The organism is Paenibacillus amylolyticus (assembly GCF_051136285.1).
Classification (GTDB): domain Bacteria; phylum Bacillota; class Bacilli; order Paenibacillales; family Paenibacillaceae; genus Paenibacillus; species Paenibacillus amylolyticus_F.
This window is the reverse complement of the sequence record NZ_CP194938.1, coordinates 6398713-6514055: the sequence shown is the minus strand read 5'-3', so window position 1 is coordinate 6514055 and position 115343 is coordinate 6398713. Positions and strand designations below refer to the sequence as shown.

107 protein-coding genes (2 of these 107 only partly in view) are annotated in these 115343 nt (G+C 46.2%); 14 read left to right on the top strand and 93 right to left on the bottom strand.

What is annotated here, in order from left to right; translation table 11 throughout:
• A protein-coding gene (locus tag ACR8BL_RS28435) for a flavodoxin (RefSeq protein WP_434756505.1) crosses the window boundary here: on the bottom strand, positions 1-279 show its 5' portion. 174 nt of this gene lie to the left of the window's left edge; 279 of the gene's 453 nt are visible here — the first part of the coding sequence; its start codon is at positions 277-279; the stop codon falls past the left edge of the window.
• 257 nt (positions 280-536) lie between these two features.
• On the opposite strand from ACR8BL_RS28435, the gene ACR8BL_RS28430 reads away from it, so the two are divergent.
• The 3 genes from ACR8BL_RS28430 (at position 537) to ACR8BL_RS28420 (ending at position 2655) form a co-directional block, all read left to right on the top strand.
• Positions 537-1400, top strand: coding sequence for a class I SAM-dependent methyltransferase (locus ACR8BL_RS28430; RefSeq protein ID WP_434750633.1), 864 nt, complete (start codon positions 537-539; stop codon positions 1398-1400).
• Entirely contained in the window at positions 1400-2134 is a 735-nt protein-coding gene (locus ACR8BL_RS28425; RefSeq protein WP_434750632.1) for an RluA family pseudouridine synthase, read from the top strand. Before ACR8BL_RS28430 ends, ACR8BL_RS28425 begins: the two co-directional genes overlap by 1 nt.
• A 167-nt stretch (positions 2135-2301) precedes the next feature.
• On the top strand, positions 2302-2655 hold the full coding sequence (locus tag ACR8BL_RS28420) for an MGMT family protein (RefSeq protein ID WP_434750631.1): 354 nt from the start codon (positions 2302-2304) through the stop codon (positions 2653-2655).
• Between the two features lie 139 nt (positions 2656-2794).
• Here ACR8BL_RS28420 and ACR8BL_RS28415 read toward each other — a convergent pair whose 3' ends face one another.
• The 27 genes from ACR8BL_RS28415 to leuC form a co-directional block, all read right to left on the bottom strand.
• Complete coding sequence (locus ACR8BL_RS28415) at positions 2795-4312, bottom strand: DHA2 family efflux MFS transporter permease subunit (RefSeq protein ID WP_434750630.1); 1518 nt, start codon at positions 4310-4312, stop codon at positions 2795-2797.
• Positions 4309-4755 carry a MarR family winged helix-turn-helix transcriptional regulator gene (locus tag ACR8BL_RS28410; RefSeq protein ID WP_434750629.1) on the bottom strand — a complete coding sequence of 149 codons (447 nt, stop codon included), beginning with the start codon at positions 4753-4755 and terminating at the stop codon, positions 4309-4311. Before ACR8BL_RS28410 ends, ACR8BL_RS28415 begins: the two co-directional genes overlap by 4 nt.
• Positions 4756-5132: 377 nt before the next feature.
• Entirely contained in the window at positions 5133-7574 is a 2442-nt protein-coding gene (locus ACR8BL_RS28405) for an FAD-dependent oxidoreductase (RefSeq protein ID WP_434750628.1), read from the bottom strand.
• Complete coding sequence (locus ACR8BL_RS28400; RefSeq protein ID WP_434750627.1) at positions 7567-7884, bottom strand: ArsR/SmtB family transcription factor; 318 nt, start codon at positions 7882-7884, stop codon at positions 7567-7569. The genes ACR8BL_RS28405 and ACR8BL_RS28400 overlap by 8 nt, the downstream gene beginning before the upstream one ends.
• 225 nt (positions 7885-8109) lie before the next feature.
• A complete protein-coding gene (locus ACR8BL_RS28395) occupies positions 8110-8556 on the bottom strand; it encodes a MarR family winged helix-turn-helix transcriptional regulator (RefSeq protein WP_434750626.1) in 447 nt (148 codons plus the stop codon).
• Positions 8557-8784: 228 nt separating this feature from the next.
• Entirely contained in the window at positions 8785-11247 is a 2463-nt protein-coding gene (gene gyrA, locus ACR8BL_RS28390) for a DNA gyrase subunit A (RefSeq protein WP_434750625.1), read from the bottom strand.
• A 12-nt stretch (positions 11248-11259) separates the two neighbouring features.
• On the bottom strand, positions 11260-13239 hold the full coding sequence (gene parE / locus ACR8BL_RS28385; RefSeq protein WP_434750624.1) for a DNA topoisomerase IV subunit B: 1980 nt from the start codon (positions 13237-13239) through the stop codon (positions 11260-11262).
• A 76-nt stretch (positions 13240-13315) separates the two neighbouring features.
• On the bottom strand, positions 13316-14305 hold the full coding sequence (locus ACR8BL_RS28380) for an ABC transporter permease (RefSeq protein WP_434750623.1): 990 nt from the start codon (positions 14303-14305) through the stop codon (positions 13316-13318).
• On the bottom strand, positions 14298-15269 hold the full coding sequence (locus ACR8BL_RS28375; protein ID WP_434750622.1) for an ABC transporter ATP-binding protein: 972 nt from the start codon (positions 15267-15269) through the stop codon (positions 14298-14300). Before ACR8BL_RS28375 ends, ACR8BL_RS28380 begins: the two co-directional genes overlap by 8 nt.
• Complete coding sequence (locus tag ACR8BL_RS28370) at positions 15270-16136, bottom strand: GDSL-type esterase/lipase family protein (protein WP_434750621.1); 867 nt, start codon at positions 16134-16136, stop codon at positions 15270-15272. It lies immediately after the preceding gene.
• A 239-nt stretch (positions 16137-16375) separates the two neighbouring features.
• Positions 16376-17101 (bottom strand): CAP domain-containing protein, encoded by a 726-nt coding sequence (locus ACR8BL_RS28365; protein ID WP_434750620.1) that lies wholly within the window; start codon positions 17099-17101, stop codon positions 16376-16378.
• 294 nt (positions 17102-17395) lie between these two features.
• Complete coding sequence (locus ACR8BL_RS28360) at positions 17396-17854, bottom strand: GNAT family N-acetyltransferase (RefSeq protein WP_434756504.1); 459 nt, start codon at positions 17852-17854, stop codon at positions 17396-17398.
• A complete protein-coding gene (gene purT, locus ACR8BL_RS28355) occupies positions 17844-19031 on the bottom strand; it encodes a formate-dependent phosphoribosylglycinamide formyltransferase (RefSeq protein WP_434750618.1) in 1188 nt (395 codons plus the stop codon). The genes ACR8BL_RS28360 and purT overlap by 11 nt, the downstream gene beginning before the upstream one ends.
• 254 nt (positions 19032-19285) lie before the next feature.
• A complete protein-coding gene (locus ACR8BL_RS28350) occupies positions 19286-20308 on the bottom strand; it encodes an NAD(P)/FAD-dependent oxidoreductase (protein ID WP_434750617.1) in 1023 nt (340 codons plus the stop codon).
• Between the two features lie 69 nt (positions 20309-20377).
• Positions 20378-21391: an ABC transporter substrate-binding protein gene (locus ACR8BL_RS28345; protein ID WP_434750616.1), complete on the bottom strand. Its 1014-nt coding sequence runs from the start codon at positions 21389-21391 to the stop codon at positions 20378-20380.
• 129 nt (positions 21392-21520) lie between these two features.
• Positions 21521-23179 (bottom strand): AraC family transcriptional regulator, encoded by a 1659-nt coding sequence (locus ACR8BL_RS28340; protein WP_434750615.1) that lies wholly within the window; start codon positions 23177-23179, stop codon positions 21521-21523.
• 257 nt (positions 23180-23436) lie between these two features.
• Entirely contained in the window at positions 23437-25287 is a 1851-nt protein-coding gene (locus ACR8BL_RS28335) for an ABC transporter ATP-binding protein (protein ID WP_434750614.1), read from the bottom strand.
• Positions 25284-27056 carry an ABC transporter ATP-binding protein gene (locus ACR8BL_RS28330; protein WP_434750613.1) on the bottom strand — a complete coding sequence of 591 codons (1773 nt, stop codon included), beginning with the start codon at positions 27054-27056 and terminating at the stop codon, positions 25284-25286. The genes ACR8BL_RS28335 and ACR8BL_RS28330 overlap by 4 nt, the downstream gene beginning before the upstream one ends.
• Positions 27057-27448: 392 nt before the next feature.
• Positions 27449-31120 carry a dynamin family protein gene (locus ACR8BL_RS28325; RefSeq protein WP_434756501.1) on the bottom strand — a complete coding sequence of 1224 codons (3672 nt, stop codon included), beginning with the start codon at positions 31118-31120 and terminating at the stop codon, positions 27449-27451.
• A gap of 428 nt (positions 31121-31548) precedes the next feature.
• Positions 31549-31821 carry an NAD/NADP transhydrogenase alpha subunit gene (locus ACR8BL_RS28320; protein WP_090917088.1) on the bottom strand — a complete coding sequence of 91 codons (273 nt, stop codon included), beginning with the start codon at positions 31819-31821 and terminating at the stop codon, positions 31549-31551.
• 20 nt (positions 31822-31841) lie between these two features.
• Entirely contained in the window at positions 31842-32540 is a 699-nt protein-coding gene (gene nth, locus ACR8BL_RS28315) for an endonuclease III (RefSeq protein WP_123066077.1), read from the bottom strand.
• Positions 32541-32702: 162 nt separating this feature from the next.
• Positions 32703-35441 (bottom strand): S-layer homology domain-containing protein, encoded by a 2739-nt coding sequence (locus ACR8BL_RS28310; protein ID WP_434750611.1) that lies wholly within the window; start codon positions 35439-35441, stop codon positions 32703-32705.
• A gap of 69 nt (positions 35442-35510) precedes the next feature.
• Positions 35511-36191, bottom strand: coding sequence for a GerMN domain-containing protein (locus tag ACR8BL_RS28305; RefSeq protein WP_434750610.1), 681 nt, complete (start codon positions 36189-36191; stop codon positions 35511-35513).
• A 34-nt stretch (positions 36192-36225) separates the two neighbouring features.
• Entirely contained in the window at positions 36226-37635 is a 1410-nt protein-coding gene (locus ACR8BL_RS28300) for an N-acetylmuramoyl-L-alanine amidase (protein WP_434750609.1), read from the bottom strand.
• A 259-nt stretch (positions 37636-37894) separates the two neighbouring features.
• Positions 37895-39301, bottom strand: coding sequence for an N-acetylmuramoyl-L-alanine amidase (locus ACR8BL_RS28295; RefSeq protein WP_434750608.1), 1407 nt, complete (start codon positions 39299-39301; stop codon positions 37895-37897).
• 272 nt (positions 39302-39573) lie between these two features.
• Positions 39574-40176, bottom strand: coding sequence for a 3-isopropylmalate dehydratase small subunit (gene leuD / locus ACR8BL_RS28290; protein ID WP_434750607.1), 603 nt, complete (start codon positions 40174-40176; stop codon positions 39574-39576).
• A gap of 31 nt (positions 40177-40207) precedes the next feature.
• Positions 40208-41629 (bottom strand): 3-isopropylmalate dehydratase large subunit, encoded by a 1422-nt coding sequence (gene leuC, locus ACR8BL_RS28285; protein ID WP_434752955.1) that lies wholly within the window; start codon positions 41627-41629, stop codon positions 40208-40210.
• A 368-nt stretch (positions 41630-41997) separates the two neighbouring features.
• Here leuC and ACR8BL_RS28280 point away from each other — a divergent pair, with 368 nt between their 5' ends.
• On the top strand, positions 41998-42918 hold the full coding sequence (locus tag ACR8BL_RS28280) for a LysR family transcriptional regulator (protein WP_434756500.1): 921 nt from the start codon (positions 41998-42000) through the stop codon (positions 42916-42918).
• 708 nt (positions 42919-43626) lie between these two features.
• On the opposite strand, the gene ACR8BL_RS28275 is transcribed toward ACR8BL_RS28280, so the two are convergent.
• Positions 43627-44445, bottom strand: coding sequence for a carbon-nitrogen family hydrolase (locus ACR8BL_RS28275; protein ID WP_434750605.1), 819 nt, complete (start codon positions 44443-44445; stop codon positions 43627-43629).
• A 535-nt stretch (positions 44446-44980) separates the two neighbouring features.
• On the opposite strand from ACR8BL_RS28275, the gene ACR8BL_RS28270 reads away from it, so the two are divergent.
• The 8 genes from ACR8BL_RS28270 (at position 44981) to ACR8BL_RS28235 (ending at position 53677) form a co-directional block, all read left to right on the top strand.
• Positions 44981-45319, top strand: coding sequence for a hypothetical protein (locus tag ACR8BL_RS28270; RefSeq protein WP_434750604.1), 339 nt, complete (start codon positions 44981-44983; stop codon positions 45317-45319).
• Positions 45320-46268: 949 nt separating this feature from the next.
• Positions 46269-47477, top strand: a complete 1209-nt coding sequence (locus tag ACR8BL_RS28265; protein ID WP_434750603.1) for a pyridoxal phosphate-dependent aminotransferase — start codon at positions 46269-46271, stop codon at positions 47475-47477.
• Positions 47478-47847: 370 nt separating this feature from the next.
• Positions 47848-48951, top strand: coding sequence for a glutamate 5-kinase (gene proB / locus ACR8BL_RS28260; RefSeq protein WP_434750602.1), 1104 nt, complete (start codon positions 47848-47850; stop codon positions 48949-48951).
• A 28-nt stretch (positions 48952-48979) separates the two neighbouring features.
• Complete coding sequence (locus tag ACR8BL_RS28255; RefSeq protein WP_434750601.1) at positions 48980-50227, top strand: glutamate-5-semialdehyde dehydrogenase; 1248 nt, start codon at positions 48980-48982, stop codon at positions 50225-50227.
• A 37-nt stretch (positions 50228-50264) separates the two neighbouring features.
• Complete coding sequence (gene proC / locus ACR8BL_RS28250; protein ID WP_434750600.1) at positions 50265-51131, top strand: pyrroline-5-carboxylate reductase; 867 nt, start codon at positions 50265-50267, stop codon at positions 51129-51131.
• The gene (locus ACR8BL_RS28245; RefSeq protein WP_434750599.1) at positions 51124-52347 is read left to right on the top strand and encodes a 2,3-diketo-5-methylthiopentyl-1-phosphate enolase; all 1224 of its coding nucleotides are present in this window, start codon (positions 51124-51126) and stop codon (positions 52345-52347) included. The genes proC and ACR8BL_RS28245 overlap by 8 nt, the downstream gene beginning before the upstream one ends.
• Complete coding sequence (locus tag ACR8BL_RS28240; RefSeq protein ID WP_434750598.1) at positions 52344-53021, top strand: 2-hydroxy-3-keto-5-methylthiopentenyl-1-phosphate phosphatase; 678 nt, start codon at positions 52344-52346, stop codon at positions 53019-53021. Before ACR8BL_RS28245 ends, ACR8BL_RS28240 begins: the two co-directional genes overlap by 4 nt.
• Positions 53022-53023: 2 nt before the next feature.
• Complete coding sequence (locus ACR8BL_RS28235; protein ID WP_434750597.1) at positions 53024-53677, top strand: methylthioribulose 1-phosphate dehydratase; 654 nt, start codon at positions 53024-53026, stop codon at positions 53675-53677.
• Between the two features lie 141 nt (positions 53678-53818).
• Here the strand turns inward: ACR8BL_RS28235 and ACR8BL_RS28230 are convergent, their stop codons facing one another.
• From ACR8BL_RS28230 to ACR8BL_RS28110, 25 genes are all read right to left on the bottom strand, one after another.
• Positions 53819-55159 (bottom strand): multi-tm2 domain protein, encoded by a 1341-nt coding sequence (locus tag ACR8BL_RS28230; RefSeq protein ID WP_434750596.1) that lies wholly within the window; start codon positions 55157-55159, stop codon positions 53819-53821.
• 28 nt (positions 55160-55187) lie between these two features.
• A complete protein-coding gene (locus ACR8BL_RS28225; RefSeq protein WP_434750595.1) occupies positions 55188-55640 on the bottom strand; it encodes a hypothetical protein in 453 nt (150 codons plus the stop codon).
• Positions 55633-56133 (bottom strand): RNA polymerase sigma factor, encoded by a 501-nt coding sequence (locus ACR8BL_RS28220; RefSeq protein WP_434750594.1) that lies wholly within the window; start codon positions 56131-56133, stop codon positions 55633-55635. Before ACR8BL_RS28220 ends, ACR8BL_RS28225 begins: the two co-directional genes overlap by 8 nt.
• Before the next feature lie 185 nt (positions 56134-56318).
• Positions 56319-57044, bottom strand: a complete 726-nt coding sequence (locus ACR8BL_RS28215; protein ID WP_434750593.1) for a DnaD domain protein — start codon at positions 57042-57044, stop codon at positions 56319-56321.
• Positions 57044-58339, bottom strand: a complete 1296-nt coding sequence (asnS, locus tag ACR8BL_RS28210; protein ID WP_434752954.1) for an asparagine--tRNA ligase — start codon at positions 58337-58339, stop codon at positions 57044-57046. The genes ACR8BL_RS28215 and asnS overlap by 1 nt, the downstream gene beginning before the upstream one ends.
• A 102-nt stretch (positions 58340-58441) precedes the next feature.
• Entirely contained in the window at positions 58442-59647 is a 1206-nt protein-coding gene (locus ACR8BL_RS28205; protein WP_434750592.1) for an acetate/propionate family kinase, read from the bottom strand.
• Entirely contained in the window at positions 59644-60516 is an 873-nt protein-coding gene (locus ACR8BL_RS28200; protein WP_434750591.1) for a 3-hydroxyacyl-CoA dehydrogenase family protein, read from the bottom strand. Before ACR8BL_RS28200 ends, ACR8BL_RS28205 begins: the two co-directional genes overlap by 4 nt.
• A 133-nt stretch (positions 60517-60649) precedes the next feature.
• Positions 60650-62152 (bottom strand): AAA family ATPase, encoded by a 1503-nt coding sequence (locus ACR8BL_RS28195; RefSeq protein ID WP_434750590.1) that lies wholly within the window; start codon positions 62150-62152, stop codon positions 60650-60652.
• The gene (locus ACR8BL_RS28190; RefSeq protein ID WP_434750589.1) at positions 62145-62672 is read right to left on the bottom strand and encodes a hypothetical protein; all 528 of its coding nucleotides are present in this window, start codon (positions 62670-62672) and stop codon (positions 62145-62147) included. Before ACR8BL_RS28190 ends, ACR8BL_RS28195 begins: the two co-directional genes overlap by 8 nt.
• 334 nt (positions 62673-63006) lie before the next feature.
• Positions 63007-63537 (bottom strand): DUF5590 domain-containing protein, encoded by a 531-nt coding sequence (locus tag ACR8BL_RS28185; protein ID WP_434750588.1) that lies wholly within the window; start codon positions 63535-63537, stop codon positions 63007-63009.
• Between the two features lie 45 nt (positions 63538-63582).
• Positions 63583-64890, bottom strand: a complete 1308-nt coding sequence (locus tag ACR8BL_RS28180) for an amidohydrolase (RefSeq protein ID WP_434750587.1) — start codon at positions 64888-64890, stop codon at positions 63583-63585.
• Positions 64874-65530 (bottom strand): redox-sensing transcriptional repressor Rex, encoded by a 657-nt coding sequence (locus tag ACR8BL_RS28175; protein ID WP_434750586.1) that lies wholly within the window; start codon positions 65528-65530, stop codon positions 64874-64876. Before ACR8BL_RS28175 ends, ACR8BL_RS28180 begins: the two co-directional genes overlap by 17 nt.
• Positions 65531-65741: 211 nt before the next feature.
• Entirely contained in the window at positions 65742-68603 is a 2862-nt protein-coding gene (gene dinG, locus ACR8BL_RS28170) for an ATP-dependent DNA helicase DinG (RefSeq protein WP_434750585.1), read from the bottom strand.
• Positions 68604-68745: 142 nt separating this feature from the next.
• Positions 68746-69360, bottom strand: coding sequence for a tetratricopeptide repeat protein (locus tag ACR8BL_RS28165; RefSeq protein WP_434758300.1), 615 nt, complete (start codon positions 69358-69360; stop codon positions 68746-68748).
• A gap of 126 nt (positions 69361-69486) precedes the next feature.
• Positions 69487-69870, bottom strand: a complete 384-nt coding sequence (panD, locus tag ACR8BL_RS28160; RefSeq protein ID WP_184187323.1) for an aspartate 1-decarboxylase — start codon at positions 69868-69870, stop codon at positions 69487-69489.
• Complete coding sequence (panC, locus tag ACR8BL_RS28155; protein ID WP_434752953.1) at positions 69863-70717, bottom strand: pantoate--beta-alanine ligase; 855 nt, start codon at positions 70715-70717, stop codon at positions 69863-69865. The genes panD and panC overlap by 8 nt, the downstream gene beginning before the upstream one ends.
• Positions 70718-70764: 47 nt before the next feature.
• Positions 70765-71637 (bottom strand): 3-methyl-2-oxobutanoate hydroxymethyltransferase, encoded by an 873-nt coding sequence (panB, locus tag ACR8BL_RS28150; protein ID WP_434750583.1) that lies wholly within the window; start codon positions 71635-71637, stop codon positions 70765-70767.
• A 343-nt stretch (positions 71638-71980) separates the two neighbouring features.
• Positions 71981-72958 carry a biotin--[acetyl-CoA-carboxylase] ligase gene (locus ACR8BL_RS28145; protein WP_434750582.1) on the bottom strand — a complete coding sequence of 326 codons (978 nt, stop codon included), beginning with the start codon at positions 72956-72958 and terminating at the stop codon, positions 71981-71983.
• Positions 72945-74243 (bottom strand): CCA tRNA nucleotidyltransferase, encoded by a 1299-nt coding sequence (locus ACR8BL_RS28140; protein ID WP_434750581.1) that lies wholly within the window; start codon positions 74241-74243, stop codon positions 72945-72947. Before ACR8BL_RS28140 ends, ACR8BL_RS28145 begins: the two co-directional genes overlap by 14 nt.
• A 44-nt stretch (positions 74244-74287) precedes the next feature.
• Complete coding sequence (bshA, locus tag ACR8BL_RS28135; RefSeq protein WP_434750580.1) at positions 74288-75448, bottom strand: N-acetyl-alpha-D-glucosaminyl L-malate synthase BshA; 1161 nt, start codon at positions 75446-75448, stop codon at positions 74288-74290.
• Positions 75449-75576: 128 nt separating this feature from the next.
• Positions 75577-76266 carry a bacillithiol biosynthesis deacetylase BshB1 gene (gene bshB1, locus ACR8BL_RS28130; protein ID WP_434750579.1) on the bottom strand — a complete coding sequence of 230 codons (690 nt, stop codon included), beginning with the start codon at positions 76264-76266 and terminating at the stop codon, positions 75577-75579.
• Entirely contained in the window at positions 76263-76703 is a 441-nt protein-coding gene (gene mgsA, locus ACR8BL_RS28125) for a methylglyoxal synthase (protein WP_434750578.1), read from the bottom strand. Before mgsA ends, bshB1 begins: the two co-directional genes overlap by 4 nt.
• A gap of 18 nt (positions 76704-76721) precedes the next feature.
• A complete protein-coding gene (gene dapB / locus ACR8BL_RS28120) occupies positions 76722-77525 on the bottom strand; it encodes a 4-hydroxy-tetrahydrodipicolinate reductase (protein WP_434750577.1) in 804 nt (267 codons plus the stop codon).
• A gap of 90 nt (positions 77526-77615) precedes the next feature.
• Positions 77616-78140, bottom strand: a complete 525-nt coding sequence (locus ACR8BL_RS28115) for a tetratricopeptide repeat protein (RefSeq protein WP_434750576.1) — start codon at positions 78138-78140, stop codon at positions 77616-77618.
• 50 nt (positions 78141-78190) lie between these two features.
• Positions 78191-78520, bottom strand: coding sequence for a nucleotide pyrophosphohydrolase (locus ACR8BL_RS28110; RefSeq protein WP_434750575.1), 330 nt, complete (start codon positions 78518-78520; stop codon positions 78191-78193).
• 196 nt (positions 78521-78716) lie between these two features.
• Here ACR8BL_RS28110 and ACR8BL_RS28105 point away from each other — a divergent pair, with 196 nt between their 5' ends.
• The gene (locus tag ACR8BL_RS28105) at positions 78717-79586 is read left to right on the top strand and encodes a YitT family protein (RefSeq protein WP_434750574.1); all 870 of its coding nucleotides are present in this window, start codon (positions 78717-78719) and stop codon (positions 79584-79586) included.
• A gap of 154 nt (positions 79587-79740) precedes the next feature.
• Here the strand turns inward: ACR8BL_RS28105 and ACR8BL_RS28100 are convergent, their stop codons facing one another.
• The 32 genes from ACR8BL_RS28100 to mtrB form a co-directional block, all read right to left on the bottom strand.
• The gene (locus tag ACR8BL_RS28100; protein WP_434750573.1) at positions 79741-80586 is read right to left on the bottom strand and encodes a sporulation protein YpjB; all 846 of its coding nucleotides are present in this window, start codon (positions 80584-80586) and stop codon (positions 79741-79743) included.
• A gap of 66 nt (positions 80587-80652) precedes the next feature.
• Positions 80653-81279, bottom strand: a complete 627-nt coding sequence (locus ACR8BL_RS28095; protein WP_434750572.1) for a DUF1405 domain-containing protein — start codon at positions 81277-81279, stop codon at positions 80653-80655.
• Between the two features lie 78 nt (positions 81280-81357).
• The gene (locus ACR8BL_RS28090; protein WP_434750571.1) at positions 81358-82245 is read right to left on the bottom strand and encodes a c-type cytochrome; all 888 of its coding nucleotides are present in this window, start codon (positions 82243-82245) and stop codon (positions 81358-81360) included.
• A gap of 22 nt (positions 82246-82267) precedes the next feature.
• Positions 82268-82939, bottom strand: a complete 672-nt coding sequence (qcrB, locus tag ACR8BL_RS28085; RefSeq protein WP_017687726.1) for a menaquinol-cytochrome c reductase cytochrome b subunit — start codon at positions 82937-82939, stop codon at positions 82268-82270.
• A 15-nt stretch (positions 82940-82954) separates the two neighbouring features.
• Positions 82955-83497 carry a ubiquinol-cytochrome c reductase iron-sulfur subunit gene (locus ACR8BL_RS28080; RefSeq protein ID WP_434750570.1) on the bottom strand — a complete coding sequence of 181 codons (543 nt, stop codon included), beginning with the start codon at positions 83495-83497 and terminating at the stop codon, positions 82955-82957.
• A 193-nt stretch (positions 83498-83690) separates the two neighbouring features.
• Entirely contained in the window at positions 83691-84149 is a 459-nt protein-coding gene (locus ACR8BL_RS28075) for a DUF2487 family protein (RefSeq protein ID WP_434758299.1), read from the bottom strand.
• Positions 84150-84286: 137 nt separating this feature from the next.
• Entirely contained in the window at positions 84287-84466 is a 180-nt protein-coding gene (locus ACR8BL_RS28070) for an IDEAL domain-containing protein (protein WP_090917186.1), read from the bottom strand.
• A 23-nt stretch (positions 84467-84489) separates the two neighbouring features.
• Positions 84490-84996 (bottom strand): gamma carbonic anhydrase family protein, encoded by a 507-nt coding sequence (locus ACR8BL_RS28065; RefSeq protein ID WP_434750568.1) that lies wholly within the window; start codon positions 84994-84996, stop codon positions 84490-84492.
• A gap of 44 nt (positions 84997-85040) precedes the next feature.
• On the bottom strand, positions 85041-86159 hold the full coding sequence (locus ACR8BL_RS28060; RefSeq protein WP_434750567.1) for a hypothetical protein: 1119 nt from the start codon (positions 86157-86159) through the stop codon (positions 85041-85043).
• Between the two features lie 237 nt (positions 86160-86396).
• On the bottom strand, positions 86397-86996 hold the full coding sequence (locus tag ACR8BL_RS28055; protein WP_434750566.1) for a histidine phosphatase family protein: 600 nt from the start codon (positions 86994-86996) through the stop codon (positions 86397-86399).
• A gap of 44 nt (positions 86997-87040) precedes the next feature.
• Positions 87041-87676 (bottom strand): anti-sigma factor family protein, encoded by a 636-nt coding sequence (locus tag ACR8BL_RS28050; RefSeq protein ID WP_434750565.1) that lies wholly within the window; start codon positions 87674-87676, stop codon positions 87041-87043.
• Positions 87673-88266: an RNA polymerase sigma factor gene (locus ACR8BL_RS28045; RefSeq protein ID WP_123066029.1), complete on the bottom strand. Its 594-nt coding sequence runs from the start codon at positions 88264-88266 to the stop codon at positions 87673-87675. Before ACR8BL_RS28045 ends, ACR8BL_RS28050 begins: the two co-directional genes overlap by 4 nt.
• Before the next feature lie 692 nt (positions 88267-88958).
• Positions 88959-90053: a prephenate dehydrogenase gene (locus ACR8BL_RS28040; protein ID WP_434750564.1), complete on the bottom strand. Its 1095-nt coding sequence runs from the start codon at positions 90051-90053 to the stop codon at positions 88959-88961.
• Positions 90054-90080: 27 nt separating this feature from the next.
• Positions 90081-91181, bottom strand: coding sequence for a histidinol-phosphate transaminase (hisC, locus tag ACR8BL_RS28035; RefSeq protein ID WP_434750563.1), 1101 nt, complete (start codon positions 91179-91181; stop codon positions 90081-90083).
• 61 nt (positions 91182-91242) lie between these two features.
• On the bottom strand, positions 91243-92049 hold the full coding sequence (gene trpA / locus ACR8BL_RS28030) for a tryptophan synthase subunit alpha (protein WP_434750562.1): 807 nt from the start codon (positions 92047-92049) through the stop codon (positions 91243-91245).
• Complete coding sequence (gene trpB, locus ACR8BL_RS28025) at positions 92049-93245, bottom strand: tryptophan synthase subunit beta (RefSeq protein ID WP_434750561.1); 1197 nt, start codon at positions 93243-93245, stop codon at positions 92049-92051. Before trpB ends, trpA begins: the two co-directional genes overlap by 1 nt.
• Positions 93242-93982 (bottom strand): phosphoribosylanthranilate isomerase, encoded by a 741-nt coding sequence (locus ACR8BL_RS28020; protein ID WP_434750560.1) that lies wholly within the window; start codon positions 93980-93982, stop codon positions 93242-93244. Before ACR8BL_RS28020 ends, trpB begins: the two co-directional genes overlap by 4 nt.
• Complete coding sequence (gene trpC / locus ACR8BL_RS28015; RefSeq protein ID WP_434750559.1) at positions 93979-94767, bottom strand: indole-3-glycerol phosphate synthase TrpC; 789 nt, start codon at positions 94765-94767, stop codon at positions 93979-93981. The genes ACR8BL_RS28020 and trpC overlap by 4 nt, the downstream gene beginning before the upstream one ends.
• Complete coding sequence (trpD, locus tag ACR8BL_RS28010; RefSeq protein WP_434752952.1) at positions 94757-95797, bottom strand: anthranilate phosphoribosyltransferase; 1041 nt, start codon at positions 95795-95797, stop codon at positions 94757-94759. Before trpD ends, trpC begins: the two co-directional genes overlap by 11 nt.
• A gap of 68 nt (positions 95798-95865) precedes the next feature.
• Positions 95866-97434 (bottom strand): anthranilate synthase component I, encoded by a 1569-nt coding sequence (trpE, locus tag ACR8BL_RS28005; protein ID WP_434750558.1) that lies wholly within the window; start codon positions 97432-97434, stop codon positions 95866-95868.
• Positions 97435-97956: 522 nt separating this feature from the next.
• Positions 97957-98325 (bottom strand): chorismate mutase, encoded by a 369-nt coding sequence (aroH, locus tag ACR8BL_RS28000; RefSeq protein ID WP_434750557.1) that lies wholly within the window; start codon positions 98323-98325, stop codon positions 97957-97959.
• A gap of 4 nt (positions 98326-98329) precedes the next feature.
• The gene (gene aroB, locus ACR8BL_RS27995; protein WP_434750556.1) at positions 98330-99424 is read right to left on the bottom strand and encodes a 3-dehydroquinate synthase; all 1095 of its coding nucleotides are present in this window, start codon (positions 99422-99424) and stop codon (positions 98330-98332) included.
• A gap of 1 nt (position 99425) precedes the next feature.
• Positions 99426-100595: a chorismate synthase gene (gene aroC / locus ACR8BL_RS27990; RefSeq protein ID WP_434750555.1), complete on the bottom strand. Its 1170-nt coding sequence runs from the start codon at positions 100593-100595 to the stop codon at positions 99426-99428.
• A 168-nt stretch (positions 100596-100763) separates the two neighbouring features.
• Entirely contained in the window at positions 100764-101555 is a 792-nt protein-coding gene (locus ACR8BL_RS27985) for a CheR family methyltransferase (RefSeq protein ID WP_434750554.1), read from the bottom strand.
• 24 nt (positions 101556-101579) lie between these two features.
• Positions 101580-102023 carry a nucleoside-diphosphate kinase gene (ndk, locus tag ACR8BL_RS27980; RefSeq protein WP_434750553.1) on the bottom strand — a complete coding sequence of 148 codons (444 nt, stop codon included), beginning with the start codon at positions 102021-102023 and terminating at the stop codon, positions 101580-101582.
• Between the two features lie 196 nt (positions 102024-102219).
• Positions 102220-103194 (bottom strand): polyprenyl synthetase family protein, encoded by a 975-nt coding sequence (locus tag ACR8BL_RS27975; protein WP_434750552.1) that lies wholly within the window; start codon positions 103192-103194, stop codon positions 102220-102222.
• Positions 103195-103543: 349 nt separating this feature from the next.
• The gene (locus ACR8BL_RS27970) at positions 103544-104164 is read right to left on the bottom strand and encodes a UbiX family flavin prenyltransferase (protein ID WP_434750551.1); all 621 of its coding nucleotides are present in this window, start codon (positions 104162-104164) and stop codon (positions 103544-103546) included.
• Positions 104164-105030 (bottom strand): UbiA-like polyprenyltransferase, encoded by an 867-nt coding sequence (locus ACR8BL_RS27965; protein ID WP_434750550.1) that lies wholly within the window; start codon positions 105028-105030, stop codon positions 104164-104166. Before ACR8BL_RS27965 ends, ACR8BL_RS27970 begins: the two co-directional genes overlap by 1 nt.
• Positions 105023-105751: a demethylmenaquinone methyltransferase gene (locus ACR8BL_RS27960; RefSeq protein WP_434750549.1), complete on the bottom strand. Its 729-nt coding sequence runs from the start codon at positions 105749-105751 to the stop codon at positions 105023-105025. Before ACR8BL_RS27960 ends, ACR8BL_RS27965 begins: the two co-directional genes overlap by 8 nt.
• A 15-nt stretch (positions 105752-105766) precedes the next feature.
• Positions 105767-106630 (bottom strand): heptaprenyl diphosphate synthase component 1, encoded by an 864-nt coding sequence (locus tag ACR8BL_RS27955; protein ID WP_434750548.1) that lies wholly within the window; start codon positions 106628-106630, stop codon positions 105767-105769.
• A 101-nt stretch (positions 106631-106731) separates the two neighbouring features.
• Positions 106732-107283 carry a hypothetical protein gene (locus ACR8BL_RS27950; RefSeq protein WP_434750547.1) on the bottom strand — a complete coding sequence of 184 codons (552 nt, stop codon included), beginning with the start codon at positions 107281-107283 and terminating at the stop codon, positions 106732-106734.
• 178 nt (positions 107284-107461) lie between these two features.
• A complete protein-coding gene (mtrB, locus tag ACR8BL_RS27945) occupies positions 107462-107683 on the bottom strand; it encodes a trp RNA-binding attenuation protein MtrB (protein WP_434750546.1) in 222 nt (73 codons plus the stop codon).
• Between the two features lie 153 nt (positions 107684-107836).
• Between mtrB and ACR8BL_RS27940 the strand changes: the two genes are divergently transcribed.
• On the top strand, positions 107837-108016 hold the full coding sequence (locus ACR8BL_RS27940; RefSeq protein WP_434750545.1) for a hypothetical protein: 180 nt from the start codon (positions 107837-107839) through the stop codon (positions 108014-108016).
• Between the two features lie 63 nt (positions 108017-108079).
• On the opposite strand, the gene ACR8BL_RS27935 is transcribed toward ACR8BL_RS27940, so the two are convergent.
• From ACR8BL_RS27935 to ACR8BL_RS27905, 7 genes are all read right to left on the bottom strand, one after another.
• On the bottom strand, positions 108080-108352 hold the full coding sequence (locus ACR8BL_RS27935) for an HU family DNA-binding protein (protein WP_090917341.1): 273 nt from the start codon (positions 108350-108352) through the stop codon (positions 108080-108082).
• 214 nt (positions 108353-108566) lie between these two features.
• On the bottom strand, positions 108567-109553 hold the full coding sequence (locus ACR8BL_RS27930; protein ID WP_123066011.1) for an ABC transporter permease: 987 nt from the start codon (positions 109551-109553) through the stop codon (positions 108567-108569).
• The gene (locus tag ACR8BL_RS27925; protein WP_434750544.1) at positions 109550-111067 is read right to left on the bottom strand and encodes a sugar ABC transporter ATP-binding protein; all 1518 of its coding nucleotides are present in this window, start codon (positions 111065-111067) and stop codon (positions 109550-109552) included. Before ACR8BL_RS27925 ends, ACR8BL_RS27930 begins: the two co-directional genes overlap by 4 nt.
• A 76-nt stretch (positions 111068-111143) precedes the next feature.
• A complete protein-coding gene (locus ACR8BL_RS27920) occupies positions 111144-112241 on the bottom strand; it encodes a sugar ABC transporter substrate-binding protein (RefSeq protein WP_434750543.1) in 1098 nt (365 codons plus the stop codon).
• A 219-nt stretch (positions 112242-112460) separates the two neighbouring features.
• The gene (spoIVA, locus tag ACR8BL_RS27915; protein ID WP_110894339.1) at positions 112461-113939 is read right to left on the bottom strand and encodes a stage IV sporulation protein A; all 1479 of its coding nucleotides are present in this window, start codon (positions 113937-113939) and stop codon (positions 112461-112463) included.
• Between the two features lie 485 nt (positions 113940-114424).
• The gene (locus tag ACR8BL_RS27910) at positions 114425-115222 is read right to left on the bottom strand and encodes a hypothetical protein (RefSeq protein ID WP_434750542.1); all 798 of its coding nucleotides are present in this window, start codon (positions 115220-115222) and stop codon (positions 114425-114427) included.
• Positions 115223-115301: 79 nt separating this feature from the next.
• Positions 115302-115343, bottom strand: partial view of a 2Fe-2S iron-sulfur cluster-binding protein gene (locus ACR8BL_RS27905; protein WP_434752951.1) — the end only. 312 nt of this gene lie beyond the right edge of the window; the window shows 42 of its 354 coding nt (coding positions 313-354); its start codon lies off the right edge, out of view; it ends in the stop codon at positions 115302-115304.

Sequence of the window (115343 nt, the reverse complement as noted above, 5' to 3'; positions counted from 1 at the left end):
TGTATCACCGCTTCCGAAGACCGCAGCTCTCTTTCCATTCAGATCAAGCTCATCCAGTTCTTCATAGAAGTCCAGGAATTCATCTGGCAATTCGCCATCTCCCCACGTATAGACACCAATCATAAAACCGTCATAATTTAAAATATCTGCGGCATTGAAGTCGGTAACAGACTTCAGGTCAACCTCATGACCACCCTGTGTTATGCCTTCCACAATGAGCTCCGCAATCTCTTCTGTATTCCCTGTCATACTGGCGTAAGCCACTAACCATTTAGCCATCTATTGTCCCTCACTTTAGTTTCGTTATGTTCATCGGAGTTCTCTGGAAGCTTCTCCGGATCGTTTAAATCTTACCCTATCGAAATCATAAGTGATAATGATTATCATTGTCAAATTAATTTTAATCAGATCTTCATTATATGATGTGCGGAAATTCGTCCGTACATTGCCCAAATCCCCTGAGGCTAACTGGCGTACAGCCCCTTTTTTGTTGTACAATAGTATCCAAATGAATTTTGAAGGATGGATAAACCACTATGTACGTAGCTAAGAACTGGAAAGACTATGAAGTGATTGATACTGGAGGCGGCGAAAAGCTGGAGCGCTGGGGAGATGTCATCTTGCGTAGACCTGATCCACAGATCATCTGGCCGCTTGAACAAGAAACCCATGAATGGCGTGAAGCTCACGGTCATTATCATCGCAGCTCTTCCGGCGGCGGTAACTGGGATATGAAAAAACCGATTCCTGAGCGCTGGACGATCGGATACGAAAACCTTAAATTCCATATTAAACCAACTAGCTTCAAACATACGGGACTGTTCCCTGAACAAGCCGCCAACTGGAGCTGGATGATGGATAAAATCTCCAATGCAGGTCGACCCATCTCTGTTCTGAACCTGTTTGCATACACAGGCGGAGCAACGGTTGCAGCGGCTTACGCTGGGGCTTCCGTTGTACACTGCGATGCAGCTAAAGGTATGGTGCAATGGGCCAAAGAAAATATTCAATTATCCGGACTTGCTGATCGTCCGGTTCGTTTCATCACCGATGATGTGTTCAAATTCGTACAACGCGAGCAACGCCGCGGCAACAAATACGATGCGATTATTATGGACCCTCCTTCCTACGGACGTGGCCCGAACGGCGAGACATGGAAACTGGAGGAAAACCTCTATCCTTTCCTGAAGTCCTGTATGACAATTCTTTCGGACAACCCGTTGTTTATGCTCGTAAATTCCTATACGACTGGCATCTCTTCCACGGTACTGCGCAACATGCTGACGATGACGATGTCTGCCAAGTATGGTGGAGAGATTACAGCAGGAGAGATCGGATTGCCGATCACACGCAGCGGTCTGGATCTGCCTTGCGGTATTTTGGGCCGCTGGGAGTCCTGATGATGTCCATTGATGTGCCAAAAGGTGGAGACATCGAAATTTTGTTTGAGGATAATCATCTGCTCGGCATCACGAAACCAGTGAATGTTCCTACTCAGGAAGACGCATCTGGTGATCCCGATCTGCTCTCTTTACTGAAACAGGATCTGAAAGAACGTTATAACAAACCCGGCAATGTGTATTTGGGATTGGTACATCGTCTGGATCGCCCCGTTGGGGGAGCCATGATCTTTGCTAAAACTTCCAAAGCGGCTTCACGTTTGTCCGAAACGGTGCGTGGACGTCACTTCCGTAAAATCTATGCTGCCGTTGTTCACGGTCAATTGCCGGCACGTAAGGGCACATTGAAGCACACCCTGCTGAAAGATAGCAAAACGAACACCGTAACCGCTGTGCCCAAAGGTACTCCTGGCGGTAAAGATGCTGTTCTGGACTACGAGGTCATCGGGGAAACTGATCGTTACAGCCTGGTTCATATCGAACTGCATACGGGTCGATCTCATCAGATACGTGTGCAAATGAAAGAAGCTGGCTGTCCACTATTCGGTGATCAGAAGTATGGCGCCAAAATGAACAAACCAGGGCAGCAGATTGCGCTCTGGTCTGTCATCGCAGCGTTCCCGCATCCGGTCACCAAAGAGGAAATTGTGCTGCAATCCCTGCCTGCACGAGAATTCCCTTGGGCTGAATGGCCTTTGAATATATACGAGCAAGCTTTCACATTGAAGATATAAACTGCATATAAGCAGATTGGGTTAACTAGAAGCAGTAGCTGTCTGCACCTGTAACTTGTCGTTCGGATGCTACATCCGGGCGGCACTTTTTTTAATCAAAAAAATCATATAATAACTCTTCTATCTGCGTTCATTATTTTAGACTTCAAAGACAGGAGCCGATATTCATGACCCCGTTCACACAACAGGTTGTTGCAATGATTTCCTCGATACCTGAAGGGAGAGTGATGACTTACGGACAGATTGCAGCTCATGCAGGAAGCCCGAGAGCGGCAAGACAAGTGGTTCGTATTCTGCACTCCATGAGCCGTAAGGAACGTCTACCCTGGCACCGGGTCGTCAATGCAAAAGGACAACTCTCCATACCCGACGAAGAATCACGCATGATGCAGGAAACCGAGCTTGTCAGTGAAGGCGTGGAATTTCAGCTCGATGGAAGCATAGATCTCAAGGTCTTCGGTCATGATCCTGGACCAGACTTGCTGCATGATTTGACTTCAATCAAAGACGAGGATGAGTAACAACTTATATATTATTTTGCTTAGCGATATTTCGTTTGCCAAACCAAAAAGAGAACTCTCGCTACCCGTAGAAGATGTCTCCTACCGATAGCCGAGAGTTCTCTTTATCTTATTGATTCGTTGAAAATTTTAAATCTAATTAAGCTGTTGCTACATTTTTAGCCTTTTCCTTCTCTGCGTTTACTGGCTCGGAAGCCGGTTTCGTTTTCCGAATGAAGAAAGCCATAATCAGGGCTGCAATCGTCATATAGGTTGCCACTGTGAAGGCATAGTTAACACCATAGATCGTTGCATCTGCGGTAGCAGCCAGTACCGCTGTTTTGTTGTTCGGGTCAACTGTACCCGTAGCCATCGTTTCCGCTAGATGCGTCTTGAGCTTGCTGCTCATGATCGTTACAAGAATCGCTGTACCAATCGCCCCAGCCACGGTACGCAATGTGTTCGACATCGCTGTACCATGTGCATTCAGACGTTGAGGCAGTTGATTCAGACCAGCAGTCTGGATTGGCATCATGAGCATCGACATTCCGAACATACGGGCAGTGTAGATAAACATCATGTATTCATATGTGGTGTCAATCGCCAAACGGCTAAGTCCCCACGTAGTGATAGCAGTTATCGCCAGACCTGCAACCGAGAGCCAACGAGCCCCCACTTTATCGAAGATGCGACCTGTAATCGGAGACATAATCCCCATCAGAATGGCACCTGGCATCATGAGCAAGCCGGAGTCGATCGGCGAGAAACCACGAATATTTTGCAAAAAGATTGGAAGCAGAATCATCCCTGCAAACATCGCCATCGTAACAAGCATGTTAATGATCGTTGTTAAGGTGTACATGTTGTATTTGAAAATACGGAACTCCAAAAGCGGATGATCCGTCGTCAACTGACGAATAACAAACAGAAGCAGGGAAATGACACCAACGACAAGGCAGCTGATGACAACAGCACTACCCCATCCGTCTGTACCCGCATCACTAAAACCATACAGCAAACTACCAAATCCAAGTGTGGATAGAACTACGCCAACAGAGTCCAGTTTCGGCTTGGATTGACGTGTTACGTTTTTGACAAAAGCAATACCAATCGCTGTAGCGATCACGGAGAAGGGCAAAATGATGTAAAACAACAATCTCCAGGAATAGTGCTCAACGATATAACCCGACAATGTAGGCCCAATCGCTGGTGCGAGGATCATCGCAATCCCCATCGTACCCATCGCCTGTCCACGCTTCTCAATCGGGAAAATAGTCAGAAAAACAACGGTCATCAGCGGCATCAGAATACCCGCACCTGCAGCTTGAATAACACGACCAACCATAAGAATCGAGAAGTTCGGACTAAGTCCACAGACTAGCGTACCGATTGTAAATAATGTCATGGCTGTTATAAAAATTTGCCGTGTTGAGAATTTGGCAATCAAGTATGCCGTAACCGGGATTAATACCCCATTGACAAGCATGTAACCTGTAGTAAGCCACTGGGCTTTGTTCGGCCCGATGCCGAGATCCTCCATAATTTTGGGAAGAGCCACGTTCATCAGGGTCTGGTTCAAAAATGCCACAAAGGCACCAATCAACAAGGCCGCTACAATGGGGCCTTTCTTGATGTTGTCCATCGCGGAGGACGGAGCTGTAGCAGTTGATGTGCTCATAAGTTGTTCATCTCTCTTCCTTGTAACTTTTCAATCATCAGACTATGAGTGCGAAGCAGGTGCTCAAGATCTTCCTTCGGAATCTCCAAAATAGGTGATACACGTTCCATCCACAAATGTTGTGTCTCATGCTGAGCCTTCTCTCCTTTGGCTGTAATCTGCAGCATGACAGAGCGGCGGTCTGCATCAGAACGTGTTCGCACGATGTATTCGCCTTTAACAAGGCGTTCTACAACAGCGCTCATCGAGCTACTGCCCATATGGCACAGATCAGCAACATCATTAATCCCAAGAGAAGGTCGCTCTTTGAGAATGGATAACACCATAAATTGGATCGAAGTCAGCTCGATCTCCTTGTTTTCATTCCAGAATGCCCGGAAAAGCATCTGATTCACTTGTCGAAATGAGTTGATAATGTAAAATACTTCGTACGTATCCGTCATTGTTTCACCCTTTTACTTATGGAATATAATATTTCGTACACGAAATATCAGGGGAACAATTACTTATTATAACAAAAATATTTACATAGTCAACTCTTTACATATGATATTAAAAAAATAATATTAGGACATATTATTTTTGATATATACAATATATAAGCACACTTCGTAGCAGCTAATCAAATCGATTGTAGCTTTTCCCTGAAAATTGAGATTATGCAACAATAGTCTTGATCTTTGACTTTGCTCTAGTTCTTGGGTTAGAAAAAAACCTCCATTCCACTTGAAGTGAAATAGAGGTTTAGTTGAAATTATATTTTTATTGAAGTGCTCAACGAGAGGCTTTTGAACAAAAATTTGTGCTTGAACCAGAAAATTTATATAAACAAATTATGATTCGCTTGATCCGCCTGTCCGAGATAATAACCAACGCCGCCAATGACTGCCTGATCCATCAATTCCTCACGTTGTATGCCCATCAGATCCATCGACATCTGACAAGCTACGATCTCAACGCCTTGTGCGATAGCCGATTGCATGAGTTGTTCCAGCGAAGCGACATTATTTTTTTTCATCAGACCTCGAATCATCTTTGATCCGGCACCGAACATATTCATTTTGGAGAGTCCGAGTTTCAGGCTGTTGCTTGGCAGCATCAGATCAAACATACGTGCCATGCCTGTTTTGACAGGTGCCTGCTGCATCTCTTGCTTGCGAATGATATTTAAACCCCAGAAGGTAAAAAACATCGTTACTTTACGCCCGCTGGCTGCTGCTCCGTTGGCAATAATAAATGAGGCAATCGCCTTATCCAGTTCACCACTGAATACAACCATTGTACTGGCTTTTTCATGTTGGTGTGAAGGGTTTATAACTGTTGAAGTATTCTTAGACAAAACCGCCTCAATTACACCGCCCTTGTCACGCTCCAGCTTGAGAACGTCAGACCCGGACAGGGTTGCCCAAGCCTTCACATCCTCATAGAATCCCGGATCGGAAGCTTTCACCCGCAATGTCTGTCCATCCATCAACTGATCCATCTTTTGTTTAACCTCAATCAAAGGGCCGGGGCAACTCAAACCACATACGTTCAGTTCATTATCAATCCGAAGCTCGTTAGAGGATTCTGTATGCATTTCTTTCTTTTCCTTAGTTGATAAGGTTGCGGGTTTGAATTGTGCCTGACGATACGTTTTATAACCTCCACTCAAGTTTTTCACCTCATATCCATGCTGACGCAGAATTTGACTAGCGGTATAACCACGGAGTCCTACCTGACAATAAACCCAGATCACTTTAGCAACATCCAGCTCACTAAGACGCTGACGAAGTTCATCTACCGGAATAGACATCGAACCTGGAATGTTTCCGTTTCGGTGTTCCAGATCACTCCGGACATCCAGCAATATGGATTGTTGAGGATCACGCTCCGCCAGCTGGTCATACGTGTAAGTGTGCACACGACCGTCGATGATGTTTTCGGCAGCATAACCGATCATATTAACCGGGTCTTTTGCCGATGAATAAGGTGGTGCGTAGCTCAGTTCAAGTTCCGTCAGATCTTTTACATTACCTCCATAACGAATCGCCACCGCAATATCATCGATTCGTTTGTCCACACCTTCGTAACCAACTGCTTGTGCACCTAAAATTTTCCCTTCAGGAGTGAAGAGCAGTTTCAACGTAACTGCACTGGAACCTGGGTAATAGGAAGCATGTGATGCCGGGTGTACCGTAACCGTACGATAGTCCTTCTGCATTCGTTTGAGCGTTTTTTCATTGCTGCCCGTAGATGCTCCCGTTAACCCAAACACTTTGATGATCGACGTTCCTTGAGTGCCTTTGTACGTGGTTGAAAGACCTGCGATCTGATCCGCAACGATTCTTCCCTGTTTGTTCGCAGGCCCTGCAAGCGGGATGGCTGTCTGCGTCCCATGAATGTAATCCTTCACTTCAATGGCATCGCCTACCGCATAGATATGTGGAACACTACTCTCCATCTTTTCATTGACAAGAATGTGTCCACGCGAACCGAGAGCTACTCCGCTGTCCTGCAAAAATGAGGTGTCTGGTGTAACACCAATAGCCAGAATGACCAGATCAGCTGATAACACAAGGCCGTCCGACAGTTCTACACCAATTCCTTGTTCCAACGTACGGAAACCTTGAACTCGCTGCGAAAATAAAAGTTTTACACCATTCTGCTCCATCTCTTGAGCCATTGCAGCTGCCAGTTCAGGATCAAAAGGAGTTAACACCTGATCATTACCTTCAATCAAAGTTACATCAAGGCCTGCTTCCCTCAAATTCTCAGCCATCTCCACACCAATAAATCCGCCACCTATAACAATGTAACTATGGTTGTTATCAGAATTTATTTGTTCTTTGATTCGATCGATATCCGGAATGTTTCGCACCGTATAGATCAGTGGATTCTCTTTACCTGGCAGTTCCGGCACCATTGGACGAGCACCGGGCGACAAAATTAGTTCATCATAACTTTCTTCGTACAAGCCACGTTCAGCACTTCGAACTTGCACGGTGCGTTTGTTTGAATCTACAGCGATGACCTCACTCAGTGTTCGAACATCGATATTGAATCGATCCTCCATTCCTTTCGGTGTCTGTACAAGTAGTCGTGCACGTTCTTCAATCGTTCCTCCAATGTAATAAGGCAAACCGCAGTTGGCAAATGAGATATATGGCCCTTTTTCAAACATAATAATCTCGGCATGTTCGTCCAGACGCCGAAGGCGTGCAGCAGCAGAAGCTCCTCCTGCAACACCTCCCACAATCAATACTTTTTTAGTTTTACTCATCTTCGCATTCATCCTTTCCAAATAAAATCATGACCAACTGTTCTACACGCGGATCGGCGAGCACGTAATTAACTTCAAGCCCATTCCGCTCCGTCGCTACAATACCTGCACTACGAAGCTTCTGCAGATGCTGCGACACCGTTGATTGCGGAAGATCCAAACATTCCTGCATATATGAAACATTACATTTCTTTTTACGCATCAATCCACGAACGATACATAAACGCACGGGGTGAGAAAGTGCCTTGAGAAATTCTGCTGGTTCGTCAAACTGTTTTAAATCCTTCCGATCAAAAGCTGGCAAATCCAAAATGACCCCTCCTAAAACGTTATATTGCAATATTACGATATTACGATTCAGTTGTCAATTCTATGTTTGTGAAAAAGGAAATACACCATGAACATTTAACTTTGTTTGCTGATTTTTTTATGAAAAGTATGACTCCATACAAACAAACTCCCGGCCTAAAAAGCCAGGAGTTTGTTCAGTGAAGCTGGTATTCATTTATCACTGTAATTAGAGTTATTCATGATCTTAACCCGAACTGGTTAAAACAGGCTCTTGCAACTTCGTTTTGGGCGCCGTCATTTTCCCAAGTAGATAGATGAGCAGTTGTTGATTGTGCATCGAAATGTTGCTCAGAACGGAATTCATAAACTCGTTGCGTATGGTAACGCCACGCTTTGTTTCCATTCTTCCCTTGTCTGACAGCGAAACCCATACAATTCGCCGATCCTGGTTATCGCGTTCTCTGCATATGAGACCATTTTTCTCCATACGATCCAGTAGCATCGTTACAGCAGCAGGCGTTGTCGCTAGAAATGGAATCAGATCGGACGGTTTCATCTTCTCGTGATCCCCAAGCACCTCCAACACGGCAAGTTGAGCCTCTGTTAATGATGGGGCCAATTCCTGATCCATATGCAATTTATAATCCTTCGTTAATCTGAACCAACACTTGGCGAAATCGGAATTATACATGTAATATCACTCCTCCCGGCAACAGATAATCATTTCATTTGCTTAAGTTTTCGCGCTTCAAAGCTGCATTCCTGCTACATTTTTTCATTTTCCCAGCGATCGACTGTAATCGACGAAGGTTGTTAAACTTCGCTTGATGGCGCGCTTCACATCCGCCCAGGAACAACAAAAAAAGACTCTTCACCCGACAGAATCAGCACTGCCTGTGAAGAGTCTTTTATTCCTTTTTTAGGAGTTCGATCCCGATTGACCCTCATTAAAATCCTGAATCAACTCAGTAATTTCGTCCTGTTTATCCACCGAAACAATCAATTTACCGATATGCTTACGCTCTGTAATAGGTACACTTTCGGATGAAATCGAATGCACATGTCCTTCTTTGGTCATTACCGTCAACTGACGTTGCTCTCTGCAATAGAAAGCACCGGCGATACGGCTTCCGTTCGGCTTGACACGTTTACCTTCCTTAAATTCAAAGGTCACCAGTCCTTTGCCTCCACGGCTCTGCAATGCATAATCCAGAAGCAAGGAACGTTTACCGTAACCCAGGTCAGACAATACAGCGACCTCGCCCTCATCTCCCTCTACCCATAAAGCAGAGACAACTTCATCCGTATCTTTTAACTGGATACCACGGACACCACCAGATACACGTCCCATCGGATTCACTTCATCCTCACGGAAACGAATAGCCATCGCTTCTTTGGTAATCAGCATGATATCTTTACCGCCTGTACTCAAATGTACGGACATGACTTCATCATCCTTGCCCACCTTACATGCGGCTACGGCACCCGATCGCTTCGTAATGTACTCCTTGAGTTCGGTTCGTTTGACCTGTCCCTTGCGAGTCACAAATACCAGGCTGTGATTAGCCTGCTCAAACGATTTGATCGCCAGCACACTAGTGATCCGATCATCCTTCGCCAGAGGAATCACATTAACAATCGCTGTACCCGGGTCTTTCCATTTGAACTCTGGAACCTGATGTACAGGCAGAAGGAAGTATTGGCCTTTCTGTGTAAAGACAAGCAGATTCTCCAGTGTGTTCACTTCTAACACCTGAGAGATATAATCTCCTTCTTTTACACCGCTAGCGCTTCTCTCTCCGCCGGAACGTGTGAAGGACTGCATACTAGAGCGTTTGACATACCCCTCTTTGGACAAGGTTACAAACACATCTTCAGCATTGACCAGCACTTCGAGATTTACCTTGAGTTCCTCTACTTCACCCTGAATGGCGGAGCGACGCTCAATTCCGTACTTCTCTTTAATCTCCAGCAGCTCTTTGCGAATGACTCCGATCAACTTGCGATCACTGTCCAGAATAGAGCGTAAATTTGAAATTTTCTTCATAAGCTCATTCAATTCTTTTTCCAGAGAGTTAATCTCCAGATTGGTCAAACGATACAATTGCAACGTGAGAATAGAATCGGCTTGGCGCTCCGTAAATCCAAACATCCATGTCAGATTATTCTGAGCATCCTGACGATTCTTCGAAGCTTTAATCGCTGCGATCACTTCATCGAGAATGTTCAGGGCTTTCACAAGCCCCTCCAGAACGTGAGCACGGTCCTCCGCTTTCTCCAGCTCGTACTTGGTCCGGAACGTTACAACTTCGCGTTGGTGAGCGATATAAGCTTCCAGAATGGCTTTTAGGCCCAGCTGCTGCGGCGCTTTGTTCACAATCGCAACCATATTAAAGTTATATGTGACTTGAAGGTCGGTTTTTTTTAGCAAATAAGCCAAAATACCTTGTGCATCCGCTTCTTTTTTCAGCTCCACAACAATCCGTAGTCCTTCACGTCCACTTTCATCGCGAACTTCTGCGATACCTTCAACTTTTTTCTCCAGACGGATGTTTTCCATCGCTGTAACGAGACGGGATTTGACCACTTGATAAGGAATCTCTGTAATGACGATCTGCTGTTTGCCACCACGCATATTTTCGATTTCGGTTTTGGAGCGTATGTAGATTCGTCCTTTACCTGTCCGATATGCATCCAGAATACCGTCGCCGCCCATGATTAATCCACCTGTCGGAAAATCGGGGCCTTTCATAAACATCATGATCTCGTCCAGTTCAATGGATGGTTTCTCCATCAAAGCAATGCAGGCATCAATCGCTTCACGCAAATTATGTGGTGGAATTTCGGTTGCAAAACCGGAAGATATTCCGCTCACGCCATTCACAAGCAGATTGGGATAACGGGAAGGCAATACAACCGGTTCCTTGGCTGTATTGTCAAAGTTATCTTTAAACAGCACAGTACGTTTCTCAATATCACGAAGCATTTCCATCGCAATGGATGATAAACGAGCCTCTGTATACCGCATCGCTGCAGCCGGATCATCGTCCTGTGAACCCCAGTTTCCATGTCCGTCCACAAGCATATGTCCCATTTTCCATGGCTGAGCCATCCGTACCATACCTTCATAGATCGAGGAGTCGCCATGCGGGTGATAATTACCCATTACGTCTCCGACCGTTTTGGCAGACTTCCGGTATGTCTTCTCGGGTGTATTACCCGAGTCATACATCGCGTATAGAATACGCCGTTGTACTGGCTTTAATCCATCTCGTACATCGGGAATCGCCCGATCCTGAATGATATATTTAGAATAGCGACCGAAACGGTCACCCACGACCTCTTCAAGAAAGGCCGGCATAAATTGTTCTGATAGACTCATTCCAAGCACCTTCTATTCTTCGTACTCTGTAAAGTCGACATTCTCTACAATCCAGCGTTTGCGAGGATCCACCTTGTCACCCATCAATGTAGATACACGACGCTCCGCTTTGGCTGCATCGACAATCTCCACTTTTAACATGGCACGTGTCTCAGGATTCATCGTTGTTTCCCACAATTGGTCCGGATTCATCTCACCAAGTCCTTTATAACGCTGCAATTCGACGTTATTGCCGAATTCTTTCATATAATTTGCGAGCTCTTCATCCGTCCAAGCATATCTTACGGTTGCCATTTTGCCGGATTTACGTGTGAGTTTATATAATGGCGGCTGCGCAATATATACTTTACCCGCGTCAATTAGAGGTTTCATGTAACGGTAAAAGAACGTAAGCAAGAGCACTTGAATATGCGCACCGTCCGTATCGGCATCCGTCATGATGATGATTTTGGAATAATTGCTGTCCTCTACTGCAAATTCTGTTCCGATTCCTGCTCCGATCGCTGCCGTAATTGCACGATACTCTTCATTTTTCAGAATATCCGCCAGTTTGGATTTTTCCGGGTTAAGCGGTTTTCCCTTTAACGGAAGAATAGCTTGTATTTTGGAATCCCGCCCTTGTTTGGCTGATCCGCCAGCGGAATCACCTTCCACAATGAACAACTCATTACGAGTAAAATCCTTCGACTGCGCCGGCGTCAACTTGCCATTCAGGTTAGAACTTTCACTACGTTTCTTCCCTGTACGCATCTCGTCACGTGCTTTCCGCGCAGCTTCTCTCGCCTTGGAAGCCTGAACAGCCTTGCGAATCAAGGTCTGTGCAACCTGAGGATTCTCTTCCAGGAAACGTTGAATGTTATCCGATACAACCGAGTCCACTGCGCTTCGGGCAGATGCACTTCCAAGTTGATCCTTCGTCTGACCGACAAATTCCACTTCCGACATTTTGACGCTGATGACAGCCATCATGCCTTCACGCAGATCATTGCCTTCCAGATTTTTATCTTTTTCCTTAATCATGCTGGTACGACGAGCGTAGTCATTCATCACACGTGTATAGGCTGCCCTGAATCCGGTCTCATGCGTACCACCGCCGCGAGTAGGAATGGAGTTAACAAACGATGCAATCGTCTCGGTGTAGCCTGCGTTGTATTGAATCGCAATCTCTACTTCAATGTCATCTTTCTCCGCATAGAAGTGAATGACATCATGCAGCACATCCTTGTTTTCGTTCAAATACTCAACAAACTGACTTGCGCCGCCTTCATACATATACTCATCCTGATTGCCTGAGCGTTCATCCTTCAGCACAATTTTCAAACCTGAGTTCAGGAACGCAATCTCCTGAAGACGCTCTGCCAGCGTATCGTAATTCAACTGAATTCCATTCTGAAAAACGCGAATATCCGGTTTAAACGTAACTTTGGTACCTGTGCGATTGGTGTTACCCAATACTTCAAGCCCACTTACAGGTTCCCCTACATGTTCTATGCCTTTTTTATCCTGCCAATATTCAAAACGTTGACGATGGATCTTGCCATCACGGAAGATTTCGACCTCAAGCCACTCCGACAAAGCGTTGGTGACCGAAGCCCCTACGCCATGCAGACCACCTGACTTTTTATATCCTGATCCACCGAACTTACCGCCTGCGTGCAAAATCGTAAACACGACCTGGGGAGTGGGAATCCCTGTTTTATGTATACCTGTCGGAATTCCCCTTCCGTTATCTTGAACCGTAATAGAACCGTCCTTATGCAGCGTGATATCGATTTTGGAGCAGAATTTGGCAAGGTGCTCATCGACAGCGTTGTCTACGATCTCCCATACCAAATGATGTAGACCTGAAGAACTGGTGCTGCCGATGTACATCCCCGGCCGTTTCCGAACTGCTACCAGTCCTTCAAGTACTTGAATGTCGTCCGCGTCGTAGCCCGAGGCGCCCTGTCCTCCGCCTGTCGAACCTGCCGACATATCGATTTGCTCGACCATTCATGCTCCCCCTTCTTAACTTGCAACTACAAAATTGCCTGAAATGCAAACAGATGTTTTCTTATCCTTGTCCATTTTAATTCAAGATATCCCGTTTCGTAAAGACAAGGAATGAGACAATAAGAGATGCCACCCCCCAAACGCTAAGTACAATAAGGGAAAATCCGAGATTCATACCCTCGATTGGCGGTAGTCCGCCAGATAAATATTTAGGTAATTCCAAGTTGACCATGAACAAATATTTCGCCGTCTGCCACGAAGCTGCCATATTGGTTAAAATCGTTCCTGCGATGAGCGCAGCCATCATAATAACAATACTTGCCGCTGTACTGCGTACAAGTACCGATACCATAAACGCCAGAATCGCCACGATAATACTCACAAACCAGATTAAACCTGCCTGCATCAACATATACTGCCACTGGCTTACCGCATGAACAGCAGACATATCCACCTCGGTGCCGACCACTTTGAATCCAGTGAATACAGGCATACCGAACCCTTTGTAGCCAAAGACGGCTCCAGATATAACATAACAGATCACGTATGCAGAAACGACAATGATCGAGACAAACATAATCAATGTAATCAGTTTGCTAAGAAGTACTTTCCACCGTCTAACAGGGCGAGTCAGTAACATCTTGATCGTACCTGTCGTCCGTTCACCAGATACCAGGTCTGAAGCAATCGCCATAATTAAAAGAGGAATGAACAATCCAACGGCATTGTTCATAAACTCCCTCGTAAACGTCACTCCACCTGGCTCCTGGGGATTAATATTATTTTCCAGATAGTATTGCATCTGCTGAATATAAACGGTTCTGTACTTTTTGTACTCTTCAGGCACCCGGTCACTGCCCAGGGAGTTCTGATTATCAGTGATCGCTTGCTGTATTTCAAGCCTCCAGTCACCACCAAACTTGTCTTTGTTATTTTGAGCCGATTTCATCTGTGCATACGTGAACATGGGTACAAGGATGGCCAGAACGATGAAAATAATATAAAGACGTTTCTTCTTGACCATCTTGATCGTCTCGTTACGAATCAGCGGCATAATATTATTCAATAGATTCACCTTCTGTCATTTTTAAGAATAGTTGTTCAAGTGTAGGCTGAATCCGCTGCACACCTTCAACCTGAATGCCTGCCTGAACCATCTGCTGGACCAGATTCGGAATCCGGTCTTCATGCATCTCGGCAACTACAGCATTGGCACCAAGCCCTGCAACAATCGTGTCATCCATCACTTCAGCAGGACGGCTGACCAGCTTAATACCCTGATCGAGTAAAAACTGTCGGCCTGCCTCAAACGGTGTAAGGTGCCATATTGCCACTTCGGAATGGTCTTCAATCAGTTCATTTACACCACCAACTGCAAGCACGCGGCCCGAGCTGATAATTGCAACTCTGTTACAGAGAAGCTGAATTTCACTCAACAAGTGACTGCTAACAAATACAGCCATCCCCTCACTGGCGAGTTGTTTGATAAACTCCCGCAATTCCTTAATACCTTTGGGATCAAGTCCGTTCGTCGGTTCATCCAGAATGAGCAGACGTGGCCTTCCGAGCAATGCTTGCGCAATCCCAAGCCGCTGACGCATCCCAAGTGAATATGTTCTGACTTTATCATGAATCCGTTGATCCAAACGTACAATGTTGACCACTTCCTGAATACGGTCATAATCAACACCTGGCTGCATTCGTGCAAAATGCTCCAAGTTCTCCCACCCGGTCAAATATGTATATACCTCGGGATTTTCAACAATCGAACCGACATATTTCAGTGCCCGTTCAGGGTCCCGGTTCACGTCGTAACCACAGACGCTGATTTTTCCTTCTGTAGGTTTAATCAGATCAACCAGCATACGAATTGTTGTTGTTTTCCCCGCTCCATTGGGGCCCAAAAAACCGAAAATCTCACCAGGTTTGACGTCAAACGTGACATCTTTAATAATCCATTTTCGTCCGATTTTTTTCTTTAAATTCTGTACGGACAAGACGGAATCATACTGCTTTTCTTTTTCTGCCATTTATTTTGCGCTCCCCTCTGCCGGTTTAGTTCCTTGATATTCCTGTGCAATTCGAACAGCCATCTGCTGATACCCTAGTCCATTGGGGTGGAAATGGTCCGATGAAAGATACTCATCCAGATGATTTTCAAACAGGTCAAAGGTGGGCACAAGAGTCATTTTATCTTCATTGTTCAAAATCGACATAGCCGCATCGTTCCAAGCCGCAACAACCGCATTTCCTGGCTTCTCCAGCTCTTTCACATTGCCAAACGGATTATACAATCCAATGTAAGCAATCTGGGCATTCGGATTGATTTCTTTCACTTTCTTCAAAATTTCTTGCAACCTTTTCGAAGTCTCAGGCAATGCAGCAGCCAGTTTCTCAGCAGTTGGCGGGTCTTCACCCTGAAGTACCTGCCCACCCTGGAACAGGTCATTCGCACCGATAGAGAGCAAAATAAAGTTGGATTGCTGCAAGACGTACTTGACACCTTGTTCATCCAGCTTTTTTAACAAAGCATCTGTTCGGAGACCATTGACTCCCAGATTGTTAAGCACCTGCACATCGTAACCCTTTTCTTTGAGCAGATTACCTGCCCGTCTTACAAAACCCAGTCCTTCATCATCTCCCGTACCTCTGGCAAGGGAATCACCGATGACAGCCATTCGAATTTTGCCGTCTTCTACAATGGCTTTATTTCCAGCATCTTGTGTAGGCGCAGAAGTTTTTTGTCCATCATTTAACGTCGAATCCCCTTGAGGAAAAATAACATCTTTTATCGCGTAGCCAAATCCGAATATTAGCAATAATGTGGCTATTATGGATATGGTGCTTACACTTCTCCAGATCCAAGGTGCTGAATCAAGATTTTTGTTCTTTTTCATCCATCACATCTCCAGTCAGGTGCGTATAATTGATAATGGCTTTTGCATCAAGATATTGCTTATTCTAAATAACATAAGTCTTCTGTCGTTAATTTGCAAATTTTGCAGCTGTATTCGAAAATCAGATGTTTACACACCTCAAAAAATGGGAAAAAGCCATATCACACATAGCATTGCGGCCATGTGTGAATATGACTTTTTTATTATAACTTAATTTATAGGTTATTCATTTCCAGTTCTTATTTACCGATAAACTCTTGAGCCCAATAGCCATTATAGAACCCTACACCGATATGCGTGAAGTTTTTGCTCAGGATGTTTGCACGATGACCCGCACTGTTCATCCAGGCAGTGACAACTTCCTGTGGTGTTTTTTGACCTTTGGCAATATTTTCGCCAGCGTAGCTGTAAGTTACTCCGAATTGTTTCATCATATCAAACGGAGAACCGTACGTTGGGGACTGGTGATCAAAATAGTTATTGTTGCTCATATCTTTAACTTTTGCCATAGCGACTTTGTCCAGAAGTGCATCGGATGCCAGGGAACCCAGACCTGCTTTGGAACGTTCTGCATTCACCAGTTTCACCACTTGTGAAGCAAAATCAGATTGTGTGCTTTGAGTACCGTTATTACCTGTGCTTGAAGGATCTTTGGCTGGTGTTGTCGTTGCCGGTTTCTCTTCTTGTACTGGCTTGGCAGGTGTACTTGGTTGTTCAGGCTTCGTTACAGGCTGTGCTGCTGGTTGCTCAACGACTTGCCCCTCAGTAGCCTTGTACCCATTTTGCTTTAGCCATTGCTGGATATAAGCATTCAAGCTATCTGCATTCACAACTTTGTAGGTTGTAACCGTAGTTGCTTTATATGTTGAATCTGCAGCAGACGCGGAGGCGGGAAGCATAATCCCTACGGCGAGTGCAGCTGTCAGACTGCCTGTCACAACGGTTTTCATCCAGTTCTTCTTCAAATTCATTCATCTCCTCAAAATTAATTATTACAACTTTGTAATCACTACTCTAGCAGTATATCAATTCATAAGGAGATTGTGAACCCATAAATAATGGAAAAATGACTATTTTGTCATTATTACTTGTTTCAAAACAGATTAGACAGTTTATACATACAAGCTGTACCGCAGGCGTACAATGTACTTTGTTAACTCAACGCCTTTCATATGTACGTTTAAGATATTAACGTGATATAACCTATAAAAAAAAGGCACTCAGTCAAGTTCACGCTTGCTGAATGCCCGTTTCATCTATTATAAAAGAACCTTACTAAAGCGATAGCCTCTTTTCTGAAAACCAATATGCTCATAGAAGGAATACGTCGTTGAAGTCACTTCACGATTCGCACCTGTGACAAACAATTGCTTACCACCCTGCTTTTTGCTCCAAGCTTCAGCACGAGCCATAAGACGACGACCAATTCCACTGCCACGATGCTCCTGACCCACAATTAAAGATGTAATTTGGGCAGCTGGCTCCGGATAGGCATGACTTTGAACACATTGCAAGCCAATCACACCAATAATCTGTTCATCCACTTCGGCGACAAGCATGCACGCGTTAGGATTGCTCTCCAAACCTTCAATGCGTTCTTTCATAACATTGGTTGTTGTTGGGTAGCTGACCTCTCGCATCAATCCCGTTACCGCTTCAGCATCTCGCAGTTCACACTCTCGGATCATCAGTACAGGGGCCTCCACATTATTGGACATGATTTACCTCCACTTTCAGCATATTTGCGGCTTGAACCGCTGTTTTACGGGCTTCTTCCACATCTGTTCCAGCACTAAGGGCTACAGCCATCCTTCGTCCTTGTTTCGTTTCAGGTTTGCCAAACACACGAACCTGAGTACGAGGTAAAGCCAGTGCATCTTCAATTCCACCTATGGTGAAATCAGATGTTTCAACATCGGCCTTCAGCGTTGCTGAAGCTCCCGGTGTAAGCAAATGTACTTCTGTGACGGGAAAACCAAGAATGGCACGCACATGAAGTGCGAACTCTGAACTATCCTGTGTAACCATTGTGACCATACCTGTGTCGTGTGGACGCGGTGATATTTCACTGAACACCACTCCATCACCAGTAAGGAAGAGTTCAACGCCAAAAAGCCCGTACCCTCCCAGCTCATCCGTAACCGTCTTTGCGATGTGACAAGCCTGTTCCCATTGCTCAGAAGTCATCGCATGAGGCTGCCATGATTCGACATAATCCCCATCTTGCTGGATATGGCCAATCGGCGGACAAAACACGGTCCCTGATGCAGATCTGACGGTAAGTAACGTAATCTCACTCTCAAACTTCACAAAGCTTTCCACGATAACGCGTACGGATTTTCCTCTCGCTCCCGAGAGTGCAATGTCCCAACAATTCGCTGCGTCCTCTGGTACACGGCATACACTCTGACCTTTACCTGACGAACTCATCAGTGGTTTGATAACACAAGGTGTACCTAGCTCACGAACAGCTTCTTGCAACTGTTCTAAACGATCTGCAAAGAGATAAGCTGCTGTAGGAAGATTCAATTGTTCGGCTGCCAGACGACGGATGCCTTCGCGATCCATAGTCAAACGAGCAGCTCGGGCCGTTGGTACGACACAAAAGCCTTCTTCCTCAAGTTCAAGCAGTGCCTCAGTTGCAATGGCTTCAATCTCAGGTACGATGTAATGCGGTTGTTCCTGACGGATCAATTGTTTCAATGCATCGCCATCTAACATGTCGATGCAGTAAGATCGATGCGCGACCTGCATGGCTGGTGCGTTCTCATAACGATCAACAGCGATCGTTTCCACGCCCAGACGTGCGGCCTCAATCACGACCTCTTTACCCAATTCTCCGCTGCCTAGCAGCAGCATTTTTTTGGCTTGAGCCGAAAAAGGAGCACCCCACATGTTCTTTCCAATCCTCCCAAAGAGAAATCTTCTATATCTATTTCTCTATTTTCGGGGTTTTGGTTAAAGATTGCAAGAGTACTCCCTATTTTTCTTGTGAATTTTACAAGATTTTTTGTGTTTTTTCGATCAAATTTTACAAATTACATTTCCGGATTCGATACTCTTTCCATTCCTCCCAATTTTAAGAAACTAAAATTAAAAAAGCCTTCAATTCTGTTTTCCATTTCATTTAACGCTTACATTGGAAGAGTTCATCCATTCTTCAAATCACGATTTTTCTCCCGAAACAGCTCGTTGTGAGACGAAACATACGCCATCTCGTCAGCAGTGGGTTCTACGTATATTTTGGCACTGTTAACCGCAACAATCGCATCATTAAAAGCACCTGCAATCAAACGCACCTTGCCCTCTCGATTCGCGCAGTCTCCTGCAGTAAAAACACCTGATATGTTGGTTTCACCCAGGTGATTCATCGAAATCACCCCTTCGTTCATAACCAAACCACAGCGAGCAATATTGCTTGTTTGACTCGTATAACCATGGCTTATAATTACTTCATCTACTTCAAGACGTATGTTTTCGCCTGTAGCTTTATTACAAATGGCGACTTGGTCTATACGCTCCCCATTGCCATACAAGCGCTCAACCTGAAATGGTGTAAGTACCTTCACCTTTTTTTTCATCTGCTTCACATTGTGTTCCATCGCACGAAAGGCTTCCTGTCTGTGAACTACGGTTACTGTGTGAGCCACATCTGCAAGCTCAAGAGCCCAGTCCACGGCGGTGTTGCCGCCGCCCGAGATCAATACGTTCTTTCCTGCAAAATAATTCAGATTCTGCACTGTATAATGCAGATTACTCCGTTCAAAATCATGTGCACTGTCCAGCTCCAGCTTCTGCACCTCGGCGATCCCTCGGCCAATGGCAACAATAACACTTCTTGTATGATGTGTTTCACCCGTAGCCGTATGTAATGCAATCACTCCATTGTCCAGTCGGGTTAATGCATCCACACTCTGGTTGAATACAACAGTCGGTTCAAAAGTACCTGCTTGCTGAACAAGCCAGTCAATGAGCTTGGCACATTTCATCGGGGGTAGTCCACCTACATCCCATATCGTTTTATCGGAATAGGTGTGCAAAAAACCACCCAACTGATGCTTCCCTTCAATCAACTTCACTTTCATTTCGCGCATGCCTGCATAAAAAGCCGCATACATTCCTGCTGGCCCACCGCCGATAATCGTTACATCAAAAATGTCCTGATCATGCATTTCAAAACACATCCTATCTGTTTATTACCGTTCCGTTCAAAGCTGTATCAAAAGCTATACCTCGGATGTCTATTTGTTTTTCTCTTCAAAAGCCGCAACAATATCATCAATTACATAATTATCTGACATCGGTGCCATTCCAAGATTAAACCATTCTTTGCCACCTGCGAGATATACATGATTGTTTTTGACAGCCTTCAGGTTTTTCCAGATCGACGTGCTTAACAATTCCTTGTATTTCTTCTGAATTTCTTGATTTTCTTCATCATCTAGCTGAATGATCAGATGATCAGCATCGTATTCCGGCAACACTTCCATCGAAATGGACAGACCGGTTTCATCTTTTGGAAAGTTGCTTACAGGTTTTAAACCCAACCGCTTATGAACAAAAGCACCCCGTGAAAGATTGGGACCATTCAAAATAATCTCCTTCTCCATCACCCTGACGTATAAAACGGTCTCATCACCAATAAGGCTATGCAGCTTGTCTGCACCTACTTTCTCATGCTGCTTCAGATCCTCCATGACCTGTTTGGCTTCCGCCTCCTTGCCAAAAATCACAGCAATATCCTGTAACTCCTCAGGCCATTCTTGACGCTCAGGCAGGAGCACGGTTGGAGCAATTTGCGAAAGCTGATCATAATCCTTCTTTGACCACCATGCAGGTGCAATAATTATGTCGGGATTAGCCTCGAGGATGGCTTCAAAATTGGGTGTTTTCCCAATGCCCATCTTCATGGTGTTTTTAAACGGTTCCTGCAGATATTTAGGAAAATCATCATGATAATTTTGTACAGCGACAGGAACAATGCCGAGTGAATATAACAGTTCTGGATATACGACGGATAATCCGACCACACGTTTAGGAGATTTAGGAATCGTTATTTCGCCCATCTCCGTCTGTACGATTTTAACTTCACTATCCTGTGCTTTTTCAGAACCCGTTGTATTCGCTGCGGCACTGGATGAAGTTTTTCCACCCTCTCCGGAACCAGAAGTTACTGGCTCTGCAGCCTGTCCACAAGCGCTCAGTAACAGTAACATCAGAATAACACCTGTAATCACCCACAATTTTGACTTCACTTCTTATGTACCTCCTATATATGAAAAGTAAGATAAATACCAATTAATAATAATTATCATTATCAATTAGATATAGGAGTAGTATATTAAATAATTGCTCTTCAGAATATTGACGATAACGACTTTATATTATGGACGATGTTGCCATAGCTTTAACACTTCATCCAGCATTAATTCATGGGTGAAGGCCGTATAGTCTAGTAGAACACCTGGAATCAGCATATCTATACGCTTGTTTTGCACTGCTTTTGTACCCATCCATACCTCAGACTGTTGCATTTCAGCCCATGTCTGTTTCGATTCTACATCTTCACTTACAATCACTAACGCTCTATCTATAGATAATCCTGCCAGATCATGAATATGCAAATTGTGTTTGTGCCAAAGGCGCTCTATTCCCTCTGGCGCCAAGAGCTGCAGATCAGAATAGAACACGGAGGCAATCGTCTTCGGATTCATTGCCTGTATGACGTCACCCTGCACCCGAAGCACAATCAGCCGATCTTGACGAATCTGCTTCGATAGCTGTGATTGTACCGCAGCAGCTTTTTGGTCGTACCTTTCCAACCAAACTTCAGCAGCCGCAGGCCGATTCATAAATTGAGCCGCACATCTGAGATGTTCCCGCCAATCCCCTTCCGACTGCGAGAGTACACAAACAGGTGCCAGTGAATTTAAACGCTGCAACATGCTGGAGGACATTTCTTCACGAACCGCGATAATATAATCAGGACGGATGGCCTTCAATTGGTCCAAATACCCCTCCTCATCTTCAACTAGAGGTGTAACTTTATCCGTTTCATATTTTCGCCTGTAATACGCTGTCCATGGGTGATCTGCCTGGGCAGCGTAGGGTACAATCTGAAGCGCCAGCAATATTCCAATACCAAGCGAGTGAACTGCAACAATACGCTGTTTGCTGTTGCGTATAAAGGCTGCTGGCGGAAGACCTGAGATTTGTTTAAATTTCCGGCGGAAATACATCTCGTCCTGAAACCCGACACAGGCTGCAACCTCTTTTAATCGAGGACTATAATCATTCCTCATCATCATCTGAGCCTGCTTGATCCGATATATGGTCAAATAATCCATTGCACTACAACCATACATTTTCTTAAATAATCGCATGAAATGACGAGAACTCATCCGCGCAACATCAGCCATATCCTGTATCGTAATTTTTTCCATATAATGTTGTTCTATATACTGTCTGACCTGTTCAATGGGCAAAATGGGGTCGTTTGCTTGTAATACATGAACCATATCACTGAACATCGTGTACAACAGCTCCTGAAAACGTATCTGACCATAATAACGCCGTACCCCATTTTCATCGCGCATTAACTGACGGATCTCCTGACATAACAAATTCACAGCGGCTGGTGAGCTACACCTGATTGCACCGTCGTTCATGCGCATGAACATCTGCTTCATCAACGTATGAGTGGATTCTTCGCTCGTCTCTCCATCGGAAAAAACGCTGAATTGGATCTGGTACAGTCCTCTTTCACCTTTTCCGCGGACCTCTGCCTCGACCAGTTGTCCGGGCAAACCTAGATAGATCACTCCGCTTCTGAGTTCAATAAATTGACCGTCCACGGTGAGCCATCCTTCGCCTTCTGCAATAAACAACAACATATAACTATCGAGAAAATGTTTTCCTAGCCGCCAGCTCGATTCTGAACAGCTTGGTTCTGCCATCTCCAATTCAATCAACTTGAAATGCAGCTGATCCAGCATATCAAAAGATGGATATAAACTAGCCTGTTCTGTGGCTTTAATCTGCATGCTTTTCCTCCAGACATCTCTACTCTAGTACCCAATGTATGATTTAAAATATAACATAATTTCGTGTTGGTTTCTGATTACGATAAAATGAAACTCATTGAAAACAGATCATGGAGACACGTCTGGCGATTAACATTCAAAAAAAAACACTTCAGCACTTTTGCTCCTGTGTTTTCCATCAGGGCAGCCTGATGAAAAAGTCACAAAGAACAAAATGAGCTGAAGTGTCGTCAACATCCAATACTACTAATGATGTTTTATAAAAACCGATACTGCGCTTCAATCAGACCATTGTATACCCCTTGTTTCTGGATAAGTTGTTCATGATCGCCCTCTTCCTTGATCTCCCCGTGATCAAGCACAATAATGTGATCTGCATTGCGAATGGTAGAGAGACGGTGCGCTACCATAAAGGACGTGCGCCCTTTGAGCAACACCTTGAGTGCTTCCTGAATCTTCAGCTCGGTTTCTGTATCGATGCTGGCCGTTGCTTCATCCAGAATCAAGATACGGGGATCAGCGAGCAGTGCCCGGGCAAAGGATAACAATTGCCTTTGTCCCATCGACAGCACATTACCGCGCTCTTCAACTTCGGTGTCATATCCACCTGGCAGCTTCATAATAAACTCATGAGCATTAACAGCTTTGGCGGCTTCTTCCACTTCTTCATTGGTGGCATCCAATCGACCAAAACGGATATTATCCCGAATGGTTCCCGAGAAAATAAATGTATCTTGCAGTACAATGCTGATCTGACTGCGCAGGCTTTCCACAGTCACATCACGCACGTCATGTCCGTCGATGGTCAGACGTCCACCCGTAATGTCATAAAAACGGCTGATCAGATTGATAATTGTACTTTTACCGGAGCCTGTATGACCGACAAGGGCAATGGATTGCCCCGCTGCCGCTGAAAAGCTGATGCCTTTCAGCGCCTGTCTTCCTTTTTCATACTCAAACACGACGTTATCAAATACGATATCCCCTTTAATAAAAGGAAGCGGTTTGGCTCCCTCTTTATCGGCGATATGCGGCTTCTCATCCATGAATTCGAAGATACGTTCAGATGAAGCCATCGCAACCAGCAGCTGATTGTACATCTGTCCCAGACGGTTAATCGGATCCCAGAAGTTCCCCACATAGTTGGCGAAAGCGACCAGCAGACCCACGGTTAATACTTCATTCTGAATGAGAGTTGCACCATACCAGAAGAGAATCAACGTTCCGAATCCACCTGTGATCTCAATTAAAGGACCGAATCCCTGGTTCATCGCGGATGCTTTGTCCCAGGACTTTTTGCTGGACAGGTTCATGTTGTCAAAGTATTTCATGTTTTCTTTTTCTTGTGTATAGGCCTGCGTTACGCGGATTCCTTGAATGGATTCATTCAAGTGAGAGTTGATGCGTGAGTTCTTCATACGCACATCCTGCCACGCCCGGCGAATTAATACCCGCAATTTGGTGGAAATAATGAACATAATCGGCACCGTAATAATGACGGCCAGCCCCAGTTTCCAATTGATTAACAGGAGAATGACAATGATACCGAGCAGTTGCACACAGTCGATCATGACGTTGACTGCACCGTTCGTAAACAAATCCTGCAAGGAGTTGATATCATTCGTAACACGGACGAGCACGGAACCTGCCGGTCTTTTGTCAAAAAAGTTAAACGACAGCTTCTGAATATGTTTGAACAAATCGGAGCGTAGATCATAAATCACTCGCTGTCCAATAATATTCGTCAGTTTGATACGATACGTGTTAGCCGCCCACTGGATGAGATATAAAAGCAATATTGAACCTGCAATCAGATACAGCATTGTCATGCTAGGTAGCCCGTTTTGTGGAGCAATAGCTCTATCGATGGCAAGACTGATTAAGAAAGGTACGGACAATTTCGTGATCGTTCCGAGAATCATCATCAGAATAACGAGCGGCAGGAGCTGCCTTGCATATGGTTTCATGTAAGCAAACAATCGACCGAATTCTTTCCAGTTAAACGGTTTTTCAATAATTTCATCGTCCTGATAGACAAATCGTTCATTCAGTTTTTTATCCGAGGCCCCTTTGGCCTCGCGCCTGTCTGTTATCGTTTCGGCACTCATGAGTTCACCTGCTCCCCAACCTCCCGCTTGCCGCGGGCAATGTAGTCTGCATATTGAATGTTATACACATCCTGGTACGGTCCAGGTATTTGAATAAGCTCCGTATGTTTGCCACGTTGTACCACACGACCTTCATCCAGAACTAATATTTCATCTGCATGCCGCAGAGAAGAGATCCGGTGGGCAATAATAAACGTGGTTCTACCGCGCATAACCTCCTGGAAACCTGACTGAATCTCATGTTCGGTTTCCATATCGACAGCACTCGTGGCATCATCGAGCACAAGAATTTTCGGGTTTTTCAACAGAGCCCGAGCGATAGCAATACGCTGCTTCTGTCCCCCAGAGAGTCCCATACCGCGTTCACCAACGACTGTATCATATCCTTCGGGGAACTCCATGATAAAGTCATGTGCCTTGGCTAATTTTGCAGCACGGATAATCTCCTCCATCGTCACATTTTTCAGCCCGTACGAGATGTTGTTACGTATGCTGGAAGAGAAGAGGAACGTTTCCTGGAACACGGATGCAATCTGACTCCGCAAGCTACGAATACCCATATCTTTGATGTTTTTGCCATCGAGCTTAATTGAGCCGGAGTTAACGTTATACGCCCGCATCAAAAGCTGAATAATCGTCGATTTCCCTGAGCCTGTTCCACCAAGGAAACCGATTACAGAACCGGGCGGAGCATTAAAATTAATATCCGTTACAGCAGGCATTTTGTTGCCGTAGGCAAAGGTTACCGCTTCAAAAGTCACATGACCTTGCACCTGATCAGCCTCCACAATAAGTGGATCTTCCGTTTCTTCGACATCGACCGGTGTGTTCAGAAGCTCAAGCACCCTTTCGCCTGAAGCTTTGGACTGCGTGTAGTTATTGATATGAAAACCCAGACCCCACATTGGACCGATTATGTACCAGATCAAACTGAAAAACGCAACGAGTTCACCCAAGGTGAGCGTCTTTTGAATAACCATTCCTCCACCAATCACAAGCAGAAGTACAACACTTACCGAAGCCAGAATCTCCATAATCGGAAAATAACGGCTCCACAACGTGGCAGCATGAATTTGGTTTGTTTTGTAACGTTCATTCCGTGTGGAAAACTTCTCCACTTCATAAGGCTCTCGTGCAAACGATTTAACCGTTCGAACACCTGTAATGTTTTCTTGCACCGCTGTAGTCAGCGAGCTTAACGCCAATCGCATTTCCTGAAATGCCGGATGAATTCTGGATTCGAATCGAAGCGCAACGAAGGCAAGCAGAGGAATGCAGATGAGTGTCAACAGCGTTAACTTCCAGCTCATCGTCATCATCATAATTGCGCCGAATACAACCATTAGAACCATGTTAAGAATCTGGGCGAAACCAAATCCGATAAAGTTACGGATGGCCTCCAAATCTCCCGTGAGGCGGGACATCAGATCACCTGTTTTGGCCGTATCATAATAACGGAAGGATAAAAATTGAAGCTTTTCATAACATGCATTACGTAATCGGTATGCCAGATAATTACCAAGACGTCCGCCATAGAAACCGTGTAAAAATTGCATGCCCGCTTTCAAAATAACGACTCCTAACACAGTCAGGGCAAGCATGGGAACGTCTTCAAAATTTCGCGGCACAATGACGTCATCAATCAGGATTCGCAGCAGGTTCGGATATACGAGTCCAAGTGCGGTCGCTATGGCGAGAAACAAGATCGATACCAATAAATACGTTCGCTTCTCCCAAAAATAGATTTGCAGTTGCCTGAGAACATCCATGTTTCTCCTCCTCTAAAGTTGCTTAAAATGATATGAACATTTATGAAGTTTATCACCGTCCCTCATTCGCGGCAAAGCGAATAATAGACCATATTCAGGCTACTTTCAGCTTATTATCGCATTGACGGAGACCAATACCCGACTTTCAATCAAATGTTTGAATATTCTCTTTATTTCAGGTTGTTCATGCCAAAAAAAGGCTCCCCATATGCCTTTGCGGCGGGAGCCTTTTCTGATGTTTTTTTGCAACATTTTCAATGGATTGCGGAAGTCATGAATTATTTTACAAACGTTTCCAAAATTTTTACATATACAGCTGACCATTCTGCTCGTAAAGCAGCATGCCATCCGTTGCCTGAAGGTACACATCGTAATGTAAACTCCGTGACCTTCTACTCCTGCATTTCTGTCAATTGAGCAGACAACGCTGCCCATTGCTCCGCTGCAATGCCACTAGCGAGGGTATCTTGTATGCCAGTGACTGCTTCTTCCAGCCTGTCGGTAAGTTGACGAGAGTGATGCTGTACCGATTGATGAACCTGTGTATCATAAAATTGCACCAGCTTCTGTTCTGAAGCCGGAAGCACTTCAATAATCATCTGTTTGAGAACAGGCTCAAATGCATCCTGAAGGCGCTGACGTCCGTCCCCTTCAAAAAACTGCTTCGGATTGCGGAAATAACTCCAATAGTTTTTCCAGCCCGACGGTTCTTCAAGCCGGATTTCCTCCAGTACAGGTGTACTCCACTTCTCATCCAGTGTTAAGAACAAGTCAATGCCACCTGTCAGCTGTTTTACGTCATCCATGCATTCCCTCACTTGCTTGGCAACCCAGGCGTGCCCTGTCTGCTCCAATCGAAGCGTTGTAGCAAGTAATTCCTGCTCCAATTCTATGCCAATGATGCGAAGCAGCTCCCGGCCACATGCTGCGAAAGCCGTTTTCAGGTTACCCTGATCCTCACGCAATACCGATGGATGGAAGGCTTCAGCCATAAACTGACCAAGTCGAAACGAAAGGCGCTGTCTGACATGGAAAAGTAATTCGTTCGTTTCCTGTGACAGTTCTTCCTTCATCGACCGCTGTGCCAATCGCTCAATCCGCTGACGGGACTGTCCCGAGATTGTCTCCAGTTCATCTCGCCGCTGACGCAGTGCTTCTTCTCCTTGTGCCGCATCATCTGCACGCTGCTGCAACCGCTGAATGACACGTGCCATCTCTTCGGACGCTCCGCCCACTGCCAGATCAGCCAGTTCTTTGCCTGCAAATTGATTAAATTCTTCTTCAAATCGGACAAAGCCGGATTGCTGCAGCAGATCCGTTTTTCCTTCCATTTTGCCCTCCATCGCTAGCATGCTGGATACCGGGAAAAGACGTGGCGAACGAATACCGTTGCTCCGTAGCTCTGTACCTACATGATCAAGCACCTGCTCCAACTCTTCGTCCGAAGATGATAAGTCACTCGCATTCACGACAAAGAACATCTGATCCATTGCGGAGCTGTCTTTAACCCGTCCGAGTTGATTCAGGAATTGTCGATCTCCCTGAGAGAAGGCGTGATTATAATAGGTTACAAATATAAGCGCATCGGCATTCTTCATATAATTGAACGTTACCCCTGTATGCCGGGCATTAACCGAATCCGCTCCCGGTGTATCCACAAGCACAATCCCCTGTTCTGTGACATCACAGCTGTAATACAGATCAATGGAATCGACAAAACAGGATTTCTTCTCATTGGCGACAAAATTACGGTAGCCGTTTAAATCCACCAGCACATCCTGCCCAAGCTGATCCGCCGTCTCTTCCCAACCAGCCGCAGCTGCCTGCAAAAAGCTGTAATGCGGACGTCCTGCCGGATGCACATCTTTGGGCGTGAGCGATTTCACCCGCTTCTGCCATTCCGTATCCGGCTCCCCAAGCCCAAGCAGGCGGAAGGAATACGCCAGGTCTTCCTGGAAGGCATCCCGGGTCTTCATGCGAACCCGGGCAGTGCCATGCTCCGCGCCGCCGGCCGGAGCCATGATGCGGTTAATCGCCGCTGTCGTTGGATGCGGCGATACGGGGAGGATTGCTTCGCCCAGCAATGCGTTGGCGAAGGAGGATTTGCCCGCGCTGAACGCACCGAATAGCGCGAGGGTGAACGTGCCGCCCTCAAGCGAAGCTGCGCGTGCACGCAAATCCCGTACCGCCGACCCCATGGCGGGGTACGGCTCCACCAGCGCAGCAGCGGCTTCCAGCCTTGCCGCTGCTGCGTCCAGGCGCCGGCGGCGTTCCGCGCCAGCCGCCGCCGGTGCGCCCTGCGCCGCTGCTTCGCGCGGCGGCGCAGGGGCCAACGTCTGTGGCTGCGCCGCCACAGACGCGGACGTGCCCGCCTGCGAACCGGAAGCTTCGCCCGGTTCAGGCGCGGGCACGTGCGGGCCCTTCACCTCCGGCAATAGCCCGGAGGGGAGGGGACCCGCAGGAGGCAGCAGGCTGCGCAGCCCTGCTGCCTCTTCGGCGGCGGCGCGCTGGAGCGCCGTGTAGCGTGCCGCCGCCGCGGATTGCGCCAGCAGCGCTGCGCGGCTGGCGCCCAGCGCCTGGAGCGCGGCTTCGCCCTGCGCAGCCAGCGCTTCCAGGATGCGGTCGGCCAGCAGCATGGCCGACTTGCGGTACCGGGCCTCAATCTCGCCCCGGACATCTTTGCTGAATTGCAGCACATACTCGGGCGAGAGCTCTGCACTCGCGCTTCGTTTCAGTTCAAGCAATTCTTCATCTATTGCAGGCAGCTCGGTGTTAAGCGCCTGCTCCCACGTTGCATCCCACACTTGATAGGTTTCACCTAGCTGTCTGAGCATCGTGCGGATGTGCACCTCCACTTGACTGGAGGTCTGATCCTGAAGCAGTCTCACCAGTTCCGAAGTACGACGCTGTTTCTCCTGCTCCGTTTTGCCACCGGAGAAGAGCAGACCTACACGGAAACCAGGCCTGCGACTCTCCAGATAGTCAGCTGCCGAAGTACGGATATCTGCTGGAGTAAGGTTGGCGTTGGCAAGTAGCGAATCAACCTCTGCTCTGAACTTCTCACGAACTTGTGAGGGTTTCGTCCGAAGCTCTGCAGCTTGTTCATCCAGGAGTGCAAGCTCGCGCTCCAATCGTTCAATGCCTTCTTGTCCACCAATTTCCTCAAGCAGCGCAGTTTCCTCGTCTTCTCTCTTTCCAGCCTCTCTCGCAAGATACTGCTCGGTGATATGACTGGCCGAACTTACCAAACTGTGTGAAATCAGTTCTTCCTTCTTTTTCATCAGCTGTGTAATCAGCTCTGGCAACTGACTCCACTGATTATATCGATGCTGCTGGTCACGTAAAGAAGTGAATAACAGGCCGTCATAACGTACTTCCCATGCAGCAAAGATCGCCTCTACCCCTTGCACATATTGATCAAACGAAAGCTCCCGCTCCCGATGTTTGTCGATCTGATTCACAATCAGAAACAGCGGCTTGCCCCAGTCGGACAAACTTTTGGCAAAGGATAGATTCGTCTCCGACTGAACATGATTGTAGTCCATCACATAAAACACAACATCAGCCAGATGCAGTGCCGAATGTGTAGCCAGACTATGTCCGCGATCCGTGGAATCCACCCCTGGTGTATCCAGCAGTACGGCTTCATCTTGCAACAGCGGAATGTTATCCCATACTTCGATGGAGCTGTAAGCCCCTCCATTTTTACAATACGCTTCAAGTTCCTCTGGTGAAACCTCCAGCGTGCCTGCTTTATTGTCAGCGCTTACGTTCGGTGACGTATAAATAAGCGCTCTCGGCTTGCCGTTGCGTATCGCGACAACATTGGCACTGGTTGGCACGGGACTTGATGGCAGTACCCGCTTGCCGCACAAACTGTTGATCAAACTCGACTTGCCTGCCGAAAAATGTCCACAGAACGCAATCGTCAGATATTTCGTTTCAGCCTTGCTGATTAAATCCGTTAGTGCTTCTACAGCGGTATGGTCTCCAGACTGTTTCATTGCTTCACGCAGCGGTAACAAAGGTGTGGCCATTTCTGCTGGGTAATCTATTCTGGACATGACTGGCCTTCCTCCTGGCTCCTCTAATTTGACATCCGTTTCGACGTCAATCTCTGTTTTATCTCCATATAGTTTAACATCATCATGTTTGAATTTGAACGATTTGACCCGAATCTGCATGTAGATGGATTCCAGATCAATATAAGTTCAAAACGAGATGATTTGCCCTCGCGATGCTATCAAAGTTTCTTTTGAATCAACGCATCATCCCATGTTGTGCGTTTCCGTATCGTTGTCTTTACCTCAGTCCCTTATGTATCTATAAAAAAATAAAACCGACATGTCGGTTTTATTCAGGTCATGCTTTTAACTCCCACACTAATCAGGGACGTTTATCATCAAGTAACTGGCTGCATGACAGCTTACACTAACGATCGCTTCTCGGCAATGTCAATGCAACCAGGTTCTTGATCATATGTTAATTAAATTTAAGATACTGCGTTTTCCATTGTAGGCAACAAGATTTCAAAAACTTGACCATGCTGCAAAATCGTAATGCCACGGCCTTTGTCTCTCATCACAACAACCTCAGGTTTTGTAGACATACGCTCCAGATAATGCTCAGGCACGTCGCCAGAGTGGCTTACAGTAATGCCTTCCACTTCTTTTTCTTCGTTCTCAGCCATTTCCTGCTCAACGATTTGCTCAAAAATATCGGAGAAGGCTTCAAAATTGTCAGTGTATACGGAAATGCATTTCATTGTTATTCATCCTTTTCTGCTTAAGAATTTAATTTTCGTTTTCGAGTGGTAACACGTTCCTTATCTTTCCTGATCTGGGACGTTTTCATACGTTTTTTCCCTTCCCTGCATATGTCCAGCAACGGACAGATATGACATTGGGGAGTTTGAGCCTTGCAATGGTAGCGTCCAAAAAATATAAACCGGTGATGAGTAATAGTCCACTCATCCCGAGGTACGCGCTTCATCAGTTTCTTCTCAACTTCAAGTACGGAGTCATCCCAACCAGCGAGCCCCAGTCTCTTCGACACACGTTCAACATGAGTATCTACCGCAATAGCTGGTACCCCAAACGCATTCGAAACGACAACATTCGCAGTTTTTCGCCCCACACCTGGCAGGGTAACAAGCTGATCATGTTCCTGCGGTACATCTCCGCCATACTGCTCTATTAAAATTCGGCACATGTTCTGGATATGCTTCGCCTTGTTTCGGTACAATCCGATTCGCCGGATATCCTGCTCCAGCTCTTCAAGAGGAACTGCCAGATAATCCGCAGGGCTTTTGTACTTTTGAAACAAATCTGCAGTGACCTTGTTCACCGTCTCGTCTGTGCACTGCGCAGATAAAAGCACCGCTACTGTTAATTCAAATGCATTGCTGTGATTTAATTCGCAATGTGCGTCAGGAAACATGGCTTCCATTGTTTCGAGTATATGTCTTACCGTCGCTGCATTCATGAAGAGCTACCTCCCACAAGTCCGCTCCACGAACCGGAGCCTTACTTCAAGCTTCAGCCAAGTAGCTTGGCGGGGATCGAAAAAGCTTGCAAAAAAAACGTCCTGATGCGGGAAAGATCCCGTATCAAGACGGTCATTCTTTTGATCCTCGAAAAGAAACGATTACTGTTTTTGGATCTCCATAACCACATTGTTCAAGAGATACAATACAATATTATCATTATCTCTGAGAGATTGCACGCTTAAAGTGTTGTCACCCTGGTGAACAAATACGTTAGAGCCCAGTGCAAAACGATAGTTCATGTCTGATGTTGTCTCACGTTTAACCAAAATCTGGTTCCCTACTCCATCATAAGACCAGAACTGTTTGCTCATGACAGTAAGCACTCTGAAACGTGTGGAATTATCCGTATCTTTCGTCATTTCCACACGGTCACCGACCGTTAAGTTACTCAGAGAGGTTAATGTCGAACCGGATTTCATAACTTTAACCGGGCCGCTCACAGACACTTTATCTGTCGAACCGTTAAATTGTTTCAGTGTAACCGAAGTGGCATCAACTGCAGTAACTTCGGCCATCGTACGTTTGACCACTTGTACCGCCTTAGGTGTAGTTCCTTCGAATGTTACGTTGATCAAATTGCCTGACGTCAGCTGAGACGCCGTAATGGATTGACCATTATCTCCAGTTAGTACCGCTTGATCCACGTAGAACTGACTTGTCAGCAGATCCGATTTCACACGAACACGACCATTCGTCTCCATCGCAACGACTTCAAATTGAGCCACCGTTTTCAGAGCAATCTTTTGCACGACATCCTGGTTTGCACCGAGCGTAATCGTAACATTGTCACCAATCTTCAAATCAGACAGACTAGCCGATGATTTGTTGTACATTTCAACCGCTGGTGCCGTTGTGTAAGGAACAGTAACTGTCTGACTACCAGATAACAAGCTGATTTTTCGGTTTGTTGTATCGATGCTGCTGATTGTTCCCTCGTATTTATAAATCACCTTCACAGACAACGCACGAGTTCCAACATAAGTCAGATCCAGTTTGCGTCCGTCATTCAGCAAGGACTCCAGTCCTGCCAGTGTCGGCTTGGCTGCGTTATAATCCATTTTTGTTTTTTCATCAAGTGTAAATACATAAGGCTTTTTATTCGCATCCAACACAGTAAGCACTTTGGTTTTACTGTTGTAGGATACAACGGTCGCCCCGTTCAAAGGCTCCATTTGTCGTCCAATCACCTGAATACGTGTTACCTGATCATCACTGTTTAATGTAAGCTCAACCTTGTCACCATTGTTCGCGTCTGTAATCAGATCGTTCAACGTAGCATCCTGAATACCGTTAATGATCACTTCTGGCTTCTCGCTGAGCAATTTTGCTTCAAGAGAACCTCCATCACGCTTAAACGTCAGAGTCGATTGATTTCCTCCAATCTCCACCAGCGTGCCACGAACGGATTGTTCAACGCCCTGGCTCAACTCAATCGTTTGCAGAACACTGTCTTTAACCGTGTACTTCACAGTGCTGCCTGCTTTCAGGTCAGCCAGGGACAAAATACGGTTTTGATAACGAATGATCAGATTATCCGTATATGTATACTGCTCTGTTGCACCCGCAGTATTCACCAGCTTGATTGTTTTTCCGGAAGTACCCACTTCCGCAACCACACCACTGTCACTTTTGTTAACGATACCGGATTTAACCCGGATCACAACGGTTTTTTTGTCAGCCGAGAACGTCTCACGCTGTACTTCAATGGTGCTGTCCACTGTAATATCAGACAGTTTAATCGCTTTTCCATTCTGATCAATGAATGCAGTATTCTCATCATAAGCATATGTTTCATAGTTTTCGCCTACGAACAGGCCGATTTTATTACCTGATAATGAACGTGCAAACGTACCTTCAACGCTCTCCACTTGAGGTTTCGCATCAATAACCTCCACATAGGAAGCGCCAGCTGCTGAACCCACAATGAGAACTTTGGTATACAGCTTCACATCGGATGCAGATGCACGTGTTTCACTATCCTTGGTAAAGTATGGGGTACTGCTGTTCACTGCATAGTTAATGGCTTTGCCTTCAACAACCAGCGTGATCTGCCCATTCTTCAATCCGGTTACGTAACCCGCCACCGTATTCGGATACTTCGTATCTGTTAACGATTCACCGCGACTAAAGAACGTCGCAAGCTGCGCACGAGTTACGGAACCTGTTGGATTGAACTTATTATTTTCCAAACCTTTGGCCAGATCCAAACTAACAGCTAAATTTACATACCCTTTCGCACTGTCAGAGATATTTGCATTGTCTGCAAAACCTGTAGACTGGTTGTTTTGAGCCTTCGCTTCAGCATCTTTGTTCAGCGAGCGGATTAACAATTTGGTAATCCATTCGCGAGTTGCCGGCTTCGTGCCCCATGCTGTTTTGGACACATCTGTTGAAGCCTCTTCCGTTTTATCCACAAGACCCAGTTGAAGTGCAAGCGCGACATATGGCTTGAAATAGTTTCCCACTTCCATATTTGTCGGTAATGCCGCAGCCGTGTTCGTGTTCAACCGAGATTCCATATTCATAAAACGGATGGCCATCGTTATCGCTTCTTGCTGCGTTACCGCGTCCCCTGGACGGAACAGGCCATTATTACCGAGAAGAATGCCTTGATAAGCCAGCTTATATACATGTTTCTCAGCCCAGTATCCAGCCTTGATATCACTGAACAAACCTGTTGGTGCAGCCGTATTACTTACCCCTGCAGCCTGCCCCTGTCCTGTTACTGTTGAGTCTGCTGCCATAGCAGCTCCACCGGCGCTCAGGGCCATCATGCCTGCAAGCACGGCTGATACTACTTTTTTAGAGTGTGATGAATGGTTATATTTAAAAGTCACCTATGATTCCCCTCTCTCATGTAAAACGACCTTATCCGTGAGTCCACGGTAACACACTTGAAGCACAGATTAATTGGATCTTGTCATTGGATGCTCAAGATCCACATGTCCCATCAAACTTTCAGTTGATTTACCGTCTACCAGCAGATCAAGTGATTTCACTTCGTCAAACTGGAAAAAAGTTTGTTTCAGCGCATCTATTGCAAACGACTCACCGCCCGCACCAAGACGTGCCGTATCCGGCATATGAATGTCCAGTGTCAGTGCTCCATCCTTGAATTGAACCGATTTCAGTTCAATATCTTTGGACCACAGTGGGACGAGCTTTTCATCTTTGCTTTGCTGCAAGGACGCAAAAGCAGCCTTATATTTGTCATCTTCAGATGCAAATGTGATTTCGGCTGATGCTTTATGCAGTTCAAGCTCCTCCGGATCGGTATAGAACACTTCTATGGATTTCTTCTCCTTGCTATCCGATGTTGAAGGTTTATCCGTGGATGTTTCACCAGAAGAAGTTTTTCCCTCCGAGCTTCCGTTCGCCGAGTTGGATGGTGTTGTATTATCCTCGGAACCGGCAGTAGCAGGATCGGTAATCACCTGACCATCCACCTCTGTAACGCCGTTCCCTGTTTGTGTCTCTGATCCCGCACCTTGTGTCTGACTTGGAGCAGCTGTCGGTTTACTTCCACATCCAGCTGCTACAGCCATGACCGTTACCAGCAAAGCTGCGATCCATATTTTTTTGTTCATTCTAACTCAGCCTCCTCAGCATAAGGGTTGTCCCTTATTGAATTCCCAGATACTCCTTGATCCCAGCAACGATACCTTTGGCTACATTGTTCTGGAAATTTTCCGTAAACAGTACGGCCTCATCACTCTTGTTGCTGAGGAACCCTCCCTCTAACAGCACGGCAGGCATTGTTGTTTCACGGGTTACATGCAGACTAGCCATTTTCACACCGCGGTCTTTCAGTCCCGAAGACTTCAAGAGGTACTTATGCATCACATTAGCCAGTTCCTTGCTTGCCGAGCGGGAATAAAAGGTTTCTACTCCCGTTGCCGCAACAGGACCGCTATTCGCATGAATGGAGATAAAGATATCTGCATTTATTTTTTGTGCAACTTTCACACGTTCTTTAAGTGCAAGAAATGTATCGTTGCTGCGAGTTAATACCACATCGATTTTAGGTTCTTTTTTCAGTAGTGCCTCTACTTTCAATGCCATGGCAAGATTGAAGTCTTTTTCTCTTTTGCCCGAGACACCAATCGCACCAGGGTCCTGATCTCCATGTCCCGCATCGATGACTACAACCTTCTTGCCATTACCGCCAACGGGCGGAGCAGGTGTGCTACCTTGATTGTTTAGGTCAATGATGAGCAATCCTGAATCGTTCTGCACACTGTACCCCTTGGCACCTGTCAGATCAATAACAAACCGAATGGTAGAAGGACTGTTGCTATATAAGGAATAACGAATTTGAGACACATCTGGATAACCGCTAACAACGAGCTGACCATTTTGATTGCTATCCAGCGCCTGACCTTGACTAAACGAATCAGCAAAAGCCGTATTGGGTAGATCAATTACAATTCGATCCGGGCCGTTCATCGTAAATACGTTCGGCTTTGTGCTTCCACTTGTAGCAATCATGAAACGGTTGTCGCTAAAGCTGATGCCGTTCACTTGTACAAGACCTTCCTGACCCGATCCTCCACCATCGTTACCAGAGTTCGGAGGAGTAGTTGTCCCGTTTCCGGAACCTTCATTCTGGGTAACTAATGTTACCGTCTTCGTGGTGTTGTTCCAACCCACCTTAAGACCCATTTGCTCTCCGATGAACCGGAGTGGTACTAAAGTCGTACCATTTTTTACGAGGGGCGGGGCATCCAGGTCTACGTTACTGCCATTCACTGTTGCCGTCTTCTGTCCAACAATCATCTGCATGGCAGTGTTGTCTTTGCTAATCGTCACCGTTTGCGACCGCTGCTTCCAATCTACGGAATATCCCAGACTCTCGGAAACCACACGAATCGGTACCATCACCTTGCCATTGATGTTTTCCGCTTTTGTATCCGAAGGTTGTACGATCTCGTTCCCGTCTAGGATAATCTTCGTGTCTGCTGCTGCATGACTATAGCCCGGGAAAACGAACCCGAAGACAAATAACAGTACCAAAAAACCGAACTTCTTCATCCTTCACCCCTACCAATCTCATATTTTTTTGCCGCATGTTGTAGACTTGCAACTTTCACTTCACACTTGGGCATTACCAGACACCTATTAGACGCCTCCCAATCTCAAAAGTTGCGAATATATTCCAACATAACAGAAAAAAAACGTTGTCAGATCAAGCTTTTTTTACATGTTTATGTCTTATTTTTTCCTGATTTATCAAATATGCATCTTGAAACAACGGACTTCCCTAATCTGCATATTTACGAAAAACGCTGGTCTACAAGCTCAAATAATCTAAAATCCCGTCAACAATCGCCTGTGCACACTGATCCTGATAGGACGCTGTAAACATTAGAGCTTCATCTGTTGGATTACTCAAAAAACCTAATTCAAGCAGCACAGCCGGCATCGTTGTTTCACGAGTCACATGTAGACTCGCAACTTTAACGCCTCGATCCTTAAGTCCTGTGACAGGTAGTACGTGCTTATGAAGTGTCTCAGCAAAATTCTTGCTCTCTTTGCGTGTAAACAGTGTTTCTATTCCGTTGGGAACAGGAGTTGTAAATTTATTTCCATGAATGGACACAAACAGATCCGCCTGATTTAGCTTGGCTATATCTACACGTTGCTGCAAGGAGAGTTCCGTATCATCCTGACGTGTAATCACAGTCTGTATGTTGGCTTTCTGTTCCAAAAGAGCCTTCACTTTGAGCCCTACAGCCAGATTAAAATCTTTTTCGTAAGCCCCCGTCACACTGACCGCTCCGGACTGGCGTCCACCATGCCCAGGGTCAATTACAACCACCATTTTACCGTCATTCTCGGGTAAAGCTGGTTGACTGCCCGAAGTTCCATTCGCAGCCGAGAGGTCGACAAGTAAAACATTATTCTCTCCAAGTGACCAGTTCGCTGTTGCACTTTGAGTAAGATCCAGCACAATTCGCACCGTCGAAGGTGACTGGCTGAACATGGCAAAGCGAACTTTAGAAACCAGAGATGAATCCGTAACAACGAGTTGGCCGCTTCCATCCGGACTTGAAGCCTGTCCCTGCACAAAAGTCTGTGAGAAGGTTGTATTCGGCAGATCCACAATAATGCGCTCAGGCCCGCTGATACTGGACACTTTCGGACTGATGTTTCCATTCGTTGCTATGATCAAACGATCTCCACTGTAACTAATGCTTTGCAGTTCCGTCTGACCAACCGGGGCAGGAGTGACCACTGGATCGCTGTCAGGCTCCGTATCCACAACAGGTGGAATACTGAAGAGACTGACCGTTTTAGTACTATTGTCCCAGCCCACACGCAGCCCCATGCCCTCACCTACGAAACGCAGAGGGACTAAGGTCGTTCCTTGTTTAATCAGCGGAGGAGCATCCAGATTGACGACATTTCCATTAATCGTTGCTGCATCTTTCCCAGCCGTCATTTCAATGGAGCTATTGCCTCGCTGAACATGAACCGTTTGCGTTGCCTGTTCCCACTTCACATCGTAACCCAAATTTTCGGATACAATGCGAATCGGAACCATGACTGTTTTACCAGTATTCTCTGCCGGCGCTCCTGTCTTCTGATCAATGGTCACTCCGTCAAGCACAATAGAAGGGGTACGATCTGCATGAGCCATCAAAGGGAAAAGACAAAGGAACAGGAAAAAAACGACTGCTGCCGACCATTTCTTCATACGTCATCCACCATTCTTATTAAGTTATGAATTCTATATAATTGGGACTGTGTAAATAAATCGTTCAACTTATATAGATTTGTGTCCTGATTCGACACCTGTATCACGTTATGTACCCTTCCATAATCTACTATCCAGTCTATCAGATATTGTCTAGTGATCCGGTTACAACGTTGTCATATTTAGTCGGAAAATAAGATTAAAAAGACCTCCATTTAGCAAGGAACGTGAATATTCCTTTTCTAAATGGAGGTCTTGAATTGAGTCACTCTTTAGCCAAAAAGCTTAGCTGCATGACGTTCTTCATAAGCTGTGATCGCATCATCATGTTGAAGTGTCAGGCCGATATCATCCAACCCTTGCAACAGAAACTGACGACGGTGTTCATCCAGATCAAAATCGATATGCAATCCGTGTGCATCTGTAATCGTTTTGTTTTCCAGATTCACATTCATCTCATAGTTCTCATGGTTTGCTGTACGCTGGAACAGATCTTCCACCTGCTCTTCGGACAGTTTGATCGGCAAAATGCCGTTTTTGAAACAGTTATTATAGAAGATATCCGCAAAAGACGGTGCAATTACACAACGGAATCCATAATCCATAATAGCCCATGGTGCGTGCTCACGCGAGGAACCGCAGCCAAAGTTGGCACGAGAGATCATGATAGATGCCCCTTCGTAACGAGGTTTGTTCATCTCAAAGGAAGGATTGTTGTTCCCCTCTTCATCAAAACGCCATTCATAGAACAAGAACTGTCCAAATCCGGTGCGTTCGATCCGTTTCAAAAATTGTTTAGGAATAATTGCGTCTGTATCTACATTGACCCGGTCAACCGGTGCAACGATGCCTTGCAGTGTTTTAAATGCTTCCATATGTTCCATTCTCCCTTCTGGCAATTATCGATTAGATAGCCGCTTCTGTTTTGAAATTCCAGTCACGTACGTCTACAAAATGTCCTTTAACCGCTGCCGCTGCCGCCATTGCTGGTGACACCAGATGCGTACGCCCTCCGCGTCCTTGACGTCCTTCAAAGTTACGGTTGGAAGTAGATGCACAACGTTGTCCTGGCTTCAGTACGTCCGGATTCATCGCAAGGCACATACTGCATCCTGCATCACGCCATTCAAAACCAGCTTCAGTGAAAATTTTATCCAAACCTTCTTCTTCTGCCTGGATTTTAACACGTCCAGAGCCTGGTACAACAATAGCAGTTACATTACTGGAAACGGTGTGCCCTTGGGCCACTTTTGCCGCTGCACGCAGATCTTCAATCCGTCCATTCGTACAAGAACCGATAAATACATAATCAATCGGAATCTCTGCAATCGGTGTTCCGGGTGCAAGGCCCATATATTCAAGCGCTTTTTCAGCCGCTTTACGCTCATTTTCTGTAGGCAGTTCTGCTGGAACAGGAACTTTGGAAGAAATATCGGTTCCCATACCAGGGCTAGTACCCCAGGTTACTTGTGGGATCAGTGATTCCACATCAATTTCAACGATATGGTCAAACTCGGCACCTTCATCCGTCACAAGCTCTTTCCACGCTGCAACAGCTTCATCAAACTTTGCACCTGTAGGAACATACTCGCGTCCACGCAGATATTCAAACGTTGTTTCATCCGGAGCGATCAGTCCTGCTCTTGCTCCACCTTCAATAGACATGTTACATACAGTCATACGCTCTTCCATGCTCAGTTCACGGATGGACTCACCTGTGTACTCGATAACATAACCTGTGGCAAAGTCCGTACCATATTTGGCAATAACCGCAAGGATCATATCTTTCGCTGTTACACCCGGGTTACGTTTGCCGACAAATCGAACTTCCATCGTTTTTGCTTTCGCTTGTTGCAAACATTGTGTTGCCATAACGTGTTCCACTTCACTTGTTCCGATACCAAAAGCAAGTGCACCAAAAGCGCCGTGTGTGGACGTGTGGCTGTCGCCACATACAATCGTTTTACCTGGATGAGTCAGACCCAGCTCAGGCCCCATAACGTGAACTACACCCTGGTCAATCGTATCCAGATCGTACAGTTTCACACCAAAATCACGGCAGTTCTGAGACAGGGTATCAATCTGCTGTTTGGAGATCGGATCTGTAATGTTAAAACGATCCTTCGTTGGCACGTTGTGATCCATCGTTGCAAATGTCAGCTCTGGACGGCGAACTTGGCGTCCGCTCAGACGAAGGCCTTCAAATGCTTGTGGAGAAGTTACTTCGTGCACCAGGTGCAGGTCAATATACAGGATGCTTGGTTTTCCTTCTTCCTGATGAATTACGTGGTTTTCCCAGATTTTCTCAAACATCGTCTTTTTACTCATCATTTTCACCTCATCATAAGTTCGATCCTTGGAAGAGCCTCGTGTATCTTCGGTAAAAGTGAAGCTCTTGAATGACATAAATATATCATCCTGTCCTTCATTGTTCCAAGATATAATATCTATAGATGTTATAGGTTTAACCTATAATGAGAGTGACGACAATAAGCCACTGCAGTAAACAGCGGTTTCAATTGATAACAATTATCATTATCACATAAAGCTAATACTACTTGCCTGTCCTGCCTCTGTCAATGCTTTAATTTTTACTTATTGGAGTCTATTCATGGGTTCCTTCCCTGCGGTGAATAACGAATCTTTCTGTTTTAGTGTTATAATAACGGCATCAATGAAAGGAATGACATAGGACTATGGAATTCAGACAACTTCAATATACACTGCAGATTGCAGCGGAACGAAACTTCTCAAGAGCCGCGGAGAAATTGCATATCGCTCAGCCTTCTCTGAGCCAACAGCTGTCGAAGCTTGAAAAGGAGCTAGGCGTTTTATTATTTCAACGTAATACCAGCACAGTTGAACTGACCCACGCGGGAGTTACTTTTGTAGAGCAGGCCCAGAAGATTGTTGATGCCGTTGAACTGCTGCGTCAGGAAATGTCAGATATCTCACAACTTCGGAAAGGTAAGGTCGTTGTGGGCAGCATGCCAATTACCGGTTCTCATCTGCTGCCGCATGTCCTTCCGGCCTTTCAAGAAGCATACCCCGATATAGAAGTAACTTTACTGGAAGACTCCGGGATTACACTTGAAAAACTAACTGCTAGCGGCAAAGCTGATCTCAGCCTGCTCTCCCTGCCTTTGCAGGAGCCCAGTTTATCTTACGTTACGATTGGCGAGGAACGCATTGATCTTGCCGTACCGCCAAACCACCCCCTGGCTCATCGGGGAACCCCTGGCCATCTGCAACCTGTGCGAATCGATGAACTTCGGAACGAACCCTTTGTTGTACTAAAAAAAGGACAGGGCTTCCGCAAGCTGACCTTTGACCTCTGTGAACAAGCCGGTTTTGACCCGCAGGTCGTTTTTGAGAGCACCAACATTGAAACGGTACAATCGCTTGTGGCAACAGGTATGGGTATCACCCTGGTTCCTCGTTTTATCGCCCGTGCACCGCGCAGTGAATTCGTGCCTGTGTATGTTCCGCTTGCTGAGCCAACCCCAAGCCGCACTCTTGTTGTAGCTTACCGCCAAGGTCGAGTGCTGTCGAAAGCAGCTGAAGCCTTCATCAAGACTTTTCAACAAACGGTTGCAGCACTGTCTAAGTCAGATTAACTCAGCGTTTAGACCCTTAACATACTGTCCGAAAGCCAATACATCGGAAATCTATCTCTTTCATATAAAACAGATCACCCATTATCGCCAAAAAAGCTGTCCAAGTCGCATCACGACTACAGGACAGCTTTTCATATTTACAGGCCAGCCAAAACGGCTGACCTGTAAAGCAATACAGCATATTTTGTTACAGTACAATGTTGATTGTTCATGTTTTGAATTATAGTAAGGAACACTCACTATTCATCCAATACACCTTTATTTTACTGTCATGCTGATTAAAATGTTGGGCTTACTTATTACATATATACTTATAACCTTTATTTATCCTGTTTCACATCATCTGGTTCGTAACCTTCGACTCATCTGCACTAGCTTGAATCCGGAATTCTGTAAACCTTACCTTTGCAGATTCCGATCACTTATCAGCCTGTTCTGTTGATCCATGGTACGGCTGCTATCATCTTGCGAAGGTTCTGGGGGTGATAAGCCTCCTGTACCATTCTCTAAGAATGCTCTTAAGTGATCTACCCTTCTGTTGCCTTGTTCCAGTCTCCTGAGCGTGTCTTTCACATGGTTGTCCATTGATTGATCATCCTCCTTGGTGACGGGATACTTAATATTACCCGCCTCCTGGAACGGTAAACAGCATATTCAAAGTTTTCAGATCAAAAAGTGGCTGGCAGAGTAACGTTTGTGGTTTCCAAATTATTTGCCGCTAAAATAAATGCTTGGTCTGCGATCCTCAAACACCGGGATACGTCCCCGGACTTCATCAACCAAGGAAGGGCGGATGACTCCAGATACAATTTCCTCTCCTTCGCCGCCTTCGGCTACAATCTCTCCCCATGGGTCGATGATCAAAGAGTGACCAAAAAATTCAGTATCTCCCCCTTTGCCGACGCGGTTACAGGCAATAACATACATCTGGTTTTCAATAGCTCTGGCGGTTAACAAGGTACGCCAGTGATGCAGACGGGGATTCGGCCATTCGGCAGGTACGATTAGTGCACGTGCACCATTCAGAGCAAGAGTTCTGGCTAATTCAGGAAATCGAATATCATAACAGATCGATGCTCCCGCGGTCAGACCGTTACCTAGTTCAAACATTTCGGGTTGTGCACCAGGCTCCAAATACTTCTCTTCATCCATCAACCGGAACAAGTGAAGTTTATCGTAACGTGATACTTCTGTTCCTTCCTGATTATAGACATACATGGTATTGTAAATCTGCCCGTCACGCTTTTCGGCAATGGAGCCGCCAACGACCGAGATGTGATGTTTTTTCGCAAAAGCAGACAACCATTCCCTTGAGATTTGACCTTCCGGCTCAGCAAGTTCATGAATTTGCGGCAAAGCATATCCTGTATTCCACATTTCAGGAAGCACAACCAGTTGTACATCCGGATATTGCTCCACTGCGCGTTCCAGCAGCATCTGCATATGTTGATGGTTAGCTTCTGGATCCCCCAGCTTAATATCCCCTTGAATCAAAACAACCCGCATTTCTCCTTGTTGTTCAGTCATGACCCAACACTCCTCCGAACCGTAATACTTGATATCATAGCTTGATCCCTGGAAAAATCGCAACCCGTATTAGACCAAATGAGCATATAACCGTTCAAGCAATATCTAAGCCGGGTGGTCACACATCTGTGCATCACCTGAATTCTAGACCAGTTTCTCTAAAGGATACACACATTTCTGTTCCAAAGCCTTAAGAGCTCTCCACTCTGGACTTTGCATCAACTTCTCTGTGGCCTGTCGTGGAACTGGCTCCTGAGGCAGCATGAGGAAAAGATGGTCTCCAGCTTGGGAATTGTAAGCGAGAGTAGAAACAATGCACGATAATTACTGCTACTGATGCTTTCTTCGCTATTCATTTTTAAATTTCAGGGCGCAAACAATTCTACTAACTCTCTGCTCACAGACTACTACTCCTATGCAGCATCAAATTTATATTACATTTTAAATAAAATGTAATATAATCCTTTTATTTACAAATATACGTTATTGATCTATACTAAAATTGTAACCAAATAATAGAAAAGGAGTACTTAATATGAAAAGGAAAATGTTAATCGGATTGTTAACTGTTGCTGCATGTTTTTCTGTTGGATCAACGTCGTTTGCTTCAGACAACTCAACAACGAGTCAAGCTGCACCTTCTCCTTCACCAGTGATACAACCCTATCAGGATTTTTCAGCAGTTATTAATTTAAACGTTGGTCAACGCACTTGGGCCACTGGCTATTCATTTCAGATCATCACTACCGATGGGAGCGTTATCATTGAGCCATATAACGAATATTCATTTTATGCTCTCAGACCAGGGGTTACCGTTATAAGAGCTGATTTTGGTAATGGAAATTGGATGTACTATTCAGTAGTCGTAAAATAATTTAATTCGTACTAATCAAAAATAGAGTACCTTAATCACCAATAATGGTAATATCCCCTCAAGTAGGCAAAAAAAGAGATTTTATTAAGCGGCGACTTTTTTTCCCGAAAATCAATCGTGGGAGAGGTCGCCCAGTTTGTTTTGGAAACGTTCCATGTTGTAGAACGAATCGGTCTTTAAGTGGGAGAAGAACGGCTCCACACCGGGAATGGCTTCCTGTAAGCCTCTTTCAAGTAACTTGGCATAGGCTGTCTTGTATACTGAAATCCTTGGTCCGAGTGGAGCAAGGCAAGTCCACATTTCAGTTTCTTTACTGTGTCCGTAACGAGTTTTAAGTCATTTCACTCAGAGAATTCCCGATTTAGGACAATCTCGGCAAACCCCATCCCCTCGTCCAATAACTTCTGGATTCCCGGTAACTTCTCCATACTAGATTACACCTTTGAGGGGTGACATGCACGGTCAAGGTATGACCTGTCCAATCCTTAAACTGCCTTGTCTGTCCTTCGTTATCTTAATCCACCGAAGTCTGGTTTCATGTTTCGGTATCTTTGCCTGACTGGTTAGCCGACGCAATGGTCTAATTTCCCTATGCTACTTCCCGTGTTGGTGTCTGGTTTCCGCATGAAAGTAAAAGTAAGGATAACGCTTTAAATGTAAATAAAACAGCCGTATTTCTGAATTTGTTTTGGGATTTGTTTTGGAACTTGCTTGCATCTCTATTTCTCCCTCTATTTGATGTGTTCCTGATTTCTGAATATAAATGATAGTTATTATCATTATGTATAAACTGTGTTTTTCCCGATCTCAATGGACAAACTTGAATTTTCAAATTTACTTTTCTACAAATGTTTTATCTTACTTCTATCTCCCTCTATACAGCTCGGGATTGACGTGATAAATTAATGAGAACGTTTTGCCATAAATGAACATCCGGAGTGATGATACGATGACTAATTTTGAAAATAGACCTTCTTCTTCTGCGTTTCCAATCCCGTCTGCAAATGTCATGTCACAGCTACCAACGCAATTTTTTGCGACCCTGGTACAGAATGTTAACCGTGAGATTGCAAGCGGTCATGATGTGATCAATCTGGGGCAAGGTAATCCTGACACCCCTACACCGCCGCATATTGTTCAATCCTTACAACAGTCAGCTGAGAATCCGCTATATCATAAATACTCTCCGTTTCGCGGTCATCCCTTTCTGAAGGAAGCCGTCGCCAAGCGTTACAAAGAAGATTACAATGTCGATCTGGATCCTGAGACAGAGGTCGCTATTCTCTTTGGCGGCAAAACCGGGCTTGTGCAATTACCACAGGTTTTATTGAATCCGGGGGACGTGTGTCTTGTGCCAGATCCAGGATATCCTGACTATTGGTCTGGCGTGGCTCTCGCGCAGGCGCGAATGAGCTTCATGCCTTTACTGGCATCTAACGCATTTCTACCCGATTATGAAGCGATCTCCGCCGAAGATCGGCAACAGGCCAAGCTCATGTTCCTCAATTATCCTAACAATCCAACCTCGGCAACCGCTCCGTTGTCCTTTTATGAGGACACTGTAGAATTTGCAATTCAAAATCAAATTGTCGTTGCGAGTGATTTTGCATATGGCGCAATTGGATATGACGGGCATCGTCCAGTCAGCTTTTTGCAAGCTCCAGGAGCCAAAGAAGTCGGCATTGAGTTCTATACACTATCCAAAACGTATAACATGGCTGGATGGCGCGTCGGATTCGCGCTGGGCAATGCAGAGATCATCTCCAAAATCAACTTGCTGCAGGATCATATTTATGTCAGCCTGTTTGGCGGTATCCAGGCTGCCGCAGCAGAAGCTTTAACCGGCCCCCAGGACTGTGTCTCTTCGCTGGTTGCAAGATATGAATCCCGTCGTGATGCGTTTTATGAGGCACTTTCCACCATCGGTTGGCAAGCAACCAAACCGGAAGGTTCATTTTTTGGATGGCTACCTGTGCCTACCGGTTATACTTCCACAACCCTGACTGAAATTCTGCTGCGTGAAGCGAAGGTTGCTGTCGCGCCAGGTATCGGATTTGGCTCCCATGGGGAAGGTTATGTACGTATAGGTCTTCTAAGTGACGAACACCGACTATGTGAAGCTGCAGAGCGAATAGCCAAGCTTCATCTCTTCAAGTAAGTTTCAACTTAACACATGGCTACAATCCCTTTGCATATGCCAACTTTCCATGGTATGTTATAAGAAATAGTGAACGAAACGTGATGACGGGACCAGTAAGAGAGAACAAGCCGCGTACAGAGAGTAAATTCCATCTGGCTGTAAGGATTTACCGCGGCTTCTCTACGAAACCTACCCCTGAGCGGCCTGTTACGCACAGGACAGTGCCTTCTGTTACAGGGCATGAAGCCGGATGATCTGATCATCAATAAAGGTGGTACCGCGGAAGTAACGAACTTTCGTCCTTTTTAACCAAAGGACGAAAGTTTTTTTTGTACCTGAACAGGCTGCTTTGCAATCACTGATTAATTATGTTTAAGGAAGTGAAATCATGACTTCACGTATTGTCGTTAAAATCGGAAGCAGCTCATTAACTACCGAGGAAGGCGGCCTGGATCGCCAGGCGATAACCTTTTATGCAGATGAAATTGCCTCTCTTGCGGCGCAGGGCCACGAAGTTTTGCTCGTCACCTCTGGTGCAGTTGCTGCCGGATTTCGAGAGATCGGGTACCCTCAGCGTCCCAAATTGTTACATGAGAAACAAGCAGCTGCTGCTGTTGGGCAGGCTTTGCTGATGCAGGCATATCAACAGGCTTTTGCGGCGCACCGCGTTACTACGGCGCAAATTTTACTAACACGTACCGACTTCCACAGCCGCAAACGCATGGGTAATGCCGGTATGACCGTTGAAGAACTGTTGAAACAGCGTGTCATTCCGATTTTCAACGAAAATGATACGGTATCTGTCGACGAATTAAAATTCGGCGATAACGATCTGTTGTCTGCGCTGGTTGCCAATCTGGTCAAGGCACAACACCTTATTATTCTCACAGATACCAACGGATTGTACACCGCAGATCCACGTAAAGATCCGGCGGCCAAACGCTATGATCGTATCCCTGAAATTACTGCTGAAATATACGCTTATGCTGGCGGTTCAGGATCAGCTGTAGGTACAGGCGGTATGCGTTCCAAGGTGGATGCAGCCAAAGTTGCTACCCGCGGTGGGGTTCCTGTTTTTGTAGGAAGTGTGAAAGAGTCAGGAGATATGCAACTAGCCGTCGATGGAACGGGCAAAGGGACTTATTTTGAGACCAAGCTGGCTTCACTCTCTCGCAAAAAACAGTGGCTTGGCTTCATGTCCACTCCGCTTGGAACCGTTGTTGTTGATCATGGTGCCGAAGAAGCACTGGTTCACGGCGGGCACAGTTTGCTTCCCGTCGGCGTGAAACGTGTTCTGGGAACATTCCATGCCGGAGACGTTGTCGAAGTGCTTGGCCCGGATGAATCACTGTTAGGACGCGGGATCGTCAATTACGATGATGACCAGCTCCGTCAGATTGCCGGACTACCAAGCGGTGAGGTCATGAAACAGCTGAACAGCATCCATAGACTTGAAGTCATTCATCGCGATGAATGGATTACGCTAAAATAAAGACTTAATTTAAGAGGAGGATTTGAAGATGAGTGAAGTCCGAGAAAAAGCAAGCAAAGCCAAATCTGTCGTCACCGAACTGAACCGACTAACTACGGAACAGAAAAATACTGCACTTCGCGTCATGGCTGACGCATTGATTGCATCGTCCGATGTCATTATTTCTGCCAATACGGAAGATCTGGATCGCGGAAGGGAACAAGGCACTCCTGAATCCATGCTGGACCGACTGGCACTGAACAAGGAGCGGATCACAGGCATAGCTGAAGGATTGCGTCAGATTGCAGAACTACCCGATCCAGTTGGTGAAGTGCTGGAAACTTTTACACGTCCGAATGGCCTGCACATCGAAAAATCAAGAGTTCCAATCGGCCTGATTGGCATTATCTATGAAGCGCGCCCCAACGTAACGGTTGACGCAGCGGGTTTATGTCTCAAAACAGGAAACGCAGTGCTCCTGCGTGGTGGCTCTTCTGCCCTCTCCTCCAATCGAAAAATAGTTGAAGTGCTGCATCAAGCGCTGGCAACAACGGCCATGCCTGCTGATGCACTGCAGCTGGTAGAAGACGCAGACCGTGCTTCCGTTGACGAAATGCTCAAGTTAAATGGCCTGCTGGATGTCATCATACCACGCGGCGGCGCCTCTCTCATTCGCACTGTCGTTGCTAATGCAACTGTACCTGTCATTGAGACTGGCGCTGGCATCTGTCATACCTATGTAGATGAATCAGCGGATGAAATCATGGCAACAGATATTGCAATCAATGCCAAGGCACAACGTCCATCCGTATGTAACTCTATGGAAACTTTGCTGCTGCATGCGAATTATGCAGAAAAACATCTGCCATCTCTGGCTGAGCGTTTTCGCGAAGCGAATGTTCTGCTTAAAGGCTGCGAAACCGTTCGTCGCCTTGTTCCGACGTCACTTGAAGCCACAGAAGAAGATTACGCAACAGAGTATAACGATTATATTTTGAACATTCGCGTTGTAGAAAATCTGGATGAAGCATTGCAGCATATTGCACACTATGGAACGAAACACTCTGAATGTATCGTAACTCGCGATACGGCACATGCAGAACGCTTCATGCATGAAGTCGATGCAGCGGCTGTCTATCATAATGCTTCCACTCGTTTCACGGACGGATTCGAATTTGGATACGGTGCCGAGATTGGAATCAGCACACAGAAGTTGCATGCACGAGGCCCGATGGGCCTTCCTGCTCTGACGTCAAGTAAATACCGGGTTACCGGCAATGGTCAGATTCGCCAATAAGTTTTGAGCAACCAGTTATATAGGAGGAACGATATACATGAGCCAAGAGCAACAGACACTATTACAACAGAAGATTACTTTCCACGGAGCAGGCGCGATGGCTGAAGCCATCGTGCGTGGACTCATATCCCGTCTTGTCGTTCGTCCTCAGGATATTACCATGCTGAATCGCAGCAACCTGAAACGTCAGGAGGAACTGGGCACCCGTTATGCCGTGCATACCGGAACGGCCTCGCAATCGCTGGATCTTCTTGCCTCCTCCCCCGTGATTGTACTGTGTATGAAACCCAAAGATGCCACTGCAGCACTGCGTGAACTAGGCCCCTTGTTGTCCCCGGATCAACTGATCGTATCCGTCATTGCTGGCCTGTCAATCCGTACGATGCAGACCCTGCTCGGCCGCAAACAGCCTATTGCCAGAACCATGCCTAACACCTCGAGTACAATTGGACTTGGTGCAACGGGAATTGCTTTCTCTGCGGAGATTACAGATGAACAACGTAGCACAGTCATGAGCCTATTCGAAGCCGTGGGAATCGTTACCATTGTGCCTGAAGACAAACTCGAAGTACTTACCGGCATTTCTGGAAGTGGACCTGCCTATGTATATTATCTAATGGAGGCTATGATTGCAGCCGGAATCCGCGGCGGCTTGTCCGGTCAACAGTCTCGTGATCTAACGGTCCAGACCGTGCTCGGTGCAGCACGGATGGTGCAGCAGACCGGTTTGGAACCGATGAAACTGCGTAGTGACGTAACTTCACCGGGGGGAGCCACTCAGGCAGCCCTGAAAACACTGGATGAAGGAGATTTCTTTGAAAATGTCATTGCAGCAGTAAATCGCTGCGCAGAGCGATCACGCGAGATGGGAGCTGCGTTGGGAGGAGATTTAAAACATGAATAACATGTGTACTGCCACATATCGTCTGCATGATGATCATGCCGATTTTCACAAGAAAGCCCAATCTATTGCCATCGGAATGACCGTCGGCAGTTGGACTGAACTACCTCAGGCTCAGCGTGAAGCCATGCAAAAGCATCTAGGTGAAGTCATCAAGGTCGAGGTTCATGAGTCAGAAGGCTTAGCACCTGGAGAGCGTTATGCAGATATCACGATTGGATATCCAGATATCAATTTTAGCCAAGATATCCCTGCCCTGCTTGTTACCGTTTTTGGTAAAATCTCGATGGATGGGCGCATTAAACTGAACCATCTCGGATTTTCAGATGGCTTCCTGCGCGCTTTCCCTGGACCAAAGTTCGGACTAAACGGTGTGCGGGATCTGCTTGGTGTACATGATCGCCCTTTACTGATGAGTATCTTCAAATCCGTTATCGGTCTCAATGCTGAAGAATTGCGGGAACAATTTATCCGTCAAGCTCTTGGCGGTGTTGATCTGATCAAGGATGATGAAATCCTGTTTGAGAACAAGCTGACACCCATTGAAAAAAGAGTAGAGGTCTGTATGAAGGCTGCCGAACAGGCACGCCAAGAAACAGGTAAAAACCTTCTGTACGCTACCAATTTGACAGGACCTACTTCTCGTTTGAAGCAGCAGGCTGAACGTGCCATCGGCGCAGGAGCCAATGCTCTGCTCTTCAATGTACTATCCTACGGTTATGATGTACTTCACGAACTAAGCAGTGATCCGGATATTAACGTGCCAATCATGGCTCACCCTGCTCTTGCCGGTGCCTTGTATCCATCGCCGCATTACGGTATTTCTGCGTCCGTCGTATTAGGACAGTTAATGCGCCTTGCCGGTGCTGACCTTGTGCTCTTCCCTTCACCATATGGTTCCGTCACAATGCCAAAGGAAGAAAATATGGCGATCACCGAGCAATTGTTGACGCCGGATCTGCCGGTGAGAACAAGTATGCCAGTACCATCAGCGGGTATTCATCCAGGACTCGTTCCGATGATTCTGAGAGACTTCGGCAAGGATGTGATCGTCAATGCCGGGGGCGGAATACACGGACATCCGATGGGAACTGAAGCAGGTGGACGAGCGTTCCTGCAAGCAATCGAAGCTGCTGGACGCTCCGTTTCACTCGCACAGTATGCTGCCGACCACCCGGAGCTGAAAAGCGCACTGGATCTGTGGGGTGGTGAACGATGAGAAGTGATAAAAAAACAGCGATTTTCTGTGATTTTGACGGAACGATAACGCTCTCAGACAACATTGTTGCCATTATGAAACATTTCAAACCAGAAGGCATTGATGCCATCATGAAAGACACCATTGAACAAAAAATCTCTCTGCGTGAAGGTGTTGGAGCCATGTTTGCTCTCCTGCCCTCATCGCAAAAAGACGAGATTATCGAATTTGTTCTTGGACAAGCAGGGATTCGCGAAGGATTCCAATCGTTTCTGGAGTATGTCCGCAGCGAAGGCATTGAATTCAATGTAACCAGCGGTGGCATGGACTTTTTCATCGAGCCGTTACTTGCCCCCTTCGACATTCCGCAGGATCATGTGTACTGTAACGGTGCAGATTTCTCCGGTGAATATATTCGCATTGAATGGCCGCATCCTTGCCAGCCCCCTTGCAACAATGGCTGCGGGATGTGCAAAACGTCCGTGATCCGCACGTTCCCGGAAGAACAGTACAACCGGATCCTGATCGGAGACAGCCTGACGGACTTTGAAGGAGCCAAAATTGCAGATCTCGTCTACTCCCGCTCCATCCTGACGGATAAATGTGTGGAACTTGGTGTAGATCATGTGCCTTTCACAACCTTTTACGACATCATCGAAGATATGAAGCAGAAGCAATTACAAGGAGTGCTGTAGAAATGGGTTTTGAAAAGATTACACTTGAACATAAACGCCAGGTTCTCGAAGAATTGGCCGATGTCAAAGCATTGTTTGCAAGCCGGAACTGGTTTCCGGGCACAAGCGGCAACCTGTCGATGCGGGTCGGTGAATTTGATCCGGAACAATTTTATTTTGCGGTAACGGCCTCAGGCAAAGACAAGTCTCTGCGCACGCCGGAAGATTTTCTTTTTGTCGATAAAGAAGGCAAAGCGATCGAAGCTACTTCGTTGAAACCAAGCGCCGAAACGCTGATTCACTGTGAAATCTATCGTTTGACGGGCTGCGGCGCAGTCTTCCATGTGCATACGGTATTTAACAATTTGATCAGCGAATTTTTCGGTGAGGAAGGTCATGTGCCGATTCAGGGCATTGAATTAATCAAAGCCTTTAACATTTGGGAAGAAAATGCCGCCATTCGTGTGCCCGTTCTGCCCAACTTCGCACATATCCCTTCCATCGCTGAACTGGTGCCAGATGTACTGGATGCCAGTGTTCCAGGAATTCTACTCCGTAACCACGGGATCTATGCGTGGGGTAAGGATGCTTTTGAAGCGAAACGTCATCTGGAAGCCTTTGAGTTTTTGTTTGAAGTGATGTACCGTCAGCTCTTGCTGAAAGGCGCACAAAAATAATAGCCCGTTTCTGACAGGGCAACACAGATCAATAAGCTTATACATTCGTTTATACTAATACAATAATTAGACATGAAAAAACACACCAACGGCTTTGGATCAGCCCTGGTGTGTTTTGCTTTAATACTGTTTCTTGTAAACTTATCCTCGTTTATCCCGATCCTTGAACAAAAAGAGACTTTCCAATTCCTCATCCTTCGTGCGATCCGTACTGGAAATCCCTGCTACAGCAGTAGACTCACGCTGTTTTCCAAGTAACAATCTCAAGCCACCGAAGATGAGTAAAAATGAAACAATAACCGTATTTAAATACGAACGAATCTCATATGTCAGGAACACATTCGGGAACATCTCGTTTAGTTGCGGGATAATCAAGCGAATCGTTAAATAATACAAACCGAGAGCGGCGATCCCGAATCCAATGAAACGTTGATATCGCACCCAGTCTTTGAAGATCGGCTGATCACTAAGCGGTTCACGTCCATACCGACTGGAGCACTGAAGTCCGTCGAAGAAGCTGTAGAACCAGATTAACGGAATCATAAACAGAAATACGGATAGGCGGAGCAAATCCAGAATGTAGATGCTGCCAAGGAACAGAAACATCAGCTGCAGGCCTCTTTTTTGTAATCCCAGATACATATGTCCTGCTCCCGGAAAAGCGGAGAGTAAGGTAGCCAGCACTTTGCTGCGTTTGCCCATAATTCGGCCTGTCTCCAACTCTTCAAATAACGTTCGATCCTGTAGCACTTCACCCGCCTGTTTCCGATGTACATGCTGTACGGCATCAAACATACAGTATACCCAGATCACGGGTAGAATGAGCAGAAACATCAGAAATACAGATTCGTTCGTAATGGCGGACACAAAAACCATCATGGCAAATGAACCAAAAAATGCGATCAAAAAGGACAAACCGCGATGAAGCAATCCGAGATGCAGATGTCCAAGACCAGGAACAAACGAAAGCAGAATCGTGAAAAACCGTTCCCCTTCACTGCCCTTTCGATACATAGGCGGATGCCCTGCATAGGCTGTGCTACCGGGATATCCAGCATATTCATGCTGAGTCTCAGCACCCTGATGATGAATGTCATCCTCACTTCTCGGTTCCATTGGTTCTTGCTGTCTAACATAACCCTCTCGATAGGTAGAACCTTGAGGATGTCCAGGAGGATGTCCATAATACATACCTTGTCCGTGGTAATGTGTCTCTCGGACGGGAGGTGCAGAGAGCAGCACAATGATCATGTCGAGCATACTGAGACACCAGACAAAGATCCCCCCTACTAATCCAATGACTAATAAGTCTTTGTCACCGACCAAATAAGCCAACATGAAAAAACCAATGCCCGTACCAAAAAATAATAACGGGTAGACTACAGCCCGAACAGTTCGTCGCCAATAGAGGAACCCGAGCCCGGGAAACAGGTTTAATAAAAATGCAAGTAATTTATTTCGATCTGAATGCACAGTCGTCATCCTTTCTATTCAGGCCATGTGAAACCAATCAAGGTTTGGGTTTGAAGTTATCAAGCCATGAGGTAGCTGCTTCAGTCCATTTCTCAGTAAATGAGCCTGTAGTGTTACCTTCCTGGAATTTATGATAAGGGGCGACCTTGTCAAACAATCCGGAAGAGAGAAAAATCAATGTCAGACAGGCAGCTACGGTGTAGTGAAATGCTCTATGCTCAAACCATCGGCGGCTCCGTCCCCCTCGAGAGTTACGTGCGTTGCCCTTGGACGCCGAACCATCAATTCGGTTCATCACGGAATTGGTAAAGTCATTCGAATTCGGTAATACAGGGTATTCTCGCGCCATCCCCAATGCTTCAAGGTATCCATCCATCGCATCAGGTTCAGTCAGTAGAACCTGCTCCATCTGAATCACCTGATCTCCACGAACTCGGCCTTCGATATAGTCCATCCATTCCTGAACGGTATACACCTCTTTTTTACTCACGCCACTCCTCCTCCTTCCAATGATTTCGAATCCACTGTCTAGCCCGATATAACCTTGATTCTACTGTTTTTACAGCCACCTGAGCCTCATGGGCAATTTGTTCATAGTTTTTCTCGCTCAGATAATACGCAGTAATAATATCACGGTGCTGAGCAGGCAACTGATTAATTCGTTCACGAAGTTTCTCCTGTCGTTCTTCACGAATGACATGGGTTAGAACGTCTTCATCCCGTCCCGGCAGATTCACGATATGGTCTTCTCCACCCAGATCTTCAGCACTTCTTCTACCCAGCTTGCGTTTGGCATCAATGGCTTTATGAAAAGCAATTCGTGTTATCCATGTTTTGAAGCCTTCGGATCGGTAATCGGGGAGAGATTTATAAATCTGTATGAACGCCTCCTGGGCAGCATCCTGGGCATCCTGATCATTACGTAAGACAGAATACGCAACATGATAGACGTGTTGACTGTATTTGTCGATCAGAACACGCATCTGGGATGCATCCCCTTGACGGATTTGTTCGATTACGAGCGCTTCGTCAATAACTCTCCCCTCCTCTCCACTTCATTAGACGACGACTGGTCAACTGACCCCTGCATTTTTATCAAACTTTTATTATAAATAGATGAACACCAAAAAAAAACAGGCACAGAATGACTTCTGGCCTGTTTAATCCATTAACGTCCGCCATTACGGAAACGTTGCGTATACGCTTTGGCGTCCTGCACATTTTTAACACGATTCCTGCTCCACTCCAGCAAGATTCGATCAATGTATCTGAAATGCACTTTCCCTGCAAAAACAGCTTCCTTCAAAGCCATCAGAATCAACTCTTCCTGATAGCGATCCTGATCCAGCCAGCTGGATATCGTCTCACACTCCATCGGCGAGAGAGGCCGGCCAAATTCTTTTTCAAAAATAGAGAACATATTCCGCTCTTCCTCTTCTTTTTGAACACTGTTCGAATCTGGACGTGAAGCGTTGCTTTTTTGTTGTTCAGACCGGATATGGGCTGCTTCTTCTGCAGTACACATGGCAAGCTTGGCATACAAGCCGTGCAGGTCATACCGTTCATACTGAATATCCCGCTCTTCGTCCCGATGCTCATCTATGGTAATATAACCATCTCTCATCAGACGCTGCAGCATTCTGGCAATACCTTCGGGAGCAAGTCCCATCCGGGTTGCAAGCTCTTCAAGAGTTGGGAATTCATTGAATTCTGCCTGACGGAACCCCAGCAACTGAATTAGAAGCAATACCTCTGAATCGGATAAACCCAGCTGATGATAAAAACGCAATAAGGCATACGGCAATTGAGCTGTACCTGCGGCCATACCATAGGCTGCTCCACTTAACCATGCTTTGGAGGACATGTCTTCCATATATTCTTTTCCGTTCAACATTAAGGATACAGACGATAGAGCATACGAGGGAATGCAATGGTCTCACGAACATGGTCAAGTCCACAGATCCAAGCTACCGTGCGCTCCAATCCCAGACCGAAACCGGAGTGAGGAACCGATCCATATTTACGCAGATCCAGGTACCACTGGTACGCTTCATCTGAAAGGTTATGCTCTTCAAAGCGCTGTTGCATCAGTTCCGGATCATCAATACGCTGTGACCCACCAATAATCTCCCCATAACCTTCCGGTGCAATCATATCGGCACATAGAACAACCTCTGGACGATTTGGATCTGGTTTCATATAAAATGCTTTGATTCCAGCCGGATAGTGCGTAATAAATACAGGTGTATTATACTTTTCGGCAATCGCTGTTTCATGTGGTGCGCCGAAATCTTCTCCCCAAGGAATGTCAAAGCCTTGTCCGTTCAAGAACTCAATCGCTTCGTCATACGTAATGCGCGGGAATGGAGCAGTAATGCCCTCCAGTTTGGATACATCACGTCCGATAGATTCCAGTTCAGCACGGCAATTTTTCACCACGGATTGAACCACATGTGCAATGAATTTCTCTTGTACGCGCAAGCTTTCCTCGTGATCAACAAATGCCATCTCCGGTTCGATCATCCAGAACTCAATCAGGTGACGACGTGTTTTGGATTTTTCTGCACGGAATGTTGGACCGAAGGAGTACACTTTACCCAGTGCCATCGCTGCGGCTTCCATATATAGTTGTCCACTTTGCGTCAGATACGCATCCTCGTCAAAATATTTGATATGGAACAAGTTGGTTGTTCCTTCCGCAGATGAAGGAGTCAAAATCGGCGGGTCCACCTGCGTGAATCCGTTACCATCAAAAAATTGCTGAACGGCGCGGATAATCTCTGCACGAATCACCATTATGGCGCGTTGCTTCGTGGAACGAAGCCACAGATGACGATGATCCATCAAGAAATCAACACCGTGCTCTTTCGGTGTAATCGGATAGTTTTCAGTGAGATGAATGATTTGAACCCCTGTAACGGTCATCTCAAATCCAGATGTACTACGCGGCTCTTCACGAATAATACCTGTAACGTAGACAGAACTTTCTTGCGTCAAGCTTTTTGCATCATTCCAAATGTCTTCGCTCACTTCACTCTTTACAACAACACCTTGAATATATCCCGTTCCATCGCGCAGCTGCAAAAACTGAATTTTACCGCTGGAGCGTTTGTTATTAATCCAGGCGCCGATAGTTACCGTCTCACCCACATGCTCGTTCACATTACGAATTACACAATTCGTATCCATGTCCACATCTCCCCTTGGTTCCATAAATTTGAAAATGCAGCGGACAGGTGTAACCCTGCCCTCTGCACTTCCTTGTCATCTTGTATTTACTTTACAGTTAGATTACTTAGAATTCAATACGATTCGATGTGTATCACGTGCAATAACCAATTCTTCATTCGTAGGCACTACAAGAACGTCCACTTTTGAATTCTCGGTTGTGATACGGCGAGGTTCACCCGAACGGATTGCATTCAATGCATCATCCAGTTCAACACCAAGGTATGTCAGTTGCTCACACACTTTTTGACGAAGAACAACGGAGTTTTCACCTACACCTGCAGTAAATACGATCACGTCTACACCGTTCATTGCCGCAGCATACGAACCGATGTATTTACGTAAACGGTATTCGTACATTTCAAAAGCAAGCGTTGAGTTCGGCTCGCCTTTCTCCATACCTTCCGTAATTTCACGCATATCACTGCTGATCCCGGAGATTGCCAGAAGTCCACTGTGTTTGTTCAGCATGGAGTTCACTTCACTTACACTCAGTTCTTCTTTGTTCATTACATAAGGCACGATAGCTGGATCAAGGTCACCACTGCGTGTTCCCATCATCAACCCTTCAAGTGGCGTCATTCCCATCGATGTATCTACAGATACGCCACCTTTAACTGCCGTCACACTACCACCGTTACCTACATGGCAAGTGATGATTTTCAAGTCTTCTAACGGACGACCAAGATACTCAGCTGCCGCTTTACTTACATAATCATGCGATGTTCCGTGTGCACCGTAACGACGTACTTTGTATTTTTTGTAGAGTACACGTGGAATAGCATACAGATAAGCATGTTCAGGCATCGTTTGGTGGAAAGCTGTATCAAACACCATCACCTGAGGCACACCTGGCATATTCAATTCAGCCGCACGGATACCCATCATTGCTGCCGGGTTATGAAGCGGAGCAAGGTCGAACAAACGACGAATTTCCGCTTTTGCTGCGTCGTCCACCAGCGAAGATTCTTTAAATGCTTCACCGCCGTGTACTACACGGTGACCTACAGCCTGAATTTCGCTAACGGAAGCAACCACACCATGTTCTTTATCCGTCAGAAGATCAATGACTTTACGGATTGCGGTGGTATGTTCCAAAATCTCGCTTACTTCCGTCACTTCCTCACGGCCGGTCGGTTTATGCGTCAGAATGGAGGAATCCATCCCGATTCGCTCTACCAAACCTTTCGCAAGCACCGATTCATCTTCCATATTATACAATTGATATTTAAGCGAGGAACTCCCCGCATTAATTACGAGTATATTCACAGCCGGTCACCATCCTTGTCGTACTTGAAGAATCCTTCTCCTGATTTCACGCCCAGATGACCTGCACGCACCATTTTCTTCAGGACAATTGAAGGACGATATTTCAGTTCTCCGAATTCACGGAACATTCTTTCGAGTGCTGCTTCAACAGAGTCAAGTCCGAAACGGTCGGCCATTTCGAGCGGTCCATGCTGGAAGTTATAACCGATACGCATTGCATCATCGATATCCTCAGCAGAAGCTACACCTTCTTGCAGGACGTGCAGCGCTTCGTTGATCAGAAGGCAGATCAGACGGGAGGTTACAAATCCCGGAGATTCATAAATCATAACGCCTTTTTTGTCTACAACTTCTTCAACAAAGCGGCGAGTTTCTTCGAATGTAGTATCCGACGTTTTTAGTCCGCGAATAATCTCTACAAGATCAACCCGGGATACCGGGTGAATAAAGTGCATACCAATAACACGCTCCGGGTACTTGGTCGAGCTTGCAAGCTCGGTCAAACTCAGCGTGGACGTATTACTTGCCAGAATAACATTGCTTGGACATACTTGATCCAATTGATTAAAGACTGCTTTTTTAGCTTCCAGATCTTCCGAAATCGTCTCAATAACCATATCGCAAGAGCCGAGTTCAGCCAAATGTCCAACTTTGGTAATTCGGGAGAGAATCAATTTCTTCTCCGCTTTGGTAATGGCCCATTTCTCCAGTTGTTTATCCAAGTTCGTCTCAATCATGTCATATGCATGATCCAGCTTTTTAGTGGTATGTTCCACCAGAAGCACATCAAGTCCTTTGGCTGCAAGCATCTGGGAAATTCCTTGCCCCATCGTACCGCCGCCGACAACTCCTATTTTTTTGAAAAACATGGTTCTGCTCCATCCTTTCGGTTCTCTATTTCTCTATTGTACCCTGTTCGCCGAAAATTACAAATTTCGACCCAACAACTAATAATATCTTAGCACGACTGAAATGTAAAAAAAAATAACCAGCATAAAGAAATTATGCTGGTAAACGTGCACTGTCACGAAATTGACAACGAAATTGTTCTCCCGATAGAACTTCCTCACGTATCAGGATGTCGAGTGAATTGTCGAATATTGTCCGTTGCTCCTCAAGTCGACGTTTCGTCTGCTCCATCAGTTCCTGAAGGATGACTTTATTTTCTCGCATCAGCTCTTCGGTAGTCACCATATCCATATTCACGATCCCTAGTGATGTCAAACCGGAAGACATCATCGTCTGAACGACGTTGGTTGCCTGTTCAAAGTCATTGCGCGAACCTGTGGAACGACCGCCATAATACATCTCCTCAGCCGCTGCACCGCCGAGTGCAATCATAATTTGCTCCTCCAGGAATCGTTTCGTATATAGAAACTGTTCCTGTTGCGGGTTATGACGAACATAGCCGAGTGCCTGTCCACGTGGACTAAGCGCAACCTGACTTACACTTCCCGGGCGTACAAGCTCTGCCATGATGGCATGTCCCAATTCGTGAATGGCGACCCTTTTCTTTTCCTCCACGCTCGACTCACGATCCGTTTTCTCACCCATCATCACTTTATCAATCGCAAGAGATAAGTGACGTTGTTCAATGGTAAGCAATCCCTCACGCATAGCATAGATTGCTGCTTCGTTCATGACACTTTCCAACTGCGCACCTGAGAATCCGTAGGACTCTTCCGCCGTTTTTTCCAGACTCACTTCCTGTGTCAAAGGTTTGTTGACGGCGTGCAGCTCCAGAATGTGTTTTCTGCCCTTTTTGTCAGGCAAATCCACCTGAATATGACGGTCAAAGCGCCCCGGACGGGTCAACGCACTATCCAGCATCTCTTTGCGGTTAGTGGCCGCGATAATCAATATTCTCGGGGTTTCAGAAGTATATATTCCATCCATTTCGGTCAGCAACTGATTTAAGGTCTGATCATACTCTCGCTGCTGCCCGCCTTCACGTTTACCGCCGATCACATCAATCTCATCGATAAAAATGATAGCATTTTCTTTGTTTTCCTTCGCAGCCCGTGCCCTGGCATCCTTAAACAAGTCTCGAATTCTGCTGGCACCTACACCCACATACATTTCAACAAACTCACTGCCTGATGCAGCTACGAAAACCGAATCGGTGTAGTGGGCAGCCGCTTTGGCCATGAGCGTTTTGCCTGTTCCCGGAGGACCCGTGAGCAAAATCCCTTTGAGCGGGCGAATCCCAAACTTCTTTATTTCTTCATGGCGGATCAGAAAGTCCAGTGCTTCTCTTAACTCTTGCTTGGCACTATCCTGACCTCCAATTTCTTCAAAGGTTAGTTTCGAAGGTCCATTTTTCTTTCGTTTACGTTCTTGTCCAGCCCCTACAGTGATTCCTCCGCGCATCTGCATCATGAATAACAGACCACCAACGAGCAATGCAGCGATCAGAATCGGAACAATATTCACACCAATAAAAGCAAGAAAAATGATTACAACTGGAACAACTCCTATGGCTGCTTCTTTTGTCCATTTAGGCATTAGGCCACACTCCTATCTGACCGGGTACACGCGGCAGTATAATGAACTTGCTGGCATCTCCGTCTCTCAGACTTACGTAAACATTGTTGTCATCCATTGCTGTGTTCACTTGAATACCTCCCGTTGCCATCTTCGACAACGTCGGTGTAATCTCGGCATATTGTTTGTTCTCCATGGCTTGCGCTACCGTAAACATGGCATCACCCCACCAGTTTTCAAGCGCTTCATTGGAGTGATCGATGACTTCCAATCTGAGCGCACGGGAGCCGATCAGATTCTGACCTTCCCTATGAATATATTGCACGAGTCTACCTAAATCTACATTGGGCTTCAAATCAAGTTTCATTTGCACGTCATTGCGGTTAATAGTTAACTGAACGCTGTTGACTCCTTCGTACTTCGTAACCATCTTTTCAATCGGACTCTGGACGGCTACTTGACGATATATGAACCAACCTCCAAACAACAGGACGGCAGAAACAACGGCAGTTAGAACAATAGGCAATACTTTCAGCTTCAAATGAATTACCCCTCCCAAAATGAGCCCATCCTCGTTCTACAGGCTTATATATATTAGTTGTACATCATTCTCTGCAACGTTCATTGCAGATTTGTTTGCGTTTTTCGTTAACATCAGTACATATCTGAGTATATCACATCGTATATACAATATCGAAGGTGAAAATATGAATAAATTATTAATTTTAACTATTTAATTCTCATTCCATGGTTGGAATGCCAAAAAAACCGGTTCAGGCGGTTCCCCGTCTGCCGGTTTTTCTTGATTTTATCGTTGCCATCTTGCCATGTGTTGAGCCGTAACCGTCCAATGACCGCCGCCGAAGATAGAAAAACTAGCTGTTCGGTAACGTATACACCAAATCTACTTGCTCTCCATTACTGAAACGGTAAAAACGATAATAGTTGTGCGTATCATCGTTATAGTACACTTGCCATACGTAAATATTATTCACGACACCTGGCATGATCCGTTTGATCTCACCACCAGGCACGTCAGAGCTGAAACGATTGCGAATCTGCGTCTCGGACATCCCGTTCTGCAATAGTTCGCTGTGCACCCCTGCAGCCCCTTTGACGGGTTGGTTGTTGTTATCAAACTTAACCCACACCATGAGATCCTGATTGTCTTTGTTTTTGGCTAACATTGTCCAATAGATGTTGTCAGCATCACTCTTTTCGCCCCACACGTACTTTCGCAGTTCATCAGGCGATGTAACGCCAAGTTCAGTCTGCGCCGCCTGAATAGCCAATGCTTCTTCCTTACGTTGATCCTGCGTGACGTAGACGTAATATCGCTGAAGTCCAAACAAGATCAGAACGAGAATGAGCAGCGATATCCATATCCACTTCTTTTTTTTCTTCAAGAGTTGAACTTCCTTTCCCTAAAAACTGCCCATGGCAGCTGCTTCTTAACGCGCAAGCAATTGATCAAAGGCCAACTGGGATTCCCGCAAAATACGCTCTTCATCCATTGTCAGACATTCACCATGTTTCACGACTTGTTTCCCGTCTACCCATACATGTTCCACATCTTTAGCTGATGCCGAATAAATCGCATGTGATATGAGGTCTGTATGCGGATAAAAATGAGCCTGTTCAATATTTAGAGCAATAAAATCAGCCTTTTTACCAACTTGCAAAGCTCCAGTATCGTTCAGGAAGATGGACTTCGCACCGTAAGCTGTTCCAAGAAGCAACGCTTCCCCAGCAGGAACGGCGGTTGGATCACCGGATACTCCTTTATGGATTAAAGCTGCAAGTCTCATTTCCTCAAACATATCCAGATTGTTATTGCTTGCCGGTCCGTCTGTTCCCAGGGAGACGGTAACTCCTGCTTTCAACAATGCAGGAACACGGGCTACACCCGATGCAAGCTTCAAATTACTACCCGGATTATGGGATACAGCGACATCATGACGTGCCAAAATCTCGATCTCTTCATCGTTCAGATGCACAGCATGCGCTACGAGTGAAGGACGTGAGAAAAAGCCATGTTTCTCCAGATGCGCCACAGGACGCAGGCCGTAATCGGTCACATTCTGCTCCACTTCACGTAATGTCTCAGACATGTGCGTGTGAAGTGGCAGGTTTAAATCATGTGCAACCTGTACAAGCTTCTCTATGTAATCTGGAGGGCATGTGTAAGGTGCGTGTGGGGAGATCACGGTTGTGATGCGTCCATCCGCCTGTCCATTCCATTCACGTGCAAATGCAGCCGACTCTTCCAGCTTGCGCATCTGCTCTTCTTCAGAGCAAAGTCCAATCACGCCGCGAGCCAGCGCAGCCCTTGCCCCGGACTGTTCAACCACTTTAGCTACCTGATCCATGTGGTCATACATATCCAGGAAAGCTGTCGTTCCGCCTTTCAGCATCTCAAGCACGGAAAGGGATGCGCCCCAATAGACGTCTTCTGAAGTCATCTTTGCTTCCATTGGCCACATTTTTTCTTGTAACCATACTTGAAGTGCCAGATCATCTCCATGACCCCGGAGCAGTGACATGGCCGCATGACCATGCGTATTGATCAGACCCGGCAGGAAGAGCAGTCCTTTTCCATCCACTTTGGTCAGGTTCTCGTCTCCATCCGGCAGCGTCTCACCAATATGCACAATCTTGTCATTCTCAACAACCATATATCCTTGAACCACGTTCCAGTCTGCACCTTCATTTACAGCGAATTTACCATTGTGAATCACCCATCTATTCGTTGTTGTCATCGTGCTCTTCTTCCTTTCCATTTTCCAAATAATAAGCCAAACTGAGCAAATCTGTTGTAAAATCAGCGTGATGAATGCGAACATGCGAAGGTGTTTTTAGAATCGTTGGCGCAAAATTCAAGATTGCCTCAATTCCCGAATCAATCAGCTGGTCAGCAACGTTCTGTGCTTCTATGTCCGGCACCGTAATGATACCGATGCGAATGTTATCTTTCTGTACAGCTTCCGCAAGCTCCTCCATCGGTTGAACCGTAAGACTGTTAATCTTACTGCCGATCTTCGGACCAAAGGCATCAAAAATAGCGACAATCTTCATATTGTCCTTCAGATATGCATTGTAGTTGGATAACGCTTGTCCGAGATTACCGGCTCCCACCAGAGCTACATTAATTTGCTGATCGATTTTTAGAATGTGACGAATCTTCTCAATCAAGTAAGAGACGTCATACCCGATCCCTTTGCGGCCAAAATCCCCGAAATAAGCCAAATCTTTGCGAATCTGAGCCGGGTTCAGATCCAGCCGCTGTCCGAGCTCTTGCGAGGAAACCGTTGTCACCTCACGCTGAACCAACTCGTTCAAATAACGTAAATATACAGGCAGACGCCGCACTACCGCTTCTGATATTTTATCCGATTTCATTCTTGCTCCCCCTTACCATTACCACGATAAAATAGAATAAATATTGAAAAGATGAGCATTCTGTATACATGTAAAATCCATGCATCATTCCTCATACAGAATGCCCGTATTGTTGGGATTATAAGTTCATATATGCGCTGCCTTCTCGAAGTCTCCTTCGAGTTTAACGCCATGGTGAAGTACAATGCAATGTTGTAGCTTACAAAAATCGTTAATTTTGCTTCTCGGCAGGTCGATCCAGCCATTCGGCAATGCGCGGAACCATCTGTTCAGTGAGCATATGTTCCATTTTGGGTCCCGGCAATGAATACAGGAAGTACTTTCCGTAATAAGCCTCAATCACTCGTGTATCATACACAATGACGATACCGCGATCCTTCCCCGTCCGAACAAGCCGACCGAATCCCTGCTTGAAGCGAATGACCGCCTGTGGCACAGACAGCTTCATAAATGGATTTTTCTTCTGTTCTTGCAACAACTCACTCTTCGCTTCCAGAAGCGGATGGTTAGGAGGCTGGAAAGGCAGTCTCACAATCGCAAGACAGGTCAGCGCTTCACCCGGAATATCCACACCTTCCCAGAAACTGCTCGTACCCAGCAGAACAGCAGCTTTGGCATCCTGGAATCGGCGGGTCAGCTTGGAGCGATTGCCGCTGTCCACACCCTGCCCCAGTAGCGAGATGTCATTACCGGACAAGGCCTCCTTCAAGGGTTCGTACACCTGGCGAAGCATTTTATAGGAAGTAAATAGCACCATCATGCGCCCTTGTGTTGCAATGGCCGTCTCGGCAAGAGACTGCACCAGCATCTGTACAAAGTGTGCATCTCCTACACTGCCTTTCAGACTTGGAAAATCACGCGGGATCACCAACAATGCCTGTTCGCGATAATTGAAGGGAGAAGGCAGCATTGAAGTCAGAAGCCGATTATTATCCGCGGCTTCTTGCAAGCCAAGCTGCTCAATCATGAACTGGAACGACTTATCGACCGATAGCGTAGCCGATGTAAGTACAACGCTTTTCTTTTTATCAAAAAACATCTCTTTCAGTTGTGCACTTACATCTACCGGAACTGCATACAACTGAAGGGACTTGCTGCGGAATTGACCGCTCGCCTCCATCCAGTACACCGTCTTGGCGTCATCCATACGCATGAAGAACCTTAAATTCTCCTTCATTGTCGTCAGATCTTTCAAAAGTCCGGTGATATCCGTAATCAGACTGTCGGACTGATAATCGTCCTGATCCTCTTTTACTTCAAGCAGCAATTTATCCCCTTTGCGAACCAAATCACCCAAGGTCACATAAATCTGGTTCTCCAGCTCCTGTAGATCCTGCCATTTCGCAGGCTTCTGTGAAGCTTTGATCCGTAGCGAGAATTGTCCCGTTTCACCTGGAGAAGCATCACTCCGTTCAGGTAACAGAGCAAACAGAGCATCGCTCAGCCGATCCCACATTTCCTTCACCTCAACGGCAAGCGGAAACATCTGATCTACCATTGAACCCCACTGTACCGCATTTTCATGCCCGGATAGCTGGGAGCGAAGCATCGGCAGTTGACCATTGCGGCTGTCTTTAAACAAACGTGTCAGTGTGTGTACGAGTGTAAAGTACTTCATATGAAGACCCAAATGTTTACCCGCAACATCCTCCAGATGATGTGCCTCATCAATAACCAGACTTTCGTATGCCGGCAATAACTGATGGGCAGCCTTCACATCGGTAAACAGCTTGGAGTGATTAGTAATGACGATGTCAGATAGGCCTGCCTCATGTTTGGCTCGATGATAGAAGCACTTGCGGAACCACGGACAAGATCTACCCAGACAGGACTCAGACTCACTCTGTACCGTTTCCCAGAAGTCTCCTCCGCGTGCGCTAAGGTTCAGTTCTTCATCATCACCTGTTTCCGTTTGTGTAAGCCATACAATCATCTGTGCTGCCGTGAAGTAATCCTCTTTTGGCGTAGCAAATTCACGTTTGTTGATTTTGTGTTCGAATTTGCGTAGACACAGGTAATGACCTCTACCTTTGAAGACAGCAGCCTTGAACGGAAATGGAACGACCTGCGTCAGCATCGGAATATCCCGTTCACGCAGTTGTTCCTGCAAGTTAATGGTATGAGTACTCACCATCACCTTCTGCTCCTGTTTTACACTTTCATAAATAGCGGGCAACAAGTATCCAAGTGATTTCCCTGTTCCCGTTCCGGCTTCCAGCAAAAGGTGCTTCTCTTCGTCCAGCGCCTGCCGCACGCTGCCAAACATCTGTGTCTGTGCTTCACGCTCTTCATAATGATCCAGCGTTTCTTTGAGGTTGGCTCGCACTTGATCCATGAACTGATCAAAGCTCACACCGTCCAGCGGATTCGCTTCTCTCTCATCACGAGGTGCTCCAATTTCCGTCCAATCGCTGACATTCAGTGCGAGCTGGCGGTAATACGTATGACCATCAAGGTCTTGAATCGGTTCAGCTTCCTTCTCCGCTCGCAGCCCGTCAAAAAACCAGCCCAGATCACTGTCCTCTGGTGCAAACAGATCGCTAAGGCGCTGAATTGTAATTAACGGTAGTTCTCTCAGTTCATCCAGACATTTAAGCAACACATGAGCTGTAGCCAGTGCATCACTGTCTGCCTGGTGGGGGCGGTCGTGCTCAAATCCGAATTCAGACGAGACATACCCGAGCTGGTATGAACCCAGCGACGGAAAGGTGATTTTTAAGAAGTCAATGGTATCCAGAATGCGGCCTGTAAACGGTAAATATCCGCAACGGTCGAGCGCATTCTGCAAAAAATGAAAATCAAATGCAACGTTATGGCCCACCAAAACCACATCGTCAAGCAGCGGCACCATCTCCATCATCATCTCTTCAAGAGAGGGAGCATCTGCGACATCTTCTTCTGTAATACCAGTCAAGCCCGTAATAAATGGCGGAATCGGTACACCCGGATTTACATAAGAACTATATATTTGAGTTATGCTGTAATCATGGTCTATGATGGCAAGTCCGGCCTGAATAATCTCACCGTCGGACTGCGTGCCGGTTGTTTCGAAATCCAAAACGGCAAATTTCATTGCAATATACGATCCCTTCCATTCCAGTCTATGTTACAGCATAGCAAAAAAAAGGACATTTGAAAATTAACTGACAAAAAAGCGGTGTTTCCGCCGCTATGCCAAAGGAGGAAACACCGTTCTTTTGCTGCCAAATGTCCATTTAATTCAGGGCAATTAGCTGGTTTGCATATTGCAGTTTACCTCTGTTCAACCTGCAAGCTTCCATATTGTACAGAGGTTCGGTCAACGTTGGGTCGTACTGAAGAGCCTGTGCAAACAGAGAACAAGCTGCTTCGGGATTGGAAAGCTTCGCCTGAATGCAGCCCAGAGCGTTACACACAAGGCCTTTGAGTCTTGTTGATCCCTTAAGTAGCATAATCTGCTGTAAATGGGTTTCAGACTCGTACATCTGCTCCAGACTTAAGTGAGCGAGTGCCAGATAAAAGCGGGCTAAAGCGCTATCCGGGTAGTCGTTCACCACTCGTGAGAATTGATCAATGGCTTGTGGATACATCTGAAGTTTGAAGTATCCTTGCCCGCGGCTGAAATATTCCAGATGAAGTTCAGGCAGAGCTGTCACCGCTTCTTGCTCCGGTTCAAGGGAACCCGGTTTTTCGAGTTCCCGTTCCCGGATCTGACTCATCTTTTCTTCAAACATCAGCCATTCATCCAGCATCCCGTCACTCATGCGTTTGAGCAGACTCCATTTCTGTTGCAGCTCCTGTTTGTTCAGACCTTCAGCGGAAGGATAGCTCTTGATAATTTCATCTAACATGTCGTTCATTTCGGCGAAAACATGCTGGAACATCGATGCATCCCCACCCTTGGAAAAATGAATTAGTGCAGTGACCTGTACTCATTTTTTGCTGGATGGGCCGATTTCATTCTCCTTCCCAGTCGATTACAAGATCGTGGCGTGAACTTCCTTTTTCATGGTCTGAACCGGTTTGTTCTGACCATCCACAAACACCACCGTTGGTTGATGTGTATTCGCTTCTTCCTGAGACATCATGGCGTAGGAAATGATAATCACCGTATCTCCAGGCTGTACAAGACGTGCCGCTGCACCGTTAAGACAGATGACTCCGCTGCCACGAGGACCTGGGATCACATAAGTTTCAAGCCGTGCACCATTGTTGTTGTTCACAATTTGTACTTTTTCGTTTTCCATCAAATCCGATGTTTCCATCAGATCTTCGTCAATGGTAATGCTACCCACATAGTTTAAGTTGGCTTCTGTTACGGTAGCGCGATGGATTTTGGATTTCATCAGTGTTCTAAACATGGGACAGCACCTCCAATTTTTGAATACGTATATTGTCAATCAATCTTGTTTTTCCAAATTTCACAGCCAGCGCGATCAGCAGATCGTCATATGCCTTTATATCCTCATGATCTGCAAGTCGCTCCAAGCTTGGAAAAGCCTGAATCTCTGCATAATCAATGATTGCATGCGCGGAGTTGCCAATATGTTCTCGCAACAAACGCCGAATATCATCCGCTGTAACGGCTGTCCCTGCTTCTGCTGCTTCTTGTGCCGCACGCAGTGCCTGAGACAAGACCAGAGCCTCCTGGCGCAGTTCTGTGCTCAGATAGACATTGCGTGAGCTGAGAGCCAAACCGTCCTGCTCCCGAACGATGGGACAAGGTACAATCTCAACAGGCATATTCAGATCATTCACCATTTGCTGAATGACAGCTACCTGCTGCGCATCCTTCATGCCAAAAAAGGCTTTCTGCGGTTGCACCATGTTAAACAGCTTGGAAACCACAGTAGTTACCCCGTTAAAATGTCCCGGCCGGGATGCACCACATAAACGCTCTGTGATCCCGGATACGGTGACTGTGGTTTGTGTCGGCTGTGGATACATCTCCTCGACGGAGGGAATAAATACGATATCCACTCCTTCAGCACGAGCCGTTTCAACATCCCGTTTCTCATCCCGTGGATAACTTTCAAAATCTTCGTTCGGGCCGAACTGAATCGGATTAACAAAGATACTTAGTACAACGATGTGACTCTGTTGTCTCGCTGCCTGCATCAGGCTGGCATGGCCTTGATGCAGGTATCCCATGGTTGGCACCAATCCTACCACAGCGTCTTCGGAATGGATAGTTTGGTTTCTGCGCATCAGGCTTAATTCCTGTCTTAACTCTGTGATCGTGCGTATGACTTTCATCAGCGAATTTCCACCTTTTCTTTACGTTGTCCATACAACCCATCCAATACACCATCGGCTGCACTGAAGACATGTTCTTCGGCCGGGAAGGAGCGATCCTTCACTTCTTTTACAAAAGATTCGATACTGCTGCGAATCAAACTTCCTACATCACCATACGTTTTAACAAAACGTTTCGGTGTGTAAGGAGAAGCATATTGAACGACATCATGGAAAACGAGCACTTGACCGTCACATCCCCGTCCTGCTCCAATGCCAATGGTCGGGATCGACAATTCCTTCGAGATCGCTTCGGCTACTTCTTCGGTTACGAGTTCAAGCACAATGCCAAACGCCCCCGCTGCTTCAAGCGCTTTGGCTTCATCCATCAGACGTTTTGCATCTGCTGCATCCTTGCCTTGAATCCGATACCCTCCGATCTGATTCACCGATTGTGGGGTCAGTCCAATATGTCCAAGCACAGGTACACCTGCTTGAACTACCGCCTTGACCGTCTCCGCGATTTCAACGCCGCCTTCCATTTTGACCGCATGTGCATGGCCTTCCTGCATAAGCCGGCGCACACCTTTCAATGTTTCATCAATGCTGCCGTGATACGTCATAAAAGGCATATCTGTAACGATAAATGTATGTTCAGCACCACGTACAACCGAGCGAGTGTGGTAAACCATATCATCAATTGTGACTGGCAAGGTTGAGTTGTAACCCAATACGACGTTTCCCAGTGAATCTCCCACCAAAATCATGTCAATGCCAGCTTCTTCTGCGAGCAGAGCAGTCGGATAGTCATAAGCTGTAATCATGCTGAGCGGAATGCCATCCTGTTTGTATTTTTTCATCTTCACAATGTTTAATGCTTGTTTGTTTGCCATTAGTCTTGTACCCCTCTCACCTTTTCAATTAAACGCAACAAAAAAAACCTTTTAGTTTCCCACTAAAAAGTCCCGAAAAGTCAAAAAAGAGTCACTTGCGATCGTCCCTTCTGTCTCGGTCCTCTTCGGCTCAGAGCAGAATCCAACAACACATTTGTGCTTATTCCATTGTTTCTTGATCTTGTTGTCTGCCTGCGTAAACGCATTAAGCAGAACAAAGGTTACTTCTCTCCGGAGTGCAGCTCGGTATATAACCCGATACCGCCTCACGAACACAGTATACCAAAGTTCTGCTCAAACTTCACGTCTAATGTTTCATAACCGGTGAACATTCGACAAAATGTCAGCTTTTCCAGCTCACTTCACCGGAAATAACGAGTTTACGTTCTCCATCCTGTGTCTCAACCACCAGCGCTCCTGAAGAGTCCAGCCCCACAGCGATTCCCTCAATGACGCCATGAGGATTCGTGACAGTAACCTGCCGATTCGGCGATACGGACAATGCTTCCCATAGTGACGAAATGACTCCAAATCCTTCTTTTTGATATAAAAAATAGAGATGCTCCATTTCCGTCAAAATCGCGGCTGCCAGCCCTGTCCGATCAACCGTCTGTCCTGTTTCTATCTGGATCGAAGTGGCGATTTGCTTCAAATCTTCAGGGTAATCCTGGAGATCAAAGTTCACATCTACACCAATGCCCGCAATGCAATATCGAACCTCATGATCCTCCACCGCAGATTCAAGCAAAATACCGCATATTTTGCGTCCATCAATCAACAGGTCATTGGGCCATTTGATGCCAGCCTCTGCACCTGTATAAGCTCGAATGGCACGACATACAGCCACACCAGTCAGAAGGGTAAGCTGGGGCGTGTGCTGCAAGGGTAATTCCGGGCGCAGCAGTACGCTCATCCAAATGCCCTTCCCAGGAGGAGAGAACCATTTTCGGCCGAAACGACCTCTGCCCCCTGTCTGTTCTTCTGCGAAGACAACCGTTCCTTCCCCCTCGCCCTCTTCAGCTAGCTTGAGAACATCAGCCTGTGTAGATGAAGTTGAGGTCAGCATAATCGCTTTTCGTCCAAAGGTTTTGCTCTTCAGTGCCAGTTGTAGAGCTGTCCCATCGATACTTTCCGGCTTGGTGATCAGACGATATCCTTTGCGGGAAACCGCTTCAAACTCATATCCCATGTCCCGTAGTTTATTGACATGTTTCCATACCGCGGTTCGGCTGATGGACAGATGCCGGCTAATTTCCTCGCCTGACACAAACTGTCCTTCGGCATGAAGCAACATATGTAATAAGTCCTCATGCTTGGTCATTCGCAGCCACCCGTTTCACTTCAGCACGTAATGTTTCATGCTGATTCATTATATTTCCAATCGCCGTTTCCCTGAGCAGATGTTTCATGAGCTGCCCAAGCCAAGGTCCACCCTTGCGCTCCACCAGCTGCAACACCTGTTCACCGGTGATTTCGAGTTCTTTTATTTCGTGTACTGGCATGGATTGACTCCAGCCTGCAGCGTGAGTTTGAACCTTACGCATCCGTGCATGTACCTCTTCCGAACCGTCACGCCAATGTTTCGTTAATTGCTCTTGCAGCAACAGCCAGTCGTTGGCAGCTTGAGCGCCACAAGTCAGCACCGTAACAATCCAGCTTTCCCGCAACATTCGTTCATTCTCGCACTGCACTACAAAATCGGTCACCAACTGCTCCACCTGAAGTACGCCTGTAATACGAACACGTTGTTCATTGGAAAAGGTCCACTGTCGCAATAACTTGTCAGCTTCTTCCCGGTTGTATCCGCCAGCTAGCAAAACACATGACCAGCGCAGCAATACATGCTCCCCTGACAAAAGCTGCAAACCAACCAGCAGCTCCTTATTGAATCTGGAGGAATCCACTGGAGCTTTGACATACTCCAGCGCCTGACTGCGGAACAACAATTCTAATCCCTTGAGCGGATGAGGTCCCGCCATCATTTTCACCATCTCGGTACGAACCCGTTCCATAGCGATATGTTGAAGTAATTCTCGTTGATTAACCAGACCTCTCCAGGTATGGTGTGCAATCCTGAAATCAAAGACGGAAGCGAACCTTACACAGCGCAGCATACGTAACGCATCCTCGCCAAAGCGCTCAACTGCCAAACCTACACAGCGCACAAGCCCTTGCTTAATATCCTTTTGTCCACCAAAAGGATCTACAATTACTCCATTTACGTCCATTGCCAGAGCATTCATAGTGAAATCACGCCGTTGCAAGTCTTCCTTGATATCCTGCACAAATTGAACGGCTGCTGGTCTGCGATTATCCTGATACTCCGATTCTGTCCGAAAGGTCGTTACTTCAAAATAATAACCCCCCGAGCGAACCGTTACCGTCCCATGCTGTAATCCCGTAGGAATACAATCATCAAATAAGGCCATGACTTGCTCCGGTGAAGCAGAGGTCGTAATATCCATGTCATCCACGGCACGACCCAGCATTTCATCACGGACACATCCACCAACCCAATAGGCTTCGAACCCGTGTTCATTTAATCGATGGAGTACATTCTCACTTTGTTTTGCCATTTCAGCCTCGGCTTGTGTCCATTGAACCACCACATATCACCTCTTTTCTTACCTGCTGTGGTTCATTCCCTAAATTATCCGCAAACTGGATTCAGACTGGGGATCTCTCTTCCAAGCACACGATAATAGATCTGTTCATATTGCTGACGGATGGAGTCATTGCAGAAATCATGGTGCGCACGATGAAGACAGGCCTCCCGGAGATCGGCAGCCAGACGCTCATTAGTCAGCAGACGAATTGCATTCTCAGCCATAGAATTTGTATCCCCAATTGGCGAGAGGAATCCTGTTTTCCCATGTAAAACAAGCTCCGGAATACCACCCGCCTGCGAACCAATCGTAGGTACACCACATGCCATCGCCTCAAGTGCTACGAGACCAAAACTTTCTTTTTCGGACGGAAGCATTAAAATGTCCGCCATAGATATCACATGAGCGATATCATCCTGTTTGCCCAGGAAATGGACCTTTTCACTCAAGCCCAATTCTTTAATTTTACATTGAATTTTGGGTAAGTCTGGGCCTTCGCCCACAAACAACAGCTTCGCAGGTACCTGTTCCTGAACTTGACGAAATACTTCCACAACGTCTTGCGTTCGTTTAACTGGACGAAAGTTAGAGATATGCATCAGTATTTTTTCATTCGGTGCAGCAAAATCACGACGCAAACTTGCCGAATCTCTTGGATAATACACACGCTTATCTATAAAATTATAGGTCAGGTCAATCGGGCGCCGGATGTCTAATAGTTCAACCGTTTCACGAATCAAATCTTGGGATACCGCTGTAACTGCATCACTCTCATTGATCGCAAGGCGAATCAGGTCTTTCAAGGTTTCATCCTGAGCCAGTACCGTAATATCCGTTCCATGCAGGGTCGTAACTACTTTAAGATTGTCTCCGACCATCTGTTTAGCGAGAAATGCACACACCGCATGCGGAACTGCATAATGTACGTGCAACAGATCAAGCTGTTGTGCCTTCGCTACCTGTGCCATTTTGGTTGCCAAAGACAGGTCATAAGGAGGATAACGAAACACGTAATAATCGTTAACCTCTACTTCATGATAAAAAATGTTCTTCTGAAACTTTCCTAATCTGAAAGGAATGCTGTTCGCAATAAAATGAACCTGATGTCCTTGTTCGGCCAACAATTTGCCGAGTTCCGTTGCGACAACCCCGGATCCTCCGAGAGACGGATAACAGGTGATTCCGATTTTTAGCTTTTGATCCATCCGGTTGGACGCTCCTTTGATCTCCCGCATATTGCAGGTTGATATCATGCAACGGAAATAGATTGATGCTATGATCCGTTTATGTGTTATTACATAGCTTTATTTATATATTCAGATGTTAATTTGGTTTAGACGCCAAACTGTTTCACTACATAAGGTGTTATCGTTGCAAATCCTTCTGCAAATGGAATTAAGCTACGCTGTCCAAGCAAGGAATCACGTGCCCTCACCCGTTCGATATAACCTTGATTCAGCGGTGTAGATACAATGCCTTCGCCCTGCTCGAACTGAGAACGGTAGCAGCGAAGGGATGTTTCTTTTTGTTCATAGTGTTCCGTTATATCTACAATCAAATCCGTAGGACCGATATCGTTAATAAAGTAAAAATAAGTTTCCTTCACTTGCACTGCGGGCATGTCCGGCATATAATTTCGAAGCTTCGCATTAAACACTGCTTCCTGCACAAGTTTACTGCACATAATATGATCGGGATGACGATCCTCCCAATACGGTGCAAAAACGATTCGTGGTGCATGTCTGCGGATCTCAGCAGTAACCGCTTGTACATGTTCTGGTGTAACATAGAGTCCACGGTCAGGTAATCCGAGATTTGTTCGACACGAAAGACCGAGGACGCGTGAGGCTTGCTCCGCTTCCTCGGTTCTGCGCTCCACGGTGCCATTGGAGGACATCTCCGCACGAGTCAGGTCACATACACCTACCTTTAACCCGGCAGCCGTATGTTTCGCAATCGTTCCAGCCATACCAATCTCGGCATCGTCTGCATGTGCACCGAAGATAAGAATATCCAGACTCATTGAGAGTCACCTGTATTCAATCCCGCTTCTGGCTTGTACTTATGTACTAATTCCCTCCAAGCAAAATCACCACGATCAAGGGCTTTTACCAGAATCTCGGCTGTTGCAATATTAGTAGCCAGCGGAATTCCCTGCACATCACACAGGCGAAGCAGTGCATTAATGTCTGGTTCGTGCGGCTGTGCCATTAACGGGTCACGTAAGAAAATGATCAGATCCATCTCATTTTGTGCAACCAGTGCTCCAATCTGCTGGTCGCCTCCAAGCGGTCCAGATTCAAAACGATGAATCTGCAGAGATGTGCCTTCCATAATACGGAGACCTGTCGTACCCGTGGAATACAATTGATGGTCTGTAAACACAGGCTCATACGCGGTAACGAAGTTTACCATTTCTTCTTTTTTACGATCATGGGCAATAAATGCGATTTTCAACATGACAATCTTCAATCTCCTTTAGTCGATAAAGTGGTCAAAGCCGTAAACGAGTCCTGTATATTCCATCACCTTTTGTACACCGATCTTGACTCCGGGCATATAACCAGCACGCTCATATGAATCATGGCGAATCTTCAGCGACTGTCCGTAATCACCAAATACCACTTCCTGTTGTGCAAAAACACCTGGCAAACGCACACTGTGGATGCGGAATCCATTATAGTATCCACCACGCGATCCCTCAATCGTTTCTTCTTCGTTCGGATTACCTTGACGAATCTCCTCACGATTGGCTGCAATGAGTTCAGCTGTTTTGATTGCTGTTCCTGAAGGGGCATCCAGCTTCTGATCACCGTGGTATTCGATAATCTCCACGTTAGGCATATGTTTGGCTGCCTGTGCTGCAAACCGCATCATCAGGATTGCCCCGATCGAGAAATTAGGCGCGATCAACCCGCCGATGCCTTTCTCCTGGCATTGCTTGTCCAGCTGTTCAATCTGCTCCGGCGTGAAGCCGGTAACACCCATGACAGGTCTCACGCCATGACGGATCGCAATCTCTGTATGAGCAAGGGCGAATTGAGGTACTGTAAAATCAACCATGACCTGCGGTTTGGTCTCAGCAAACGCCATCTCGATATCATCTGTTACCAGTACCCCACACTCTGGCAGTCCTACAAGTGTTCCTGCATCCGTGCCTGCTCCGGAGCGGTTAACAGCGGCTGCAAGCTCCAGATCCGGATCCTGCAGTACCAGTTTCACAACTTCTCGACCCATCCGTCCAGCCGCTCCGATCACGGCAACTCTTATCACTTCACTCATCTTGGCTGCATCTCCTTCACTGTGTTAGTTCTTCTAATCGTCTTAACCCACACTTTCATCCATTCCGCATTGCTTAGCGGTGATGACTACTTACTGCATGGATTTCAAACGTTGCTTCGTTTGTTGTAACATCTGATACAGCTGCCCATTCAGTGGATCAAGCAAAATCGCGTCCTGTAACGTCTGAAGAGCTCCTTCATATTCATTCAGATCACTGTAAGCCAGCGCCAGCATCACATGTGCTTCCACAGACAATGGGTCCAACCTGATTGCTTCTTTAAGAAGCAACGAAGCTTCAACATACGGCTTAGGAGTCTCCTTTGCTGCCTGTTCAAGCAGTACTTTGGCCTTAACTGTCAATTGCTTCGACTCGAGTGTCTGCAGATGCAGCACATATTCTTCGGCATCTTCGGATAGTTCTACTGCCTTGCGAGCATATTCCAGCGCAGGAAGCAGATGTTTGCTTCGCGCGTGTGTGATGGAACAGCGATAATATAACTCGGCATGTTCCGGGTGAGCATGAATAGCTGCTTCGAACCAGCGAATGGCCTGCTCAAAATCATTTTGCAATATACAGCGGTAAGCCTGCTGCATATAATCCTCCGGTTTCATCATCAAGCTGACCCTCCCCGTGCGGGTGATGGTACAGCATATGTAATCTACGCCTAATCGGTGTTTTTTGGAGTCCACCGATTTGCGTCGCGGGTATTAAATTTATGCATGACTTTATCATGCGCCTCAGCCAAATCAATACCGAGCGAGTTTGCGAAACATATGGTGATAAATAAAATATCACCAAGCTCAAGTTCAATAGAATTGTCAGCTTCAGAGGCTTTCTTCGGTTTCTCTCCGAATTCGTGATTCACTTCACGGGCAAGCTCTCCAACCTCTTCAGACATCCGGGCCAGCATGGCCAGAGGACTGAAATATCCCTCTTTAAACTGGGAAATATAGAGGTCAACCTCACGCTGCATTTCCGCCATACTTTTCTCCATGAGAGCAGGTTCTCCTTCTATTCTGATGTCGTGTTTGTTCCTAATAATATCAGTTATTGAAGTTTACTTCCACCCATCATATAGCACAAATCATTTTAATATCCGGTACAAATCATTTTTAAAGATGATAGAAACAGGTATACTAAGATGGGAATGATTGCTTCCTCATTCTAATCCAAATACAGAGAGGGATCTTATGAGCACTGCCAAAACATGGATTCAACTAAAACTCGTGCTGCCTATATTGCTGGGTACAGCCTTGTATGCCTTCGGGCTTCTTTATTTTATTATCCCCAATCAGTTAATGGAAGGCGGGCTTACCGGAGTTACCGTATTAATCAATTATGCCTTTGGTATATCCCCATCACTCACTACTCTGATTTTAAATGTTCCGTTATTTCTGATTGGTCTTAAAGTGCTCGGCAGCAGACAGATGATTTACACCGGAGTCGGGATCGGAGCATTGACCTTTTTTCTGTGGCTGTTTGAGAAAATGATTCATCAAGGCTGGATTGAGCCATTACATACCGAGAATGACCTTCTCTTGGCCGCATTATATGCAGGAGTTACCTTGGGAGCCGGCCTTGGCATCGTATTTCGCTGGGGTGGAACGACAGGCGGTTCTGACATTATCGCGCGTATCCTGAATCGAAAATACGGTTGGAGTATGGGACGTGTGCTGTTAGGCATTGATTTTGTCATCATTGGGATTTCTCTCATCTACATCCCCAAGGAAAAAATCCTGTATACGCTGGTAGCCGTGTTTATTGCATCGAAAGTTATCGATTTTATTCAGGAAGGTGCCTATTCAGCCCGTGCATTTATGATCATCAGCGATCATGCTCCAGAGATTGCCGATCAGATCACCAAGGATATGGATCGCGGCGTTACGCTCATTCCAGCCATTGGAGCTTACTCGAAGCAAGCAAAACATGTGGCCTACTGTGTCATTTCCAGGCAGGAATTCCGCAGGCTACAGACCATCGTTCGTTCCATTGATCCCAGGGCATTTGTCATTATCAGTGATGTTCATGATGTGCATGGCGAAGGGTTCAAAGAAAGCTAACGCCTGCTCTGCCTTACTGAACATACAAGAGAAAACCTCTTTCCACATCTCATCGCCAAGTCATTGGCTGCTATGTGGCAGGAGGTCTTTTTAAAAAATTTCATGATCGGTGCTGAAGACGACAACACGACTACCGTCGATATGTAAAAATATCCTACTGCTGGGCACGATACTTGCGATACCCCGCATAACTAAGCACAGCAACGATAACTGAACTAATTGCCAGTCCAGCAGCCCGGCGGTCAGGGCCCTGCACAAAAGGTACAAAAGCACTCTCATCTTTCTCTCGTCCAAACAATTGATTCACCAATTCTTCTCCGTGAGAGGTCATGCTCCTAAGCTGTGATACATCAGACTGCTTTGCATATGTCAGCCCTTTGAGATGAGATAACCATGCATCCATCTGTACGATCTGATATGGCTCAAGACGAATGATTGCCGCCGGACGGATCGTTTCATAGTGTTCCTCAAGAACGATAAAGCGATTAGCCAACGTTGTTGCACCTTGATTCTGGTTGGCTGCCAGTGATAACGCATCCAGATCATTTTTCACAATTTTATAATATTGAAGCCAAAGGGGTTTCGCCGGATTGGCGAGACTGTCCACAGCAAGCCTTAGTTTGGCTGATGCCTGCTGAAGAAAGTGCTTATCTCCTTTAAATTTAGCTGCAGCCTCCTTGACTTCTACCACTGTTTCAGATAGCGCATGGATGCCCTCAACAGAGGTTTGACCCTCAAACGAGATATGCCCCAGACTATTACTTATACGTGTAATGCTGGCGCGTACCTCCTCCATATTATTTTCGAGTGCTCGGCGATATAATACCGCAGCCTCTTCATTCAATTGTGCAATGGTATAACTTGAGGACACTCCCTGGTTCACATTTCGTCTGGAATCATCACTTTGCGCGGATACCCGGTATGAAGCATTTGTCCAAAGCAGCAGAGCCATGAGTGTTACCACCAACCATCCCGCTATACTCCTCAATGTTCCCTTCATGGACATCCCTCCCATCATCAATGTATGGCAAGGGAAAGCGAGTTAGAACAAGCCAAGCTTGTACAATCAAGCTCTTTTGGCCTGCTTTAATGCAAGCCAAGCAGCCAGAATGCTTGCGATGGTCAGCGTAAACGTGAAATTGCGAACAGCCTGTACATGTTGGTACATTGTTGCAGGTAGCCACGGGTAAATGTCGTATGTATAATCCATCGTATCGTTCAGTAGTGTCCAGAGACCTGCCACAATCAACGATAACCAGCGGAAGCCAAAGAAACGTACATAAATCAGTGCTTCAATCGCCATTGCACTGTGGGAAGCGATGAGCATCCAGTCCTGCCAATGCTGCGTGCCTCCTTGTGCCCAGCCAGCAAAGATGATGGCTACAGCCCATACACCATATTTTACAGACGTGACCACAGCTAGAGCCTGGATCACATGTCCAATCCGCTGCAGGACTGCCGACTTCACAGGGTACAACACCCACAGCAGGGATAATGTAAAAAACAAACTCGCTGTGGGGCTATCCGGCACAAATATGACCTGCCACACCGGTTGCTGTGTAAGTGTCAGCTTCATTTGCTCACCATACCAGATATAACCATAAACCGTCCCCAGCGCATTACACCAGAACAGAAGCCACAGGAAATACCGATTGGTCAGAAACTCCCTGCTCCAAAAAAACGATAAAGCCACGTCCATTGCACCTGCTTTCTCCAAAAGACTTCAAAAAAACCTGACCGCATAACGATCAGGTTTTTCATTAATTCGATTTTACTGTTCTGCCTTCTGTTTCGCAAGCCATTCGGCTAGATGAGTGATTTCCTCATCGGTAACACCTTGAGCTATAGCTTGATCATACATTTCAGGCATTCCATTGTAGCCCTCTTTAATAATCGTTACGATCTCTTCCTGACTGTGCTTGTCACCAACGCCACGAAGAGAAGGTGCGTTGCCTTGGCCTTTCATATCGGTTGCGTGACAGCCAATACATCCAGCCTTTTTGTACGTTTCCATCGCAGGATCGTCCTTATCAACAATCGCGACTTCCTCCTGCTGCTGTCCAGGTGCATTAGAAGTAGGCAGACCCTGCTCATGTTTTTCCAGAGCTTCTTCCTCCCGCTGAATATGCTCCGGCTTCTGTCCTGACGCTTCAAGCTCGTGCTCGTAGTGTGTCCATGCTACGTTTGTCAGATAGAATACCGAGATAACGGACAGTAACATTAAGGCCGAAGCAATCGGACGTTTGTAGAAACGACGTTCTTTCCCCGTATCCAGGAAGGGAGCCAGCAGCAGAGCTCCGAATGCAACACCGCTGACACCCAGTACACCTAGTAGGACATAATCTCCAGATGCATAAGGATATTTCAAATACTGATACAGGAAAAGAAAGTACCAGTCCGGCATCGGGATAACCGATGCACTTGGATTAGCCGGATAACCGAGAGGTGCGGGTTCCGAGATGGTCAACACGAGAATGCCGACCAGAACAACAACCCCGACCATCCACTCTTTAAGCAAGAAGTTAGGAATAAATGCTTCCGATTTGCCGGGATACGCCGTGTAATCAGGTGGAGTAATGAACCCCGACCCTTTGCGAACGCGTGAATCACCAACAAAGATAACCTTTTCCTCATCATTGCTCTTGTGTCCGTGAGCCATTACATTTCCTCCCTTCTTTGATTTATAGTGGTCCCGAAATGCCCTGTCTGCGGATCATGATAAAGTGTCCGACCAGAAGCACTAGAAGCACCGCAGGGAGGAAGAATACATGCAATGCGAAGAATCGTGTCAGTGTCTGCGCACCAACAATGGTTCCTCCTTGCAGGAATTCTTTAATAATCGGTCCAAGCCAAGGTACGGTGTTGGCAATCTCCAGCGTTACTTTTGTTGCAAAATAAGCTTTGTTATCCCAAGGCAGCAAATACCCTGTCAGACCGAGTCCTAACATGACGAAGAAAATCAGCATGCCAACAACCCAGTTCATTTCACGCGGAGCCTTGTATGAGCCTGTAAAGAATACACGCATTGTATGTAGGAACATCATGACGATAACCAGACTGGCCCCCCAATGGTGCATACCGCGTACAATCTGACCAAAAGCTACTTTCGTTTGCAAATACTCAACACTTGCATACGCGTTAATAATATCTGGCACGTAGTACATCGTCAGAAACATACCTGACAGAATTTGAATAACTGTAATAAAGAACGTCAATCCGCCAAAACAGTATACGAATGCGGAAAAGTGATGCGCCGGGTTTACGTGCTCAGGCACTTCATGATCCGCAACGTCCCGCCATATTGGCGTGATGTCAAGACGCTCGTCAATCCAGTCATAGACATTTTTAAACATCTGCGTTCACGCCTCCTATTTCACTCGGGTGTTCGGAACAATCTCGCCCAGATAAACCCAGCCTTGTTCTTCCTTAACCACATATTCATCCAGCGGTTTCGGGGCTACGGCAAGATTCTTCCCTTCCTTGTCATAGTGCGCGCCGTGGCATGGGCAATGGTATTCATTCGGATAATTTTTGTCGCTGTTCCAGCCTACTGTACATCCCAAATGTTTACAGATGGGTGAAAGCGCATAAATTTTCCCTTGTTCGTCCTTGCGAATCCAGGCCACCAACGAGGCATTACTCAAATACCATCCATCCTGTTGTTTCAGTTCAAACGTAAATTCTTGAGGTTCATTTGTAATTTTGCTGATCTCAGCCACTTTGACAGAAGTACCTTCTCCCTTGTGCTGCAAAATAGGGTCCACCGCAAAACGGACCATAGGAAGAATTGCACCGGCGGCCATGTAGGCGGTAGCTCCACCAAGCGTGTACGTCAAAAACTGCCTGCGCGACATCTCCATTTTGCTTGGCGGTTTAATCGAGGCTTCGTGCTGGTCATGCTCACTGCTCATACTGTTTCCAACCCCCTTTTTAAGCCAACTCTCTCAATCGTTTTCATTATCATAAATTCCACGACTTACTAGAACATACATAATCATATAGTAGCCCTAGAACACCGTCAAGAATTTGTCACACATTTTTAAGGTTCAATTGTAAGCGTTGTTAAAAAACTGTTGGAAATTTGTCACATTTGTCGTCAAGATGTCACTTTCTCCACAACTCTCGAATGCACTCCCCGACATGTCGCGCTATTGTTCCTTCTTCAAGTTTTTGATTTAAATCCTGTTGACTCAAAAGCAAATCCGCAGCTGGAATATCCATCTCCACAAATGATCCATCTGCTGACATAATTACTACATACTTGAATCCAGAAGCTTTGAGTTCAGTCGACAATGTATTTAATGTCATTGACATTTCCGAACTTGTATAGTGATAGGCCGGGTATGTCATAATTCTACCTTTAAAAGGGATTTCGACCATATCCAGAAAATCTCTTAGCCGTTCTAGCGCTTCAGTCGCTTCAACCGGTGACTGTGTACCACTCATAGCCGTGAACGGAACAAGGCATGTATCCAGATAAAGTTGCAGTTCTGCCCAGCTGTCTTGATTCATCTCACTGAATTTCAATTCCCTATATCCCCTTCCTATCCATTTTATTCCCATATTATATATGAGCGTATGTTATAAAGCCAGATATTCATTCAGTTTTAAGTTAATATTAAAAAAACTAAAAAAGGAATGCGCGACTGCGCATTCCCTTATATTCCAATATTCCATCTATATGGTTTGTCATTGATCTGTTAATTGATCGTTCTCAGTTCATCCGTCAGACTCCGGAAAGCTACTTCGTCTCCGGTAGCTAACGCTTTGTCGATTTCCAAATAAAGCTTCTCACTTTTCTGCTTGCGAAGCGCCTCGTCCCAAACCATCTCAGCTGCCAGCCCCAACATGACTTCATACGTAACTTTCATTTTATCCAATAGGATGCACCTCCAAAACGGATTTAAGAGCTCCTATATTCTCTTCCTTTGATGACATAACCCAGTGAAGTTCTCGACATCCGCTGCAGATCAGCTTCAGTCAATTCACGAATCACTTTGGCGGGTGTTCCCAAAGCGAGAGTATAGGGCGGAATTTTACAATTCTCAGTTACCACAGAACCAGCTCCAATCAGCGAAAATTCACCAATTTCAGCTCCATTAAGCACAATGGCTCCCATGCCGATCAATGCCCCCGTTCCGATGGTACAACCATGAATGATTGCAGCATGTCCTACGGAGACATCATCTCCCAGAATAAGAGGTTGATCAGTGTTCACATGTCCTACAGCATTATCTTGAATATTACAGCGCTTTCCAATGATGATAGGTGCCAAATCAGCCCGCAGAACTGCATTGAACCACACGGAAGACTCTTCATCTATTTGCAGATCACCTATCAATTTGGAGCCTTCAGCCATGTATATGGAAGGGTGTAGCTGCGGCTTTATACCTTGGTATGGAATTATCATTTGTATCACTCCTTAATTTGGGAGTGATTGTAGCAACTTGTCCTTCACTTGTCAAACGTAATCGGTGCAACATCAGCTGAGATAGAGCGGCAGGATGCAGCAAGTCTTGAACCCCATGCAGTCATCTGTATTGTTTTTCCCTGCTCATGTTCACCTGCACGAATCAAACCCAGATGCAGCATCATTTTAATGATACGCTTGTCATAAATATCTTCTGCAGTGTCGTAGTAAAACGGCTGGATAAACGGCCCAATTTGCTTAAAGAGCGATTCCATCGTAGACCATTCGCTGGCACAATCACCTGTCCAGTACACAAGCGAGGATAGGTTTGGAACAGCACCTTTATAAAGTCTTAACCAAAACCGAAACAGCTGTATCATCTCAGCCGCTTTCTCGGCTCCCAGCTTCTCTTCACCAGATTCTGTCAGCCTGAGACAGCCCTGTTCTTCACGAATCAATCGGTGATGAAACGCATAGTCATACAACAATGCAAAGCGATCGGGATAATCCTTGAACGAACGGCCGTATCCAAAGCGCCATCCAGCTCTGCCTACCAGTTCCTCAGGGATATGCAGATGCTCCATAAGCTGCTGCTGTGAGCGACGGTACATCATGCCTTCGGCATTCACAGCGATCTCATGATGCTGAATAAATTTCAGGAACAACTTCATATCGTCTGCCAACAGATGATACTCTTCGCGGTACATGGACGGTTCTGTCGTTTTAACGATGCCTGCCCGCAAATGGGTAGATAACACATCTCTGAATCTTAGTTTAAGGTCTTGAGGCACTTGATAGAGATATCTTGTCTGTTGTGTAGTCCCATTGAAAAGCCATCCGCTTTTGGTGAAGCGGATAATGAGATCACGCGGACTCGAACCTGCCTCACTCTCCTTTTTGTCCATCGATTGACGAGCTATGGCGATGAGCTCCTCCATACCATAAAATTGGCGGGGGTCAAATAAAAGATTGTTCAAAAACCTTTGATCTGTCTGGCTCAATTGACACACCTGCTGCTCAAAGAAAGGTTTGCTACCCAATGTCGTAAGGATGCTCTGGATGAGTTCATGTTTGGAATTAGGCTTACATTCACATTGATAGTAGTCTGCTATTCGATTAAGCTGGCCAATATCAGCAAAAGTTAGCATATCTGCTAGATTCATGGATCCATCGCCTCGCCCGTTCACTGCTTTTAGGTTGCTGATCTGGCCTGAAACAGTGTGGTTTTGTAAACATGGTTGACGGATTCGCCACAATCTAAACCTCTTTTTGTGATTTTTTTTGATTTATCTCATCTTATGCCTCAAAACGATCAATCAGAAGAGAAACAATAGAGTTCATTCACAGTTCTGCACATTCTTTCAAAAGTAAATCATATAAAAAAAAACAACCTGAGCTTATCACTCAGATTGTTCAGCAGTGTCCATAGTTAGATGTTGCGTGCAATTGTATAGGAGTGGAATCCAGTCGTCACGTTCTTTCTCCAAAATGGTTAGCGACAGATTACCAATGCGCTCTGTATATTGGTCCTGATATAACGCCGTTAACAAGTTGGCCAGAAAAGCACCATGCGTCACAATGAGTATATTCTGACTCGCGCGGGAGAACCATAGATCCTCCAGAAACGCCAGCGCACGCACTTGAATCTCTGAGATATGTTCTTGCCCAAGATCAAGCGTATCCCATGATTTCCCCCAACGCGCAACCCGTTCGTCGGAAGTAAGGCCTTCAATCTGACCAAAACCTCTCTCCTTCAATCGTGCGTCCGGTTCAAGCATAGGTACACGCAGCATCTGTGAAAGGATCTCTCCCGTCTCCTGCGCCCTTGATAAGCCACTCGTCACAATATAGTCCCACTGGTAGGATTCAGACTGCAGACGTCTACCAAGACGTTCTGCTTGCTTACGTCCTTCCTCATTCAAAGGAATATCGGTCTGACCTTGTATGCGGCCAGATGCATTCCAATCTGTCAGACCATGACGAATAAGTCCAATCCGCACGTTCATCCCTCATTTCTCTACACGGCGAACGCCAGGTTGGAAACCTATGCACCCACACCTTGTTTACGTTTAGTTGTTGATCGATGCATACGTCCAAGTGAAAACAAAGCCATTCCTATTGCCAGTAGTGACAAAGCCATCCAGTATTGAGGATAAGCTGGTCCCATACTCACAACAAAAGGTTCAATGATGCCGCCTTTATTTGCTTGCGGAATGTCATACTTGTACAATCCCGAGGATGAAGCTGTACTTCCGGCAACCCCGGTCTCAAGTATACCCGTCGTCATAACATTAGACTTCTCAGCTTCTGATACCTCTGGCTTAAACATCGCCATGTACAGGAAGCTGCACAAAAAAATAGCCAGGAACGCTGCAATCCATAAAGACATATGTTTACGGATTGCCGCAGAGAATCGATTAACCTTTGCCTCTTCCGGCAATAGCCATGGAGACTCCGCATAAATCCGGTCCATAACGTTTCGATTGACCCTCTCTGCCTGTTGCTCTGTCACTGGAACCGGGATGCTGTGAAGCAGCATCTGGGCTTCCTCCCAGACTTCAAACTGCTCCGAACACTCTTCACAACCAGCAAGATGTGCATGAAACACAATTCGCTGTGGATGAGATTCCGGCAAGTCCCAGACCAGTGCAAACAGTTCCTGGGCTTCATTGCAATTCATCGGTTCTTCATCCCTTCATATGGCTCGTACATCGGCTCGAAGAAATAAGGCTCCAACTGTGTTTTTACGCTTGACCTTGCCCTGAATAACAGCGATTTAACAGAACTTACGCTCTGCCCCAAAATTCCCGCAATTTCCTGATAGTCGAGCTGATCATACTCACGAAGTATAATCGCAGAACGTTGCTTCTCTGGCAGATTGTTAATCGCGTCTCTAACCAGCATTACCCGCTCGCTACGCAGAACAGCATGCTCAGGAGCATTCTCCATTGGAGCAATAGGAACTACACCGCTCTCTTCAAGCGGAACATTTCCACTACGCTGTTTGCGAAGCTCACTCAATACCGTATTTCTAGCGATGGTATACAGCCAAGTGGAAAATGAAGCATCCACCTCACGGAAAGAGTGTAAACTGCGGAACGCCTTGTAGAATGTCTCAGAACAGAGATCTTCCGCAAGCAGCTCCATATTGGAACTTTTCAACATATGATATACGAAAGCCAGTATTTTACGCTGATAACGACTCATCAGCTCGGAATATAACTCAACGTTACCTTCCTTGATCTCTCGAATCAACTGGGAATCCGTCATTTGAGTGCGACCCCTCCTCGCCCATCCATGTGCTTCTCCCCGTTCGACTCTATCCATGTATTACCGAACAGGTGTAAAAAAGTTGCGGTTTCAACCGCATAAAAAAAGCGTCCAGCGCCGTTCTCGGCCCTTCCGCCAAATTCCCCTATGTAATGGCAATTTCCCCAACGTTTCTACATAACAGTAACATTGTACAACGGTCTGCATCATCCTGGCAAATCCATTGCTATCCACTTTTGCCCGACTTAACATTCATATGCCATCGATTTCGTTGTCATGACTTCCTTATACAGCTTCTTGGAAAGCCTTGCAATTTATAGACGTGACAACCTCTAAAAAGGTTACAAAAATGAGATAACTTTCTCAAAAAAATTTCACTTTGAGTAGTAAGATACAATAAAAAAAGAGATAAAACATGTTATTTTCTTTTTTAGACAAAAAAAAGACCGCTTACATAAGCGGCCATTGCTCACGTGGAGCAATACAGTTATTGGATAGGAGTGGAGAGAAACCATACTGTACTTTTATTATATGTATACGTTTTCATTTTGTCAACACTTTGGACAAATTTATTTGTAAAAACTTAGATTGTAAGGAAGAACATTTTAAATCCATCCTTTTTTCTTAGTTAATGATTGATATTTTAATATAATTTCTCTATAAAAAAGAGGGCTTTCGCCCCCTTTTTCTGCTTAAATCCAGACCTGATATCCAAGATTATCCAGCAATACCTTCGCCCGTTCCATATCCTCTTCCTGACGGAAAGACAAGCGCATAATCCCCGGTACATCGACCCGATTCTCAATAATTTCCAGGTTACTTAAGTTGATATCATTCGCCCCAAGCTCTGTTGCGATTTTACCGATCATACCCGGAGCATCCTGCACATCGGTATACAGATCAAATAATGGCGAAATCATACCCTTGCGTCGCTCAGGCAACACACTGCGGAACTCCCGTGCCTGACGGAATGCATCTTCGATGGCTTCGCCGTTCTTCTGTTCTAACATCGTTGTAAAAGACAACATTTGGCTGTTCCAGTCCTTAAGCAGCTCCAGCAGGACCTCTCGGTTACTTAGCAGGATATCTCTCCAGACAATGGCATCACTGGACGCAATGCGTGTTATATCCCGGAAACCACCTGCAGCCAGCATTTTATAGAGTGGATTAGTTTCATTGTATTCGCGCACCTGATTTACCAGAGCAACAGCAATAACATGTGGCAAATGGCTGATGGCGCCTACAATATCATCGTGCAGCAGAGGCTCTACCCGAACAATTTGGGCACGAGTGTACGCCAAAAGCTCGGACAAGCGGCTGTACGCCTCCTCAGGCACATGCAACGACGGGGTCAGAACATAATAAGCGTTCTCAAACAATACGGCTGAGGCCGCGTCCACGCCTGCACGTTCTGAGCCTGCCATTGGGTGCCCCCCGATAAAGTAGGCATCCGTTAAGCGGATATGTTCAGCACAAGCTGCGATCGAAGCTTTCGTACTGCCAACATCTGTAATAATACAGCCCTTTTTCAACGGTAACCTGGACAGCTTTTCAAAATAGGATTCAAGTAAGCCAACAGGCACACACAAAAAAATGAAGTCGGCATCCTGCACCGCTTCTTCCAAAGAGAGCGTCGCAGCATCCACCACTCCGCTCGCTATGTACTTGTCTTTTAATTCTTCCTGATGTGCGTAACCCATCACGGTAATCCCAGGCATGCCTTTAAAACAAAGCGCAAGTGAACCGCCGATGAGCCCGACACCAATCATTGCAATTTTTATTGTCATGGGTCCTCACTCTTTTCATCGCCAGTATTAAGGGCGTGCTGCCACATTCTCCGCCAGTGTGTTCTCCAGCGCTGCTACAAAAGCACGATTCTGCTCCGCTGTTCCGACAGACACCCGAATGTACGTTGGATAGACGTGAAAGCCCGAACGAACGATAATGCCTTGCTTCAACAAAGACTGAAACGCGGTAGCGGATGGCATGTCCAGATCAACCAAAATGAAATTCCCCTGAGTTGGAAAATACGTTAATCCCAGTCGTGAAAATTCATGTTGTAACCATTCCCGATCAGTTGCATTACTCTTAGCACACTCTTGCACAAAAGCTTGATCCTGAAGTGCGGCCTTTGCCGCAACCTGACCGAAGCGGGAGGTATTGAAAGGTTCACGCACACGGTTAATCAGATCGATAATCTCCGGACGTGCAATCCCATACCCTATACGGAGGGATGCCAATCCATAAATTTTGGAGAATGTCCGCAAGACAACCAGGTTCGGATAACGTTCAATCAGTGAAATGCTCTGCGGATAAGCATCGTCCGTTACGAATTCATAATAAGCCTCATCCAGCACAACCATTACATGGGACGGAACCTCATCCATAAAGGTGACAAGCTCCTGTTCGGAAACGATTGTACCGGTAGGGTTATTCGGATTGCATATCCAGACGGCTTTGGTTTTGTCATTGATTCTTGCCAACATAGCCGGCAGGTCATGAGTTCCATTTTTTAAAGGCACCTCAATCGTTGCAGCACCTTCGATGTCTGCATTGCTTTTATATACGGAGAAGGTTTGATCTGCCATAATCGTTTCATCTCCAGGGAGAAAAAACGCCCGGGTGATCAGTGCAATGATCTCATCCGACCCGCATCCAAAGATCAACTGGTCTCTCCCCACACCCAAATGCTTGGCAAGCACCTCTGTCAGTTCAGCAGAGCTCCCGTCAGGATAGATACTCACATTAGCCAGTTCTCTCGTAATCGCTTCAAGCACAGCAGGAGAGCTGCCATACGGGTTCTCATTGGAGGCCAGCTTGATGACGTGCTCCAGCCCCAGCTCACGTTTTACTTCTTCAATCGGTTTGCCCGGCTTATACACCGGCAGATTGACAATCTGGGATTTCGGTTTCAACTCAACCGCCTCCTATTGTTCATATTAGAGTAAGTGAAAATGAATAGTTCAACTTATATCGTTATCCTTTTAATTGTGCCACAAAGTTGCGAATTTGCAACAGTCCTGCTTCCCGCGTATCTGCATTTTCAAGCAACGGAATCGCCTCTTCCACCTGCCGTACAATCGCACTACCCACAACAACACCATCACAGATGCGGGAGAAGTGGGCTACCTGCTCATGACTAGATATGCCGAAACCAACGGCAACAGGAAGTTCAGTCAGACTTTTCACTGTTTCGATAAAACTTTCTACACCATCAAAGAAGGAAGCACGTTCTCCAGTTACACCCAAGGAGGAAACACAATATATAAATCCACGCGCTCCGGTGACAATCCGCTCAATCCGGGCATTGGATGTAGGCGCCACAAGCGGAACCAGATGAACCCCTGCCTGATCGGCACGACGACGCATGTCTTCAGCTTCCTCAATCGGTAAGTCCGGGATAATCATGCCACTGATGTCATGTTTAATCAGCTCGTCAAAGAAAATATCCAGCCCGGTTTGCAGCACCGGATTATAATACGTAAACAGGACAAATGGTAACTTCACGCCTGCTTCACGAGCTTTCGCTGCAGTCTCCATCACCGTACGAATCGTAATTTGGCTTTTCAATGCACGCTCGGAAGCGCGCTGAATGACAGGGCCGTCTGCGAGTGGATCGGAATACGGAACACCCAGTTCCAATATATCTGCTCCAGCCTGCTCCAGCTCTTTGATAATATCAATGGTGGTGTTCACATCGGGGTCACCGACGGTAAGAAATGGAATAAGGGCTGTGCGATTTTGTTCTTTTAATTGCTGGAAGGTTTGGTCCATCAGATTCATTATAAGTTACCTCCCAAATACTTCATAATGGATTCCACGTCTTTATCTCCGCGTCCAGACAGACAGATAACGATAATATCATCCGCTGACATCTCAGGAGCCAGCTTCACAACCTGAGCAACTGCGTGAGCTGATTCCAGCGCAGGAATAATGCCCTCGGTGCGGCTTAACAGCTGCAAAGCATCCAAAGCTTCCTGATCCGTAACCGGTACATATTTTGCCCGTTCGATATCTTTAAGATAAGAGTGCTCCGGTCCAACACCTGGATAATCCAGACCAGCTGAGATCGAGTGCGCTGGCTGAACCTGTCCATATTCATCTTGCAGCAAATAACTCATGGAACCCTGGAATACACCATGTGTCCCCTTACTCATCGTTGCCGCGTGGTAATCCGTATCCACACCTTTGCCCGCTGCTTCAACACCAACCAATTTTACATCCTGATCACCGATAAAAGGATAGAACATCCCGATCGCGTTACTTCCACCGCCAACAGCCGCAACAATGACATCAGGCAACCTTCCTTCAATCTCCTGAATCTGACGACGTGTCTCGTCACCAATCACGCGCTGGAAATTTCGCACCATCATGGGATAAGGGTGCGGCCCAACGACAGACCCCAATACATAAAAGGTATCTTCTACATTGCTGACCCAATAACGAAGAGCTTCGTTGCCTGCATCCTTCAATGTACGTGTACCTGATGTCACCGGGATCACCTCTGCTCCGAGCAGTTTCATACGGAATACGTTTAACTGCTGACGTTGTGTATCTTCCTCACCCATGAATACTTTACACTCCAGACCAAGCAGTGCCGCTACTGTTGCTGTTGCTACACCATGCTGGCCTGCGCCGGTTTCAGCAATAACTTTCTTTTTACCCATTCGTTTAGCGAGTAGCCCTTGTCCAATCGCATTGTTGATTTTATGTGCACCTGTATGATTCAAATCTTCACGTTTGAGATAAATTTTAGGGCCGCCCAAGTGACGGGATAATTGTTCTGCATGATAAAGCGGTGTCTCCCGCCCGGAGTATTCACTCAGTAGATAATTCAGTTCCTTGTTAAACTCTTCATCTTCTGAGAAGCGACTGTATGCTTCTTCTAGTTCAATGAGTGCGTTCATTAGTGTCTCGGGTACAAAACGGCCTCCGAAGGGGCCGAAACGTCCATGTTGATCCGGCAATTGGTGTGTCATGCCTGCTTCACCCTTTCTACAAATGTTGTAATTTTGGTTATATCTTTAAGACCTTCCGTTTCCACGCCACTTGATACGTCAACGCCATAAGGTCTGTACGTTTGGATTAAGTGTTGTACATTGTCCGCCTGAAGTCCGCCTGCAACAAACATAGCCACATCATTTTTCGCAGCCCATTCCGCATATGCAGGTATTCGCTCCCAGGCAAATGTTTTGCCGGAACCCCCACCATATAACGGGTCAAAGGTATCAAGCAATATCGCATCTACGAATCCCGTGTAGGCATCTAACCGTTGCAAAGCCACATGATCGGCATCCTGTCCCGTATCGTCTTGTGGAAAAGAAACCGCCTTGAACACATTCGCATTCCAGCGCTTTTTTACTTGTTCGCAAAATTCAGCACTTTCCTGTCCATGCAACTGGATTACATCCAGAGACACAATTTCCATCACATGCTCCAATTCATGAAAGGTCGGATTTACAAAAACGCCTGCAAGCTTTGGCCGCTCATTCACCGACCATTCCAACAAAACTGATTTCAATGCTGCTGCCTGTTCAGGAGTGATTCGCCGACGAGAGTTGGCAAACACAACACCGATATAGTCCACAGGCAAGTTTATCATCGATTTTAGCACTTCAACGTCCTGAAGTCCACATATTTTTACGGCCGCTGGCAGCGAGTGCCCTTGGTCGGGAGAACTGCTGCCTCTACCGTTATTTAGCGAGTGATTCATCATTTGGGTCCCATCAGATCATAAACAGCAGCTTCCACATCATCTTTTCGCATGAGATGTTCCCCGACCAGAATACCTCGCACACCAGCTTCAATCAAGGGTTTCGTCGATTCCGCCCCGTCGATCCCACTTTCACTGATCAGCGTCACACCGGATGGAATCAGCTCCATCAGATCCAGCGTAGTGTTCAGACTGGTTTCGAACGTTTTTAGATTCCGGTTATTGATGCCAACAAGTGTCGCCTCGGGAATATCCAGTACCGTTTCCAGTTCTGCCCGGTCATGTACTTCAATCAGAGCGTCCAGTCCGAGACTTTTTGCATACGTCAGATATTGACGAATCTGCTGTGGTGTAAGAATGCTCGCAATCAGCAATATAGCGTCTGCCCCAAGAAGTCTAGCTTCAGCGATTTGTAACTCGTCAATAATAAAGTCCTTGCGCAGAAGCGGAATGTTCACTGCCTGATGAATGGCCTGCAAATATTCGTTACTCCCCTGGAAATAGGAAACATCGGTCAGAACGGAGATGCAGTCGGCTCCCGCCCGCTCATATGCAGAAGCAATATCTACCGGATGAAAATCCGGACGAATCAAACCTTTCGACGGCGAGGCCTTCTTCACTTCGGCAATAAGCCCCAGCTTGCGATTGCGTCTGCTTGACAGCGCCTGCTCAAACCCGCGTGCAGCAGGTAATTGTTCAATTTTTTGCATGGCATCATCCATATTAAAGGTCTGTGCAAGAGTCTGCACTTCTTTATGTTTTGTTGCAACAATTCGATCAAGATACATGATTGTACGCCTCCGTTGTATGAATTAACTGCTCCAGCTTACTTGCCGCTTTACCTGAATCCACTGCCTCCGCAGCGATTTTAACACCATCTGCAATGCTGTCAGCAAAGCCGGATACATAAATACAAGCCCCAGCATTCAGCAGTACAACATCCCGGTAAGCACTGTGTTCACCCTGGAAGATCCGATGTATAATTTCGGCGTTCTGGGCCGCATCTCCTCCAAGCACCGCTTCAAGCGGATGCAAGGATAGTCCCATGTCACGTGGATCGATGTCATATGTTTGAACTTCCCCATTACGTAGCTCAGAAACCTGAGTCGGTGCAGAGATACTAATTTCATCCAGTCCGTCATGACTTGCGACAACCATCGCTCTTTTCAAACCAAGTCGGTTAAGCACTTCTGCAATCATCGGCGTCCGGGAGCGATCATACAATCCGAGCAATTGACGATCTGCTCCAGCCGGATTAGTTAATGGTCCAAGCATATTGAAAATCGTGCGCACACCCAGCTCTTTTCGCGGAGCCGCTGCATGACGCATGGACGGATGGTACACCTGTGCAAAGCAGAAACAGATTCCGATCTCATCCAGACATTGTCTGGCCTGTTCTCCATTCAGGTGAATATTAACACCAAGCGCTTCCAGTACGTCCGCACTGCCTGCTTTGCCTGAAGCTGAACGATTGCCATGTTTGGCCACTCGAACCGAGACGGCCGAAGCGATAATAGCCGATGCTGTAGAAATGTTGAATTTGTGTATACCTGATCCGCCAGTGCCGCATGTATCCAGTAACCCTCTGCCATCTGTCAATATCCGTCCACCCTGCCCGCGCATGGCTTGTGCAAAACCGGTGATCTCATCCACCGTTTCGCCCTTCATACGCAGCGCCATCAGCAAACCTCCGATTTGAGCCGAAGTGGCTTCACCTCTCATGATGGAATACATCAGTTCACGTGCCTCGTCCTGTTCAAGGTGATGACCTTCGAGAATTTTGGCGAGTCCTTGCTTCATTCCTTCTTCCCGGGAAATCGCTGCTTCAGGCAGCACCAGGCTGTCATTCATGATTGGGTTCAAGTTCATTTCCAGTCTCTCCTCTCTCAGTTCGTTGTCGAAGTGGGTGTAACAAAATAATCAGCGTTAGCCAGACTTAATTTTGGATCTGCAGCTTTTACAGGAAACATCGCTTCAGCCGTACGAATCGCCTTTAACAATGCTTTGGCTTTGTTTACGGTCTCTTCATATTCCTTCTCAGGCACCGAATCCCATACGATCCCGGCTCCGGCCTGCACATAGGCTTTTCCCTTTTTGAAAATAATCGTGCGGATTGTGATACATGCATCCATGTTTCCGGAGAAACCAAGGTAACCAATCGCTCCTGCGTAGGCACCCCGTGCCTCCTTTTCCAGTTCCGCAATAATTTCCATCGCACGCAGCTTCGGCGCACCTGATACGGTTCCAGCTGGCATACATGAGAGGAAGGCATCGAAAAAGTCCTTGTCTTCTCTTAGCTCACCTGTAACGTTCGATACCATATGCATCACGTGAGAGTAACGCTCGATCTCCATAAACATGTCACACTTCACACTGCCAAACGCAGATACACGACCCAAATCATTTCTTCCCAGATCCACCAGCATCAGATGCTCCGCGCGTTCCTTCTCATCCTGCAACAAATCTGCCGCAAGTGCACGATCCTCTGCCTCTGTTGCTCCCCTTGGACGTGTGCCTGCGATCGGGCGTGTTTCTACACGATTGCCGTCAACCTTGACCAGTGCCTCCGGTGAGGTTCCTACGATGATCTCATCATCCATTTTCAGATAATACATATAAGGTGACGGATTCAGTGTCCTCAGCACCCGATACACATGTAAGGGCGAAACTTCCGTATCAATATGAAACCGTTGGGACAGCACAACCTGAAAAATGTCACCTGCGCGGATATACTCTTTGGCCTGCTCAACATTGCCGATAAATTGTTCCTTCGTCAGATTGGATCGAATGTCACCCAGCTCTACATCACCCGGAATCGAACGCGGATTCAGGTTCTCGCCTGGTCCTTGCTGCTGCAGTCGTTCTGCCGCCTGCTCAAGCTTCTCGGAAGTGGCTGCATACGCCTGACGAATCTCTTCATCTGTTGCACCATCCTTGACGTGAACATTACCCACGAGCAACATATGCTGCTTCACATGATCAAACACAACGATCTGATCACAGAACATAAACCGAATGTCATCCATATTCAGATCATCCAGCGCATGTGCTGGAAGCTTCTCATAATATTGCAACAGATCATATCCAAAAAATCCAATTGCACCACCCGTAAAAGGGGGGAGTTCATCCAGCTTCGGGCTCCGATATTTGCGAAGTAAAGCTTTCAATTCTTCTATCGGTTTGCCTGACAGTTCACGGGTCTGCCCTGCTTCCTCAACCACAATCCGGCCTTTCTTTGCCGAAATCATCAGGAACGGATCTGTACCGATGAAGGAATATCTCGCCCATTGAATGCCACCCTCCACACTTTCAAGCAGAAACGCACGGTCATTGTCTGCATAACGGCGAAAGATTCGAATCGGGGTCTCCATATCAGCCAGAATTCGTTTTACGACCGGAATGAGATTATATTCGTTTGACATTTTGAGTACTTGGTTAACGTTTGGTGCTATCATCAGATCACGTCCTTTCAGATCTAGGTAGAAGAAGGTTATTAAGACAAAAAACCTCTACCATCAGGTAGAGGTTTGGTTATAAGCTGTATTCAGGCATGCTGCTTCATAAATAACAAGTCCCTATACATCTGCGCAGGATGAATGACAGGCAATTGATCCATGTTATACCATGGTTTCAACTTGTTTAGAGAGAACATACATATAACAACATCTCATTCCTACTGTCTTCATCACTTGAGAAAATCTAGTGAACTCCCAAGAATATCTGATGTGAAATGTTCCTTTAGTTATATGTGAATAAACGATATCCTCTGACACGTCTACTCTCTCTTCCTGTACTTCATCTTAGCAAGACGTACCGTGAATGCGTTGACCGACTTCAGAAGCATCGGCTACCAATCACTGGACTCTGCTATATACTAGGCTCAACTCAGCTGCTCTCAGCTCAATCTAAACTCTACTCAACTGTTTCTCACTATACATGATATCCATCGGTTTGACAACCACTACAAATCAAGAAATTTAACGTCCTGCCAGATCGGGACGTAATGCCTGTGCACCATTCAGATATACATGATGGATTTCATTTTGAGCTTTGGTTGTGTTCACATGCACCATAAACCGAATGCACTTCGCCAAAGCCCCTTTCACGGGTACCTCCAGTGCACACATCAAAGGTACAAGCTCCCATCCATCCAACTGACGGATCACTTTCGCTGGAAAAGCTGCGTCCAGATCCCCGGTCATTGTAATCCATACGCTACAAATGTCCTCAGGTACAATCTTGTTTCGATCAACAATTTCTTGAAGCAGCACTGCCGTTTCTTTCAAAATCTCATCTTCATTATTCTGCGTGACCGTAGTCGCACCGCGAATTCCCCGTGTAATCATGCTGTTATTCTCCCTTCCTAAGCAGCTCGATAACTTCACGAACAACTGTAACTGGCACATCCTTCATGATTCTGGCAGCTCCAATCCGATCAGGAACAATAAAGACCATATGGCCTTCACGGAATTTCTTGTCATGCATCATCGCTTCCATCAAAGCATCTGTGGCGAGGTGTTCCGGCAACGTTACCGGAAGACGAAGAGAACGAAGCATACGAACGGTATCTTCATACAATCCCGCTGGCGCTCCAAGCTTCTCACCAAGTAGTGCCGAACCCGCCATGCCAATCGAAATCGCTTCTCCATGCAGAAACTCACCGTAACCAGCAATCGCTTCAATGGCATGTCCAATCGTATGACCCAGGTTAAGGAGGGCACGTTCTCCATTCTCACGTTCATCATTGGAGACGATCTCTGCTTTGATGCTACACCCGCGTTCCAGACCGTATCCGAGTGTATCGGGGTCAAGCGCAAGCAATGCCTCCGCATGTTCTTCACACCAATGAGCAAATGCTTCATCACGAATGAGTCCATGCTTCAACATCTCGGATAAACCGGCTGAAACATCTCTTGGCGGCAACGTTTGCAGCGTATCTACATCATAAAGCACAAGTTCCGGCTGATGGAATGCGCCTATCATATTTTTTGCAAGAGGATGATTGACCGCCACTTTACCGCCAACGCTACTGTCATGAGCAAGAATGGTCGTTGGGATCTGTATAAACTTCACCCCGCGCATATATGTAGCTGCGACAAAACCAGCCAGATCCCCCACGACGCCTCCCCCTAGAGCAAGGATCGCTGAACTGCGGTCGAGTTTGCCTTCAATCGCTACCGTCATCATATCCTGATATACAACAAGTGATTTCGAAGTCTCACCAGATGGCACGACTGCGGATACGACGGAATATCCCGCCGCACGCAATGTCTGCTCCAATTCTGGCAAGTATTTCGGTGCCACATGATCATCGGTAATGATCAGAAGAGGACTTTTTTTAGTCAGACCATATTGTTCAAAATATTGCGGAGCTTGAGCCAGCAGACCGCTGCCAATCAATATGGGATATGAGCGTTCCCCGAGCTGCACTGTCAACTGACGCATATTAGTAACTCTCCAATTGTGCCTGGTAGCTGGCAACGTTCGCCCGAATCTCCTCCATGGAATCCCCGCCGAATTTCTCCAGGAATGCCTTGGCAACTTCCCAGGCAACAACATGTTCCATAACGACGCTAGCTGCTGGAACTGCACAAGCATCGGAACGTTCAACCTGAGCTGTAAAAGCTTCTTTTGTATCAATATCTACGCTTTGCAGCGGTTTATACAACGTAGGGATAGGTTTCATCACACCGCGTACCACAACCGGCATACCGTTTGTCATACCACCTTCAAATCCGCCAAGACGGTTCGTTGCACGGTGGTAACCGCGATCTTCCGTATGCAGAATCTCATCATGTACCTGTGATCCGCGAATTGTACCAGCCTCGAATCCGATGCCAATCTCCACACCTTTGAACGCATTGATGGACATGACCCCTTGAGCGATACGAGCATCCAGTTTGCGATCATATTGTACATGGCTTCCCAGACCAATAGGAACACCTTCTACGATACATTCCACAATTCCACCGATCGAATCACCTTCCTGCTTGATCTGATCAATGTACGCTTCCATCTTCTTCTCTGTCTCGGCATCCGTTACACGAACAGAGGAAGCCTCAGTCACCGCGATCAGTTCATCAATCGGAAGCTCCTGGTATGGTGCTTCAATCTCGCCGATGCGGATAACACGTCCCGCCACTTTAATGCCGAACTCAGCCAAGAACTGACGTGCAATTGCACCGCATGCCACACGTACGGTTGTCTCACGCGCACTGGAACGTTCCAGGACGTTACGCAAGTCTTTGAGATTATACTTCAAACCACCGTTCAGATCGGCATGTCCAGGACGTGGACGGTGTACACGACGTTTCTCTTCATCGCTGCCTTCAATCGGCTCAATGTTCATAATATTCTGCCAATGCTTCCAGTCATTATTTTGAACAACTAGCGCTACAGGAGCACCTGTCGTATATCCATGACGAATTCCGCCAACAAAATTAGCTTGGTCTTTCTCAATCTGCATCCGACGTCCACGGCCATAGCCTTTCTGGCGACGATGAAGCTGGAAGTTCAATTCTTCAAAATCAATATTCAAATTACTTGGCAGTCCTTCAATAATGGCTGTCAATTGGGGTCCGTGCGTTTCCCCTGCGGTTAAATAACGTAAACTCATAATACGTTCCCCCTTTAAACTGTTAAACTTCACATTGCTAAAATCCCATAATTTCTTTGCTTATTATAGTATAGCTGACCAGCTTTGACAAGAAAGCAGGTCTTTCTTATGCAAACAACCGCCTGAGCACATCTTCATGCACCTCAGGCGGTTGATCTTTATGCTGATTTATTTTTTCCGATAGAAAAACGTCTCTGCCGTCTCCAATCCGTATTGTCCCGGAGAGAAAATCTGTTCGGTACTGCCTACAAACAACATCCCGCCTGGACGCAGACTTGCTGCGAATTTGTGATACAAGAGGTTTTTCGCTTCCTCTGTAAAATAAATCATAACATTCCGGCAAACGATCAGATCGTATCCATCATCAAAACGGTCAACCAGCAAGTTTTGTTTCTTAAAGTTGATCGAACTTTTTAATTTTTCATCAATACGATACATTAAGCCATCTTGCTTAAAGTATCGACTCGCCGTCTCAGGAGGTACATCCTTCAGGGATCGTTCCATATATCGGCCTTCCTTAGCCTTGGCCAGTGCCCCTTCATCCAGGTCACTTGCTGTAATGGAACTTTCTTTCAAAATGCCCATTGTATCCAAAATCATTGCAAGAGTGTATGGCTCCTCACCAGTTGAACAAGCAGCACTCCATACCTTGACCTTGCGTTTGGAACCCAAGAGCTCAGGCAGAATCTCATCACGTAGCACTTCCCAGCGATTCGGATTGCGCCAAAATTCCGACACGTTAATGGTCATGCGATCAAGAAACTCGTAAAATAACGTCTTGTCCTTCTGCATCGCATCGAAAAAGATAGAAAATGTATTAAACCCGTTTTTGTTACGCAATGTGGTCAGCCTTCTTTTCATCTGGCCTTCCTTGTATTGAGCAAGATCAATGCCTGTGCTCTCTTTAATTTTACGAATGAATCCGGCATAATCCGGGTCTAGTTGTTCTTGCTCCAGCATCGTATATCACCCTTTGGCTAATAATTACAACCAGGCTGCGATGCTCTTCTCATAACTTACCAGCTCGTCGGGACTAAAGAAATTGGCAGCTTCACGAGTTGCACTTTCCGGTGAATCAGCACCGTGAATGAGATTATGTGGTGTATGGCTAGCGAAGTCTCCACGGATTGTACCTGGAGCCGCTTCCTTCACATTCGTTTTGCCAATGACAATACGTGCAAGTGTCACAATATCGTCGCCTTCCCACACCATCGCAAACACCGGCCCAGATGTGATAAAACGAACCAGATCATCAAAGAACGGCTTGCCTTCATGTTCAGCATAATGGCGCTTAGCCTGTTCTTCTGACATCTGAACCAATTTCCCTGCCACCAGTTTAAATCCTTTGTCTTCCAGACGACTGATAATACGGCCGATCAAACCACGCTGCACACCATCCGGTTTCACCATCAAAAATGTACGATCCATTGCCAGTTCACTCCTCACTCACGGTTCAAAGTTAATCACTATGTAAACGCAATCTCTTTGATTGTAACATACAAGTCCAAATCCTCCCAATGAGGAATTTCACATTCGTATTTCACAGGTTAGTTAAAAGTTGTGAGCCGGGCCTGAAAGCAACTTTTTCCACTCAGCGGAGTTTTGAGCATCAAATTACACACGATTAATGTGTCCGTTTGACTACAAAATGAGCAATGTCTCGCAGATTTTTAGTTGTCTTGATGTTGGGCAGCTGATCGAGAGCATCGAGCGCTTTCTTCATATATCGGTCAGCAAGGGCTTCCGCTTTAGCAATTCCTTGACTTTGGCGAATCATTCCAATCGCATCCGATGCACTTGCACGTCCTTCTTCATGATGAACACGCGAAATTTCCTTGAGCAGCGGCTCTCGCAGATGATCTTCTCTAAGCGCATACAGTACAGGAAGCGTAATGTTTCCTTGTTTCATATCACTCCCTGGAGGCTTACCAAGTTGCTTCTCCGTGCCTACCAAATCCAAGACATCATCCTGAATCTGAAAAGCCATACCCACATTATATCCATAAGTATACAGCAAGGATGAAATGTGCTCAGGTGCACGAGTAGCGAGTGCTCCGAGTTGGCAGCTCACTGCAATCAAGAGCGCGGTTTTGCGACGAATGCGTAGCAGATAGTTACGCACACTCTGTCCTGTATTAAAAAAGTCTCGAATCTGCTCCATCTCGCCGATCGACATCTGTACCATAGCTTTGGCAAGGATACGGTGAATAGCTGGATCGGATAGTCCAGCCGTCATCTCCAATGCCTTGCCATAAATATAGTCCCCTGTGTACATCGCAATGCGATTGTCCCATTTTGACTTGACGGTAGGTTTGCCCCGACGAGTCTCCGCATTATCAATGACGTCATCATGAACGAGGGATGCAGAATGAATAAGTTCGAGTGGAACGGCTACGAGCTTCAAACGCTCAATATCATATGTACCATACTTGCCGCCTAAGAGTACAAAAACTGGCCGCAGTCGTTTCCCACCTGCTTTGAGAAGGTGAAGAGAAGTTTCACTTAGCAGTTTCTGTTCACCTTGAACACTGCGATACAATTCTTTTTCAACGTGATCCATGTCCTTTTTTAACAATCCGAAAATGTCCAGTAGTTTCATTCGTTCACCCGTATCAGCGTATTGTCAGTCCAAAAATCCATGCTTACCTTCCCCTCCAGCAAGCCCGAGCCTGTAGGCAAAAACGTTCGCCTTAGGCTTGCCGCTCCTGCTTGTGTTCTTCTACAGCGCACACCATGAAGTTTACCTTCGAATGCCAACGCCGACATTCGGGATTAAACGCTGCGACTAGTTCTGAATCAAAAGCACAGAAGTTGCCGGAGCATGGGTCAAGACTGTGGGCAAATTCACCTTGCCATCAGCACTCACCGACACCCCGGGAGTCAGGGGACAATGTCCAGAAAGCGCATATTTCTGATCCTGTTATCCAGAAAAGCGCTATTAGGCAACATTATCCCCGTTCATCCGGTTCTCCCCATCTTGTAAACAGTTGATGCGGGATACGCAAGCTATCCAGCACTTTACCCACCAAAAACAGAATCAAGTCTTCCATACTCTGAGGTTTGTAATAAAAAGCAGGCATCGCCGGTATCATTCGCACACCAAGACGTGAAAGCTTCAACATGTTTTCCAGATGAATGGCATGAAGAGGCGTCTCACGTGGTACAAGAATTAACGTCCTGCCCTCTTTCATCATCACATCCGCTGCACGTGACATCAGATTATCTGATGAGCCGCTTGCAATGGATGAGAGAGTGCCCATGGAGCAAGGCATGATAATCATGCCTTCAGCCAAATATGATCCACTCGCGATCGAGGCACCTATATCACTTACGGGATGATAGATTAACGAACCGCCGCGAGAACCAAATTTTTCTTGAAGCAAGTTCTCCCGGTTTGTCACATCCCAATCCATTTCTTCTTTCAATACACGCCAACCAGCATTAGAAATAACCAAATGAACGGTATACTCCAAATCCAGCAGCGTTTCAATTAATCGGATGCCATATATGCTGCCACTCGCTCCGGTAATTCCGACAACAAGTCGTTTATTCTCCGGTTGATGCATCATTACTTCACCGCCAGATCAATGAATGTAAACGTAAATACAACCAGACTCAGCACACTATTCATAGTGAAAAATGCCGTCTGTACACGACTCATATCATTAGGGGATACAATATAATGCTCGTAGAGCAGAATGCCATACGTAATCAACATCCCTGCACCATACCACCAGCTCAGATCAGTCATTAACAATAACGCAAGAAAACCAATCGCCGTGAGGACATGAAAAAACTTTGCAATTTGCAATGATTTAACAAGTCCGAACCGGGACGGAATCGAATGAAGTCCTTCTCCCTGATCAAACTCCAGATCCTGGCATGCATAGATAATATCAAAACCTGCAGTCCAGAATACAATCGTAACGTACAGGACAATCGCTGTCCAATCCATTGTGCCCGTTACCGCCACCCAACCTCCGAGAGGAGCAAGACCAATCGTCATACCAAGTACGACGTGACACAACCAGGTGAAACGTTTGGTGTATGAATAAAGCACCAGCATGAAGACCGCGATCGGTAACAGCTGCATAGATAATACATTAAGATTGGATGAGGCCCAGAATAATAAGATAAACGATACGATGACGAAAATGATAACCTCGCCATTCTTCAGTAAACCTGCTGGAATAGCTCTCATCGCCGTACGCGGATTTTTAGCGTCAATCGCCTGGTCAATGATCCTGTTCAGACCAAATGCGGCACTGCGCGCACCAACCATGGCAAGTAACACCCACATAATCTGCATCCAGCTTGGGAAGGTGTTATTGACAACCATCGATCCCAAAATGGCGCCCATAAATGCAAAAGGTAAAGCAAAAAGCGTATGTTCAATCTTGATCATTTCTAAAAAAATGCGAATTTTCCTAAACATTCTGATTCTCCTTGGTTCCAATATGCAGTGCCGCAATACCTCCGGTCAGAGGATAGGCCTGCACCTGCTGCAATCCAGTTTCAACAAAAATGTCCGCCAGTTCCTTTCTTCCCGGGAAAAGCGCCAGAGAGTCCGGCAGCCATTTATACTGTTCATAACGTTTGGCAAACAATTTAGCCATATTAGGCAACATATGCTCAAAATAAAAATAATAAATCCCTTTAAACGGTTGCCATGTCGGTTTGGACAATTCCAGACAAACCACCATACCGCCAGGTTTCACAACACGTTTCATTTCAGATAGAACTTGTCTTAGATCCGGCACATTACGTAATCCGAAACCAATCGTCACATAGTCAAATGTATTGTCTTCAAAAGGCAATGACATTGCATTTCCCTGAACAAGCGTAATCTGCTTCGAAAGGTTCACAGCATCTATTTTGGTCTGGCCTACTTCCAGCATGTTGCTGCTGAAATCCAGCCCGTGCATGTGCCCCGTTTCACTTGCCTCTGCCATAGCGAGCGTCCAGTCACATGTACCGCAGCACAGATCAAGTCCAGTATCGCCTTTGGACATATTCATTTTCTTCATTGTGAATTTGCGCCAAGCCTTATGCCTGCGGAAACTCAGAATATCATTCATGACATCGTACTTGCCGGCTATACTCTGAAAAACCGAATGGACAAATTCTTCTTTTGGTTTGGTCTCTCCGCTACCCATTCGTCTCTCTCCCCCTCAATCTTCCCTAACTGCCGCATGTGAAGGCTGCACATAGGACAGGTAAGGTTCAAGAATAGCATCAATCTCCTGTAGGCCTTGAAGCTCTGCTTCATCTTGTAACAAAAGCTGAATGCGGTGTGTGCTCTCGCGAAGCTTGTCCAGAAGCACTTCGCTTACGCTGTATTTCAGCACCAAAGCACTCCATATACGCGGTTCAATCTGCATTTGACGCAAATGACTACGTTCCTCGTCATTACTGTTCTCATACATATGCCAGAACGCATAGCTATGAAGCATCTGCTGCTCATCACGCATTCGATTCATCTCATGTGCAATCGTTTCACAAGTGCTGAATTCCATCAACAAGCTGTTCCATAACGACTTATCCTCGTCACGCATCATGTCTGTAAATGAAAGAAACAGCTGCATTCTCAGCTGTACCGTTTCACGCAAATATTCATCAGCAGAAACGAGGAGCTTTTTCATCCGTTCATACAGCGTCATCTTACGTGCGTTCACTTCGGAAACAGCACCACTAAGCTTGCCGATCATCTCAATTTTGCCTGCGTGAGCAAGCAACTGATAGAAACGACTACTCAGATAATCTCCAGCGAGAACATTTAACTGACGTGAACGCATCTCCTGTTCTCCCCGATCGCCGGATATCGTATCGATTCGATCATGAGTATCCATAGCCAACTGAACGAGCGAGGTCGCCAGAGCGAACAGTTCCTGATGCCCCTTCTCGTCTGTACGGCCCACAAATACCTGTAACAGACGCGCCCGGCTATCCGGAAATGACGGGATTTCCGTATGTTGTCGAATCATGTCGTAATCCGTATATTTCTTTGCTAGTTGGGGTACGCGATATGAATTCATTCTCATCCTCCGAGGCTTTGCTTTGTCAAACCATTTCTGCACTACAATCTTATATATTATAGCATATGTTTATCGGACACGCACTGAATCCTGCTATTTGATTACCCCTGACTTGTCATTTCGAACTGCTTCTTCCACAGCTCCGTCTGCATCAGATGAAACCAGTCCTTCAACTCGTCTGAGAAAGTGGTGCTTTTCCAGGTGCGAAGCGTATCAATAGCATACATCGGCCATTCCCCACGCCGAATGTCCGCAGCAAGAAGCAAGTGACGGTTATGCAACCATTCATCCTCAGCCATGACTCGAAGCAGTACCTGCTCAATATTGTCCACACTGCGAAAACTGAGATCAGCAACAGCTGCCATATTTTCATATATTTCAGTATAGCTGATGTCCTTTCCTTTTACTTTGAGGTCAAGTGTCAAAATGGACTGCTTCCATTCCACTCTAGCGATTGGCGTCGACATATGAAGAGAACTTAACACGTCAACCAGATTATCATTCGTCAACTGGACTGCTTGATGAGAAGCCGTTACCGGCTCCGCTCGATCCCCGCCCCATGTACGTGTGTGCAAGCTCTGAAAAACCACCAGCAAAACGACTGCCGCAATCGTTGACAGCAAGGATGCCGTCACAATCATTCCCGGTTTCATATGCGCCTCCCTGCCTCTACCTGTTAGTGTAGTCTGTCCGGTAAAGGCTCATACCTCATTGTACAATCAAAAAAAGCAGGCTATGCCTGCAATTTTATCTGATCCGCCCATGCTGTCACTATACCTAGTCAAACTCTTTCAACTTTAATCTAATTCAATACTTCGTTTATCCTCTGGGCTAATCTGATTCGATCTCTCCATGCTTCGTAATCAGCGTAGCTTTTCCCCGAATTTTAATGGCTGAAGTGTGTGTAGTAAATTGGGCAATCATCACTTCGCCTTTGTCCAGTTTCTCCGTATGATGAAAACGCGTGTCCTGTCCGCGGGTCAAACCAATCACCTGAACACCGTTTTCTTCAGCTTTAATTACGATATAGTCATTGCCCGTAGAGTGATCCATCGCGCACGTCCCCTTTTCTAATTTCATAGCGTTAATGATGATCAAGATTGTTCCATTTGTCAACCAGTGTCTCGGAGGGAATGTACCGCAAGAAACCGTAGTTCCCGGGTCATACTATAACGGTAACGGAACAGCTAGGAAAGGAGAGTTTTTATGAAATACACCCCTGCTGTGCTCACAAAAGAGCATGTCCATCAGTTACAGGAGATTGAGCATCAGCTGTCTGCCGTTACCGGCAAAGAATTGATTTTAATCGCTTACAGCGAGCATCCGGAACTTTCGGAAGAAAGTGGAGAAACAGAGCAGCAGAATGAGAAAATCCCCCGTTTATAGGCAAAAGAAAAGGCCGTGAACAAGTCACGGTCTTTTTGTTGACATATGGAATATGTAGAAATCTTATTTAATTCCGTCTTTGAGCGCTTTACCTGGTTTGAACGCAGGAATTTTGCTCGCAGGAATTTCGATTTCTTCACCTGTTTGCGGGTTGCGTCCTTTACGTGCAGAGCGCTCGCGAACTTCGAAGTTCCCAAAACCAACCAATTGCACTTTATCTCCGTTTTGAAGAGCCTCAGAGATTGCTTCGAATACGGCATCAACCGCTTTCGTTACATCCTTTTTGGACAATTCAGTAGCCTCGGATACGTGTGTAATCAAGTCTGATTTGTTCATTTGTTTTTCACCTCCTGAATCAATGTCCTGAATGTTATACTGTGTTTCCGTTTTATAAGGAAATATACGTTCATCCGCAAAAAACGTTGAGCATTTTGTGCAATGAATATGTATTCCATCTGCGGCTCACAGTCATTTCCGGCAATTGTCGCCAGAAAACATTGGTGTTTCTGACGCCGAACAAATTTTATACTAATACAGACAGCTCACAATTTCAAGTGCGGCTACGGTTTAACACATAAAATGTGACTGCCAAAGCCAGCACAAGTACCCCGCCTTTGACAATATCATGTGTAAAATACTGAACGTTCATCATCGTCAAACCATTAACCAATACGCCGATCAGAACCGAACCAATGAAGGTACCAATGACGTTTGGTTTACCCGCACCAAAGACGGAGAAACCAACAAATACAGCCGCTACGGATTCCATTAACAATGGAGATCCGGCATCAATCTGTCCTGATCCAACTTTGGACGCATAGATGATACCACCAATAGCTGCAAATATCCCGGCTGCTACATAAGCAAGTGTACGTACCTTTTTCACCTTGATTCCTGAGAGCCGAGCCGCTTCTTCATTCCCGCCTGTAATATACATTTGCCGCCCATATTTGGTGTAGGTTAAAAAGATATGGACACCAATCACAGCAATAAGCAGCAGAATAACGGAGATCGGCATTCCCAGCCATTTACCTTGTCCAATCAGCAGAAACGTCGGATCCATCTCACCGGCAGCTTTGCTTCCATCCGGGAACTGCATGTGGTTATAGATGGTATACCCTTGAGCATACGTTTTGTGAATTCCACCGATGATGTACATTGTTGCAAGAGTTGCCAGCAGATCTGGGATACGTAATTTAACGATAAGCAGTGCGTTCAGCAAACCAATAACAGCCCCGATCACGAGCGGTACAATAATAACAACAGCGAGGGGCTGCTGATACCAGATCATTAACGATGCTGTAACCACAGTTGTCAGAGAGACCGTTGCTCCCACGGAGAGATCAAATCCATCTACAATGAGAGATAATGTTACACCAATCGCCACGAACGTTACGATCGAGATCGAACCCAAAATGTCCGTCAAATTGCTGTAGGTAAAGAAATAAGGCAATTTGATTCCGAAAAAGGCAATAACCCCTATGATAACAATGATTGCTCCGTACCGGAACGCAAAATCCAGTGATTTATCCTTCATGCTTCCACCTCTTGTCCACCGCTTGCATAGTATAGCAGCTGTTCTTGATTTGTCTCGCCACGCTTGAATTCTTTTACGATAACCCCTTCACACATGACCGCAATTCGGTCTCCGATGCCCATCCCTTCGTCCAGTTCACAGGTGAAATAGATGACCGCCTTTCCCGCAAGTGCCAGTTCATTGATGATGCGGAAAATGTCACTTTTCGCCCCGATATCTACACCTTTGGTTGGTTCATCCAAAATAAATACATCGGCATCGGTATGCAGCCACTTGCCAATCGCTACCTTTTGCTGATTACCGCCGCTTAAATACTTCACTTCCTGTTTCACGGATGAAGTCTTGATGCCCAGCCGTTCTACAAGTGAATCTGCATGCTGACGCTCACGTTTTCGGTTAACAAATCCAAAAGTGCTAAGTCGGGAAAGCAAAGGGAGGCTCAGATTACGTTCCACATTCTCCTGAATGAGAATGCCCTGTTTACGCCGTTCCTCTGGTACGGAAACAATGCCCAGAGCGGCAGCATCTGCAGGTTGGGAGAGACGAATATTACGTCCTTGAAGCTGAATTTCTCCTGCCTCCAGCGGGTCTGCACCAATCAGCAGACGAGAGCATTCCGTTTTGCCTGCACCTACAAGCCCCACCACAGCAAGCACTTCACCCCGATGAACCTCAAGATCCACATCTCTCACCTTCACTCCACGCCGAAGACCGCGAGCTTGCAGCAGCAGATCACCCACTGGTGCCTCTGTTTTTGGAAACTCCTCCTCGAACGGTTTGCCCAGCATTTGCGTAACCAGTTCATTCATCGTTAATCCACTTGTTTCACCTGTAAATACATGGCGCCCGTCCCTCATGATCGTAACCCGGTCACAGTGGCTTGTTACTTCAGCAAGTCGATGAGTAATAAAAATGCAGGCCGTTCCGCGATCCTTCAGCAGATGTACAATGCGAAAAAAAGCATCCGTCTCCTCTTGACTCAGGGGAGCTGTGGGTTCGTCAAAAATAATGACTTTGGCATCCTGAATCAGGATTCGAGCGAGCAGAATCATCTGTTTCTCTGCCAGCGTCAGCTCGGCCACCTTACGGTGAATCGATATGTTGTCAGCACCTAATTGCTTCAGAGCTTCCTCGGCACGCTGCTGCAGTGCTTTTGGACTTTTCCACCATCCTCCGGCAGATGAAGCTAACTGATCCAGCATAATGTTCTCGGCTGCAGTCAGCTGCGGTACAAGTGCGGCATCCACTTCCTGATATACACAGTGAATCCCACTAGCCTTGGCATCTCTTGGAGAACCGAGGTCGAGCTTGTACCCATTCAGACGAATCGTGCCCTGATCCAGTTGATATGCACCCGACAGTATTTTCATTAATGTACTTTTGCCAGCTCCGTTAGCTCCCAGAAGGGCATGGATCTCCCCACCTTTTACTGAAAAATGTACGTCCTTTAGCGCCGGTATGCCAGAAAACTGCTTATGGATATGCTCCATATCCAGGGATATCGGATCCTTCATAATGTTGCCTCCAATCAGCTGTATTGCCTGTTATCGCCTGAAAAAAGCGCGCCGTCAGGCGCGCTTTTAGCGCTGCTTACTTCGCAGTGATTCCGTATTCGCTCATCCAGTCCTTGATGCCTTGTGTACTGCCTCCCCAGCCTTTTACAAACTCAGACAACTCTGACGTGGAGATTTGTTTGTCAGGTAAAGCTTCGCGTTGTACATACACCGGATTAAGGACAACCGCATCTTCGGTTTGGTCTCCATGCAATTTCTGGTAAGCATAACGTACTTGCACACGTCCAATGTCAGTTGGATCGACAGCGGCTGAAGCAACCCAAGGATTTTTCGGATCCTGAATCATTTGCAAATCCTCGTCACTCATGTCAATTCCGTATACTTTGATCTCATCACGTCCTGCTTGTTGAATAGCTCGCGCTGCACCTTTCGCAAATTCGTCCCAGGCCGCCCAAACGGCTGTAATTTCACCTTTTGGATATTGTTTTAGAATCGCTTCCATTTTCGCTTGCGTATCCAGCGCCGGGTTCTGTGCAGAACCAAATGTGGCAATCTCTTTGATCTCCGGATTAGCTTTCAAGAATGCTCCATAGGCTATTTGACGACGTTCCATTGGAGCAAAACCGGCTACCCATACTTTCACAATATTGCCCTTGCCGTTGATATCTTTTTTCATCTGCTCCAGTGTCAGTTCGGCCATCTTCTGGTCGTCTTGTGACAACACCGTAGCTCCCGGCACGCTGATCGCTGCATCGAATACAACAACTGGAATGTTCTGCTCAACCGCTTTTTTCACCCCTGGCTCCAGAAGGGAATCACCGTGGTCTGTCAGAATGACATCAAATTTCTGGTTAATTGCACTATCGAGCAAGGATACCATTTTCGCTTTATCGTTATCTGCAACAAAGGTAGTCAATTCACCGCCAAATTTGGCAATCTCCTCTTTTACACCTTGTACATACTGCTGTGAGAAAGTCCCTGTGTTAAATTCCATAATCAACGCAACCCGTTTACCGCTCAAAGGACCCGTAACGGCTTCCGTCTTCGGTGTCTCACCTGCTGAACCTGATGCAGTAGGTGCCGCTGGTTCTTTTTTAATTCCGCAGGCCGACAGCGCCAGTGTGAATACCAGTAATACGCTTAGCCATACCCATTTTGAACTTGTTTTCTTCATCTCATTCTCCCCCTGTATCACTCGCTGTGACTTCAATCACAATAGTTGAATATTAATATAACGGCTAATCCCTAGTATGTAAATAGGTTTTAGCGATTTAAAGCTGAAACTTACTGCATTTTTCAAAAATAATCTTGATATACATCCATTTCATCCATATTCAAGAAATAAACCCAAAGAAAAAGACCATGAGATCATGCCTCACGGTCTTTTGAAAGATTACAGTATGATGGCGATCAAACCGCCTGATCCTTCGTTAATAATCCGTCCCAATGTTTCTTGCAATTTATATCTCGCATTGTCCGGCATCATCGCAATTTTACCCTGGATGCCTTCACGCACAATGGAGTGTAATGAACGGCCAAACATATCTGAATCCCATACCTTGATTGGATCGTTCTCGAAGTCCTGCATCAGGTATCTCACCAGTTCCTCGCTCTGTTTCTCCGTACCGATAATCGGTGCAAACTCCGACTCCACATCGACACGAATCATGTGTATCGACGGTGCCGTTGCTTTCAGGCGAACACCAAATTTCGTGCCCTGACGAATCAGTTCCGGTTCATCCAGTGCCATCTCGGCAAGTGAAGGAGCAGCGATACCATACCCCGTTGTTTTGACCATCTCCAGCGCCTCTGCGAAGCGGTCATACTCTCTCTTCGCATGGGAGAATTCCTGCATTAATTGTAGCAGATGATCCTTGCCCCTTATTTCGATACCGACAACTTCTACGAGAATCTGATCATACAGTTCATCCGGTGCATAGAGATCAATCTCGGCTACACCTTGCCCCATATTCATGCCACTCAGACCTGCACGGTCAATAAATTCATACTCCATGAATTGTGACACTACACGGTCCACGTCACGCAGCCTGCGAATATCTTTTACAGTATCCCGCACCGAGTTCTCATAGTTGCTACGAAGCCAGTGTGTATCATTCAATACCATAACCCAGCTCGGCAGGTTTACATTCACTTCATGTACAGGGAACTCATACAATACTTCGCGTAGTACACCTGTGACATCATCTTCTGTCATGGTAGCAGCACTGAGCGTCATCACCGGAATATCATACTTGGCTGCCAGTTCGCTCCGAAGCTGCAATGCTTCTTCACTGCGAGGCCGGGTGGAGTTGATAATCAGCACAAACGGTTTGCCGACTTCTTTCAGCTCCGCAATGACTCGCTCTTCCGATTCTACATAGGAACTGCGGGCAATCTCGGCAATCGTTCCGTCTGTTGTAACCACCACGCCAAGTGTAGAGTGTTCCTGTATGACTTTTCGTGTACCAATCTCAGCTGCTTCCTGGAATGGAATCGGCTCCTCGAACCAAGGCGTAGAGATCATACGTGGACCATTCTCATCCTCGTACCCTTTCGCGCCTTCCACCGCGTAACCCACACAATCCACTAACCGAACATTGACATCCAGGCCTTCAGCCACTTTGATCTGGACTGCATTATTCGGTACGAATTTAGGCTCGGTTGTCATGATTGTTTTGCCTGCTGCACTCTGTGGAAGTTCATCCACTGCACGGGCACGATCAGCCTCACTTGCGATGTTAGGCAATACGATCGTTTCCATGAATCGTTTAATAAATGTTGATTTCCCCGTCCGGACTGCGCCGACAACCCCGAGATAAATATCCCCTCCGGTCCGCTCAGCTATGTCCTTAAAAATGTCCACTTTCTCCAATGAAATCCCCTCCTTAAATTACTCCGAAGGAAAAATGCTAAAGAGCATCCGCTTCGTTTTTTCAATCAGAAGACTGAAATCCCTGCAACGGTAGAGCCGCCTTTGTGAGTGCCCGGAAGTTGTCCGCCGCCGAACGTTGCATTCTGATGAAACCGGCGAGAGCGGCGTTAACTCGTACATGCAATTGGACTAGTATCATCTTATGTATCCGTATGCGGCAATATGACGTGTTTTTTTGTTTTTTTATCTCATGATGGTGACATGAAGAGCATCCTCCGATCCCGGACTGCGCGTCTTTATTTCAATCTACTGTATGAGCAAAATCCTCTGTTTATGACAATTCTTATCTTGAATCCTCTTCTTCCTGCATAAAAAAAGAGACACCCACGAACAGCGGCATCTCTCATTGGACTTCTATAATAGAAAAGGATTGCTCTAGATTGATGTTTGTTCTTTACTTACATTCCTTCGTTTACTTACATGCTTTAGTCTCGAACTACCTGTGCAACGGGTGTGTTATCCTTTAGCATATAAGGGACGGATTTAACAGGTACAAAAAACGATTGTGAAAGCAAATAATTACGCAAATCCCCTACATTCTGGTCTTCCTTAGCATCAGATGAGCCATCTGTTTTTTCCAATGCCTGCATAATATCAAAAGCATAGTCCACATAGACCGTACCCTGTGCATCCATCATAAAAGGCAGCTCCTGACCCGAATAAACACTTTTCAAAGTAATCGAAGGCGAACCTGCCTGTGCTGCCAGTTTCATGTCCACCACATGGAATCCCGGATACAGTTCTTCGCCCGCAGGCATCTTCTGATTATGTACGGATTTGTACTGATTCACCATACGTTGCACGTCATTAACTTTCTGTACCGTCTGCAGATCCATCACTTTCACCGTGGGCTTCACTTCTTCATTTTGCACTAAAAAGTAAGCGCTACCACCACTCTCAAAGGCCGTTCCCGGTATTTCATCGAGATAACCTCGCTGCTTTAATTTAGGCAGGTCTACTCTGAATTTCTCATACTTCGGTGTATCTGCGTCCGCGTTCAGAATCGGCAGAATACCTTCGTCCTTTTGAAACGCTTCAATTGCGCTCTGAATTCGGTTCACACTTTCGCGATAAGCTGTTTTGGGCTCTGTATTGCTCTGAGCCGGATATAAGCACCCACTCAAAGTAAACATGAGCAACAGAAGTAAAGAAAGACACTGCATCTGCTGCTGCAACCTCAGAGGCAGCCTTCCTCTATTGGGTCTTCTCTTCTCTTTAATCATTCGCACCCTCCTGGAATAACTCAAAGTATAGAATCGAGGTTGTTTTATTGTTCAGGACATTATAGAAAATCTTCAGACGTTATAGAAACCAGTCCTCATCTTGCTGCTGCCGTTCAAGCTG

Coding starts and splice junctions, on each gene's coding strand:
- ACR8BL_RS28045 (WP_123066029.1), bottom strand. CDS start 88,266: ATGACGGATTCCCAGTTGATTCGAGAGATCAAGGAAGGTAACGTTGAG.
- ACR8BL_RS28370 (WP_434750621.1), bottom strand. CDS start 16,136: ATGAAAAAGAACAAAAATCTTGATTCAGCACCTTGGATCTGGAGAAGT.
- ACR8BL_RS28395 (WP_434750626.1), bottom strand. CDS start 8,556: ATGTATAATTCCGATTTCGCCAAGTGTTGGTTCAGATTAACGAAGGAT.
- bshB1 (WP_434750579.1), bottom strand. CDS start 76,266: ATGAGTCTGGATATTCTTATCTTCGGTGCACATGCAGACGATGCCGAG.
- ndk (WP_434750553.1), bottom strand. CDS start 102,023: ATGGATCGTACATTTTTGATGGTGAAACCGGATGGTGTGCAGCGTGGT.
- ACR8BL_RS28375 (WP_434750622.1), bottom strand. CDS start 15,269: ATGGCAGAAAAAGAAAAGCAGTATGATTCCGTCTTGTCCGTACAGAAT.
- ACR8BL_RS28330 (WP_434750613.1), bottom strand. CDS start 27,056: ATGGATGTTCTCAGGCAACTGCAAATCTATTTTTGGGAGAAGCGAACG.
- proC (WP_434750600.1), top strand. CDS start 50,265: ATGAGCCAAGAGCAACAGACACTATTACAACAGAAGATTACTTTCCAC.
- ACR8BL_RS28295 (WP_434750608.1), bottom strand. CDS start 39,301: ATGAAGAAATGGTCGGCAGCAGTCGTTTTTTTCCTGTTCCTTTGTCTT.
- ACR8BL_RS28110 (WP_434750575.1), bottom strand. CDS start 78,520: ATGGAGAAAAGTATGGCGGAAATGCAGCGTGAGGTTGACCTCTATATT.
- panC (WP_434752953.1), bottom strand. CDS start 70,717: ATGCGCAGAAACCAAACTATCCATTCCGAAGACGCTGTGGTAGGATTG.
- ACR8BL_RS28425 (WP_434750632.1), top strand. CDS start 1,400: ATGATGTCCATTGATGTGCCAAAAGGTGGAGACATCGAAATTTTGTTT.
- ACR8BL_RS27965 (WP_434750550.1), bottom strand. CDS start 105,030: ATGTTTAGGAAAATTCGCATTTTTTTAGAAATGATCAAGATTGAACAT.
- proB (WP_434750602.1), top strand. CDS start 47,848: ATGACTTCACGTATTGTCGTTAAAATCGGAAGCAGCTCATTAACTACC.
- ACR8BL_RS28050 (WP_434750565.1), bottom strand. CDS start 87,676: ATGAATTGCAATGAAGCCCAGGAACTGTTTGCACTGGTCTGGGACTTG.
- ACR8BL_RS28090 (WP_434750571.1), bottom strand. CDS start 82,245: ATGGCTCACGGACACAAGAGCAATGATGAGGAAAAGGTTATCTTTGTT.
- trpB (WP_434750561.1), bottom strand. CDS start 93,245: ATGACACACCAATTGCCGGATCAACATGGACGTTTCGGCCCCTTCGGA.
- ACR8BL_RS28405 (WP_434750628.1), bottom strand. CDS start 7,574: ATGAGTAAAACTAAAAAAGTATTGATTGTGGGAGGTGTTGCAGGAGGA.
- mtrB (WP_434750546.1), bottom strand. CDS start 107,683: ATGGATCACTCTACGGGCAATGACTATATCGTAATTAAAGCTGAAGAA.
- ACR8BL_RS28145 (WP_434750582.1), bottom strand. CDS start 72,958: ATGACCAAGCATGAGGACTTATTACATATGTTGCTTCATGCCGAAGGA.
- ACR8BL_RS27920 (WP_434750543.1), bottom strand. CDS start 112,241: ATGAAGAAAACAAGTTCAAAATGGGTATGGCTAAGCGTATTACTGGTA.
- leuC (WP_434752955.1), bottom strand. CDS start 41,629: ATGAGTAAAAAGACGATGTTTGAGAAAATCTGGGAAAACCACGTAATT.
- ACR8BL_RS28255 (WP_434750601.1), top strand. CDS start 48,980: ATGAGTGAAGTCCGAGAAAAAGCAAGCAAAGCCAAATCTGTCGTCACC.
- ACR8BL_RS28200 (WP_434750591.1), bottom strand. CDS start 60,516: ATGTTTTTCAAAAAAATAGGAGTTGTCGGCGGCGGTACGATGGGGCAA.
- ACR8BL_RS28350 (WP_434750617.1), bottom strand. CDS start 20,308: ATGCATGATCAGGACATTTTTGATGTAACGATTATCGGCGGTGGGCCA.
- ACR8BL_RS28195 (WP_434750590.1), bottom strand. CDS start 62,152: ATGCCTAAATGGACAAAAGAAGCAGCCATAGGAGTTGTTCCAGTTGTA.
- ACR8BL_RS28080 (WP_434750570.1), bottom strand. CDS start 83,497: ATGAGCAGTGAGCATGACCAGCACGAAGCCTCGATTAAACCGCCAAGC.
- bshA (WP_434750580.1), bottom strand. CDS start 75,448: ATGGATCAAAAGCTAAAAATCGGAATCACCTGTTATCCGTCTCTCGGA.
- ACR8BL_RS28165 (WP_434758300.1), bottom strand. CDS start 69,360: ATGTTAGATGAAATTATCAAGAGCTATCCTTCCGCTGAAGGTCTGAAC.
- ACR8BL_RS28075 (WP_434758299.1), bottom strand. CDS start 84,149: ATGGGAATAAAATGGATAGGAAGGGGATATAGGGAATTGAAATTCAGT.
- dapB (WP_434750577.1), bottom strand. CDS start 77,525: ATGAGTGAAGTGATAAGAGTTGCCGTGATCGGAGCGGCTGGACGGATG.
- ACR8BL_RS28300 (WP_434750609.1), bottom strand. CDS start 37,635: ATGAAGAAGTTCGGTTTTTTGGTACTGTTATTTGTCTTCGGGTTCGTT.
- ACR8BL_RS27940 (WP_434750545.1), top strand. CDS start 107,837: ATGAAATACACCCCTGCTGTGCTCACAAAAGAGCATGTCCATCAGTTA.
- mgsA (WP_434750578.1), bottom strand. CDS start 76,703: ATGTTGAAAATCGCATTTATTGCCCATGATCGTAAAAAAGAAGAAATG.
- asnS (WP_434752954.1), bottom strand. CDS start 58,339: ATGGATACGAATTGTGTAATTCGTAATGTGAACGAGCATGTGGGTGAG.
- ACR8BL_RS27975 (WP_434750552.1), bottom strand. CDS start 103,194: ATGAAACTACTGGACATTTTCGGATTGTTAAAAAAGGACATGGATCAC.
- ACR8BL_RS28270 (WP_434750604.1), top strand. CDS start 44,981: ATGAAAAGGAAAATGTTAATCGGATTGTTAACTGTTGCTGCATGTTTT.
- ACR8BL_RS28040 (WP_434750564.1), bottom strand. CDS start 90,053: ATGACAATAAAAATTGCAATGATTGGTGTCGGGCTCATCGGCGGTTCA.
- ACR8BL_RS27925 (WP_434750544.1), bottom strand. CDS start 111,067: ATGAAGGATCCGATATCCCTGGATATGGAGCATATCCATAAGCAGTTT.
- ACR8BL_RS28335 (WP_434750614.1), bottom strand. CDS start 25,287: ATGAGTGCCGAAACGATAACAGACAGGCGCGAGGCCAAAGGGGCCTCG.
- trpE (WP_434750558.1), bottom strand. CDS start 97,434: ATGATAGCACCAAACGTTAACCAAGTACTCAAAATGTCAAACGAATAT.
- ACR8BL_RS28340 (WP_434750615.1), bottom strand. CDS start 23,179: ATGCAGATTAAAGCCACAGAACAGGCTAGTTTATATCCATCTTTTGAT.
- ACR8BL_RS27910 (WP_434750542.1), bottom strand. CDS start 115,222: ATGATTAAAGAGAAGAGAAGACCCAATAGAGGAAGGCTGCCTCTGAGG.
- trpC (WP_434750559.1), bottom strand. CDS start 94,767: ATGTATCTTGATCGAATTGTTGCAACAAAACATAAAGAAGTGCAGACT.
- ACR8BL_RS28265 (WP_434750603.1), top strand. CDS start 46,269: ATGACTAATTTTGAAAATAGACCTTCTTCTTCTGCGTTTCCAATCCCG.
- ACR8BL_RS28415 (WP_434750630.1), bottom strand. CDS start 4,312: ATGAGCACATCAACTGCTACAGCTCCGTCCTCCGCGATGGACAACATC.
- ACR8BL_RS28105 (WP_434750574.1), top strand. CDS start 78,717: ATGAGCACTGCCAAAACATGGATTCAACTAAAACTCGTGCTGCCTATA.
- ACR8BL_RS27970 (WP_434750551.1), bottom strand. CDS start 104,164: ATGATGCATCAACCGGAGAATAAACGACTTGTTGTCGGAATTACCGGA.
- trpA (WP_434750562.1), bottom strand. CDS start 92,049: ATGAATCTGATGGACCAAACCTTCCAGCAATTAAAAGAACAAAATCGC.
- ACR8BL_RS28240 (WP_434750598.1), top strand. CDS start 52,344: ATGAGAAGTGATAAAAAAACAGCGATTTTCTGTGATTTTGACGGAACG.
- gyrA (WP_434750625.1), bottom strand. CDS start 11,247: ATGAGTCTATCAGAACAATTTATGCCGGCCTTTCTTGAAGAGGTCGTG.
- ACR8BL_RS27955 (WP_434750548.1), bottom strand. CDS start 106,630: ATGAATTCATATCGCGTACCCCAACTAGCAAAGAAATATACGGATTAC.
- parE (WP_434750624.1), bottom strand. CDS start 13,239: ATGGTCGAGCAAATCGATATGTCGGCAGGTTCGACAGGCGGAGGACAG.
- ACR8BL_RS28220 (WP_434750594.1), bottom strand. CDS start 56,133: ATGCGTGTTCTGATCGACAAATACAGTCAACACGTCTATCATGTTGCG.
- ACR8BL_RS28325 (WP_434756501.1), bottom strand. CDS start 31,120: ATGTCCAGAATAGATTACCCAGCAGAAATGGCCACACCTTTGTTACCG.
- ACR8BL_RS27960 (WP_434750549.1), bottom strand. CDS start 105,751: ATGGGTAGCGGAGAGACCAAACCAAAAGAAGAATTTGTCCATTCGGTT.
- ACR8BL_RS28360 (WP_434756504.1), bottom strand. CDS start 17,854: ATGTCCAATAATGTGGAGGCCCCTGTACTGATGATCCGAGAGTGTGAA.
- leuD (WP_434750607.1), bottom strand. CDS start 40,176: ATGGAAGCATTTAAAACACTGCAAGGCATCGTTGCACCGGTTGACCGG.
- panB (WP_434750583.1), bottom strand. CDS start 71,637: ATGGCAAACAAACAAGCATTAAACATTGTGAAGATGAAAAAATACAAA.
- qcrB (WP_017687726.1), bottom strand. CDS start 82,939: ATGTTTAAAAATGTCTATGACTGGATTGACGAGCGTCTTGACATCACG.
- ACR8BL_RS28115 (WP_434750576.1), bottom strand. CDS start 78,140: ATGATGAAACCGGAGGATTATATGCAGCAGGCTTACCGCTGTATATTG.
- aroC (WP_434750555.1), bottom strand. CDS start 100,595: ATGAGTTTACGTTATTTAACCGCAGGGGAAACGCACGGACCCCAATTG.
- ACR8BL_RS27950 (WP_434750547.1), bottom strand. CDS start 107,283: ATGAAACCGGGAATGATTGTGACGGCATCCTTGCTGTCAACGATTGCG.
- ACR8BL_RS27985 (WP_434750554.1), bottom strand. CDS start 101,555: ATGCTGGAGCAAGAACAACTAGACCCGGATTATGCCGGATTCATTCGT.
- aroH (WP_434750557.1), bottom strand. CDS start 98,325: ATGATTACACGGGGAATTCGCGGTGCGACTACGGTCACGCAGAATAAT.
- ACR8BL_RS28230 (WP_434750596.1), bottom strand. CDS start 55,159: ATGACGACTGTGCATTCAGATCGAAATAAATTACTTGCATTTTTATTA.
- ACR8BL_RS28420 (WP_434750631.1), top strand. CDS start 2,302: ATGACCCCGTTCACACAACAGGTTGTTGCAATGATTTCCTCGATACCT.
- ACR8BL_RS28410 (WP_434750629.1), bottom strand. CDS start 4,755: ATGACGGATACGTACGAAGTATTTTACATTATCAACTCATTTCGACAA.
- ACR8BL_RS28180 (WP_434750587.1), bottom strand. CDS start 64,890: ATGACAACAACGAATAGATGGGTGATTCACAATGGTAAATTCGCTGTA.
- ACR8BL_RS28305 (WP_434750610.1), bottom strand. CDS start 36,191: ATGAACAAAAAAATATGGATCGCAGCTTTGCTGGTAACGGTCATGGCT.
- ACR8BL_RS28020 (WP_434750560.1), bottom strand. CDS start 93,982: ATGATGAATCACTCGCTAAATAACGGTAGAGGCAGCAGTTCTCCCGAC.
- ACR8BL_RS28215 (WP_434750593.1), bottom strand. CDS start 57,044: ATGTTGAACGGAAAAGAATATATGGAAGACATGTCCTCCAAAGCATGG.
- panD (WP_184187323.1), bottom strand. CDS start 69,870: ATGTTTAGAACACTGATGAAATCCAAAATCCATCGCGCTACCGTAACA.
- nth (WP_123066077.1), bottom strand. CDS start 32,540: ATGAATGCAGCGACGGTAAGACATATACTCGAAACAATGGAAGCCATG.
- ACR8BL_RS28100 (WP_434750573.1), bottom strand. CDS start 80,586: ATGAAGGGAACATTGAGGAGTATAGCGGGATGGTTGGTGGTAACACTC.
- ACR8BL_RS28280 (WP_434756500.1), top strand. CDS start 41,998: ATGGAATTCAGACAACTTCAATATACACTGCAGATTGCAGCGGAACGA.
- ACR8BL_RS28320 (WP_090917088.1), bottom strand. CDS start 31,821: ATGAAATGCATTTCCGTATACACTGACAATTTTGAAGCCTTCTCCGAT.
- ACR8BL_RS28065 (WP_434750568.1), bottom strand. CDS start 84,996: ATGATAATTCCATACCAAGGTATAAAGCCGCAGCTACACCCTTCCATA.
- ACR8BL_RS27930 (WP_123066011.1), bottom strand. CDS start 109,553: ATGAAGGATAAATCACTGGATTTTGCGTTCCGGTACGGAGCAATCATT.
- ACR8BL_RS28245 (WP_434750599.1), top strand. CDS start 51,124: ATGAATAACATGTGTACTGCCACATATCGTCTGCATGATGATCATGCC.
- ACR8BL_RS27935 (WP_090917341.1), bottom strand. CDS start 108,352: ATGAACAAATCAGACTTGATTACACACGTATCCGAGGCTACTGAATTG.
- ACR8BL_RS28275 (WP_434750605.1), bottom strand. CDS start 44,445: ATGACTGAACAACAAGGAGAAATGCGGGTTGTTTTGATTCAAGGGGAT.
- aroB (WP_434750556.1), bottom strand. CDS start 99,424: ATGCGTCAGTTGACAGTGCAGCTCGGGGAACGCTCATATCCCATATTG.
- ACR8BL_RS28235 (WP_434750597.1), top strand. CDS start 53,024: ATGGGTTTTGAAAAGATTACACTTGAACATAAACGCCAGGTTCTCGAA.
- dinG (WP_434750585.1), bottom strand. CDS start 68,603: ATGAAATTTGCCGTTTTGGATTTCGAAACAACCGGCACGCAGTCCGAC.
- ACR8BL_RS28430 (WP_434750633.1), top strand. CDS start 537: ATGTACGTAGCTAAGAACTGGAAAGACTATGAAGTGATTGATACTGGA.
- ACR8BL_RS28175 (WP_434750586.1), bottom strand. CDS start 65,530: ATGAAATCGGATAAAATATCAGAAGCGGTAGTGCGGCGTCTGCCTGTA.
- purT (WP_434750618.1), bottom strand. CDS start 19,031: ATGTGGGGTGCTCCTTTTTCGGCTCAAGCCAAAAAAATGCTGCTGCTA.
- ACR8BL_RS28060 (WP_434750567.1), bottom strand. CDS start 86,159: ATGAATCTAGCAGATATGCTAACTTTTGCTGATATTGGCCAGCTTAAT.